This window comes from Rhodanobacter sp. C05 (assembly GCF_002001165.1).
GTDB lineage: Bacteria > Pseudomonadota > Gammaproteobacteria > Xanthomonadales > Rhodanobacteraceae > Rhodanobacter.
Genome location: NZ_MUNQ01000008.1, coordinates 1 through 115343, shown reverse-complemented (window position 1 = coordinate 115343; position 115343 = coordinate 1). Strand labels below are relative to the sequence as shown.

General features: G+C 61.7%; 91 protein-coding genes, 1 tRNA gene and 2 pseudogenes (1 of these 94 running past the window's edge). 36 read left to right on the top strand and 58 right to left on the bottom strand.

Annotation, left to right across the window (positions count from 1 at the left end; translation table 11 throughout):
- The 4 genes from B0E51_RS06545 to B0E51_RS06530 form a co-directional block, all read left to right on the top strand.
- Positions 1–230, top strand: the 3' end of a protein-coding gene (locus B0E51_RS06545; protein WP_077444094.1) for a DEAD/DEAH box helicase. It extends 2179 nt beyond the left edge of the window; only the last 230 of its 2409 coding nucleotides appear in the window; its start codon lies off the left edge, out of view; it ends in the stop codon at positions 228–230.
- A 215-nt stretch (positions 231–445) separates the two neighbouring features.
- Positions 446–1126, top strand: a complete 681-nt coding sequence (locus B0E51_RS06540) for a ribonuclease H-like domain-containing protein (protein ID WP_254424435.1) — start codon at positions 446–448, stop codon at positions 1124–1126.
- Between the two features lie 298 nt (positions 1127–1424).
- Positions 1425–2267, top strand: a complete 843-nt coding sequence (locus B0E51_RS06535) for a hypothetical protein (RefSeq protein ID WP_077444092.1) — start codon at positions 1425–1427, stop codon at positions 2265–2267.
- A 215-nt stretch (positions 2268–2482) separates the two neighbouring features.
- Positions 2483–2935: a PA2169 family four-helix-bundle protein gene (locus B0E51_RS06530; RefSeq protein WP_077444091.1), complete on the top strand. Its 453-nt coding sequence runs from the start codon at positions 2483–2485 to the stop codon at positions 2933–2935.
- Between the two features lie 131 nt (positions 2936–3066).
- On the opposite strand, the gene B0E51_RS06525 is transcribed toward B0E51_RS06530, so the two are convergent.
- From B0E51_RS06525 to B0E51_RS06480, 11 genes and pseudogenes are all read right to left on the bottom strand, one after another.
- Positions 3067–3564: a hypothetical protein gene (locus B0E51_RS06525; RefSeq protein WP_077444090.1), complete on the bottom strand. Its 498-nt coding sequence runs from the start codon at positions 3562–3564 to the stop codon at positions 3067–3069.
- Positions 3561–4253, bottom strand: a pseudogene (locus B0E51_RS06520) (glycosyltransferase family 2 protein); the annotation flags it as partial. The gene B0E51_RS06525 and the pseudogene B0E51_RS06520, both read right to left, overlap by 4 nt.
- A 15-nt stretch (positions 4254–4268) precedes the next feature.
- Positions 4269–4394 carry a glycosyltransferase gene (locus B0E51_RS19865; RefSeq protein ID WP_343124660.1) on the bottom strand — a complete coding sequence of 42 codons (126 nt, stop codon included), beginning with the start codon at positions 4392–4394 and terminating at the stop codon, positions 4269–4271.
- Positions 4395–4582: 188 nt separating this feature from the next.
- Entirely contained in the window at positions 4583–6790 is a 2208-nt protein-coding gene (locus B0E51_RS06515; protein ID WP_077444089.1) for a family 20 glycosylhydrolase, read from the bottom strand.
- A 196-nt stretch (positions 6791–6986) separates the two neighbouring features.
- A complete protein-coding gene (locus tag B0E51_RS06510) occupies positions 6987–9992 on the bottom strand; it encodes a TonB-dependent receptor (RefSeq protein ID WP_077444088.1) in 3006 nt (1001 codons plus the stop codon).
- A gap of 182 nt (positions 9993–10174) precedes the next feature.
- Positions 10175–11278, bottom strand: coding sequence for a glycosyl hydrolase family 18 protein (locus tag B0E51_RS06505; protein WP_077444345.1), 1104 nt, complete (start codon positions 11276–11278; stop codon positions 10175–10177).
- Between the two features lie 5 nt (positions 11279–11283).
- Complete coding sequence (locus B0E51_RS06500; protein WP_077444087.1) at positions 11284–12924, bottom strand: alpha-L-fucosidase; 1641 nt, start codon at positions 12922–12924, stop codon at positions 11284–11286.
- A gap of 23 nt (positions 12925–12947) precedes the next feature.
- Entirely contained in the window at positions 12948–14042 is a 1095-nt protein-coding gene (locus B0E51_RS06495) for a glucokinase (RefSeq protein ID WP_077444086.1), read from the bottom strand.
- 639 nt (positions 14043–14681) lie between these two features.
- Positions 14682–16445: a beta-galactosidase family protein gene (locus tag B0E51_RS06490; RefSeq protein WP_254424463.1), complete on the bottom strand. Its 1764-nt coding sequence runs from the start codon at positions 16443–16445 to the stop codon at positions 14682–14684.
- A 101-nt stretch (positions 16446–16546) separates the two neighbouring features.
- Positions 16547–19171, bottom strand: coding sequence for a glycoside hydrolase family 3 C-terminal domain-containing protein (locus tag B0E51_RS06485; RefSeq protein WP_077444085.1), 2625 nt, complete (start codon positions 19169–19171; stop codon positions 16547–16549).
- A 112-nt stretch (positions 19172–19283) separates the two neighbouring features.
- The gene (locus B0E51_RS06480) at positions 19284–20453 is read right to left on the bottom strand and encodes a glucokinase (protein ID WP_077444084.1); all 1170 of its coding nucleotides are present in this window, start codon (positions 20451–20453) and stop codon (positions 19284–19286) included.
- Positions 20454–20745: 292 nt separating this feature from the next.
- Between B0E51_RS06480 and B0E51_RS06475 the strand changes: the two genes are divergently transcribed.
- The 6 genes from B0E51_RS06475 (at position 20746) to B0E51_RS06450 (ending at position 26875) form a co-directional block, all read left to right on the top strand.
- Positions 20746–21774 carry an aldo/keto reductase gene (locus tag B0E51_RS06475; RefSeq protein WP_077444083.1) on the top strand — a complete coding sequence of 343 codons (1029 nt, stop codon included), beginning with the start codon at positions 20746–20748 and terminating at the stop codon, positions 21772–21774.
- Positions 21720–22658, top strand: coding sequence for an amidohydrolase family protein (locus B0E51_RS06470; protein ID WP_254424434.1), 939 nt, complete (start codon positions 21720–21722; stop codon positions 22656–22658). The genes B0E51_RS06475 and B0E51_RS06470 overlap by 55 nt, the downstream gene beginning before the upstream one ends.
- 72 nt (positions 22659–22730) lie before the next feature.
- Positions 22731–23477, top strand: coding sequence for an SDR family oxidoreductase (locus tag B0E51_RS06465; protein WP_077444082.1), 747 nt, complete (start codon positions 22731–22733; stop codon positions 23475–23477).
- Between the two features lie 17 nt (positions 23478–23494).
- Positions 23495–24358 carry a fumarylacetoacetate hydrolase family protein gene (locus B0E51_RS06460; RefSeq protein ID WP_077444081.1) on the top strand — a complete coding sequence of 288 codons (864 nt, stop codon included), beginning with the start codon at positions 23495–23497 and terminating at the stop codon, positions 24356–24358.
- A 43-nt stretch (positions 24359–24401) separates the two neighbouring features.
- A complete protein-coding gene (locus B0E51_RS06455; RefSeq protein ID WP_077444342.1) occupies positions 24402–25721 on the top strand; it encodes an L-fuconate dehydratase in 1320 nt (439 codons plus the stop codon).
- Positions 25718–26875 carry an alpha-hydroxy acid oxidase gene (locus B0E51_RS06450; protein WP_077444080.1) on the top strand — a complete coding sequence of 386 codons (1158 nt, stop codon included), beginning with the start codon at positions 25718–25720 and terminating at the stop codon, positions 26873–26875. Before B0E51_RS06455 ends, B0E51_RS06450 begins: the two co-directional genes overlap by 4 nt.
- A 135-nt stretch (positions 26876–27010) precedes the next feature.
- Here B0E51_RS06450 and B0E51_RS06445 read toward each other — a convergent pair whose 3' ends face one another.
- On the bottom strand, positions 27011–27352 hold the full coding sequence (locus B0E51_RS06445; RefSeq protein WP_077444079.1) for an L-rhamnose mutarotase: 342 nt from the start codon (positions 27350–27352) through the stop codon (positions 27011–27013).
- Complete coding sequence (gene fucP, locus B0E51_RS06440; protein ID WP_077444077.1) at positions 27352–28638, bottom strand: L-fucose:H+ symporter permease; 1287 nt, start codon at positions 28636–28638, stop codon at positions 27352–27354. The genes B0E51_RS06445 and fucP overlap by 1 nt, the downstream gene beginning before the upstream one ends.
- A gap of 229 nt (positions 28639–28867) precedes the next feature.
- Between fucP and B0E51_RS06435 the strand changes: the two genes are divergently transcribed.
- On the top strand, positions 28868–29647 hold the full coding sequence (locus B0E51_RS06435; protein ID WP_077444075.1) for an IclR family transcriptional regulator: 780 nt from the start codon (positions 28868–28870) through the stop codon (positions 29645–29647).
- A 94-nt stretch (positions 29648–29741) separates the two neighbouring features.
- On the top strand, positions 29742–31100 hold the full coding sequence (locus B0E51_RS06430; protein ID WP_077444073.1) for an alpha-L-fucosidase: 1359 nt from the start codon (positions 29742–29744) through the stop codon (positions 31098–31100).
- A gap of 178 nt (positions 31101–31278) precedes the next feature.
- On the opposite strand, the gene B0E51_RS06425 is transcribed toward B0E51_RS06430, so the two are convergent.
- From B0E51_RS06425 to B0E51_RS06415, 3 genes are all read right to left on the bottom strand, one after another.
- Entirely contained in the window at positions 31279–33744 is a 2466-nt protein-coding gene (locus B0E51_RS06425) for a GH92 family glycosyl hydrolase (RefSeq protein ID WP_077444071.1), read from the bottom strand.
- A 488-nt stretch (positions 33745–34232) separates the two neighbouring features.
- Entirely contained in the window at positions 34233–35678 is a 1446-nt protein-coding gene (locus B0E51_RS06420; RefSeq protein ID WP_077444341.1) for a glycoside hydrolase family 125 protein, read from the bottom strand.
- Positions 35679–35710: 32 nt separating this feature from the next.
- Positions 35711–38353, bottom strand: a complete 2643-nt coding sequence (locus B0E51_RS06415; protein ID WP_077444069.1) for a glycoside hydrolase family 2 protein — start codon at positions 38351–38353, stop codon at positions 35711–35713.
- A 388-nt stretch (positions 38354–38741) separates the two neighbouring features.
- Here B0E51_RS06415 and B0E51_RS06410 point away from each other — a divergent pair, with 388 nt between their 5' ends.
- The 3 genes from B0E51_RS06410 to B0E51_RS06400 all read left to right on the top strand — a co-directional run bounded on the left by B0E51_RS06410 (position 38742) and on the right by B0E51_RS06400 (position 42610).
- The gene (locus tag B0E51_RS06410) at positions 38742–39800 is read left to right on the top strand and encodes a LacI family DNA-binding transcriptional regulator (protein WP_077444067.1); all 1059 of its coding nucleotides are present in this window, start codon (positions 38742–38744) and stop codon (positions 39798–39800) included.
- A gap of 177 nt (positions 39801–39977) precedes the next feature.
- A complete protein-coding gene (locus B0E51_RS06405; protein ID WP_077444065.1) occupies positions 39978–41132 on the top strand; it encodes a hypothetical protein in 1155 nt (384 codons plus the stop codon).
- A gap of 206 nt (positions 41133–41338) precedes the next feature.
- Positions 41339–42610, top strand: a complete 1272-nt coding sequence (locus B0E51_RS06400) for a hypothetical protein (RefSeq protein ID WP_217333074.1) — start codon at positions 41339–41341, stop codon at positions 42608–42610.
- Between the two features lie 44 nt (positions 42611–42654).
- Here the strand turns inward: B0E51_RS06400 and B0E51_RS19630 are convergent, their stop codons facing one another.
- The 9 genes from B0E51_RS19630 to B0E51_RS06365 all read right to left on the bottom strand — a co-directional run bounded on the left by B0E51_RS19630 (position 42655) and on the right by B0E51_RS06365 (position 51676).
- Complete coding sequence (locus B0E51_RS19630) at positions 42655–43008, bottom strand: hypothetical protein (protein ID WP_217333073.1); 354 nt, start codon at positions 43006–43008, stop codon at positions 42655–42657.
- Positions 43009–43118: 110 nt separating this feature from the next.
- Positions 43119–44333 carry an FtsX-like permease family protein gene (locus B0E51_RS06395; protein WP_077444063.1) on the bottom strand — a complete coding sequence of 405 codons (1215 nt, stop codon included), beginning with the start codon at positions 44331–44333 and terminating at the stop codon, positions 43119–43121.
- Between the two features lie 8 nt (positions 44334–44341).
- Positions 44342–45649, bottom strand: a complete 1308-nt coding sequence (locus B0E51_RS06390) for an ABC transporter permease (protein WP_077444061.1) — start codon at positions 45647–45649, stop codon at positions 44342–44344.
- 4 nt (positions 45650–45653) lie between these two features.
- Entirely contained in the window at positions 45654–45821 is a 168-nt protein-coding gene (locus B0E51_RS19475; RefSeq protein WP_168172584.1) for a hypothetical protein, read from the bottom strand.
- The gene (locus B0E51_RS06385) at positions 45821–46288 is read right to left on the bottom strand and encodes a hypothetical protein (protein WP_077444059.1); all 468 of its coding nucleotides are present in this window, start codon (positions 46286–46288) and stop codon (positions 45821–45823) included. Before B0E51_RS06385 ends, B0E51_RS19475 begins: the two co-directional genes overlap by 1 nt.
- A gap of 165 nt (positions 46289–46453) precedes the next feature.
- Entirely contained in the window at positions 46454–47461 is a 1008-nt protein-coding gene (gene zipA, locus B0E51_RS06380; protein WP_077444057.1) for a cell division protein ZipA, read from the bottom strand.
- Positions 47462–47471: 10 nt separating this feature from the next.
- Positions 47472–50981, bottom strand: coding sequence for a chromosome segregation protein SMC (gene smc / locus B0E51_RS06375; protein WP_077444055.1), 3510 nt, complete (start codon positions 50979–50981; stop codon positions 47472–47474).
- Between the two features lie 138 nt (positions 50982–51119).
- On the bottom strand, positions 51120–51368 hold the full coding sequence (locus B0E51_RS06370) for a BolA family protein (RefSeq protein WP_174570610.1): 249 nt from the start codon (positions 51366–51368) through the stop codon (positions 51120–51122).
- 8 nt (positions 51369–51376) lie between these two features.
- The gene (locus B0E51_RS06365; protein ID WP_077444051.1) at positions 51377–51676 is read right to left on the bottom strand and encodes a YciI family protein; all 300 of its coding nucleotides are present in this window, start codon (positions 51674–51676) and stop codon (positions 51377–51379) included.
- Between the two features lie 100 nt (positions 51677–51776).
- Here B0E51_RS06365 and B0E51_RS06360 point away from each other — a divergent pair, with 100 nt between their 5' ends.
- Positions 51777–52904 (top strand): acyltransferase, encoded by a 1128-nt coding sequence (locus tag B0E51_RS06360; protein WP_077444049.1) that lies wholly within the window; start codon positions 51777–51779, stop codon positions 52902–52904.
- A 93-nt stretch (positions 52905–52997) separates the two neighbouring features.
- On the opposite strand, the gene lysS is transcribed toward B0E51_RS06360, so the two are convergent.
- The 8 genes from lysS to B0E51_RS06320 form a co-directional block, all read right to left on the bottom strand.
- Positions 52998–54515 (bottom strand): lysine--tRNA ligase, encoded by a 1518-nt coding sequence (lysS, locus tag B0E51_RS06355; protein WP_077444047.1) that lies wholly within the window; start codon positions 54513–54515, stop codon positions 52998–53000.
- 100 nt (positions 54516–54615) lie between these two features.
- Positions 54616–54942 (bottom strand): hypothetical protein, encoded by a 327-nt coding sequence (locus tag B0E51_RS06350; protein ID WP_077444045.1) that lies wholly within the window; start codon positions 54940–54942, stop codon positions 54616–54618.
- Positions 54943–54988: 46 nt separating this feature from the next.
- Positions 54989–56114, bottom strand: a protein-coding gene (gene prfB / locus B0E51_RS06345) for a peptide chain release factor 2 (protein WP_143525811.1) whose coding sequence is annotated in 2 segments (ribosomal slippage) — positions 54989–56038 and positions 56040–56114 — 1125 coding nt in all. Because the reading frame shifts where the segments join, the coding sequence is not laid out codon by codon here.
- Positions 56115–56228: 114 nt separating this feature from the next.
- Positions 56229–57911, bottom strand: coding sequence for an asparagine synthase B (asnB, locus tag B0E51_RS06340; protein ID WP_077444043.1), 1683 nt, complete (start codon positions 57909–57911; stop codon positions 56229–56231).
- Positions 57912–58240: 329 nt separating this feature from the next.
- Positions 58241–58612 carry an STAS/SEC14 domain-containing protein gene (locus B0E51_RS06335; protein ID WP_077444041.1) on the bottom strand — a complete coding sequence of 124 codons (372 nt, stop codon included), beginning with the start codon at positions 58610–58612 and terminating at the stop codon, positions 58241–58243.
- 81 nt (positions 58613–58693) lie between these two features.
- Positions 58694–60406 carry a single-stranded-DNA-specific exonuclease RecJ gene (gene recJ, locus B0E51_RS06330; protein ID WP_143525810.1) on the bottom strand — a complete coding sequence of 571 codons (1713 nt, stop codon included), beginning with the start codon at positions 60404–60406 and terminating at the stop codon, positions 58694–58696.
- Positions 60403–61326, bottom strand: coding sequence for a phosphoglycerate mutase (locus B0E51_RS06325; RefSeq protein WP_077444037.1), 924 nt, complete (start codon positions 61324–61326; stop codon positions 60403–60405). Before B0E51_RS06325 ends, recJ begins: the two co-directional genes overlap by 4 nt.
- 10 nt (positions 61327–61336) lie before the next feature.
- Positions 61337–63256 carry an ATP-binding cassette domain-containing protein gene (locus tag B0E51_RS06320; RefSeq protein ID WP_077444035.1) on the bottom strand — a complete coding sequence of 640 codons (1920 nt, stop codon included), beginning with the start codon at positions 63254–63256 and terminating at the stop codon, positions 61337–61339.
- A gap of 267 nt (positions 63257–63523) precedes the next feature.
- On the opposite strand from B0E51_RS06320, the gene B0E51_RS06315 reads away from it, so the two are divergent.
- The 4 genes from B0E51_RS06315 to B0E51_RS06300 all read left to right on the top strand — a co-directional run bounded on the left by B0E51_RS06315 (position 63524) and on the right by B0E51_RS06300 (position 67327).
- Positions 63524–63877: a hypothetical protein gene (locus B0E51_RS06315; protein ID WP_077444033.1), complete on the top strand. Its 354-nt coding sequence runs from the start codon at positions 63524–63526 to the stop codon at positions 63875–63877.
- 129 nt (positions 63878–64006) lie between these two features.
- Positions 64007–65056 (top strand): agmatine deiminase family protein, encoded by a 1050-nt coding sequence (locus B0E51_RS06310; RefSeq protein WP_077444031.1) that lies wholly within the window; start codon positions 64007–64009, stop codon positions 65054–65056.
- A gap of 66 nt (positions 65057–65122) precedes the next feature.
- Positions 65123–66013, top strand: coding sequence for a carbon-nitrogen hydrolase (locus B0E51_RS06305; protein WP_077444029.1), 891 nt, complete (start codon positions 65123–65125; stop codon positions 66011–66013).
- 81 nt (positions 66014–66094) lie between these two features.
- Positions 66095–67327, top strand: coding sequence for a TraB/GumN family protein (locus B0E51_RS06300; RefSeq protein WP_077444027.1), 1233 nt, complete (start codon positions 66095–66097; stop codon positions 67325–67327).
- Positions 67328–67354: 27 nt separating this feature from the next.
- Here B0E51_RS06300 and B0E51_RS06295 read toward each other — a convergent pair.
- Positions 67355–67441 (bottom strand) — tRNA-Leu (locus B0E51_RS06295).
- A 169-nt stretch (positions 67442–67610) separates the two neighbouring features.
- Here B0E51_RS06295 and B0E51_RS06290 point away from each other — a divergent pair.
- The 3 genes from B0E51_RS06290 to B0E51_RS06280 all read left to right on the top strand — a co-directional run bounded on the left by B0E51_RS06290 (position 67611) and on the right by B0E51_RS06280 (position 69063).
- Positions 67611–67817: a hypothetical protein gene (locus B0E51_RS06290; protein WP_077444025.1), complete on the top strand. Its 207-nt coding sequence runs from the start codon at positions 67611–67613 to the stop codon at positions 67815–67817.
- A gap of 265 nt (positions 67818–68082) precedes the next feature.
- On the top strand, positions 68083–68607 hold the full coding sequence (locus tag B0E51_RS06285; RefSeq protein WP_077444023.1) for a hypothetical protein: 525 nt from the start codon (positions 68083–68085) through the stop codon (positions 68605–68607).
- Positions 68608–68805: 198 nt separating this feature from the next.
- Positions 68806–69063 carry a hypothetical protein gene (locus tag B0E51_RS06280; RefSeq protein ID WP_077444022.1) on the top strand — a complete coding sequence of 86 codons (258 nt, stop codon included), beginning with the start codon at positions 68806–68808 and terminating at the stop codon, positions 69061–69063.
- 72 nt (positions 69064–69135) lie between these two features.
- Here the strand turns inward: B0E51_RS06280 and B0E51_RS06275 are convergent, their stop codons facing one another.
- Positions 69136–70134 carry a DUF4105 domain-containing protein gene (locus tag B0E51_RS06275; RefSeq protein WP_254424433.1) on the bottom strand — a complete coding sequence of 333 codons (999 nt, stop codon included), beginning with the start codon at positions 70132–70134 and terminating at the stop codon, positions 69136–69138.
- 165 nt (positions 70135–70299) lie between these two features.
- On the opposite strand from B0E51_RS06275, the gene B0E51_RS06270 reads away from it, so the two are divergent.
- Positions 70300–72195, top strand: coding sequence for an alpha/beta fold hydrolase (locus B0E51_RS06270; protein ID WP_077444020.1), 1896 nt, complete (start codon positions 70300–70302; stop codon positions 72193–72195).
- Positions 72196–72320: 125 nt separating this feature from the next.
- Here B0E51_RS06270 and B0E51_RS06265 read toward each other — a convergent pair whose 3' ends face one another.
- From B0E51_RS06265 to B0E51_RS06245, 5 genes are all read right to left on the bottom strand, one after another.
- Positions 72321–73070: a DUF4142 domain-containing protein gene (locus B0E51_RS06265; protein ID WP_143525809.1), complete on the bottom strand. Its 750-nt coding sequence runs from the start codon at positions 73068–73070 to the stop codon at positions 72321–72323.
- A 36-nt stretch (positions 73071–73106) separates the two neighbouring features.
- Entirely contained in the window at positions 73107–75032 is a 1926-nt protein-coding gene (locus tag B0E51_RS06260) for a CocE/NonD family hydrolase (protein WP_077444338.1), read from the bottom strand.
- Between the two features lie 212 nt (positions 75033–75244).
- Positions 75245–77002, bottom strand: coding sequence for an ABC transporter ATP-binding protein (locus B0E51_RS06255; RefSeq protein WP_077444018.1), 1758 nt, complete (start codon positions 77000–77002; stop codon positions 75245–75247).
- Positions 77003–77237: 235 nt separating this feature from the next.
- Positions 77238–77840: a peroxiredoxin gene (locus B0E51_RS06250; RefSeq protein WP_077444017.1), complete on the bottom strand. Its 603-nt coding sequence runs from the start codon at positions 77838–77840 to the stop codon at positions 77238–77240.
- 63 nt (positions 77841–77903) lie between these two features.
- Positions 77904–78941 (bottom strand): serine kinase, encoded by a 1038-nt coding sequence (locus tag B0E51_RS06245; protein WP_254424432.1) that lies wholly within the window; start codon positions 78939–78941, stop codon positions 77904–77906.
- A 304-nt stretch (positions 78942–79245) separates the two neighbouring features.
- Here B0E51_RS06245 and B0E51_RS06240 point away from each other — a divergent pair, with 304 nt between their 5' ends.
- From B0E51_RS06240 to B0E51_RS06220, 5 genes are all read left to right on the top strand, one after another.
- Complete coding sequence (locus B0E51_RS06240) at positions 79246–80757, top strand: radical SAM protein (RefSeq protein ID WP_077444336.1); 1512 nt, start codon at positions 79246–79248, stop codon at positions 80755–80757.
- Positions 80732–81946, top strand: a complete 1215-nt coding sequence (locus B0E51_RS06235; RefSeq protein WP_077444016.1) for a nucleotidyltransferase family protein — start codon at positions 80732–80734, stop codon at positions 81944–81946. The genes B0E51_RS06240 and B0E51_RS06235 overlap by 26 nt, the downstream gene beginning before the upstream one ends.
- 43 nt (positions 81947–81989) lie before the next feature.
- On the top strand, positions 81990–82619 hold the full coding sequence (locus B0E51_RS06230) for a methyltransferase domain-containing protein (RefSeq protein ID WP_077444015.1): 630 nt from the start codon (positions 81990–81992) through the stop codon (positions 82617–82619).
- A gap of 1 nt (position 82620) precedes the next feature.
- Entirely contained in the window at positions 82621–83544 is a 924-nt protein-coding gene (locus B0E51_RS06225; RefSeq protein WP_077444014.1) for a flavin reductase, read from the top strand.
- A 120-nt stretch (positions 83545–83664) separates the two neighbouring features.
- Entirely contained in the window at positions 83665–84882 is a 1218-nt protein-coding gene (locus B0E51_RS06220; protein ID WP_168172583.1) for a sulfotransferase, read from the top strand.
- Between the two features lie 75 nt (positions 84883–84957).
- Here the strand turns inward: B0E51_RS06220 and B0E51_RS06215 are convergent, their stop codons facing one another.
- The 15 genes from B0E51_RS06215 to B0E51_RS06145 form a co-directional block, all read right to left on the bottom strand.
- Positions 84958–86055: a glycosyltransferase family 4 protein gene (locus B0E51_RS06215; RefSeq protein WP_077444012.1), complete on the bottom strand. Its 1098-nt coding sequence runs from the start codon at positions 86053–86055 to the stop codon at positions 84958–84960.
- Positions 86052–87179, bottom strand: a complete 1128-nt coding sequence (locus B0E51_RS06210; protein ID WP_077444334.1) for a glycosyltransferase family 4 protein — start codon at positions 87177–87179, stop codon at positions 86052–86054. The genes B0E51_RS06215 and B0E51_RS06210 overlap by 4 nt, the downstream gene beginning before the upstream one ends.
- A gap of 13 nt (positions 87180–87192) precedes the next feature.
- Positions 87193–88710, bottom strand: coding sequence for a radical SAM protein (locus B0E51_RS06205; RefSeq protein WP_077444335.1), 1518 nt, complete (start codon positions 88708–88710; stop codon positions 87193–87195).
- Between the two features lie 24 nt (positions 88711–88734).
- Complete coding sequence (locus tag B0E51_RS06200; protein WP_077444011.1) at positions 88735–89433, bottom strand: class I SAM-dependent methyltransferase; 699 nt, start codon at positions 89431–89433, stop codon at positions 88735–88737.
- 2 nt (positions 89434–89435) lie between these two features.
- A complete protein-coding gene (locus B0E51_RS06195) occupies positions 89436–90644 on the bottom strand; it encodes an amidohydrolase family protein (RefSeq protein WP_254424461.1) in 1209 nt (402 codons plus the stop codon).
- 25 nt (positions 90645–90669) lie between these two features.
- Entirely contained in the window at positions 90670–91554 is an 885-nt protein-coding gene (locus tag B0E51_RS06190) for a class I SAM-dependent methyltransferase (RefSeq protein ID WP_077444008.1), read from the bottom strand.
- 152 nt (positions 91555–91706) lie between these two features.
- Positions 91707–92543, bottom strand: a complete 837-nt coding sequence (locus tag B0E51_RS06185) for a Wzz/FepE/Etk N-terminal domain-containing protein (RefSeq protein WP_077444007.1) — start codon at positions 92541–92543, stop codon at positions 91707–91709.
- A gap of 11 nt (positions 92544–92554) precedes the next feature.
- On the bottom strand, positions 92555–93745 hold the full coding sequence (locus B0E51_RS06180) for a hypothetical protein (protein WP_254424431.1): 1191 nt from the start codon (positions 93743–93745) through the stop codon (positions 92555–92557).
- Positions 93742–94689 carry a glycosyltransferase gene (locus B0E51_RS06175; protein WP_077444332.1) on the bottom strand — a complete coding sequence of 316 codons (948 nt, stop codon included), beginning with the start codon at positions 94687–94689 and terminating at the stop codon, positions 93742–93744. Before B0E51_RS06175 ends, B0E51_RS06180 begins: the two co-directional genes overlap by 4 nt.
- A gap of 2 nt (positions 94690–94691) precedes the next feature.
- On the bottom strand, positions 94692–95942 hold the full coding sequence (locus B0E51_RS06170) for an O-antigen translocase (protein WP_077444005.1): 1251 nt from the start codon (positions 95940–95942) through the stop codon (positions 94692–94694).
- Positions 95939–97051, bottom strand: a complete 1113-nt coding sequence (locus tag B0E51_RS06165) for a DegT/DnrJ/EryC1/StrS family aminotransferase (RefSeq protein ID WP_077444331.1) — start codon at positions 97049–97051, stop codon at positions 95939–95941. Before B0E51_RS06165 ends, B0E51_RS06170 begins: the two co-directional genes overlap by 4 nt.
- A 29-nt stretch (positions 97052–97080) precedes the next feature.
- Positions 97081–98013, bottom strand: a complete 933-nt coding sequence (locus tag B0E51_RS06160; protein WP_077444333.1) for a GNAT family N-acetyltransferase — start codon at positions 98011–98013, stop codon at positions 97081–97083.
- Positions 98000–98953: a hypothetical protein gene (locus tag B0E51_RS06155; protein WP_077444003.1), complete on the bottom strand. Its 954-nt coding sequence runs from the start codon at positions 98951–98953 to the stop codon at positions 98000–98002. Before B0E51_RS06155 ends, B0E51_RS06160 begins: the two co-directional genes overlap by 14 nt.
- A 7-nt stretch (positions 98954–98960) precedes the next feature.
- Positions 98961–99626 (bottom strand): acetyltransferase, encoded by a 666-nt coding sequence (locus B0E51_RS06150; RefSeq protein ID WP_077444001.1) that lies wholly within the window; start codon positions 99624–99626, stop codon positions 98961–98963.
- Positions 99611–100048: an FdtA/QdtA family cupin domain-containing protein gene (locus tag B0E51_RS06145; RefSeq protein WP_077443999.1), complete on the bottom strand. Its 438-nt coding sequence runs from the start codon at positions 100046–100048 to the stop codon at positions 99611–99613. The genes B0E51_RS06150 and B0E51_RS06145 overlap by 16 nt, the downstream gene beginning before the upstream one ends.
- A gap of 407 nt (positions 100049–100455) precedes the next feature.
- On the opposite strand from B0E51_RS06145, the gene B0E51_RS06140 reads away from it, so the two are divergent.
- The 7 genes from B0E51_RS06140 to B0E51_RS06110 all read left to right on the top strand — a co-directional run bounded on the left by B0E51_RS06140 (position 100456) and on the right by B0E51_RS06110 (position 108602).
- Positions 100456–101607, top strand: coding sequence for a DmsE family decaheme c-type cytochrome (locus B0E51_RS06140; protein WP_077444330.1), 1152 nt, complete (start codon positions 100456–100458; stop codon positions 101605–101607).
- A gap of 22 nt (positions 101608–101629) precedes the next feature.
- The gene (locus B0E51_RS06135; RefSeq protein WP_077443997.1) at positions 101630–104260 is read left to right on the top strand and encodes an MtrB/PioB family outer membrane beta-barrel protein; all 2631 of its coding nucleotides are present in this window, start codon (positions 101630–101632) and stop codon (positions 104258–104260) included.
- A gap of 13 nt (positions 104261–104273) precedes the next feature.
- Positions 104274–104981 (top strand): c-type cytochrome, encoded by a 708-nt coding sequence (locus B0E51_RS06130; RefSeq protein WP_254424430.1) that lies wholly within the window; start codon positions 104274–104276, stop codon positions 104979–104981.
- A 253-nt stretch (positions 104982–105234) separates the two neighbouring features.
- The gene (locus B0E51_RS06125) at positions 105235–106017 is read left to right on the top strand and encodes a hypothetical protein (RefSeq protein ID WP_077443994.1); all 783 of its coding nucleotides are present in this window, start codon (positions 105235–105237) and stop codon (positions 106015–106017) included.
- A 76-nt stretch (positions 106018–106093) separates the two neighbouring features.
- Complete coding sequence (locus tag B0E51_RS06120) at positions 106094–106678, top strand: sigma-70 family RNA polymerase sigma factor (RefSeq protein WP_077443992.1); 585 nt, start codon at positions 106094–106096, stop codon at positions 106676–106678.
- A complete protein-coding gene (locus tag B0E51_RS06115) occupies positions 106675–107310 on the top strand; it encodes a hypothetical protein (protein WP_077443990.1) in 636 nt (211 codons plus the stop codon). The genes B0E51_RS06120 and B0E51_RS06115 overlap by 4 nt, the downstream gene beginning before the upstream one ends.
- The gene (locus tag B0E51_RS06110) at positions 107307–108602 is read left to right on the top strand and encodes a S8 family serine peptidase (RefSeq protein ID WP_077443988.1); all 1296 of its coding nucleotides are present in this window, start codon (positions 107307–107309) and stop codon (positions 108600–108602) included. Before B0E51_RS06115 ends, B0E51_RS06110 begins: the two co-directional genes overlap by 4 nt.
- 308 nt (positions 108603–108910) lie before the next feature.
- Here B0E51_RS06110 and B0E51_RS19130 read toward each other — a convergent pair whose 3' ends face one another.
- The 3 genes and pseudogenes from B0E51_RS19130 to B0E51_RS19470 form a co-directional block, all read right to left on the bottom strand.
- The gene (locus tag B0E51_RS19130; protein ID WP_143525808.1) at positions 108911–109390 is read right to left on the bottom strand and encodes a hypothetical protein; all 480 of its coding nucleotides are present in this window, start codon (positions 109388–109390) and stop codon (positions 108911–108913) included.
- Positions 109378–114471, bottom strand: a complete 5094-nt coding sequence (locus tag B0E51_RS06100) for an RHS repeat-associated core domain-containing protein (protein WP_217333072.1) — start codon at positions 114469–114471, stop codon at positions 109378–109380. The genes B0E51_RS19130 and B0E51_RS06100 overlap by 13 nt, the downstream gene beginning before the upstream one ends.
- A 281-nt stretch (positions 114472–114752) precedes the next feature.
- A pseudogene (locus B0E51_RS19470) lies at positions 114753–115343 on the bottom strand (glutamate synthase); the annotation flags it as partial.

Sequence of the window (115343 nt, the reverse complement as noted above, 5' to 3'; positions counted from 1 at the left end):
CGCCGACGGTTTACCTCTACGATGCGTTTCCCGGTGGCATCGGTCAGAGCGAGCCTTTGTTCAACCGGCGCGAGGATCTCGTGGCGCAGTCGATGACCCTGATCGAACGCTGCGATTGCCGTGGTGGCTGTCCGGGCTGCGTGGGCCCAGTGCTTGCCGCTGATGAGGATGCAGCCACGACGCCCAAGGCGTTGGCATTGCGCGTGCTGGCGCTACTGGTGGCACTGTGAGCGCTTTGGCTGCGCGATTGCGAAAGCTGCGCACGGAATCAGGTCAATCGCGCCTACCCTTAGCGGCTACTGCAAACCCTGCCCTTTCACCCGACGTTCTCCGATTGATTCAGAGACGCTCACAAATGCAGGGTGTGACGCAGCGTGCGCCGCCCAGCGACCGAATGGTCCCCGGAGTAGAGATCGCACCAGGACTGTTCCTCACTGAAGCGCTCATGGATTGGGGGCGCCCATCCCCGTTGATCGACACCTCATTCGCGCGATGGGAGGCACCCGTCGCTCACCAGCGACTGCTTCACTTCGACACCGAAACGACCGGCCTGGCCGGAGGCACCGGCACGCGCGCATGGATGATCGGTGCCGCGGACTGGCTGGCCGACGGACGCTTCCGCCTGCGCCAGCTGACAATGACCACCATGGGTGCAGAGAGTGCGATGCTGCAGACGTTTGCCCGGTGGCTGCAGTCGGACACCGTACTCGTCAGTTACAACGGTAAATGCTACGACTCACCGCTGCTAAAGACGCGCTATCGCTTGGCACGGTTGCCGGATCCGTTGACTGGCCTAGGTCATCTGGATCTGCTCCATCCGGTGCGACGACACTGGAAGGGCGTGTGGGAGAACTGTCGCTTGGCCACTGCCGAACGCGAACTGCTCGGTGTAGTGCGCGAATACGATTTGCCTGGTTCGGAAGCTCCGGCTGCGTGGCTTTCCTATCTGCGCGGAGGTTCTGCGCTGAACCTCAGGCGCGTATTGGCGCACAACGCGCAGGACTTGAAGAGCGTGGCTGGCGTGCTGTTGCATATGGCCAGCCTAGCCGCGTCCCCGTGCGGCGATACGAAAAGTTGCTTCGACCGGCCGCGAATTGACGTGGTGTGTGATTGCCCCAATCGCTGAAACATCACAGCCAATCCACACCGTGCGCAATAAATTCATGCATCGACGCTGAAACGGTGCCGTCTGGCTTTGGTCGACTAACTATCGAGAGGGGTAATGCCATGGGCGTTAATGATCGAACAACGGGCTCAGAACCAGGCAAGCAAAAGGGCGGCATCGGATATGTTTTGCTGTGGCTTATGGGTGTTCCCATTCCTTTACTTATTCTGTTCGCTCTCTTGCGCGGTTGCGCCTGAGTCGCGGCGCTCTTCAATCAAGCGCATAGCGTTATAGCCGATTTGCCATCGGGGAGACGAACATGTCATACGTTCCAGAAAGCTCTGTAAATATTGATAAACGAAACCTGCACCCGTCCATGAAGTTTCGGGCAGTGATTGCGGGTTGGCTGATTGCTACGGGTGTTGCCGGGTTGCTTTACGTGGCCGGTCTAGCACTGGGCTTTTCCAGTTTTGATGCATGGAATGCCGCGGGGAGTGCCAAGGGCATCGGTATCGGCACAGCGATCTGGATGATCATCACGTGGGTCGCCGCGCTGTTTTTAGGCGGTATGTTCGCGAGTTGGTTTGACGGACGCAACGATGACACCATGGGCGCACTTCATGGCGTAACGGTCTGGGGTCTGTCCGTCACCATGACAGCCCTTTGGCTTGCTTTGGGGTTGGGACATTCCATGTCCGGCCACGGCAGCATGATGGGCATGCACGCGGACGGAGATAACGCGCGCGGCGGCAACCCATCCGCCATGGCAGGTGGAGGTGCGGTTGCAGTTCTGGATGCCAATATCGCGTTCCAGCTGACCGGCCGCGAGCATGGTGTGTCGGCTCCGATCGTCGCCGCATTGATCGCGAATCACGACGACACGGCCAGCGCTCTACTCGCTGCGGACACAGGAACGACACAGGCCAGCGCCGCGCAAGCGTTGCAACGCTTGTCCCCGCAGATCGGTTTGGCCAGAGCCGAAGCGAAGATGACCGCGGATCGAACGGCCCACTATCTGGCGATGACATTGTGGGTTGCCTTCATCAGCAGCTTCCTTGCGTTGCTCGCAGCCGCCATTGGTGGTTGGTTAGGTGCCAGCCACATCCATCACGTGTATCACTTGCGCAAATATCCCGCGCGTCCGACAAGCCGAGTGAACTAAGGGAAGCCAGATCAGGGAAATGGCCGGTCAGACATTGACCGGCCTTTTTATTGACCGAGATACCAAATTGGATCCCTTGTTTTCGTCTCGCGGTGATCGAATGATTCAGATACTGATGGGGGTCGTCACGCACCTTGAATATCTCATTCACGCACACTAGGCAATGCATCAATCATCTTCTGGAGACTCTTGAATTCGTTCGATAGAAGCCTGCCATGGTCGACAACGACACCAACGATATTGCCGTTCTGAACAATCTCATCACGACGACTATCGATAGCGCTCAAGGCTACGTCGAGGCGGCGAAGAAGATAGATAACGCCTATATAAGCGGCAGCTTTATGCGCTGGTCAGCGGATAGACAGCACGTGGTCGATGCCTTGAAAACCCAGGTCAGCTCATTAGGGGGTGATCCCGAAATTCAAGGCTCCCTAATGGGGTCTGCATATCGTCTGTTTGCCAACCTGCATGAGATTCTGAGTTCAGGCGAAGACGCCATCATCGATGAAGTCATATGCAGCGAGAATCGCGTCAGGCATAAATACGAAGAAGCATTGAACGATCCCACTCTTTCGCCTCCGACAAGAGGGGTCATTGAGCGGTCCTATGTTTCGGTACTTGCCGGACATGAGCAGGCTTGCGCTCTGAGGCGCTCCGGGCGTGCGTAGCCACTTCCTTTCATAAAGAATTCATGCCCCGCCTGTCACCCGAGAGTGCCAGACCTGCGCCATCGATTCATATTTATTGGCCATCTGGCCGACGGACCGCGAAGCTTAGTCGATCAGACGAACAGGCATCTTCAACTCATCGCCGTGGGGGCGTCGAACGGAAGCCGGCGTGCTCCGAGGGACTTCATTGCAGCGTCAGCGCTGGCGAGCGTATGGTCATCACCATCGATAACGATGAGTACGCGGCCTGCGGCAATTTCTTCCTCGAACGTGCGACGTACGATATCGGGTTCTGCCGTACCGGTAAGCATCCCAACCCAGCCACCAGCAGCTGCGCCAGCCAAGGTCATTGCGGCAACTCCCGCTAGCGTAAGCCCAACGGGTGCAACGGTGATGGCGACTATACCCGCCAGCAGGCCGCTGCCTCCTCCCATCAACACACCCTTGGCACCGCCGCGACCGAAATCCTCCTTGGGCTCCTGCCGATGATCGGGAATTTTGTCCAGTTGAATGTCGTCACGGGCGATCAATGAAATGTCGTCATCAGGAACGCCTGCCGTTCGTGCGCTCTGCACGGCGGACTGCGCCGCGGCCACATTGGACGTGCTGAAAACATGTCTCTTCTTCATACGGACATTCTTCGGCCATGCGTCAACTTTTGCATCTGGTCAATTGAAACGCTGCGTGATGGAGTCGTACTTGCACCGTCGGACTGGACCGCGACAATCGTGGGGCGGAGCTGAGCACGGTGGAAGCTTGAAACTGGTTGCCCGTAGCGAAACATGCACGTGGCGATGTGCGCCGTGATACGTAAAGTATCAACTACAGGCCTAAAGTGGCTGTGACGAAAGTTGACCTGATAGCGTGACGCGATCGGTATCGACACAACATCCAGGCCAGCTTCGCGCGCCGCACGTATCAAGATCGCGGTTTCAAATACGAAGCCCTTCGGGGCGGAGTCCACCAGTTCCAATGCTGCGCGTGGATACCAGCGCTGACCGCTCTGCGTGTCGACGATGGGCTGAGCGCATGCCCAGGAAACCCACCAATCAGCAACTTCGTTGGCACGACGGCGCGAAGCCGGTTGTTGTTCGCGATCCAGCAGACGGGCGCCAATAATGACGGCGCGTGGATAGAGACGAGAAACCGCGGCCAATCGTGGAATATCAGTAGCTAGATGCTGACCGTCGCCATCCATCGTAGCGACGGCGTCAATTCCCATGTTCAATGCATGCCGAAACCCTGTTCGCAGTGCTTCACCCTTGCCACGCTGGTGGGTATGCCGAAGTAGCTCGACTGGAAATTCGGAAGCGATCTCTGCCGTACGATCCTCTTAACCATCGTCGACCACGATGACTGGCCTACCCAACTTCGTTGCCGACGAAACGACCTCGCCGATCGCCTTTTCCTCGTTGAAACACGGGATAAGTACGCACCACGATGTGGACTGATCAGACATGAGGTGTTCCTTTCAAGCGGCTCTCAGAATGCGCGTTAATCGCATACGTCATGCAGCTTGAAAGTTATCGAGGGCAGGATCGTTTCTGTGTGAAATTTTGGTTGATTAGTCACTGGGATTGCCGTTATGTCACCTAGTTCCTGTCGCGATGTTGCATGAAAAATTTCGTATGGATGAATCGGTGCGGCTCAGTGCAGTATGATTTCGTCAGTGAACAACCACGCGTTGTGACCGGCACCCGCGCTATCGGACGGCAGCGCGCCATAGTTCTCCGCCTTGACGCGGACATAGCGCGTGCTGATCGATACGGGGCTGCTGAACTCGATGCGTTGCACCAGCGGGCGCGCATCATCGGCATCGACCTTGAGTGTCCTTGCAAAGAGTTGCGACCAGTGCTGACCGTCGGCCGACACGTAGAACGTCACCTGCTTTGGCAACAGCACCCACGAGCCACTCTGCTGCATGAAAGCCACCGCAACGCTGTGCAGTCGGGTCGGCTGCTGCAGGTCAATGCTGGCATCCAGATCGCCACCTTCCCAGCCGACCCATTGGCCGTCATGGAAGTTGTCGCTGCCGAGCAGTCCGTCGTCCAGCGTGTTGGCCGCACCGCTGTAGTGCGGGCTCGGTGGCTGCGCGTAGGTGATCGGCTTGCCTGCAGCCAGATTGTCGACCGTGGTGAAGCGGGTCGGCAGATCCATCGCGCGACCGTGGCGGAACGGCGTCACCTGCAGCGTGCCGGGATGATGGATCGCCAGCGTGTCGGTGAATTCGGGAGAACCCCGCATCGGGTCGCTACCGTCGGTGGTGTAGTGGAAGACCAGACCAGGCAGACCGCTGGTGGTTTGCAGCAGCCAGCCGCCGTGCGGATCGGGCGCGATATGGAACGTGGCCAGATCCTGGTCTTCCGGGCCATAGTTCACTTCCCGGGCATCTAGCCAGGGGTATTGCGTCTGCAGGCGGCGCTCGAAATCGGCGTAGTCGCGCGGACCGTCGTTCCAGGTGATTTCGGCGAACGCCAGCATGCGTGGATACAGTTTGCTTTCCGCGTTCAGCGGCGTGGCACGCTCGCTCCACAACGGCGCCTCGGCACCGAGGAACAACCCAGTCGGTGCATTGGCATAACCTTGCCGGGGATCGGTCGCGTAGATCTTCTTCACGCTGAGCTCCGCGGAGGGCGAATCCAGATAGAACGGTCCGGCGTTGATGATGCGGTTGCCACTGGCGAGCGCCTTGCGGCCCTCGGCCTCGCCACGCCAGATCTCGATGATGGCGTTCCTGTCGGCACCGCCTTCGAGGATCTCGTCCCAGCCGATCAAGGTGCGATGCTTGCCGGCCAGGTACTTCTGGATGCGTTTGATGAAGTAACTCTGCAGTCCGTCCTCGTCGGCCAGCCCCTGCGCGTGCATCAACATCTGACAGGAATCGCACGCCTTCCAGCGATTCTTCGGCGTCTCGTCGCCACCAATGTGCACGTAGGGCGCAGGAAACAGGCCAACCACCTCAGCGAGCACGTGCTGCAGGAAAGTGAAGGTGGCCTCGTTGCCGACGCAATAGATATCCTTGAACACGCCCCAGGTGATCGCGACCTGCACGGGCTGCCTAGTGCATGAGAGTTGTGGATAGGCGGCCAATGCCGCCGAGCTGTGGCCGGGCATCTCGATTTCCGGTACCACGGTGATGTTGCGCAAACGCGCGTATTCGACCACCTCGCGGATCTGCTGCTGCGTATAGAAGCCGCCATAACGGCTGCCATCGGCTTCGGTGCGCCAAGCTCCCACGGCGGCGAGCCGAGGATAGCGCTCGATGGCGATACGCCAGCCCTGATCCTCGGTGAGATGCCAGTGGAAGGTGTTGATCTTGTAGTAGCTGAGCAGGTCGAGTTGTTTCTCGATGAAGGACACCGGATAGAAGTGCCGGCCGACGTCCAGCATCATCCCGCGCCACGCCATGCTCGGTGCATCCTCGATATGCAACGCCGGAATATCCGCTGTGCCCGCATGTCGCAGTGGCAGCAACTGGCGTAGCGTCTGCACGCCCCAGAACAAACCCTTGTCGGTGGCTGCACTGATCGTGACGCCCTTCGCCATCACCACCAGCCGATACGCTTCGTCGCCGTGGACGGACGGGTCTAGCTTCAGCTCGATGCCTTGCGCGAATCCGCCGCGGGACAGCTGGATGCCGGTCTGCGCATGCACTGCCTCGCGCAGGAAGGCGGCAATCTCGCGCGCACGCGCATCGATGGGCGCGGCAACCGTCGTATGCGCATCCAGCCGATAGCTGCCCTGGTCGATCACCAGCTGCTGCGGTTTCGGAATGATCGCGATGGCGCTCGCAGTGCAGACTCCCGGCAGCACAAACAGCAGGGAAAGACAGCACAGCGCGGAAAACTTTGGCATCAGGCAGACTCCAGCGGAGTGAATCGTGCACTGCCTGAGGGGCAGGCCCGAAGGGTTGCGCAGCAATCCTGATTATCCGTGCGCGGCCGATCCACGGCCCGCGCGATGGCCCGGCGCACGCGACGTCCAAGCCGTGTGCGCCGGATGAACGAGGTGGCTTCGACAATCACCGAAGCCACCCCGGCGCAGCGATGGATCAGTCAAACTTGTAGTCGAACGTCAGGAACAATTCGCGGCCGTTGTATTCACTGCCGGTCTGCCCCGTCGTGACGAACTCGAAGCCGCCGGCGTAGTACGGGATCAACGAGACCTTGTTGAAGATGTTGGACACGGTGAAGCTCAGCTTGGTGTCCGGGTTGATCTGCCAGCCAATCGAGCCGCTCCAGGTGATCCACGTCGGCACATGGCCGTAGTACACGGTGTCGGCGACGTTTGCCCCGCCGATCTGGCAGGCGCCGGTATCGACCGTCGTCCCGTCGGGGCTGACGACAGTCACCGGGCTCGGCTGGATGCCGTTGGGCAGCGTGTTGCAGTTGCCGTAGCCTGGCGCGCGCATGCGGCCATCGCGCACACCGGAGAGCGACGCGTTCCAGTCGCCCTTCTGCCAGGTGCCGATCCAGGTGACCCTGCTCGCCACATTGTTGTAGCGAGTGTTCAGCAACGGGTCGGAAGCCAGCACGCGCTGCTTGTACGCGAGGTTGTCGGTGTAGTTGACGCTGGTGGTGAAATTGCCGTAATCCTCGGTATTCAGCCTGTACTGCAGCGAGGCATCGACACCGCTCACGTACAGCGAGGCCTCGTTGATCGGTCCGGATTGCACTGAGGTGATTTGGCCTGCCGCATTGCGCTGCACATCCGCTATCACCATCTGGCAATACGCCGATCCCGCTGCGTGCGCGGTGTACGGCGACAAACCCGTTGAGCCGTCCGCCTGATAGCCGGTAAGGCAGCCAGCCTCGTCCTGGAGCACGGTACTCTGGCTGATGTACTCGATGGCGTTGTCCACGCCCATGTGCCAGTAGTCGGCAGACACCGACAGACCCTCCACGCCCGGAACCTGCCACACGAAACCATAGGTCCAGGAGTGGCCGGTCTCCGGCACCAGGTCCGGGCCGCCGACCGTTTTCTCCTGGTACCACTGCGACTGGGGACGTTGAATAACGCCGTTGCACCAAGTGCTCGAGGTGTTGCCCGCCTTGATGGCGTTGATGCACTGCAGATTATCCTCGTAAATGCCTTGTGGTACGACGGAGCCGCCCTGGTAGATCGCCGCCATGTCCGGCGCCTTGAAATTGGTGCCGTAGCTGCCGCGGATCAGCAGGCTGTCGAACGGACGCCATTCGAGGCCGGTGCCCCAGGTGCGGGCAATGTCGGCGCTGCTGGCGTCGTGGTACTTGTCGAGGCGGCCGGAGATGGTCCAGGTCAGTGAGTTCACGATCGGCACGCGGAACTCGGTGCCCAGCGAAAAGCGCTGGCGGCTGCCGCCGCCAAAGTTGTCGTTATAGAACGGATCCACGAAGGTGGCGGAGTTGGCCTCGCGCGGATCCGGCGACAGCAGGAAATCGTTGTCTGCAGCTTCCAGCACGGCTGCCCAACCCACCGACTCGTCCACCCACGGGAACTTGAACAGGTCGCCGTTGACGCGGAACTGCGCCTGGTTCAGCGACGACTCCGCCGTGTTCTCGCCATTGACCGCGAACTGGCTGTATTGCTGCGGCGTGATGGGGTTCCAGAAGCGCTGCCAGTTGATGGCATAGATGGGCAGCCCACCGGCGGTGGTTCCCGTCTGCTGGCCGAGGAAGAAGTTGTTCATGGCCGCCTGGTCCATGCCCGTAAAGTCCTCGCGCACGATGTACTTCTGGCTATTGAGGCTGAAGTCCCAGTTGAAGTTGCCGTCGAACATGGTGCCACGCAGGCCGGCCGTGATGTTCCAGTTCTGCTCGCGGTCATGGGTATTGGCGGACGTGCCGATTTCCTGCGCGGTCAGCTGGCGGTCGAGCGCATTGATGGTTTGCCCCGTGGTCGAGTCATAGAACGGGCTGCCGTAGCCAAAGAAGGGCAACTGGGTCTGGGAGATACCCACCGAGTCGTACAGGGCCGCCGAGCCGTAGAGTTGCAGGCCATTGCTGAAATCGTATTCACCGGCCAGGTAACCGTTGTTGGTGCGGCTGCCCGGCGTCAGCACCCAGTTCTGGAACAGGTTGGGCTGCGAGCAGAAGGAACCGTTGTCGGTCGTTCCGGTGATCTGGGTGCCGCTGGTGCTGACGCTGTGCGACTGGCTCAACTGCGAGTTGCTGAACTTGCCGCAGGTGCCCGTCGGCGGCGTGATGTACTGGCCATTGCCGTTCGTCGCGGAGAGGGCGATGGCGCCGGCCGCGTCGTACTGGTAGCCGAACATGCGGTCGGCCGGGTTCCAGGCACCGTAGCCTGCATCGGACACCGAATCCTGGTACGGACGATCGCTGCCCCACAAGGCCGTGCGGTTGGACTTCTCCACGTTGTAGAGAATGTGCCAGTTTTCGCCGGACTTGCCGCCGAAGAAGTTGATGTCGCCATAGGAACGGCCGCCACGGGTGGCGCCGCCGCCAGTCACCTGCAGCTCGTCACCCTGGTAGTTCTTCTTCAGGATCACGTTGACCACGCCAGCCACCGCATCCGAACCGTAGATCGACGAGGCACCGGAGGCCAAGATCTCGACATGGTCGATCATGCCGCTAGGCAGGTTTGCGTAGTTCTGGAAGCTGCTCTGCGCGCCCAGCGGCTGCGGGTAATCCACCACGCGCACGCCGTTAATCAGCAGCAGGCTGAAGCCCGCACCCAGGTTGCGCAGATTCACCGGGCGCGCATTCACCGCGGTGGCCCCCCAACTGGCCGGATCCTGCGGCGGCTGGCCCATCTGCGGCAGCGAATCCAGGAATTCCCACAGCGTGGTGAAGCCCTGCTGCTTGATCTGCAAGCCGGTAATGGAAATCACGGGGGTCGGCCCTTCGATCTCCACGCGTGGAATCATCGAGCCGGTGACGGTGACTGCCTGTAGTTTAGTGGCCTTCTTTGACGATTCGTCCTGCTGGCCTTGTTGCGTATTCGATGGTGGCGTAGTCGACGCATCCTGCGTCGATGTCTGCGCGTATGCCTGCGGCCCGAACAGTGCCAGTGCCAGTGCACTGGCCAATATGCTTCGATGAAAACGGATCTTGCTCATGGTTGCCCTCTCCCCGTTGAAACTGATCTGTGATGTGAAACCCCGGGTCCCCAAACCCGGAGCCGATAAACCACCTGCTGCCACCTTCCACTCGACGCATCCGGATCTTCGACGGAAGGCCTCATGAACATCTGCATCGATCCAAATCAAACGCCGCCTTCAACCCTCCTCCACGCCCTCGGTTACTGCTGTCTGGATGAAGATGCCGAACTGGCCTGAGACGAACGACGCCGGGTTGCAGGTAATTCATCCCAAATCTGCGGATCTTCCGCTCCCAGTACCCAGGAACAGAATCCCTGCAGGTCGTACTGCTTCACCACTGCATAGCGATCGCGGAAAGCATGCGCATCGGGTAAGAAGACCCATTCGCGCATCTGGTCGCGATAGAAGTAGAACCAGGATTCGTGTTCGACCGGATCCCACTGCACCGTGGCGCCGTATTGTTTGGCCAGCGGCAGTGATTCATCGGCGTCGATGTAGTCGGCCGAAATGTTCGACGACTCCTTGCCATCCGCGCGGACCGGGTCGCCGGCGTACCAGTGGTAGCCATACAGCGGGATGCCCAGCGAGAGCTTGTCCTTCGGCACCACCGCAAGTGCGTACTCCAGGTGCTGCATGGTCCATGGCATGCCGGCCACCGGGCCGGGCGTGGTCCAGCGCGTGTGCTGGTCGTAGGTCATCAGGCAGACCAGGTCCAGCACCTTGGCAAGCGCCTTCAGATCGTAGGCACCACGCCAGTATTCCCACATCCATTTGCTGAAGGCGCCGCGACCGGCGTAGCCAGGTGCATTGGGCACCACCGCCATCGACAACTGCAGGCCGTGCTTGTGCAGTGCCTCGGCCGTCTGTTTCGTCAACAACGTCAGCGCGTCGCGATCAGTCCAGGCGATGTTCTCGAAATCGAACTGGAAGCCGCTGAAGCCGTGTAGTGTGGCCTGCTCGATCAGCGAGGCGATCATCGCCTGCTTGGCCTTCTCGTCGCCCAGCAATTGATGAAACTTCGCACGATCGCCGCCCCCAGAAACGATCGGCATAACCGTCACGCCGTTCGTTTTGGCGACCTGCATCACGTAGGGATTGGGCTGTCCGGAGACCAGACCGTTCTCGTCCACGTTGTACCAGGTCGGCGCCAGCACATCGATCTTGTCGGCGTGATGCACGAACGAGTCGATCGATTTCTGCGAGTCCAGCATGTAGAACAGCGCACTCGGCGCCTGTGCGGATGCGCCGAACGGCAGGATCAGGCACAGCAGGACGAACAGGTGTTTCATCATGGTCGTAAGTATCCGCATCAGAGACTTTCCATTCCGATGCGATACACATAGGCATGCACGCCGGCCGGCTGTGCCGGCAAATCGAGGCGCAGGCCGTCGGGCTGTTGTTTGAATACGACTGGCTTGCCGGTCGCCAACGATGTCACCGAGGCGACCTTCATCGCCGGGCCGATCGAATGGATCAGCGCATGGCCCGTCGCCGGCCACGCCATCTCGATGGCGTACAGTTGCGAGCCTTTCGTGGTGAAGCGGAAATCCTCCGCGGTGTACGGCTTGGTCTTGGTGTCCTCCATCGTGCCGGCAACCACCTGGGTCGGACCTTCGCCGAAGCGCCGCCACGGCCGTGTTCCGTAGATCGCGTCGCCGTTGGCGCGCAGCCACTGGCCGACCGCCTCCAGGATGTGCGTTGCCTGCGGCGGGATGGTGCCGTCGGCCTTGGGACCGATGTTGAGCAGCAGGTTGCCGTTCTTGCTGACCACATCGGCGAGCAACTGCACGATCTCGTCAGGCGACTTGTAGGTATCGCCTTCGGCGTATCCCCACGAATCGGGACTGACCGAGGTTTCGGTCTGCCACGGCTCCTGGCGGATATCCGCCGCCTGCCCGCGCTCGATGTTCATCGTGCCGGTGCCGGGACGCATGTCGTCGAGCTTGTAGAACTGCACGACCGGCTGCTTCCGCGCTGCCGCCTGGTTGTAGTAGAACGCGACGAACTCGGTCAGGGCCCCGCGAAAACGCGGCTGGCCGACCCACCAGTCGAAGTACATCAGGTCCGGGTGATAGTCCTGCACGATCTCGGACGAACGAGCCAGCCAGTCGTCGAGATAGGCGTCGGACACAAACGTCCAATCCACATCCTGACCGTCTTCGCCCTTGGCCGATTCCGACGGATGCGCCGGACCGTACAGCGCGGCGTAGCGCGGATCGTTGACGTCGGAATTGAAGGTGCGTCCGTATTCGTAGAACCAGTCGTGCTCGGCCCGATGCGATGACAGACCCAGTTTCATGCCCTGCGCGCGGATCGCCTTGGCCAGTTCGCCGATCACGTCGCGGTGCGGCCCCATCTTCACCGCGGTCCAATCGGATAGTTTCGAGTCGTACATGGCGAAGCCATCGTGGTGCTCGGCAACCGGCACCACGTAGCGCGCACCGGCCTCACGGAACAACTTTGCCCAGGCCTGCGGATCGAAATGCTCGGCCTTGAAACGCGGGATCAGATCCTTGTAGCCGACCTGGGGCATCGGCCCATAGGTAGCCACCTGATGCTGGTAATAGTTGGCGTACTCGCCGGTGCGCTCGTAGGCATGGCGCGGATACCACTCGCCTTTGTAAGCCGCCACCGAATACACGCCCCAGTGGATGAAGATGCCGAACTTGGCGTCCCGATACCATTCCGGCGTGCTGTATCCGGTCAGGCTCTGCCAATCCGGTTGCATGGGCCCTTGCCAGGCGACTTTGTGCGTCTGTGCAAGGATGGCCTGGCGTGCCTCGTCGTAGGGACGGTTGGCCGTCACCCATTGTTGTTCGATCGTCGCCGCATCCGGTGGGGTCATGGCATGCGTGCCATCGGCAGCTACGGCGACCGTCATGCCGCAGGATGCAACGACAAAACCTAGGCATAGGCCGGCGCGGCGCAACTTGCACGCATGCGTTGTCATCGATATTCCCGAAAGCCTCTTGCTCATGCGGTTTTGCCCTCTGTTTCGCGACTCATCAGCCAACTCGCCGCGCCGATGACACCGAGCTGCGCGTGATCAACCACGTGGACGGGGATGGTTTGCAAAAACGGACGCATCACGCCCTTGTCGAGAAAACGACTGGTGAACGTGCTCTTTTCAACAAACGCGGTCATGCGCGAAAGAAACCCACCGGCGAGGTAGATACCGCCCGTTGCGCCATACAACATCGCCAGATCGCCAAGGAAAGAACCGAGCCATCCGCAGAACAGCTGCAAGGTCTCCATTGCCATCGCATTCGTGCCAGCACATGCCGCGGCAGTGATCGCGGTGGGTTCGTGGAACACGACGGGTATTCGCTCGATACGGCATAGCGCGCCATACAGACGCAGCAGTCCGGGACCGGACAACACGGCGTCATAGGGGACATGCGTGTCGACCTGCGTCAGCTCGGCCAGCACCTGCTGCTCGCGTCCCACGCGAGCGGCCAGCTGGATATGCCCCGCTTCGGTCGCCAACACCTTCGGCTGTGCATCGGGCAAACGCACCGCTACGCCGAGCCCGGTACCGGGGCCAACGATGACCACGGAACCTGTGGCTGCTTCTTCATCCCGTCGCGGGTTATGCAGCGGAGTGACACTGCTCGCATCCAGATAGGCTGTGCCATAGGCCAGCGCTTCAAAATCGTTGAGCACTTTGATGTCACTCAGACCCGCCGCCTTTTCGAGCGCAGCGGGTACGATCGGCCACTGCAGGTTGCTGTTGACGACGACGCCTTCATGCAAAAAGCCCGCGCAAGCGAGCACAAGGCGGTACGGTTTGACCGCCTTCTCATCGCAGAACGCGCACACGATGGCATCCAAGCCCATGTACTCGGCGCACTTGTACACGTGGTAGGCAAGCACAACGGGTGCAGGCTGACCCGGTCGAAACGCCATTAGCCCTATGCGCGCGTGGGTTCCGCCTACATCGGCGGCAAGGAAGGGTTTGCCGCAAAACGAAACCGCCGATCCAGATGACGTAGCTGCTTCCCGCGCAGCATCGGACGAAAGGGAATAGGCATTCCCGGCCTGGCAATAGCGCTGGTAGCCGCCTTTCATACGCGACGTGGTCCGGCGCCGTGACACGACGGAACCGTTGCATCGTGACTCAGCTTGATCGGGCTCTGCATTTCCTCTCCCGGTAATCCCCAACGGCCGCTCTGGGTCATCCCCAGCGCACCCTCCTATTTCATATGTGAATATCTAATTCATATTTAGCTGCTAGGAGCTTATAGGCCGAATTTAGATCGAGGCAAGTCGCACCGCAACACAATTTTTCGAATCACGACCCATTGCGTCGCGATTGCCTGTAAGTCATTGCTTTATGCACGCGCCCCGGGACACCCGCGCCCGATTTATTGAGGGCCGGTGCGGGCGAAAAATAACAAGATTACAGACAGGCTCGCGTCGTCCCGCAGGTTGTTGGCCGTCGACCACTTCGAGCGGTGCGCTCCAGTCCCCTTCACTTGTCGCGCCACCCGCCAACGCCTGGGTCGCGCTCCTGCTTGCCACCCAACCGTGCCACGACAAGCCCTCCAGGCGTTTCGACAATCGTCGATGCATGCTCTGTCGGGTTAGTGGAGATGTGCTGATGAACTCGCGAAGAAGAACAGGATTGGGATTTGCCGCAAGCCCGAGCATGGGAATCCCGAGCATTGCCAAGTCGAATTGAATGGCCCAGCGGATACCTTCATGCGCCTAACCCGCTGGCTTCAACCAAAGCGGCTGCACGAGGCCGCGCAGCACGGGACGTCGCGGCGGGCGCAGATCGAAAACCACGGCGGTGTTATCGCCTCGCTTGAGCCATGGTGCTGGCAGATACAGCGAGCGCTGCGGACCGATGTCCCAGATGCGGCCAAGGTTATGTCCGTTAACCCACATGAATCCCTTGCTGAAGGCGGAGACATCCAGATAAGTATCGGCCAGAACCGCCTCACTGAAACGACCCCGATGAAATGCAGGGCCATCCACTGCTTGAGTTTTCCATCCGCGAAGCGCGTCCGGCGAACGCATCGGCAGCGGATAAACCTGCCAGCCGTGCAGTACGTTGCCATTGAATGACACCGGATCGACAAGACCGGCACGGCCGTCTTCAAGGTGCGGTCCGTAGTTGACGCGGCCCGTGTTTTCGACCAGCACATCGATCGTATGCGGGCCGGCGCCGATCGTGGTCTCCACGGCGACTTGCTTGAGACGCCGATCGACGGTGCCGATCAGTTTCCGATCGACATAGACCGTAGCGTAGTCGCGCACCTCACCAAGATAGAGCTGCCCGGTAACTGGGCCACTGATCTGCGTGCGATAAAGGATGTAACCGTAATCCTGGCCGAAGTGCTCCATCGATTGTGGCTGATCAGCCGTCAAGGGCGCCGGGAGGTTGTCCCATAGCGATGCCGACTCCTCCAGTGTGAATTCGGGCACCTGCATGAAGGGTATGGGCGGGGGCACCGGTGGTGGCGTGATGCCCGTAACCTTGGAGATGATGTCGCGGAATTGCGCGAACTTCGGCGTGGGCCGACCTGCTTCGTCCAGCGTCGCGTCATAGTCGTAACTGGTGGTCTGCGGCGCGTAATGATCGGCAGGATCACTCTGGAAGTTGGCGCCATTCATAAAACCGAAGGTGGTACCGCCTTCGAACATGTAGATGTTTACCGAATAGCCGTGCCCCAGCATCCAGGCCAGTTCTTTGGCCTGTACTTGAGCATCTGTGTGCGCATGCGTCCCTCCCCAGTGATCGAACCAGCCGGCCCAATATTCGCCGGCCATCATCGGTTGGCCAGGGCGAAATTTCTCAAGCTTCGGGAACTCGTTTCTGGCTTCGCCCGTACCGAAGTTGATCACGACCAGCACACCCGGCAGCGCATCGTTGCTCAGTTCGCCGGCACCGTCGGAGGTAAACATCAGATCACCGCCCAGACCAGCGCGGATCAACGCGTGACGAATATCCTCCATGTAAAGCCGATCGTTGCCATATGAGCCATATTCGTTTTCAATCTGCACGGCGATGATCGGTCCACCATGGATGGCCAACCATGGCGCCACTTCCGTGCCAAGGCGCTGGAAGTAATTGTCGACTGCTTTCAAGAACGCCGGGTCCTGTGTACGCACATGAAGGTGCGGATCGGCGAACAGCCATGACGGAAAACCGCCCGCCTCCCACTCTGCGCAGACATACGGACCAGGGCGAAGAATGACATCCAGACCCTGTTCCTGTGCCAGGCGCATAAAGGCCACGATGTCATTGCGTCCACTGAAATCGAATTGCCCCGGCTGCTTCTCGATGGCATTCCAGTACACGTACGTGGTGATCGTGTTCAAGCCCATGGCACGCGCTTTTTGAAGGCGGTCACGCCAGTACGTACGCGGTATGCGCTGGAAATCCATCGATCCGGAAATGATCTGGCGCGGTTTTCCCGCCTGCACAAAATGATTGCCTTCGATGGTGACGGGTGTCGTGGCCATCGCGATGACCGGTATGTCCGGCAAAACCACCACGCCAAGAATCCACGCGGCCATCACACAGGCCATCCTGCGCACGTTTTTTCCGGCAATATGCCCGGCGTTCAATGGGAGACTGCCTCATGGCCAGTCACGGCAAATGCAGTAGCGACGCCCTGGCTATCCCCAGGTTGGCCGCCACCGACAAACAGACGGTAATGGCCAGCCTCCACGGCACGGTCACCCTTTGCATCGACACTACTTAGCTGGCGTGGAGCAAGCTCAAAGCTCATACGCCGGCTTTCACCAGCGGCCAGGTCTACGCGATGAAAGCCCACCAAGGCGTGGCGAGGGGCCAGCGCGGAGTCCGCTGCATCCAGATAAACCTGCACGACTTCGTCGCCAGCGCGCATGCCTTCATTGCGAACAGTCGCGCTGACTGTCAGCGATGCGCCCGCGCTCAATTCGGTGGTCGATACCTCGGGTTTGCTGTACACGAAGTGCGTGTAGCTCAAGCCGAAACCGAACGGATAAAGCGGCGTGCCCGTGAAGTAGCGATAGGTGCGCCCCTGCATGGCATAGCTGACGAACGGCGGCAGATCGTTGGTCGAGCGATAGAACGTCACCGGCAAGCGACCGCCCGGGTTGTAGTCGCCAGCCAGTGTCTGGGCAACCGCGAGGCCACCCGATTCACCGGGATACCAGGCGACGAGGATCGCATCGGCGTGGGCTTTCGCCCAATTCAGTGCCACCGCGCTCCCCGACATCAAGACAACCACCAACGGCTTGCCACTGGCAGCCACCTGCTCAAGCAGGTTCCGCTGAAGTACTGGCAAGGCAATGTCGGTACGGTCACCGCCACTGAAGCCCGGCGCGTCGATCTTCAGCTCCTCGCCTTCGACATCCGGCGAAAGCCCGACAAAGGCGACGACGGCATCCGCACGTTGCACGACGGCTTCTGCTTCCGCCAATTGCGCCTGGGCAGGCGCCAGCCATTGCAGGCGTATGCCCTGGTCCTGTCCGCTATGCACAAGTTCGAGGCGAACAGCGTGGGGATGGGTGTCGGCGAAATGCAGCGTCGCTTGCATGTGCTTATCGTCACCATCATTGTCGATCGCCAGCCGCCCATCGATATACAGGCGTACGGGATCGTGCCCTGTGCAATCAAAGCAACGATCGAGGTGCACCGCCAAGGTGTAATCGCCCGGTCCCGGGGGAGTCAGTTCACCGCTCCAGCGTACGGCGTAGCGATCGGCACGCATGCCGTCCGCGGGCGGCACATGGTCCCAATCGAAATCGATGACGCGATCGGTACGAGTCACCTGCGGCGTACCGCTGAAATCGAGGCGGTCGAAGTACTCGCCCAGCAGACCGTTTTCCGCATGCGCCGTGGTGCGTAACGCGGTTTCTGGAATCGGTATCGGTACGCCATCGGCGATCGGGGCACCCTGCGCGTAGCCGATGTACCGCGCGCCGAAGCGCTGACGCAAACCCTGCAACGGCGTTATGGGCGCGCGCGCGGTACCGTGGTAATTCGCCTCGAGCGTCTCCAGGGTGTCGGCGTCGGGTCCGATCACGGCCAGATGCATCCCATTGCGTAACGGCAACGTGCCATGCGCATTTTTCAGCAACACCATCGATTCGAGGGCCGCCTGCAAGGCAAGCTGGCGATGTGCCGGACTATCCACCTGATCGGAACCGATACCCGCATACGGATCGCTGCCCTTCGCACCCCACTCGCCCAATTTGTAGCGTACGGCAAACAACCGTGTGAGCGCCGTGTCGATGACCGACTCCTTGACGTAGCCCTTGGATACGGCGTCAAGCAGTTCGGCATAGGCGTTACCGCAGTCGAGATCGGTACCGGCCTGGATGGCGGCTGCGGACGACTGGGCGTTGTCGGATTTGAAATGGTGAAACCTGGTCATGTCGTCGACTGCATCGCAGTCGGATACGACATAACCCTTGAAGCCCCAATCGTGGCGCAGCAGTGTGTTCAGCAGCATGTCGTCGGCGCACGCAGGAACGCCGTGCAAAGCGTTGTACGCGCACATGACGGAACCCGCGTGTCCCTCGGTCATCGCTGCGCGAAAGGCGGGTGTATACGTCGACGCGAAATCGTAGGGCGAAACATCGACGTCGAAGCCGTGGCGACCGGATTCCGGCCCACTGTGCACAACCAGATGCTTGGGTGTGGCGATCGCGCGCGGATGGTCTGGATCATCGCCCTGGATGCCGCGAATGAACCCCACGGCAAGCTGGCCGGTGAGATACGGGTCCTCGCCGTACGTCTCCTGTCCCCTGCCCCAACGCGGATCGCGAAAGATATTGATGTTGGGCGACCAGATGGTCAGGCCCTGGTAGCGGGCATGGTCGCGCGTCGTAGCCACCGCATTGAATTTGGCCCGCGCCTCGACAGAAATCGTGGCACCCACCTGATTCAGCAGACCGGAATCCCAACTCGCGGCGAGGCCAATCGCCTGCGGAAATACGGTGGCGTAGCCATTGCGAGCGATGCCGTGCAAACCCTCGCTCCACCAATCGTAGGCCGCGACACCAAGTCGCGGTATGGCAGGTGCGCCGCTCTGCGTTTGCGAAATCTTTTCCGCCAGCGTCATCTTGGCAATCAGTGCTTCAGCTTGCGCATGACCATCCTCGGGCAAAGGAAATGCATGCGTGCCGAACACCGCCACGCCACCTATCCCCAGCAGCAGCGCGCGCAAGATCAAGGTGACGCGGAAAGTTTTCATGGTCAGCGCTGTTCCACGGGTAGCTCGTCCCAGACTTTCGGATATATTGCGCAAAAAACACCGATCGCGACCGATAGCCAGAGAGCTGATCGACCGCGATCGGCACGGGGAACTAAAGCTTGAAACCGTCGACGTTGACGTGTTTACCGAGATACCAGCTGGCGGCACCGATGACACCGTGTCGACCGCGCTCCATGACGCGAATAGGGATCTTTTGCAAAAACGGGCGCATCACACCTTTGTCGAGAAACCGATCGATGAAGGGGTTCTCTTGCAAGAAACCGATCATTTGCGAAAGAAGACCGCCGACCAGACAGATGCCACCCGTCGCGCCGTAGAGCATGGCCAGATCCGCCGCAAAGGACCCGAGCCAACCACAAAACAGGGTGAGTGCCTCGCGGGCGACGTCGTCGCCACCAGCGAGTGCTGCGGATGTAACGGCGACGGGCTCGTCAAGGGACGGGTAGCGGTCGCGTATAGCGCACAGTGCGACATAGAGGCGATGCAGGCCTGGTCCGGAAAGCACCGCTTCGTACGACACGTGACTGTCAGCCTGCGCCAATTGCGCCAGCACCTGCTGTTCGATACCGACTCGCGCAGCCAGTTGGATCTGACCAGCCTCGGTCGCCATTGCACGCGGCGGTTGCCCGGGAAACCATACGGCAGCACCCAGTCCGGTACCCGGGCCAAGGATGACGATGGGGCCGGCTTCCCGCACGGATATCATCGGTGCCTTCAGGGTCGGCGCGCCGTGGGAATCAATGTGCCCTACCGCATAAGCGAGTGCTTCGAGATCGTTGAGGGAGGTGACGTTATCGAGCTCCAGCGCCTCTTTCATCATCCGAGGCATCACGGGCCATGGGAGATTCTTGTTGATCACGGACCCGGCATGCATATAGCCAGCGCATGCGAGCACCAGCACGCGCGGCTGCACACCAAACTCTTCGCAGAAACAGCGGGCGATGTCCTCCATGTGCGGATGGTCGCCGCAGCGATAGGTCCGATAGGCAAGGATTTCCACCTCGCCCTCCTTCGCATTCGGCGCGACAAGCCCCAGGCGCGCATGCGTGCCCCCCACATCCGCCACAAGAAACGCTCCTTCGCGAGTAGAGGCGGATCGACCTATCAAAGCAGTACCCAGATCGTCCGATCCGTGCTCAGACGGATCCGCAGGCGGCGTGGCCACAGACATCTCAAGCATGCGGCTGAACCCCTGGCGGGTCTGAACCCTTGACGGATGGGACTCGCCCGATTGGTCCGGCTTTTTCATTGGCGATGACATGTGCGCGCACCTGTATCTGCTGCGAGTCAAACCGCTCGGACCGACGGATCTGGCTCAGACGATCCAGTCAGTGTTTATCAGCGAAATAGCATTTCATATATGTTTTAGATCGTGATAAATCAAAATGCAATCTTTTTTTTCGATGCCCATCACAGCCTCGCCAAAAACACCTGTGAATTTAATGTTTATATATACACAGCAAATCAGATGCGCGATCATGCGCAAATTACGTCTTGGCGGGAGGTGGAAAGCCCCCTCAAAAGGCGGCTCCCGAGGTCAGCGCGAGGGCGGCATGACACAAGCGACAACCAGGCCGGATCCGGACACCGCCAAAGATCGACGGAGGGGTGAGCCGCTGTCGCCGTTGTCATTCGGCGGTGCGCCAGTCGGCAACCTGTACGAGTCGGTGGACGACGATGCGGCCGTGGCGACCATTGCGCATGCATGGCAACGAGGCATCCGGCATTTCGATACCGCGCCCTACTACGGCTACGGCCTGAGCGAGAGCCGGCTGGGCGCTGCGTTGGGTCGTCTGCCGCGCGACAGCTTTACGCTGTCGACCAAGGTCGGCCGCATCATCGACATCGATCACCGCCATACGAGTCACGCCGATGGCTTCATCGTCGATGGTCGATACGCCCATTTCGATTACAGCCGCGAGGGCATCCTGCGTTCGCTCGAGGCAAGCCTGAGTCGTCTGCGCACCGATCATGTCGACGTCCTGCTGCTGCACGACATCGGTGTGCTGACGCACGGAGCGAACCATGCTTCGGTGCTCCGTCAGGCACTGGATGAAGCACTGCCAGCGATGGCGGAATTGCGTGCGCAAGGCGTCTGCGATGCCATCGGCATCGGCGTCAACGAAGAGGCGGTGTGTCTTGAGGTGATGCCGCGATTCCCGCTGGACACCATCATGCTGGCCGGACGTTACACGCTGTTCGAACAGCAGCACAGCGAAGGCGTGATGGCGCAGGCGCAGGCGCGTGGTGTCGCCATTCTCGCCGCCGGCCCTTACAACTCGGGCCTGCTTGGCGGAACGAATGGTCCGGGCAATTTCTACAACTACGCTCTGGCCGATGACGCCACTCTCGAAAGAGCGCAGCGCTACTACGAGATCCTCGCCCGTACCCACACCGAGGTGGGTGCGGCGGCGTTGCAATTCCCGCTGGCGCACCCTGCCGTGGCGAGTGTGGTGTGCGGCTTGCGCACCGTGTCGGAAGTCGACAGCGCCAGCGCCCGCATGCAAGCCATTGTGCCGCCCGAAGCATGGCGCGCCTTGCGCGAGGCCGGCTTGATCCTGAGTGGCAGTCCCACGCCATGACCAATGTCCCGACCCACGCCCTGACGGTTGTCGATGCGCATCAACACTATTGGCAACCAGCGCGCGGCGATTATGCCTGGCTGGCGCAGGCCCCGATGGCATTGCGCCAGGCATTTCTGCCGGTCGATCTATGCGCACAACGGGAAGCTGCAGGCGTCAAGTTCAGTGTGCTCGTGCAAGCCGCACCCACCGAGGAAGAAACACGCTACCTGTTTGAACTGGCGCGTCTCGACCCCGCCGTCGCCGGTGTTGTTGGCTGGGTCGATCTGGAAGCCCCCGACGTAGGCGCTCGCATCGATGCCCTGATTCGGGACGGCGACGGACTGCTATGCGGATTGCGCCCGATGGCCCAGGACATCGCCGATCCGGACTGGCTGGCAAAGCCATCGCTCGATCGCGCTTTCGATTGCATACAGGATCGCGGCCTGGCCTTCGATGCACTGGTCGGCATGCCGCAATTGCCCGCGCTTCGTCGCCGACTGCAACGAAACCCGCAATTGAGTGTCGTACTCGACCACGCAGGCAAGCCAGCCATTGCCAGCGGCGGGTTCGATCCGTGGATCCGCTGGATCGACGAGTTGGCCCAGCACCCTCGGCTTCACTGCAAGCTATCCGGCCTGCTCACGCTTCTCGACGAACCCGTCCATGACGATGCGATAGAACCCTATGTCGCCGCTCTGTTTACGCACTTCGGCTCGAAACGCCTGATCTGGGGCAGCGACTGGCCCGCACTTACCACACATGCTGCTTTTTACCACTGGCTTCATGTGGCCTTGATGCTGACCGAGCGCTACGCACCGGGCTCGCAGGCGGATGTCTTCGCCGCCAACGCCGTGCGCTTTTACCCACTGGATATCGACTCTCTTGTTCGGGACCACATGTAGGAGCACCACCATGATCTTGCCTGCCACATCGTTTCGCATCCGGGATAAAAGCGATGCCACAGGAGATGCCGCATGAGTGGACGTCTATCCGGCAAGCGCGCACTTGTCACGGCGGCGGGCGCCGGCATCGGTCGTGCCACTGCCCTCGCCTTTGCGCAAGCTGGCGCTCAGGTTCTTGCCACCGATATCGATAGCGGCGCGCTCGTCAGCCTGATGGCAGAGCACCCATCGCTCGCCACCAAGGTACTGGACGTGACCGATGCGGACAGCATCGAAGCACTGGTCAGTACATCCGGTCCATTCGATGTGTTGTTCAACTGTGCCGGCTACGTACACGCGGGAAGCATCCTGGATACCGACGATGACAGCTGGCGTCGCTCGTTCACGATCAATGTCGACAGCATGTTCCATCTGTGCAAGGCCGTGCTTCCCGGCATGCTCGAACGCGGCAAGGGCAGCATCATCAACATGGCATCGGTCGCCTCCAGCGTCAAAGGCGTACCGAACCGTTTTGCTTATGGCGCCACCAAGGGCGCCGTGATCGGCCTGACCCGTTCGATCGCTGCGGATTTCGTCGCGCGCGGCGTGCGCTGCAACGCGATCTGTCCGGGCACGGTGAAAACACCGTCGCTGGCCGGGCGCGTACGCGCGCTTGGCGGCGACGAAGCGGCTCACTGGCAAAGCTTCGCCGAGCGCCAACCGATGGGGCGCCTAGGTGAACCTGAAGAAATCGCTGCACTGGCGTTGTATCTGGCATCCGACGAATCCGCCTTCACTACCGGCACCATCCACGTCGTGGACGGTGGCTGGTCCAACTGAACGCAAGAGGCACATGCATGAAGCTGGTACGTTACGGTGCTCCCGGCGAGGAAAGGCCCGGCCTCATCGACGAAGCAGGCACGCTTCGTGATCTCTCAGCCGTCATCCACGATATCGATGCGCAGGTGCTCGGCCGCGCGGGGCTGGCACGCATCGCGGCAATCGATCCGCATACGCTGCCGCCGGTCGCTGGACAACCTCGCTACGGCGCGCCCATCGTACATGTCGGCAAGATGATCTGCGTCGGCATGAACTACGCCGAGCATGCTGCGGAAACCAACGCGCCCGTGCCCGAGCAGCCCGTGCTTTTCATGAAAGCCACCAGCGCGATCATGGGCCCCCACGACGACGTGATCATTCCGCAAGGCTCCACCAAGACCGATTGGGAAGTGGAGCTGGGTGTTGTCATCGGCGAAACGGCCCGGAGCGTCACGGTCGAGAACGCACTTGCACGTGTCGCCGGCTATCTCGTGGTGAACGACCTGTCCGAGCGCGCGTTCCAGTTCGATCACGGCGGCCAATGGGTCAAAGGCAAAAGCTGCGATACCTTCGGGCCGCTCGGCCCGTGGCTGGTTACTACCGATGAGGTTCCCGATCCGCAGAGTCTCCACCTTTGGCTGGAGGTCAACGGGCACCGTTATCAAAACGGGCATACCCGCACGATGATCTTCAGCGTGGCCACACTGGTGAGCCACATCAGCCGATACATGACGTTGCTGCCTGGTGACGTCATCAGCACCGGCACGCCGTCGGGCGTGGGGCTTGGACAAAAACCGCAAATCTATCTGCGTCCCGGCGACGTGATCGAACTAGGCATCGATGGACTCGGCCGACAGCGTCAGCATGTTCGCGCACACTTCGGCGACGAACATGCGGCATGACCGTCGCGACGTTGCACCACTTTTATTCGAGAAAGGTCATGGCATGACAAAGATCACGGCGCTGGAGACTTACGATGTCCGCTTTCCGACCTCGCGGGAGCTGGATGGCTCGGATGCCATGAATCCCGACCCGGACTACTCGGCAGCCTACGTCGTCATGCGCACCGATCAACCCGGCATGGACGGTTACGGGTTCGCGTTCACCATCGGCCGCGGCAACGATGTACAGAAAGTAGCCATCGACGCTCTCGCGCATCATGTTCTGGGTCTCGACCTCGACGAAGTAATCGGCGATCTTGGCGGCTTCGCAAAGCGCCTGGTCGGCGACTCCCAATTGCGCTGGCTCGGCCCTGAAAAGGGCGTGATGCACATGGCCATCGGTGCCGTGATCAACGCCGCCTGGGATCTCGCCGCGCGGATGGCAGGCAAGCCGCTATGGTGCTTTATCGCGGACATGACGCCCGAGCAGTTGGTCGCGACCATCGATTTCCGTTATCTCACCGACGCGCTCACGCCGGATGAGGCACTGACCATGCTCTACGCCGCGGCCACCAACAAGGCACAGCGCATTGCGCAGTTGCTTGCCGAAGGCTACCCGGCCTACACCACCTCGCCCGGTTGGCTGGGTTATGCCGATGAAAAAATGCAGCGCCTGGCACGCGAGGCGGTTGCCGCGGGCTTTCGTACCATCAAGCTCAAGGTAGGCATGAATGTGGAAGACGACGTGCGTCGTTGCCGACTTGCACGCGAAACGGTCGGGCCCGACATTGGCATCGCCGTCGATGCCAACCAGCGCTGGGATGTGCGTGACGCCATTGCATGGCTGCAACGCCTGTCGGACGTGCGCATCGCATGGGCCGAGGAGCCCACCAGCCCGGACGACATACTCGGCCACGCCGCGATCCGCCGCGCCGTTGCGTCGGTACCGATTTCGACCGGCGAGCACACCCACAACCGTGTCATGTTCAAGCAGCTGTTCCAGGCCGGTGCAGTCGACCTCGTGCAGATCGACGCCGCCCGCGTCGGTGGCGTCAACGAAAACCTGGCCATCCTGCTGCTGGCCGCCAAATTCGGTGTGCGCGTGTTCCCGCACGCCGGCGGCGTCGGCTTGTGCGAACTGGTGCAACACCTGGCGATGGCCGACTTCGTGGCGATCAGCGGCAAAAAGGATGATCGCGCGATCGAATTCGTCGATCATCTGCACGAGCATTTCGTCGATCCTGTGGTCATTCGCCTTGGCTGTTATATCGCGCCCGAGTCGCCGGGCTTTTCCGCGAAAATGCATGCGAGCGCGCTGACGCACTATCGTTACCCGGATGGTCTTGCGTGGCGCGAACCGGTCGATGTGTCGAGGGCACAATGACGACTCCCATCGCCAGCGTTGCCGATTTGCGTGAACTGGCCAGGCGCCGCGTTCCGCGCGCCTTCTTCGAATACGCCGATCGCGGCTCGTACGAAGAAACCACCTTGCGGGCGAATCACGCGGCGCTGGCGCGGATAAGCCTGCGGCAACGGGTGATGCGCAACGTCGACAACCGATCCCTGGCCACCGACATTGTCGGCCAGCCGGTATCGATGCCGCTGGCGATCGCCCCGACCGGCCTCACCGGCCTGCAGCGCGGCGGCGGCGAGATCCTCGGCGCACGCGCCGCCGCGAAGGCCGGCATCCCGTTTTGCCTGAGTACGGTGTCGATCTGCTCGATCGAACAAGTGCACGACGCGGTGAAGACCCCGTTCTGGTTCCAGGTGTACGTCATGCGCGATCGCGGCTTTACGCGCGAACTGATCGAGCGCGCCAAGGCCGCCGGTTGCAGTGCGCTGATGCTGACCGCGGACCTTACCGTGCAAGGCCAACGTCATCGCGAGATCAAGAACGGCTTGTCGGTGCCACCGCGGATTACCTTGCACAATCTGTTCGACATGCTCAGCAAGCCACGCTGGGCCTGGAGCATGTTGCACGCACCCAGTCGTTCGTTCGGCAACTTGAAGGGGCGTATCAAGAATACCGACAGCCTTTCCACGCTAGCGCAATGGATCGCCAAGCAGTTCGATCCGACCCTGACCTGGGAAGACCTCGAATGGATCCGCGCGTTGTGGCCCGGCAAGTTGATCATCAAAGGCATACTCGATCCGGAAGATGCCCGTATCGCAGCGGGCCATGGCGTCGATGCCATCGTCGTGTCCAATCATGGCGGCCGTCAGCTGGATGGTGCGCCGGCCAGCATCGAGGTGCTGCCCTCCATCGTGCAAGCGGTCGGCGATCGCCTGCAGGTGCTGTTCGATGGCGGCATCCTCAGCGGCCAGGATTTGCTCAAGGCGTTGGCCTGCGGGGCGCATGCCGGGTTGATCGGCAAAGCCTTTCTTTATGGCCTGGGTGCGAACGGTGAGGCCGGCGTGACGCAGGCGATCGAACTGATTCGCCGCGAATTGAGCGTGAGCATGGCCTTGACCGGGCAGACCGATGTACGTGCCATTTCGGCCGACGTGATCTGGCGCGGCGATGCAGGAATGCGCTGAAAACCGGCAGTATTCATTCAGTCGAGCGGCGAATTTTCCGTCATTCCGGAGCAAAGCCGGAATGACGACAATGCCTGGTTGAATCTCGACACGAATCAGCACGAGATATGCCGAGCATGTGGGGATTCGCTGCGCTCATTCCATCGACGTCAGCGAAAAAATACGCGTCATTGGTACCCACTTCTGCCCCGCCTCAGCCCATGGCAAGCGCTGCTGGTAGCGATCCATCAGTGCCTCCCACGCTTGCGTCATCGGATCGTCTATACCGTGCCTGGCCGATGCATCGTAGTTATCCGCTACCTGCACCGCCATCACCAACCGATTCCCGGTACGAAAGATTTCCATCTCTTCTACCCCCGATGCACGGATCGACGCGGTGATCTGCGGCCAGACATTTTCCGGCCGATGCAAGCGCTCGTATTCGGCGATGGCGGCGGCATCGTCGCGCAGATCCAGCGCATAGTAATGACGTGGCATCAGCCGTTTTCCTTCACGGGATGTCGACGTCGCTGCCAGGCGAACAGCAGCACCACCATGAAACTGCATGCCGGCACCGTCATCGCCCATGCCATGCTGCTCAGGTCGGATACCGCACCCATCAGTGCGGTAAGCACCGCACCGCCAATAATGGTCATGACGAGCAAAGCCGAACCGAGTTTGCGCTCGTCGTCGCCGCGTCCCTCCACGCCCAATGCAAACACCGTCGGGTACATCACCGACATGAAAAAGCTGCACGCCACCAGCGCATAGGCGCCGTGGATGCCCGGCTGGAACACGGCAAACAGAGTCAATGCGATGTTCACTGCGGCAAACGCCATCAACAACCGCACCGGCGCCAGATACTTCATCAGCGCGGTACCCGCAAAACGCCCCGCCATGAAACACACCAGCCCCGCGGTGAGGAAATTGGCGGCATCCCTGGATGACGTACCCGGCATCGTGGCCTGCACATAACGAATGGTGTAACTCCACACACCTACCTGTGCGCCGACGTAGAAGAACTGCGCGAACAATGCACCAACGAAACGCCGGTCGCGCAGCAACGCGCGCAGCACCCTGCCCCCGCCCGCCGCTGCTGACGCGCCATGGGCCGCTGTCGTCCTTGGAAAACGCGTCAGCAGGATCAGCATGGCCCAGCCCATTACCACGACACCAATGACCAGATACGGCCATTGCACGGCTCGCGTCTCGGTGGCGTAGTAGGCCGCACGTTCCGCGACGTTCATCGCCGCCAGCTGGGCAGACGAATGGTCCACCCCCGAAAAGATGAAATGCTGGCCGATCAGGATGCCCGCGATCGAGCCCAACGGGTTGAAGGCCTGGGCCAGATTGAGTCGGCGTGTCGCTGTTTCTCGCGGGCCGAGCAAGGTGACGAAGGGATTGGCCGATGTCTCCAGAAAGGCCAGTCCGCTGGCAATCACGAACAAGGCGACCAGAAAAAGGCCATAGGTGGACGACGACGCGGCCGGCCAGAACAACAGCGCACCCACACCGTAAAGCGCCAGCCCGAATACCACGGCGCTTTTGTAGCCGAAGCGACGCATGTACATGCCTGCCGGCATCGCGACCAGGAAGTAGCCGAGGTAGAACGCGCTCTGCACCAGCCCCGCACGAAAATCACTGAGCACGAACGCTTTCTTGAATTGCGCGATCAGCACATCGTTGAGATTGTTCGCGCCACCCCAGAGAAAGAACAGGCTGACGATCAGGACCAGTGGCAACCAGGATGGGCGGTCGGTTGGCGCGGTGCCGCCCATCGGCATGGTGTGGCCTTCTGAAACCGTCTGCACAGCCACCCTCTTCTCCCATCGGCGCGCACGAGCGCGAATTGCGGAACCCGCGTGACGGCATGACCGGCATGTGCAAATATGAAACGATAATTCACCTGCAAGACAAGACGCGCCGCAACAAATTCACCTGATCGTCAAGGCAAGATAAGTGACGACGTCGTACTACAGGCGGCGAGCTGGCCGCCACAACGGAAGGAAAGTCATGCCAACTCAGACCCCCAAATACCGCGCACCCGCGCTCGACAAAGGGCTGGACATACTCGAACTGCTGGCAGGCGCCCACAAGCCGCTGAGCATCGCCGAGATTTCCGAAGGTGTCGGTCGCTCGCGCGGCGAGATTTTTCGCATGCTGCTGGTACTCGAAGAACGTGACTACATCACGCGTGGCGACGGCGACTCCGGCTATTCGGTCACCACGCGGCTGTTCCGCCTGGGCATGGAGCAGCCACCGGTAAAAAGCATGATCGAAGCGGCGCTGCCAGTCATGCACCAACTGGCGGACACCAGCGGACAGGCATGCCATCTGGTCGTGCCATCGCACGAACAGATCGTGGTGATCACCCGTGTGGACCCCCCGGGCGAGGTCGCCCTGGTCGTGCGTGTCGGGCACCGTCGCCCCATGTCCAAATCGACGTCGGGTCACGTGCTGCTCGCCTTCCAGGACGACGCGGTGCGTGAGCGCTGGCTGGACATGATCGTCAAATACGAACCGACGCTGGATCGCAAGAAGCTGACCAAGCTGCTGGTCAAACTGCGCGAACGTGGTTACGCCAGCGAGCCAAGCCAAGTCGTCGATGCGGTTACCGATCTTTCCGCGCCGGTGCTGCAACATGGACGCGCCGTGTGCGCGCTCACCATTCCATTCATCGCGCAGCGAACCGAAGCGCGGACCACCATGGACGACGTGATCGCCGAACTGCAACGCTCGACAAGGGAAATTTCCGACGCGCTGCACTTCGGGGCCGCTGCCCGTCCCGACTGAGTAATGGGATGCCGCGCATCAGGCTCGCCAAGTGCCTGATGCCTAGGCCGAGGTTCGACGTCAACCAGGAAAATATCAACGCAGGACCAGAAACATGCGGATAGGTTTACGCATCATCTTCGCCTTCGCGGCCGGTGTCACCTGTGTCACAAACGCTTCTTTGGCGCAGAATTTCGTCGATATCAAGCCATCGCCGCAGCAGGTGCATTGGCAGGATCTGGAATTCGGCGTGATCGTGCATTTCGGCACCAACACCTTCCTCGACCGTGAATGGGGCGATGGCACGGCCAGTCCCAAGGTATTCAATCCCGACCATGTCGATCCGGCGCAATGGGCTCGCGCCGCCAAGTCCGCCGGCGCCACGTACCTCGTGCTTGTCGCCAAACATCACGACGGTTTTGCGCTGTGGCCGACGGAGCAAACCGACTACTCCGTCAAGAACAGCCCGTGGATGGATGGCAAGGGCAACCTGGTGCAAATGACGGAGCAAGCCGTCCGCAAGGAAGGCATGGGGTTCGGCATCTATTTGTCGCCGTGGGACCGTCATGAGCCGCGCTATGCCGATGCAGCGGCCTACGATAAATATTATCTCGCGCAGATGGATGAGCTCGTCCAGAGCTATGGACCGCTGACCGAATGGTGGCTGGACGGTGCCGGCAGCGCGGGTCATGTCTACGATTTCAAGAAATATATCGAAGAGCTGAGGACCTACCAGTCGAACACGATGGTCTTCGCCGACGTGGCCCTGTTCGACTACGGCGACATTCGCTGGGTCGGAAGCGAAGACGGCCATATCCACGACGAAAACTGGAATGCGATCGACCGCCATGGTGAGCTGCGCTGGCGTCCGGTGGAAGTGGATACACCGCTGCACACACTGCAATGGTTCTGGCATCCGGACAGCGACAAGACCTTGAAAAGCATCGATGAGCTGGTCGACATCTGGGAAAACAGCGTTGGACGCGGTGGCCAGCTGATGCTGGGCATCGCACCGAATCGACACGGCGTGCTGCCCGATGCTGACGTTGCGCGCCTCAAGGAATTCGGTGCAGCGCTTCACGCACGCTACGGCATCGACAAGGATCTGGCCCGGCAGCATGCCGCCACCGACACGAATGTCTCGGCAGCCCTGGACGGCAACCCCGATACCTTCTGGTCAGCCGCGGAAGGTTCACATCACGCGACGCTTGAAGTCGATTTCGCAAAACCCGTCACCATCGATCATGCCCTCACCATGGAGTGGCTTAACGACGGTCAATGCGTGCAGAAGTACGCGATCGAAGTATGGGCTCGCGATACGTGGGCGCCCGTGGCCAAAGCCGAAGCCATCGGTCACATGAAGATCGATCGCTTCGCGCCGGCGACCACCACCAAGGTTCGCCTGAATATTCTGTCCAGCGTTTGCACGGCACGCATTCGAGAATTTCAGCTATTCAACGTGGCCGGCGGCTGATCTTCCGAAAGATGAGCCAGTCACGCTAGGGAACCAAATGGCCATGCGCTCAGGCGGCATGACGGCTCCCTGAGACGGCGATGTTCGCCGTCTCAGAGAAGAACCCATGATCCTGCATCCGCGCCGGCATCACTTCACTGCAGTCAAGTCGAAACTCGCGTACCTGCCTGCAGGGTACTCATGCTGCGTCAACGGAAACCGCCGTCGTAGCCGGCATGCCGAACGCGGGCGGACGATCCGCCGGACCGGCACCAAATTGCCGGTTCGGTGTAGCGCCCATGTGGAACTCCAGCGTACCGCCAGCAGCCAGCTCGGCGTGACTGATCCAGCTGCGCGTCCACGGCTTGCCGTTCCATTGCACTGATTGGATGTACGGCCGCCCTGGTCCGTTGTCGATCGTCTTGATGACCAGTCGGCGACCGGCGGCAAGCGCGACCTCGGCACGATCGAGCAATGGGCTGCCGAACACGTAGTTCGTGCTTACCGGATCGACCGCATAAAGACCCAGCGCACTCATCACATACCACGCACTCATCTGGCCACAGTCTTCGTTGCCTGCGAGGCCATCCGGCTCCGGTGGGTACATGGTTTCCATCAACGAGCGCACGCGAGCCTGGGTTTTGTAGTGCGCACCGGTGTAGGCATACAGATAGGCCACGTGATGGCTCGGCTCATTGCCGTGCGCATACTGGCCCACCATGCCCGCGATATCCGGCGGCGCGTCGGCAGGCAGTTTCGAACTTGTAGTGAACAGCTTGTCCAGCTGGCGCTCGAAAACCTGTGGGCCGCCGAACATGCTCATGTAGCCGTACAGGTCGTGCTGGTTGAGGAAGGTGGCCTGCCATGCATTCGATTCGGTGAAATCGCGCCATTGGCTCGAATACCCCATTCCGCGCGGATCGAAAGGCTCGAGCCAGTCGCCGTCGCTGCCGCGTGGCCGCACGAAGTTCAGCTTCTTGTCGAAGACATGACGATAGTTGCGCGAACGCTCGCGCAAGGCCTGCGCGAGCTGTTTCTCGCCGGCGGCATCCGCCATATGCGCGACGGCCCAGTCGTCGTAGGCGTATTCCAGCGTCTTGCTCACCGCCTCGCCTTCCTTGTCGCTCGGGATGTAACCCATCTTGCGGTAGAGCGGCAGGCCACGGTAATCGTCATCCATCGCACGTTTGCGATACAGCGGCCAGGCGCGCGCGTAATCGATGCCGGTGAAACCTTTCGCCTGCGCCTCGGCAATCACGACCGCGGAGTGGTAGCCAATCATGCAGCCCGTTTCCACGCCCTGCAGCGGCCATACCGGCGGACCATCCGGACTCTCCTCGGCCATCCGCACCAGGCAGTTGACGAAATCCGGCACACGATCGGCCTGGCACAAGGTCAGCAGCGGATGCTGCGCGCGGTAGGTATCCCAAAGCGAATAGGTGCTGTAGTTGTTCTGCCCCTGCGGCAACTGGTGGACTTGCAGATCCATGCCGCGGTAACGGCCATCGACATCGCTGAACAGCGTCGGTGCCAGCATGGTGTGATAGAGCGAGCTATAGAACACGCGCAGATCGCGCTTCGAAGTAGTTTCAACCTGGATGCGGTTGAGTTCGCGCTCCCAGGTATCCGCGGCGGTTTGCTGCAACTGATCGAAATCCCAGCCGGGAATGTCCGCCTCGAGGTTGCGCAGCGCGCCGTCGATATCCACGGCCGAGATGCCGACCTTCACCAGCACCGGCTCGCGCGCCACCTCGTCGAAATGCAGGGCCGCCTTCAGATGCGTGCCGTTCAGCTCACCGGTACCGCTCGGCGCGGCGACATCTTCCGAGTACAGCGTGGCTTGCGAGAACGGACGCGACACCTTCATCGCGAAATGGATATGCCGGCCGTTGGCCCATTGATGCACACGCCGACTGCCGACCAGCGTGTCGTTGCCGACCAGGCGCAACTGCGCATCGGTGACCGCGCAGGGCACCTTGTAGTCGTCATGGAAACCGTGCGCCAGATCGACCAGCAAATGCCCGCTGCCCGCACCATGGAAGGTATAGCGGTGCAGACCTGCGCGCAGGCCCGCGGTCAGTTCCGCGCGGATATCGTGATCGGTCAGATGCACCCCGTAATAGCCTGGCCGGGCGTGCTCCGATGTGCGTTCATAACGCGAACGATAGCCTTTGCGCGGATGCGCGTTGCTGTTCGCTGTCAGTTGCGCTCCCGGCCCAGCCGCGCCGTCGAACTGCGAGTGGTAATTCACATCCGGCAAGCCGCGCGCGCCTGGCTGCAGCAAGACCGGACCCTGCGCCGGCATCACCAGCACATCGAGCATGTCGGCCGCACCGGTACCGCTCAGATGCGTATGCGAGAAGCCCATGATCGAGCCGTCGGCCTGGTGATAGCCCGACGATGCATCCCAGCCCGCGTCATTCGTATCCGGGCTCAGCTGCACCATGCCGAATGGCATCGATGCACCCGGATAGGTATGACCGTGGCCGCCGGTGCCGATGAACAGATCCACATACTGCGATACACCACCGGCTCGCGGCGACGACCCACCTGCCAGTTTCTGCACGCCCGTGGCATCTGCAAACCGCGTGGCAAAAGCCGGTAGCGGACTGCCCAGCACGGCAAGCGCGCCCATGCCTTGTAGGAATTGTCGGCGGGACACCATGCGGGTTTCTCCGTGAATTGGACGCTGTGGTTGATGGAGGCAGAAGCGTCGACGACAGGCTCGGGGGGAGTGGTCGTCCCGATCATGTGCAGAGCGCACTCAACCGTTGTGGTGAAACCGGGTCAGAGATGAACGGCACTTACTCAAGGTAGAAACCCCACTTTTTGTCATTCCTGCGAAAGCGGGAATCCAGTGGCTTCAGCCCTTTGCCATTTGCCAAAGACGCTGGATCCTCGCTTGATCAGCTTCGCTGTTGAGAAGCGCCTCGCGAGGATGACGAGCTTAAGTAAGTGTCACTCGGGTCAGAGATCCGTACCACGACTGTAATCGAAAAATTTATCACGATCCAAATTTATTTTCATATTACACAAACGGTTGATTTATTTATATTTATTTAAGATTTCCGTTACATCGCGAAAAAATACGTTGCACACTCGAAATCGACCCCGGTATCGCTGCCGCACGGCTCGCGGAGGCCGCTTGCGGATTCAGCCGCGCAGCAGCTCGGGATGCTTGCGATACACATCGACGATGAGTTCCCCGAACAAGGTGTTCGCCCAAGCGAACCAGCCGCGGGTGAAGCGCGAGGGATTGTCCTGATCGAACGCCTCGTGCATGAAGCCGGTTCCCGCATCGGTGTCGCGCAACCATGTCAGGCATTGACGGATCTGCGTCTGATCGTCGCTGGTTTGCGCGTACATCATGATGGACATCGGCCAGATCATGCGCAGGCCTTCATGCGGACCGCCGATGCCTTCGGCCGCCCTGCCCTTGAAGAAATACGGATTGCGCGCGCTCCACACTAGGTCGCGGGTATGGCGATATGCGGGATCCTCGCGATCGCAGCAACCGAGGTAAGCCAAGCTGAGCAGACCCGGCGCATTGGCGTCGTCCATGAACAGCTGATTGCCGAAGCCGTCTATTTCATAGGCCCAGTAAACGCGACCGTCGGCATCACGCATGCGACCATCCCGGCGCACCGCCTGCTCGACTTCATTCGCCAGCGCCTCGCAGTCCGAGGCGAACGCATCGTCGTGATGGAGCGCGCGGCCCATCTGCGCGAGCTGGCGCAGGCTGACCACGGCGAACAGGTTGGACGGCACGAACAGCGGGTACACGCATGCGTCGTCCGACGGACGAAACATCGAGTGGATCATGCCGTTCGGACGCGTCGGGTTGCCATAGCCGTCGAGGAATTGGGTCTCGGTCGGCACTTCGGACGTGCGCTGGAAGTGATAAGGCCCGCGGCCGTGCTTGCGCTGCTGTTCGCGGAAAGTCTGCAGCACGAGCCGCATCGCCGTGCGCCAGTCGTCGTCGAACGGCTCGGTGTCCCCCGTGGCTTGCCAGTAGGCATGGGCCATGCGGATCGGATAACACAGCGAATCGATTTCCCATTTGCGCTCACCGACGCCGGGTTTCATGTCGGTGCTGTCATGCTGCGCCCAGATCAGTGGCGGCGCATGCGGATCGGGCATGAAGGCGTTGGCATACGGATCGATCCGGATGCAGCGCGCCTGCCGCCGGATCAGGCCACGGAACAGTCGCTGCAAGGCGGAGTCGTTCTTCGCCAACGGAATATAGGGAACCACCTGCGCCGACGAATCGCGCAGCCACATGGCGTCGATATCGCCGGTGATGACGAACGTGTCCGGCTTGCCGTCGAGTGTCCCGAGTTCGACGGTCGTATCCAGCGTATTCGGATAGCAATTCTCGAACATCCAGGCGAGCTTCGGATCACCGATGGCCGACTTCACCGTTGCCAGCTGCCGCTCCACGGCGGCGCTGACAAACTTGCGCTTGCCCACCGGCGGACGTTTGCTGACATACGGCGACGACAACGTGCCCGCCGTAGCCATGTTCGGGATGAGGCCCACCACCATGCCCGAGGCCGCCGCAGCACCAAACCATTTCAGGATGTCGCGACGCGTCGGCATGGCGAGGGAGATGTCGTCCGATGGCACTGGCATCAGTTCATTGCCTCCCGCATCACATTCGCCAGGTTTTGCACTTGCAGCGCATGCTGCAGTTCGTCGAGCGTGGCCTTGCTGCGCACCACCAAGGTAATGCTCTGCCCTGGCAGGATATCGAAAGCGTTGTCGGATACCTCGGCATCGAGATCGCCAAATGAAACCCACACGTCACGCGCCAGCTTGCCTGCCGTCAACGTCAGCGCGTAGCCCTGCGCAGCCATCTGGAGTTGCGTGCGAATCTGCGGCACGGGCAGCTGCAGGTTCTTCGCTTCGTCGAAGAACACCCTATTGCGCGAGACGACTTTATCGCCATCGACAAGCTCGAACACGACGAATGACGTATGCGGGTCGGCACCCTGCAGCAATTGCGCATCGGTGTAGCTGGCAACCTTGGTGCTCGCCAACGCCGGCAAGATGACAGCTTGCTCGTGCTCACTCAGCACCTTGCCGTCGAAATCCATCACACGCATGCGCCAATATGCAGCCAGCGACGTCGTGCGATCGGAGACCAGCGAAACGGTAGTGTTGCCATCGTTCCTTAGCGCGGCGATCAGCAGCGGCGCATAGAAACGACGGGCATGGAACTGCAATGCCTTCCAGCGACCGTAGTAGTCGATGCTGGACCAGGACGCGCCGGGCCAGACATCGTTGAGCTGCCAGTACAGCGAGCCCATCGACTGCGGGCGCGATGCACGCAGATGCTCGGCCGCCAACTGGATGCCGTTGGCCTGCATGACCTGGCTGAGATAGACAAAGGCCGGGAAGTCCCGGGGCTCGCCATAACTGCGCGTGATGTAGAGCATCAGGCGCTTGTTGCCGTTGCCGTTGTCGTATTTCTGATGGGCGCGCATCACCGGCGATTCCGGCGTCTGATCGCCCTGCTCGGCAAACGCGCGGATGGTGCGCATCACCGGAAATGACTGCAGGCCGTATTCGGACTGGAAACGCGGCGTGACATTGAGGTACTCGGTAACCGGCTTGGCGTCACCCGACCACACGTCCCAATAGTGATAGTCGCCATCGCCGAGCACATTGGCCGGTCCGTCGTAATCGGTGCTCGGCGAACTGGCCCAATACGGCACGTCGCTGTCGTAACGCATCACTACGTTGCGCAGCACCTTGCCGAACAGGTTGACCATGCCGGCAGCAATGCGCTTTTGCTCATCCGCCGAAATCGTCTTCTTGAAAGCTTCGCGATCGGACCAGGTTTCCCAACCCGTCTGTACCTCGTTGTTGCCACACCACAGCACGATGCTGGGATGATCGCGCAGCCGCTTGACCTGCTCGATCGCTTCCTGCCGCACGTTCTCGGTATAGGCCACGTCGTTCGGCGGTATCGCACCACCAAACATGAATTCCTGCCAGATCATGATGCCCAGGCGGTCGGCCATCTCGTAGAAGCGATCCGACTCGTAATAGCCACCACCCCACAGGCGCAGCATGTTCATGTTGGCGTCGCGCGCGGACTCCAGGACATGACGCATCTGCGCATCCGTGACGCGCGTCGGGAAGCTGTCGAACGGAATCAGGTTGGCGCCCTTGGCAAACACCGGGATGCCGTTGATGACGAACTCGAAGCTCCTGCCCCACTGATCCTTCTGCCGACGCAATTCGATAGTGCGCAAGCCAGTAGCCTTCTGGGCTTCGTACAGTTCGCCAGCGGCGTCACGGATGCTGGCCTTGAACGTATACATGTCCTGCGCGCCGTACCCGGTTGGATACCACAGCTTCGGGTCAGCGATGCGCAGCGGCAGGCTGACCTGGCTGCCGCCGGGGGCAACCGTGATATCGCGCTCGATGCGATCCACCGACCTGCCATCCGGCCCGATCACATCAACGCTCACATGCAATGGCTCACTGACGTCGGCCTCCATGTCGAACTGCACGTTGACCTGCGCCGCCGACTTGCCGATGTGCGTCTGCTCCACATGGAAATCGGCGACACGCGTCGCATCCCAACTATCCAGATGCACGTCCTTCCATATACCTTCGGCAACGATACGCGGCCCCCAATCCCAACCGTACTGGTAGTTGGCCTTGCGTATGTAATTGGCCGTCTGTTTGCCCTTGGGCTCGTCGCCGAACGACGAATCGAACTCGCCCGGCAGCGCGTACGACTGCTTGAGCAGCCACGGTTGCAGCCGCTTGATCGGCGAGTACAACCGCACTTCCAGCGTGTTCGCGCCTTCGTGAAGCAGCGATGCCACTGGTACCAGCCAGCGACGAAACATGTTGTCGGCGGCGATCAGCTTCTCGCCGTTCAAATAAACGTCGGCAAAAGTATCCAGGCCATCCAGCACCAGCTCGACGTGTTGGCGCGCCAGCGTGGCATGGTCGACGTTGAAGGACGTTCGATACTGCCAGTCAGACAGGCCGACCCACTGAATCTGCGCTTCGTTATCGCGGTAGAACGGATCGGCGACCAGCTTTGTCGCCATCAGATCGGTCTGTACCGTCCCCGGCACCGTAGCAAGTTGCCACAAAACGGCTTTCGGGTGATCCGTGGCATGGCTGTCGCCGGGAGCCAGGCGGAACTGCCAGCCGCTGTCCAACATTTGCGTCGTCAATGGCGCAGCCGCGCCCAGCATCGGCAACAACAGCACCAGCAGCAAGCCAACCGATCGGACCAGGCAACGCATCGCACTTGATCGATGCGTGTCTGATCGAATCGCGCGTGACCTGGTTAGGCTGATCGGTGCGGTCATCTGAATACCTGTATGCAGCGGTATGGGTTCGTGGTGACGCAGCAGACAGGCATTCAGTACCGGGGCCAAAACATGAAACATGGCGTAGCAGTGACTTCCACCGGAGCAGCATTGCCATGTGTTTTGTTCCGCCCCATGTATCACCAGCAGGCGCCAGACCGCCGATACAGGCGATACGGAATGTTTCACTAATCCCCGGATTTAGATCGATCTATACCTTACGTTAGCATCCGTGTCGTGACGATGCATGTCGCGTTGCAATATGCCATTGCAGATCCCGATTTCGGTTACATTTGGATCGTTCCAATCAGCAGATTCGACTATGGCTACGGAAAGCATCTCTTCTGTCCATCGCAAGACCACACTCAGCGATATCGCCACTGGCTGTGGCGTGTCGCGCGCCACTGTCTCACTGGTACTGCGCGGCAGCCCGTTGGTGAACAAACTCACCCGGGCCAAGGTAGAAAAAGAACTGCGTCGGCAGAACTACGTCTACAACCGCGCCGCGGCCAACCTGCGCCGGCGCAGCTCATCCAGCATCGCGTTGATCTTGAACGACCTGGCCAATCCGTTCTTTGCCGAATTCGCATCCGGAGTCGATGAGAGGCTGGGCGAAGCCGGTTACGTCACACTGCTTGGCAGCACCGGCGAATCGATCGAGCGCGAACAGGCGGTGCTTCGATCGCTGATAGAGCATGGGCCGGCAGGCATCATCCTGTCACCCGCCGAAGGCAGCGATGTCTCGCATGTACTGGCGGCGGTGGGAGGACAGACGCCGTTGCTGCTGTTCAACCGTGAGGTGGGCGGCAATGCACCGAAAGCTGCGCATTGGGATCGGCTTATGCTGGACAACCAGCGCGGCGCCCGGCTTGCCACCGAACACCTGATCGCGCTAGGCCATCGGCATATCGCTTTCTTTGGCGGCCATCGCGATTCCAGTTCCTGCCGCGAGCGCTTCGCCGGTTACACCGAGGCAATGCGGGCGGCCGGCCTGCTCATCAAACCTCACTGGCGCGTCGAGTGCGCACCGAACCGAGTGGACGCCGTGGTGCAATGCCCCGCCTTGTTTGCCCGCAGCCCCGCACCGACGGCCGCGGTCTGCTACAACGACGCGGTGGCGCTCGGCCTGATGCTTGGCCTGTGTCAACGCGGCATGCAACCAGGTCACGACTTCGCGCTTACCGGCTTCGACAACATCGCCGAAGCGGCGCTGGGTGTGCCACCGTTGACCACGCTGGCGGTCGCGCCACGCGAACGTGGGCGGCAGGCAGCGGAGCTGATCCTGCAACGACTGCACGAGCCGCTATCGGCACCACGCTACATCATCGCCCCGGTGCAACTGATGGTGCGCGCAAGCAGTTACACGCTACCGACAACCTGACCGCCCACGGGAGTCCGCATGGCCGTTAACGAAGAGGGCATATCCCCTACTCGCCTACGTGATCATCAGATCAAGGGCACTGCGGCAGGTGCCTGCGGCTGATCCTTCCGACTCTGGCCATTACTTGTATGCCCTGCCCGTGACGCAGCAGCTACACCGACCATCATCGACGGCTGGATGCAGAGCGAGATTTCCGGCCTCTATTACCAGTATTACCGATTCGCTTGCGACACGGTCCGACGCGCCGAACAAACCATGAAGCGCGAGTTGATGCAGCCCGCACTCGACGACACGCAATTCATCCAGTTCAACTACTGGGATTCCGGACACCAAGGTCTGCTGTCAGGCGAGGCTTTGCATTTCGACCTGAAACGCCTGGAAATGGCTTATCACGACAACAACACCCGCGAACTGGAGATGACGCGCCACGTGTCGCTGCGCCAACTCGACCCGCAAGCACTAATCGCCATGCGCCTCACGGGAACCTGCACGGTTTCCATCCCCGAGTGGCTCTACGACCGCGATTGCCCCGGCCACTATATGCGCCGGATCAAGTCGATCTCGATGTCGATCCCCTCGGTGGTCGGGCCTTACGCGAGCGTCAATTGCACGCTGAGTTTGCAAGCGAGCTCGCTGCGCATCTCGCCGCTACTCGCGAACGGTGCCTACCGCCGTGACACATCGCAAGACGACATCCGCTTCATCGACTATTTCGGCGCAACGGACGTCATCGTCACCAGTGGCGCATCGAACGACAGTGGATTGTTCGAAACCAACCTGCACGACGAGCGCTTCTTGCCGTTCGAGGGCGCAGGCGCGATCAGCACCTGGACACTGACGTTGCCAGGCGATTTGCGGGCGTTCGACTACACGACAATATCGGACGTCATCCTGCACATCCGTTACACGGCCCGCCAAGCCGGCAACCCTTTGGGCTCGCAGGCGACCAAGGAATTGAAGTTGGCCTTCGCCGACGTGAAGCAGTCGCCGCAGACGCTGTTGCTTTGCCTCAAATACGATTTCCCGACCGAATGGGCCGCGTACGTGAACGGCAATGGCAAGACACCTTTCCAGGCGACGATCGACAGCTCGTTCTTGCCCTATTACGTGCAGGGAATGAAGAAGGTAATCGCATTCGGCGATGTGCGGCTGTTCGGTCAAAATGCACAGGGTGCCAGTGTGACGGCCAGTGCGCCCTCGTCCAGTGCCATCACCGGAACCCTGCTCGGCGCCGCGGGAGCGACCTTGTCACTGCCCGGCACGCTCGCCGCCATGACGCCGAACCTGGACAACCAAATCTATGTCTTGATCGGCTACACGTGTTCCGGATGACCGACAAGGTCCGACCGTTTGTCATGCGTCATCCGCCAACATTCTGACCATCTCACGCAGGCGTCCCGGATTTATGGACTGACTATTTTCCTCGGCCCGAGTTTATTGGCTGCTTTCAATCTGTGGCTCAAGTCTCATAGCCATGTTCATGCGACAACCATCGAGATGGCAAGCTTGCGTTGATGGTGCCGTCGAAGGAGACCTGCATGTCCATGCCATGGCGTCATGTTGCAAGCATCAGCCTGATCTGCATGATGTTTGCCTCCACTCATGCAAACACAGCCGATGCGCTACAGCAGAAGCTTGCCGACAACAGCTGTACAAGCCTGCGCTCGGCCGCGGCGGCGGAGCCGGGCAACGGCCCCATGCTGCTGCCGAGCTACCCCACTCTGAAACAGGGCGATGACTCGACTCGGGCACTGCAAGACGTGGCTTTCATCTACGACAATGCCCTCGCAGGGATTGCTCTCACGGCTTGCGGAGAACCCAATCAAGCACGGCGCATTGCCGATGCCTTGCTGCTTGCTGCCGCGCACGATCCCAGCTTCAAGGATGGTCGGCTGCGCAATGCTTACCGGGCGGGCCTCACCGATGCCGACAAGGTCCAACTGCCGGGCTACTGGCAGAGTCATGGCAACTACTGGAGTCAGGATCCCTATCAGGTGGGCACGTCCACCGGCAATGTTGCGTGGGCTACCTTGCTGCTGCTAACCGTGTATGACAGCAGCCATGATCGGCGTTACCTGAAAGCGGCCGTGGCACAACTGCGATGGATCCAGGTTCATGCCACGGGCACCGCGCCACCAGCAGGCTACGAGGGTGGACTCTTCGGCTACGACAACGCCCAGCGCGCGCAACACTGGAAAGCCACCGAGCACAATATAGACGTCTATGCAGCTGCCACATGGATTGTTCGTGACGGCGGCGACCCGGTGGTTGCGCTACAGGCAAAACTGGCCGGTAGCTTCGTCAATGCGATGTGGGACAACACGCAGCACCGCTTTCTGGTCGGCACCCTTGATGACGGCAAGACGCTCTCCCGCGACAAGTCAGGGCTGGACGCCCAGGTCTGGCCGCTGCTCGCGTTCAATCCACATCCTGCCGAATGGAGCAAGGTCTGGTCATGGGTCGATAAACAGCATCGCAGCGGCAATGGCTACGGCTACCGGCGTCAGCCTGACGGGATATGGACCGAAGGCACGGCGCAGGTTGCCACCGCATTGCAGGCCAGCGGCAAAACAGTGCCTGACACGGTGTGGCAACTGCTCGCTGCCCAACGCGGCGATGGCGGCATGCTCTACGCCACTCCACAAACGCGGATCAGCACGGACTTCGCCATTGGCCCAACGTCAACGCACGCCGACTTCTTCTACTACCACCTGCCCCATCTCGGCGCGACCGCCTGGGCCGTGCTGGCAGCCAAAGGCTGGAATCCATTTACCGGTCAGCTGATCGCACCCACGGAAAACACGCCATGAGCCTTCCCGCCAACCTCCGCAAGGCAAAGAACCAAGTTCCAGATCTAGAGGCTGTGACTGGAACGCTCATCAACCTCGCACCGCACCAGTTCACCGCCCAAGACGTAGGGCACGGTTACAGTTGACCCGTTGTAATAAAGCGTGTGGTAAACCAGTCGATCAGTAGCGCCACACTTGAAACCCGCTGGCAAAGGCTGACCATGCTTGTAATAAACCGACGAGAAAGGGCGCCGCGAAAGAAGCGCGATGAGCTGCCGTGTATCGGGTCGTGAATCAGCCTGAGCAGCGATGTGAGGTGAAACAGGGTCATTCTGTTGATGAGCTGTCCAGATCAGAGCACCCACGAGAAGAAATAGCAGCGGTGTACCAACCCACAGGAAAACATTGAGTCCTTTCATCGCCCGCCCCCTTTCGCAGATGACGTCAGTATCTCGCGCTTTGCGGATGGTTGTCATCGATGGACCGAGACAACGGAAAAGCAGGTTTGCGAGGACGTGACAGTGGCCGGTCAGGCGCTCCGTGTCGCCAGGGCCGGTGGGATCGATGACGCCCGCAGCGCCGGCCACAGCACTGCCGCCTGGCCGAGACCCAGCACCACGATCGCGGCTGCCATCACGGGCAGCAGCGGCATTCGCTGCATCTCGAAGCGGCTGACCATCCACAGGTTGAGTGCGATCGCCAGACCCGCACCGACCACGGAGGCGGCGATCGCAATGATCAGGTTCTCGATCTGGAATTGGTGCAGGATGGCGCGGCGTGTGGCACCCAGCGCACGGCGAATGCCGATCTGCCGCCTGCGCTGCGTCACCCAGGACGTGGTCAGGCCGACGATGCCGAAGGCGGTGACGGCAAGCATGATTGCGCAGATCGTCGCCAGAACGGCTGCAAAGCCGCGGGCACCGCGGTAGGCTCTTGCGCGCATTTCAGCGAACGTGCGGACGTAACGCATCACCCGCGCATTGTTCAGCCTGAGCAGCGCCTTTTGCACCACAGCCGATACGTTAGCGATCTTGTCTGGCTGTGTGCGGATGACGTAACGGCCAACGCGGTCGATGTAGCGGTTCGGCTGCAATACCGAATATTCGATGTTGTCAGACTCGTTGCTCGCTCCATACGATCCCTGCAAGCGCTCGATCACGCCCACGATCGTCTGCGCAGCACGGTCGATGTAGATGATCTTGCCGAGCGCGTTGCCATCGGGGAACAACCTGTCCGCCAGGGCGCGGGTCACGATGATCACGCCCGACGGTGGCATTGCATCGTTGGTGCGGCGGTCGACGACTTCTGCAGCGGTGAACCAGCGTCCTGCTGTCAGGCGCGCACCCAACACTTTCTGCGCGTGTTCATCCACCAAATAGAATGAGCATGACGTGGTCGGCGACCTCTGCGTCTGAACCAGACGGACGGTGCAGCCCCAGCCGCCGCTGAGCGGAAAGCCGTTCGTCGCATAGGCGTCGACAACACCTGGCAACTGGCGCAACGCCGCAAGATCGGCCAGTTGCATGGACTTGCTGTCCGGTGGATTGCCAATCCATTCGCTGCTCACGATCAACACATTGTCTTCATCGCTGATGCCGCTGGGCCTGTTGCTGTCTTGCAGCCGCTGATGGATGAGGAACAGCGCATTGCACAGGATCGCGATCGTCAGTGACATCTGCAAGGCGACGAGGATGACGCCGACCTTGTTGCGTCGCATCGACGAAATGATCGGATGAATACGCATCCAGGCTCCTAGTTCGTCTTCAGTTGCCAGGCGGGCTGCACCTGTGCCGCTCGCCAGGTCGGATACAGGCCGGTGACGACCGTCGCCGCCAGGGCCAGCACGATGGCGATCAGCACGTCGGCAACATCCAGATACGCAAGCTTTTCGATCGTCGTGGTCAGCGTGGCACGCAAGCCGACAAGACCAAGCAACGTAAACCCAAGCCCGGCAACGCTGCCGACAACGCCGATCACTGCGGTCTCGACCAGGCACTGCGAAAAAATGGCGCGGCGGCTCGCCCCCAGCGCGCGGCGCACGCCAAATTCGCCGGCACGGCCCATGAATTTCGCCAGGATCAAGGCGGCCGCATTGATCAGGCAGACGACCAGAAGACCGAAGGCAACCAGCATCATGATGGTGGCTTCGTTCGAAACCACGTGCTCGGCATCGAGCCACTCACGCACGTTGCGCAGCCGATTGTTCGGCGGATTCTGGAAACGCCCGCTGCGGTGCTGGTCCGCTGCGTAATGGTCTAGGAAGCTTCGGTAGTGCTGTACGTCCGCCTCGGTCGGCAGCTCCACCCAGAATCCCAGCCACACGCAATCGGACTGCATATGCCCTTCCCAACTCGATTCGGGCGGCTTGTTGCAATTGATGTTCTGCCACGCCATGTGACTGTCGATGGCGCGCGTGAATGGCAGGAACACGTCATCCGTGTCTTCGAAGGCGCCGGCGCCGAAGGCCACAGCGTAGAAACGGGGTACAGGCTGCCAATCATCGAGCACGCCGGCTATCTGGTACGTATGGTTATCCAGATCGATGCTCCGGCCGACGCTGTTGGCACCTTGGAACAGCCGGTCATTGAGTCTCTGGCCGATCACGACCACATCCGCACCACGCCGGTCATCGTCGGCCGTCCACGGTGCCCCATAGCGGAACGGTACCTCGAACATCGGAAAGAAGTCGGCGTTTACGGCGCGGCCATCGACGTCGAATGCCGGCTGCGAGGCATCCCGCGGTATCACCGAAAAACCCACGCCGTACATCGCGCTCTGCCGCCGCGCCAGGTGCTGCCGCAGCAGTTGCTCGACGTCCAGGTAGGTCAACTGATCCGGCGGCTCGTTGCCGAAACCATGGCCGTGCCCCCAAGGATCGATCTGTGGCACAAACAGCTGCGAGGACTTGTCCGGGATCGGGTCACCGGACATTGCACGGAACACCGTGAGCACCGTCATCGACCCGCCGATACCCAGGCCAATCGCCGTGATCATCAGCGTGGTCAGTATCGGCGCGCGGCGCAGGCTGCGGACGGCCAGACGCAGGTAATAACCGAACATCGCGCTATGCCGCCGACGGCTGCCGGGCAGCGCGGCCCTGTAGACGAGCCTTTTCGGCGATGTCCACCGAGCAGGCCTCCATCACATGAACGCTGCGCTGGGCCAGATTCGGATCCTGGGTCGCCATCACGATCGACGTGACGTCGCTGCGCAGATCTTCGAGCAGCTCCATCAACGCAGTGGCTCTGCTGCGGTGTCCCCTTTGCATTGGATTGGCTGCCCATCCTTGTCGACAGCTTGTGTAAAGCTTGAACCACTGCGGTTGATGACTATGCCGCCATCGCACTGCTGGTTTCGGTCCAGCTGGTAACTGGCCTGTACCCGAAGTGCTTCCTGCTGCTGCCTGTTCTGGCGTACAAGCTGCTCCGCCTGATATTGCCGAGCCTGCTCAGTCACCTGCTGATAGGTGTTGGACAGATCTTCACTCTGCTGCTTCAGATCAGCCGCCAACTCTGCGTGATGTTGCTGGGCCTGGGCTTTTGCCTGTTCTGCATCCTGCTCGGCGGTGCGAGCGGAATCGCGCATGAGCTCATCGGCATGACGCGCCGCGAGGTACTCGGAAAGTCCGTTCCAGGCCAATACCGCGACAATCAAGCCGGCCACGACGGCGCCAATTTTCCAGGACATCGGAATGGCCATTGCATCCAGCTCCCCAGCAAGATTGCGGAAAATCCCGCACCATCAGGACCTGACGCAAACCTGTCTGGGGTCCCTTGAGAGAGTCTAGTGCAGAGTCAGGCATATCGCTGCTGGACATCTGACTTCTGTACGTCGCCCCCAAGAATCCACTACCGGCGGCATTGCTCAGCGACCGAAGATGATTTCCTTGCCTTCGTGGTCGCGATCCCAGCCGCGCAACTGGTCGCGGATGTGCGCGATGCGCTGGCGGCCGAGCGCGTTGCGCTCTTCGTCGAGCACGTGACCATCCAGCAGCTCGGCCAGACGCTGCGCGGTTGGCAGCATCGCATCCCATGCATCGAGTGCCGGCAACGGGCCAGGCAGGGTCATGAAGAAGCTCACTCCAGGCGTGTGCAATGCATCCAGCCGGCCCAGGTCGAAATTGCCGGGCTTGAGCATGTTCGCCACACTGAAGATCGGGCCCAGTTCGCGCTTGCCATCGAGCAGGCGGTGATAAATGCCCATGTCGCCGAATTCGAGACCGGCCTTTTCGGCGGCTACCACCAGATCCGGGCCATTGAAGTGCCCTCCTTCGCGCGCCACCACGAACAGCGTGACGATGCGTTCGACCGGCAACTGACTCGGTCGGCGGCCGAGATCCGAGCGTGGTGGCACCTTCGGTGTGGTGGATGCCGGGGGAATCGTCGGTGCAGCAGCTGACGGCGTGGTTGCAGGAGCCACTTGTGGTGCTGGTTGTTCATCGGAGCTGGGCGCACGCAAGGCATCCACGATGGATGCGGCGTGGCCAGCCAGTGCGGGCCGTTCCGGTGTGGCCTGTTTTGGCGTCGTTCTATGGCGCTCGCCGGAAAGCGTGGCACCCAGCCGTTCCAGTTCCTCGCGCAGACCGACTTCCAGCTCACCCTGCTGGGGTTGCGGAGCATCCGCATGATGGCTGCCATGCCCTGATCGATCCAGCGCGCTGAAGACGGGATCATCGGCCAGACTTGGGCTGTCACCGAGTGTCGGTTCGCGCCGTTCGCCGGTGTGCTCAGTTGGAGAAGGACGACGCTTGCCCTGCTCCTTCCTCGGCTGACCGAACAGCCAGATCAGCGCCAGCACGATCAGGCCAACGATCAACAGCGGAATGCCGAGGGCGGCGTTCCAGGCGAAGGCGAGCACAGGTTGCAGCGTCATCATGGTGTCCTCAGGCAACTCCTGCCAGTTTAGCCGCTTCGGCCAGATCCACCTGCACCAATCGTGACACTCCCGGTTCCTTCATGGTCACGCCGCACAGCTGGGTAGCCGCTTCCATCGTGGCCTTGTTGTGGCTGATGAAGATGAATTGCACTTTTTCGCTCATCTCCCTGACCAGACTCGAGAAGCGCCCGACGTTCGCTTCGTCCAGTGGTGCATCGACCTCGTCCAGCAGACAGAACGGTGCAGGATTGAGGCCAAAGATGGCAAACACCAGCGAGACCGCCGTGAGCGCCTTCTCGCCGCCGGAAAGCAGCGTGATATTCGAGATGCGCTTGCCCGGCGGACGCGCCATGATCGACACACCGGTATTGAGCAGGTCGTCCCCGGTCAGTTCCAGGTAGGCATGACCGCCACCGAACAGGCGCGGGAACAGTTCCTGCACGCCGGCATTGACCTTGTCGAAGGTTTCCTTGAAGCGCTGGCGAGTCTCGCGGTCGATCTTCTTGATCGCGCCTTCCAGCGTTTCCATCGCGCTGACCAGATCGGCGAGCTGGTTATCGAGGTAGGTCTTGCGCTCGCTCTGCTCGGCGTGTTCCTGGATCGCGGCAAGGTTGACCGGTTCCAGCCGCACGATCTTCTGACCGAGGTCGGTGAGCTGCTGGCGCCACTGGTTGGCGTCGATGTCCTCGGCCAGTTCGGCCAGCAGGGTTTCCAGTTCCAGGCCGGAGACGGTGATCGCCTGGGCCAGTTGCTCGGCACGCAGATGCAGCGCCTGCGCGGCGAGGCGTTTCTCGGACAGGCTTTCGCGCAGGGTGGACAGGCCCTGCTCCGCCAGATGGCGTTGCTGTTCCAGCTTGCGGAAGGTGATATCGCAGTCTTCCAGCGCGCGACGCGCCTCCACCAGCTGCTTGTCGACCAGCAGGCGCTGATCCAGATAGGTCTGGCGCTCGGATTCCAGTTCCGCAATCGGATCGGAGCCGGCGGCGAGCTGCTCGGCGATTTCGCTGCGACGCGATTCGATCTGGCGCAACTGGGCATCCATGCGACCCAGCGCCTGCTCCAGTGAGGCCAGCGACGAACGTTTGGATTCAAGGGCAAGTGCCAGCGAGTGCGACTGATCTGCTGCCTCGCGTGCATTCATGCGCGCTTCCTCGCGTGCTTCCAGCAAGGCGCGGCGCTCGTTTTCCAGCTCGCGGCGCTGGTCTTCCAGGTCGCCCATCAGGCCAACCGACTCATCCAGCCGTGCGCGCGCTTCACGGGTCTGACCCTGCAGTTCATCGATCTGGGCAGCCAGATCGTTCAACTCGCCGGTGACTTTCTCGGCACGGGCGCGGGCGGTTTCCAGCTTGCCACGATGGCTCTGCAGCTGGCCGGCCAGCTCGGACTGGCGACGGTGCGCGGTGTACAGCTCGCGCTGCGCGTCGTCGCGGGCACGCTCGGCTTCGAACTTGCTGGTACGCAAGGTATCCAGGCGTTCGCTGGCTTCCTCCAGTTGCGCTTCCAGGGTGGTGATCTGCTCGGCCAGCAGGCGGATCTCGCGCTCGCGTGCCAGCACGCCGACCTGGCTGCCCTGCGCCCGACGCACGCGCGCCCAGCCCGGACCCAGCCACTCGCCGTTGCGCGTGATCACCGACTGATATGGCGCCAGTGCGGACAGCGAAGCCACCCGCTGATGTGAATCGTCGAGCGATTCGGCCGTCAGCACATGGCCGAGGATCGCCAGCGCCGCGGCAGGCCCACGCACATGCGCCGCCAGCGTGCCGGCGGTGTTGGCACCGCCATCGGCGGCATCGAGCAGCGCGACGTCGGCGTTCTCAAGCGCATGGAATTCGGTGGCCAAGGCATGCGAGCCGTCGACCAGCACACTGTCGATGAAGCCGCTCAACGCGGTTTCCACCGCGGTTTCCCAGCCGGCCTCGACCTGCAGGGATTCACCAAGGCGACGCAATTTGTTCAGCCCGAGTCGGGCCAGCCAGCCACTGGCAGCGCTTTCTTCCTGGCCAAGCGCAGCATGTTGCAACGCTTCCAGTGAGGCATGCCGGCCACGGGCGGCCTGCAATTGCTGGCGCGCCTCGTTCAGTGACGACTGCACCTGGCGTTCCTCGTCCTGCACTTTCTCGTGGCTGGACTTGTGCTGGTCGAGCAGGCTGCCGAGGGTCTCGACGCGTTCGCGCTGTGTATCGTGCTCGTTGTGCAGCTGCTCGCCAGCAACGTCCAGCGCGGCCACGTCGGTGGCCTTCTGTTCTGCTTCCAGCGCCTCGCGGCGCCTGGACAGGTCGATACCCTGGCGATCCAGATAGTTGAGTTTGGTGCGCTCCACCTCGGCCGCGCGGTTGGATTCGCCGGCATTGCGGGTGTGGCTGTCCCAGCGCTGCTGCCAGTCGGCCAGTTTGGCCTCGGTGCTGCGCTGCGCCTCGGCGGTGTCGTCCTGCATCTGCTGCAGGGCTTCGAGCTTTGGCTCACCCTCGGCCAGCGCCATGCGCAGGGTTTCGATCTGCTCGCGATCGGTGGCGATGTGCGCGGCCAGCTCACCGTGCTCGCGCTCGGCGTCGCCATGAGCACGCTGCAACCGATCGGCATTCTCGCGGTTGTGTCGCACCTGCTGCTCGACGCGGGCGATTTCGGCACCGACCTTGTAGACGTCGGCCTGCACCGCATTCAGATGTTCACTGGCATCGGTGTGGCGCTCACGCACGTTTTCCAGCTGCGCCTCGATCTCGCGCTGGCCAGCCAGCTGTTTTTCGATCTCGATTTCGGCAGCGGACAGTCCTGCGCCTTCGCCGTCGTGCTGGCTTTTCAGGCCACGGTATTCCAGTGCACGCAGCTCGGCTTCCTTGCGCGTCTGCTCTTCCTTCAGCGCCTTCCAGCGCTCGGCGGCACGCGCCTGGCGGTTGAGGTGTTCGAGCTGCTTGTCGACCTCGTCGCGCACGTCACGCACACGGTCGAGGTTCTCGCGGGTGGCCTTGATACGGCTCTCGGTTTCCTTGCGGCGCTCCTTGTATTTGGAAATGCCGGCGGCCTCTTCCAGGTGCGTGCGCAGTTCTTCCGGATGCGCCTCGATGATCTGGCTGATCATGCCCTGCTCGATGATCGAGTAGCTGCGCGGGCCCAGGCCTGTGCCGAGGAACAGGTCGGTGATGTCGCGGCGACGGCAACGCGCGCCATTGAGGAAGTAGGCGGACTGGCCATCGCGAGTGACCTGGCGCTTCACCGAGATCTCGGCGTACTGGCCGTACTCGCCCTGGATCGAGCCGTCGGCGTTGTCGAAGATCAGTTCGACCGTGGCCTGCCCCACGGGCTTGCGTGAATTGGAGCCGGAGAAGATCACGTCGGTCAGCGAATCGCCGCGCAGGCGGCTGGCCGCGCTCTCGCCCATCACCCAGCGGATCGCATCGATGATGTTGGATTTGCCGCAGCCGTTCGGACCGACCACGCCGATCATGTTGCTCGGCAGATGGAGGGTGGTCGGGTCCACGAAGGACTTGAAACCGGCGAGTTTGATCGTGCTCAGGCGCATGCGGTCATCAATAGGTCAGTCAGGTAATGCCCGCTGGTCGGGCGACAGGGCACTGTGCCAAACGCGGGGCGGCGCTGCAATGCGATGCAATATGAAGTTTCACTTCAATAGTGAATCATATCTATATGTTATTTATTGTTATTTATCTTGAATAGCATCGATCGACAATGCATGGATGCCGTTATCCATCAGCCCGTCGAGCGCCACATAGACCATTCGATGCCGCTCGATCGGCAGCTGGCCGGCAAACGCGGCACTGACGATGCGCACGTGGTAGTGGCCCTTGCCCGCGTTTGCATGGCCAGCGTGCTTGTGACCTTCGTCGAAGATTTCCAGTTCGACGGGAAGCAGCGCCTCGGAAAGCCGACGGCGTATCTCCTCGACCATGGCTGCACTCACGGCAGCGTCTTGCGAAATGGCTTGACCGTCACACGGGCGTAGACGCCGGCAACCACGTAGGGGTCAGCTCCTGCCCAGGCTTCCGCCTCGGCCTGCGAGGGGAATTCGGCGATGATCAGGCTGCCGGTGAAGCCCGCCGGGCCAGGGTTCTCCGATTCGATTGCCGGGAAGGGGCCGGCCAGCAGCATGCGCCCTTCGTCCTGCAGGGCGTTGAGGCGATCGAGATGCGCTGGGCGTGCGGCCAGGCGCTGCTCCAGTGAGCCGGGAAAATCTTCCGCGATGATCGCGTACCACATGATGAACAGACTCGCGCAGCAGGTAGAATCCGTGGATTCTAGATGAAATCGCACCGCCACAAGCCCATCGGCTGACCTTGCATGAAGGAATCGCTTGAACATGACCGATGATCGGCACGATCGGCTGAACGAGTGCGAATCATTGCGCGGCATCGCCATCACCCTGGTTTTCTTCTTCCACTTCCTCGGCTCGCTACGCGGTTATGCGCCCGATCCAAACGCCCATTTCGCCACGGCCCTGCTGTTCGGCGGCAGCACCGGCGTGGATCTGTTTTTCGTCCTGAGTGGTTTTCTGCTGTCGCTGCCGTTTTTTCGCGGCAGCCCGCTTGTGCTCGGGCAGTTCTTCGGCAATCGCGCGCTGCGCATCCTGCCCATGTACTACCTGGTGGTGTTGGCTGGCGCGGCCTGGAGCGGAGACTGGCATGCAGCGCTGCATGCGGCCATGTTCCGGGGCATCGGTCTTGCCACGCTGCCCCCGTTCGGCATCGTCTGGTGGAGCCTTGTAGTCGAAGTCCAGTTCTACCTGGCACTGCCTGTCCTGGTCTGGCTGGCCCGCCAGCGATGGGGGCGCATGGTGCTTGTGGCTGCACTGGCATGCCTGTGCTTCTGCTATCTGAGAATCGCCTCGCCGACCGCAACCGGGTTCTGGGCCGCCCAGCGCGACTCCCTGCTGGGCCGTTGGCCACAGTTTGCCGTGGGTATCGCCGCGGCGTGGCTGCACCACCGTCATGGCGCCACGTTGCGTGGCATGAACGGGAAGAAGCGCCTCTGGCTGGGCACACTCGCTGCGCTTGGCGCGCTGGTGCTGCTCGATGAGGTCACGCTCCGTGGTCTGCGCCTGTTTGGCGTATTGCAGTTCGTGTACTGGTACAAGCATTACCTGTACCTGTCGATCCTGTGGGCGGTATTCCTGATCGCGGTGATCGATCTGCAGCCGGTTTTCCGCAAGCTGGTAGTCAATCCGCTGCTGCACCGAATCGGCCTGTGGTCGTATTCGATCTATCTATGGCATGCCGCGTTCATCATTGTGGTCGTGCTGCGACTGGACATCCAGCCGTCCGATGCGCGGCTGGCCGAGTATCTGCCCAACTTCATGCTGTTCATCTACATGGCCGGCGCCACTTTGCTGGTTTCTGTGACGACCTATCACCTGGTCGAAAAGCCGTTCCTGCGGCTCAAGCGCAACAGGTTCCTGCTGATCGGCCAGGTACGCGAGGACGCGATGTGACGTACAACGTACTGCCGTGCTGAAGCGCGTCGCCACACCGGTACGCATCGCACAGCCGTAGATGCGTGGTGATGGTGGTTCCGGAATGGTCGTTCAGGCCTCGGGACGCATGTACGGAAACAGCAGCACGTCGCGGATCGACGCCGAGTCGGTCAGCAGCATCACCAGCCGGTCGATGCCGATGCCGAGACCGCCGGTGGGCGGCAGGCCCACTTCCAGCGCGCGGATGTAGTCGGCATCGAAGTGCATCGCCTCGTCGTCACCGGCATCCTTGGCATCGACCTGGGCCTGGAAACGTGCGGCCTGGTCTTCCGGGTCGTTCAGCTCGGAGAAGCCATTGGCGATCTCCTTGCCGTTGACGAACAGCTCGAAGCGGTCGGTGATGCCCTTGTCGGTATCGCTCTCGCGCGCCAGCGGCGATACCTCGACCGGATGCTGAGTGATGAAGGTCGGCTGGACCAGGGTGTGTTCGACCGTCTTCTCGAAGATTTCCAGCAACAGCTTGCCCCAGCCGTAGCCCGGCTTGACCTGCGCACCGAGCCGCTTGGCGTGCGTCGCCATTGCTTCACGGTCGCGCAATTCTTCGCGGCGGATCTCCGGATTCAGCTCCAGCACCGCGTCTTCCATGCTCCAGCGACGGAACGCCGGGCCGACATCGATATCGGCGCCGTCCCAATGCAGTTGGGTACTACCGATCACCGCCTTCGCCGTATCGCGAATCACGCCCTCGGTGAGATCCATGATCTCGGTGTAGGTGGCGTAGGCTTGGTACAGCTCCAGCATGGTGAATTCGGGGTTGTGCCGGGTCGACACGCCCTCGTTGCGGAAGTTGCGGTTGATCTCGTAGACGCGGTCGAAGCCGCCGACGACGAGGCGCTTGAGATAAAGCTCGGGCGCCACGCGCAGGTACAGATCGAGATCGAGCGCGTTGTGATGGGTGATGAACGGCTTGGCCGTGGCGCCGCCGGGGATGATGTGCATCATCGGCGTTTCCACTTCCATGAAGCGGCGGCTCGGCGCTTCCAGCCACTGGCGCATGAAGCCGATGATCTTCGAGCGCTGCATGAAGGTGCGGCGCGCTTCCTCGGTGACGATCAGATCGACGTAGCGCTGGCGATAGCGCTGCTCCACATCGGCCAGACCATGGAACTTGTCCGGCAGCGGACGCAGGCTCTTGGTCAGCAGGCGCAGGCCATCGACGCGCACCGACAACTCGCCGGTCTTGGTGCGCATCAGCACGCCTTCGGCGCCCACGATGTCGCCCACGTCCCAGCTCTTGAACGCCTCGTAGATTTCGCCCAGCGTGCCCTGATGGATGAACAGCTGGATGCGCCCGCTGAAATCCTGCAACTGCACGAAGCTGACCTTGCCCTGCACGCGCTTGAGCACGATGCGGCCAGCCATCTTCACGCGACGTGCCGCCGCATCGATCACTTCGGCTGTCTGCACGTCCTTGTCGGCGAACTCGGCCTGCAGATCACCGGCAAAGCTGTCGACCTTGAAGTCGTTCGGGAACGCGATGCCCTGCCCGCGAAGCGCATTCAATTTCTCGCGACGCTCGGCGATCAGCTTGTTTTCGTCGATGGGTGGGGTGTCGGACGCTTCACTCATGGGGATTCCGTTACAGCCGACGCTCGTGCCGAGCAGCGGACGTTTCTCAGTTTAGGGTTGGATTGCAAACAACACGGGGTCTTGGGAGCGATACCGTCCATCAATCGTCTTTGTGAAACACGTGCTTGACCGCATGCCTGGTCGCATTCCAGCCGTCGCGTGCGCCATGGCCGACTGCGATACCGGCCTTCTTCGCACCGTGCCCGATACCGAGGCCAGCCTCCTTCCCATCATGACCAACCGCGACGGCGACATGCTTGGTCGCGTGGCCGATGTCGCGGGCGCCGTTGCCGATGCCATGGCCGACGGTCTTGGCATCCTGCTTGACGCCCTGGCCGGATGAGCTCTGCTGCGCGCAAGCCGCGCCGCTGAACGCCACAAGTACGGTGAATGCGACAAGGATTCTGCAGACCTTCTTGCTGTTCATGCCGTGGCTCCTTGCAGGTGATCGGACCGATTCAACAGATCAGTGCTCACGCATCGATGCGCTTGGCACCCGCTTCGAGGCCGGACTTCAGACTGGCTTCGATGAACTCGTCCAGGTCACCGTCCAGTACCTTCTGCGTATCGGTGCGTTCGATGCCGGTGCGCAGATCCTTGATGCGACTCTGGTCAAGCACATAGTTGCGGATCTGGCTGCCCCAGCCGATGTCGGACTTGGTCGCTTCCAGTGCATCGCGCTCTACGTTGCGCTTCTGCACTTCCAGCTCATACAGCTTGGCGGCCAGCATCTTCATTGCCGTATCGCGGTTCTGGTGCTGGCTGCGGCCGGTCTGGCAGGCCACCACGGTATTGGTGGGGATATGCGTGATACGCACCGCCGATTCGGTCTTGTTGACGTGCTGGCCACCGGCACCGGACGAGCGGTACACATCGGTGCGCAGGTCGGCCGGATTGATCTCGATGTCGATGTCGTCATCGACTTCCGGCGACACGAACACCGAGGTGAAGCTTGTGTGCCGGCGGTTGTCCGAATCGAACGGGCTCTTGCGCACGAGCCGGTGCACGCCGATCTCGGTCTTCAGCCAGCCGTAGGCGTAATCTCCTTCGACACGGAACGTGGCGGATTTGATACCGGCCACGTCGCCGCCGCTGACCTCCATCAACTCGGTCTTCCAGCCGCGCGACTCGCACCAGCGCAGATACATGCGCAGCAGCATCTCGGCCCAGTCCTGCGCCTCGGTGCCGCCGGCGCCAGCCTGGATGTCGACGAACGCATTGGTGGAATCCATCTTGCCGGAGAACATGCGCTGGAATTCCAGCTTGCTCACCTGCGCCTCGAGCTTGGCCAGGTCGCTGACTACCGAATTGATGGTGTCTTCGTCACCATCAGCGACAGCCATCTCCAGCAGTTCGCCGGCATCGGTGAGTCCGGAGGTCAGCGTGTCGATGCCATTGACGATGGTGTGCAGGCGGGCACGTTCACGGCCCAGTTCCTGCGCGCGCGCGGGATCGTCCCAGACGTTCGGGTTTTCCAGCTCGCGGCTTACTTCTTCCAGACGTTCGCTTTTTGTAGCGTAGTCAAAGATACCCCCTAAGCGACTCGACGCGGCCACGGAGGTCGGCGATCTGCGCAAGGATGGGATTGGTCTCGATCATGTCGATATCAGTGTTGGATGCAAGCTGTCTAGGATAGCAGACAGCCCTTCCCCCGGCCCACTGTGCAGGTCTCGTGGCCACGGCTGTGGTGGCCTTTTCGCTGCTTTCCGCGATTCAGCCCACGGCATGGCTATGTACTCCCTGTACCGAACGCCCTGACGGATCGGCCGCATTGGCAAACGCCGGATCCCACGCCAATGCCGCCGGTGACGAACAGGCAATCGACTTGCCACCCGGCACAGTGACCGCGCAGGCTTCGCCCGGGAAATGCCGTTCGAAGATGCGCCGATAGAAGTACGCCTCTTTCGTCGCGGGCGTGTTGAACGGGTAACGCGCCGTGGCCGCGGCGAATTCGCGATCGCTGACGGTCTGCTCTGCATGCGCCTTCAAGCCGTCAATCCAGCCGTAGCCGACACCATCGCTGAACTGTTCCTTCTGGCGCCACAAGATCGAATCCGGCAGCGCTCCTGCAAAGGCTTCGCGCAGGACTGCCTTCTCGATACGTCCCTGCCCGGCCATCTTGTGCTGCGCGTCCATGCCCATTGCCACATCGATGAACTCCAGATCGAGGAACGGCACGCGCGCCTCCACGCCCCAGGCCATCATCGCCTTGTTCGCGCGCAGGCAGTCGTAACTGTGCAGCGCATCGAGCTTGCGCACGGTTTCCTCGTGAAATGCCTCGGCGGACGGTGCCTTGTGGAAGTACAGGTAGCCGCCGAACAACTCGTCCGAGCCTTCGCCCGACAGCACCATCTTCACGCCCATCGCCTTGATCCGGCGGGCCAGCAGGTACATCGGCGTGGCCGCACGGATGGTGGTGACGTCATAGGTTTCAATGTGCCGGATGACTTCGGGCAGCGCATCCAGTCCCTCCCAGAACGTGTAGACGAAGCCGTGATGCACCGTACCCAGCGCCTCGGCGGCGATCTGCGCAGCAGCCAGATCCGGCGAGCCGTCCAGCCCGATCGCGAACGAATGCAGTCGTGGCCACCATGCCTCGGTGCGATCGCCCTCTTCGATGCGATGACGGGCGAACTGCGCGGCACACGCGGCAACCAGCGAGGAATCCAGCCCACCGGAAAGCAGTACGCCGTAAGGGACGTCCGTCATCAGCTGGCGATGCACAGCTTGCTCGAACGCCTGGCGCAAGACCGGCGCGGCGACAGCGTGACCTTGCGTATGCGCATAGTCACGCCATGGCTTGTGATAGTAGCGGCGCAATTCGCTGTCGGTGCTGTCATACACATGGCCGGGCGGAAACGGTGCCACGTCCGCACATACGCCGACCAGCGCCTTCATTTCCGAGGCCACGCACAAACGGCCCTGCGTATCGTGCCCCCAGTACAACGGGCAAACCCCGATCGGATCGCGGGCGATCACGTAGCGCTGAGCTGCACCGTCCCACAAGGCAAATGCGAAGATGCCGTTGAGCTTGCCCACAAGATCAACGAGGGAATCGTCTACAGCCAGTGCGCGATACAACGCATTGATCACCTCGCAGTCCGAGCCGGTAGTGAAGTCATAGGTGCTGGCTGTGCGGAGCTCCTGGTGGTTGTAGATCTCGCCGTTCACTGCCAGCGCCAGTGCGCCGTCGCGCGAACGCAGCGGTTGCGCACCGCTGGCCGGATCGACGATAGCCAGCCGCTCGTGCACCAGGATCACCCCGGCGTCGACGAACACCCCGCTCCAATCCGGGCCGCGATGACGCTGCCGCTGCGACAGCTCCAGCGCTTGCCGGCGCAAGGCGGCGAGGTCGTCGCCCGGCTGCAGATCGAACATTCCGAAGATCGCACACATGCTTGCTGTCCTTTTGGTTGGTAGCGGCTCAGTTGAAAAGTCCGACCACGGATGGTCGGTTTTGCATTTCGCGAACGGATTCGCATGAAGCAAAACGAAGAAGGCCCGCACTGGGCGGGCCTTCTTCGCGTGAGTTTCGGAAACTTGAAGCTACGCGTCGGCCCGCCAGAAGCTGGCGTTATTGTTCGCGCGATTATTGTTGTTGCCGGCCAGCACAAGACTCCGCGCGGAAGGCGCAGTGGCGGTCTTGAGGCTGGCGATCATCGAATACATGGGCCGACTAGAGCAGATTGGACGGCCATACGCAAGCATCCCGAATGGATAGTCCATCAAGTCGATGGCTCGGTAATCCACTGCGTTGCCTCATCCAGTTCGTTCAGACGGAACAGGCGGATCTCGGCCGGAATCATGAAGCTCATCGCGGCCGTGGCCGTGCGCAGCCATGGCACGTCGCTCACCAGCGCCACGCGATCCCAGCCACTGAAGTGGCGCATGCCCATCTTGACGTCGTCCCACATCGCACCTGGGTCGAAACCGGTGAAATCCTCGGCGGTGACATACAGCACGCGCAGCTTGCGGTTGAGCGCGAATGCCGCCTCGACATCCGGCACGATGATGTTCTCGTAATCGGCGGCCGTGACCTGGCTGTGGGCGCGAAAACCCAGCGTGCCGGCCGGCAATCCCTCGATCTGTGCAATCACCAGCGTTCTCCATCGACGGGGTGGACGCCAGCTTGATCTGGATAGCGTTAAAAGCACGCGAGCGGAGCCAGACTTGCAGGATCAGACCGGCTCGATATGCCGCAACAGCAGGCGTGGCGTCTCGCGGCCCTGCCAGTCATTGATGATCAACTCGTAGGCAGCACGCAGCTGCCGTGGCGGCGGCTGGCCGTGATACGCGTTGAACATCACCGCATCGTGCAGCGCGCCATCGCGCGGGTCGCGCAGTTGCAAACGCAGGTGCCGTTCGCCCATCACTTTCCAGCTGACGCATTCGAACAGGTTGTCGAACAGCGGCTCGGGGAACGCCTGTCCCCACGGGCCGGCATGGCGCAGTTGCCGGGCCAGCGCCAGCGAAGCGGCACCGGGTGGCAATTCGCCGTCGGTATACAGCACTGGCTGCAAACGTTCGGCGTCGATCAGTTCGCGCGCGATCGCGTCGAATACCGCAGCGAAACGTGGATAGTCGCAAGTCTTGAGACTCAGTCCGGCCGCCATGGCGTGGCCACCGAAACGCTCGATCAGCCCAGGCTGGCGTGCGTCGATCACAGCCAGTGCATCGCGGATATGGAAACCGGCGATGGAGCGCGCCGAGCCGCGCAAATTGTCAGTGTCATCCTCGCTGGCCGGCGCGAACGCGATCACTGGACGATGCAGGCGATCCTTCAGCTTCGAGGCAACCAGACCGACGACACCGGCATGCCAGCTCGGTTCGTACAGCGCCACGCCGATCGCGTCGATGTCGGTCATGCCTGCCACCATTTGCTCAGCCTCGGCCACCATCGATGCCTGCAGGTCACGGCGCTCCAGGTTGATCGCGCCGAGCTGTTCGGCGTAACGGCGAGCCTGCGCCACGTCGTCGGTCAGCAGGCATTCGACGCCCAGGCGCATGTCCTCCAGCCGCCCTGCTGCGTTCAGGCGCGGTCCGACGACAAAGCCGAGATCGCTGGAACACAAGGTCGCCAGACTGCGCTTGCCGGACTCGACCAGCGCACTGATGCCGGCGCAGGCGCGACCGCTGCGGATACGCTGAAGGCCAGCCTCGACCAGTATGCGATTGTTGAAATCCAGCGGCACCAGGTCGGCCACCGTACCCAGTGCGACCAGGTCGAGCAGCACCGACAGATCGGGTTTGGCGCCATCGAAGGCGCCCTGCTGATCCATCCGCGCACGCAGGGCCAGCAGCAGATAGAACATCACGCCCACGCCAGCCAGCATCTTGCTCGGGAACGGATCGCCGACCAGGTTGGGATTGACCATTGCATCGCATGCCGGCAACTGCTCGCCGGGCAAGTGATGGTCGGTGACGATGACGCGGATACCGCGTGCCTTGGCCGCTGCCACGCCAGCCACACTGGCCACGCCGTTGTCGACGGTGACGATCAGCTGTGGCGTCGGCTGCAGCGATTCGACCAGCGCAGGACTCAGCCCATAGCCGTGCACGAAACGGTTGGGTATGGCATAGCTCACCCGCTTCGCACCAAGCAGTCGCAAGCCGCGCACAGCCACCGCGGTGCCGCTGGCACCGTCGCAGTCGTAGTCGCCAGCGATCAGGATGGTCCAGTCATCACGAATTGCCTCGGCCAGCAGCTCGACGGCCTGCGCCATGCCGCCCAACAGCTGCGGCGACAGCATCCGGGCCAACCGATGTTCAACCTGGCTGGGATCCAGTACGCCGCGGGCGGCGTAGATCTGCTGCAATACAGGATGCACGCTGTCCGGCCAGCCGCTGGCCACGCCCTTGCTCTCGCGTCGGCGCAACTGCAGCGTGCTCAACGCCCGGCTCCGCGCCAGATGCGCCAGCGATGCCACGGCTTGTGCTGCCAGCGTTCGGCGCTGGCGAAATGTAGGACGCTTGACTGGCGACCGAGCAGTAGCCGCAACGCTGGCCACCAATCCGCGGCGATCTCGCTCGCCGGCAGATCCTGCAGGTCGATCAGCCAGCCCGCAGTGGCAGCGGCAACCGTTTCTGGCGTGCGTGCCTGCTGCGCCATATCGGCACGTCTGGCCAGGGCGCACAGCAGCAAGTCGTTGCTGATCACCCCGTGCAGAGAGCTTTTCAGCGGGCCTGGCAGGCTGCCGCCGCCCCACAGCCACAGGCTGTTGACCGGTGCCAGACCTTGCTCACGCCGCTGCGTGTTCAAAGGATGCTGGTGCAGCAGCACCTGGATCTCGTTGAGCAGCACGCGCCAGCGCCGCCCTTCCGCACCCGACGGCAAATGCTGCGAAAGGTCTTCGCCTAGCGCCTGCTCGGGCGCCGCGAAGCTGGGCAGTGCGGTGTTGGCAGGCAACTTCAGATGCCAGCGATCCGGCGTGGAAATTTCCAGCTGCAGGCCGGCTTCGTCAAATACCGGTTTCAGCGGTTCGGCCAGGGCCTGCGCATCATCCATGCTCAGCTGCAACTGGCCGCAGGCCAGCAGCCGCACGCCATTCATGTCGGGCTGTACCCAGGCAGGGTCGGCCGATAACCAGGTCGCGTCAGCCGCGTCGCCGGCGAGAAACTCGCGGGTGATTGCCGCCGCCGGCAAACTGGCATCGATGCCATGGAAATAGTCGCCGAGGCCGTCCAGATAACCGGCATGGCCACCGCTCAACCGGTCAGCACGCGCCAGCCACCGGCGCAACGGATGATCCGGCTCGAAATGCGCCAGCGCCGGCAGCCACAGTTGCAATGATTGCTCCGGCCTTGCGCTCACGCGGACATCCTTACGCTTCCAGTCGTTCGTACAGTTCCAGCCATTCCGCCTCCAGTGCCTCCTTCTCGCGGCGCAGTTCGGTCTGGCGCTGTCCCAGTCGCATCATCTCCTGGGTCGGACCATTGTAGGTGGCTGGATCGGCCAGCTGGAGTTCCAGCGCCGCCAGTTCGCTGTCGATCGTGGCGTTGCGGGTTTCGATCCGCTTCACCCGCTGGCGCGAGGTCTTTTCGTTTTCGCGCAGAGCAGCGGCGTTGCGGCGGCGTTCTTCCGGTGTTTCCTCCGGCACGATCTTCGCCACCGGCTTGGCCGCCGCTCCGGCCTTGGCGGCCTTCTTGCTGGTCGCACCGCGCGTGCGCAGCCACTTGGCGTAATCGTCAAGGTCGCCGTCGAAGCTTTCCACCACACCGTCGGCGACGCGCCAGAAGCTGTCGCAGACCATGCCGAGCAAGTGCCGGTCATGCGAGACCAGCACCAGCGCGCCGTCGAAGTCGGCCAGCGCATCCGCCAGCGCCTCGCGCATGTCCAGGTCGAGATGGTTGGTCGGCTCATCGAGCAGCAGCAGGTTCGGCTTGTCCCACGCGATCAGCGCCAATGCCAGGCGCGCCCGCTCGCCACCGGAGAAGCCGTCCACCGACTCGAACGCGCGATCGCCGGCGAAATTCCAGGTGCCGAGGAAGTCGCGCATGACCTGGGTGGCCACACCCGGCGCCTTGTCCATCAGATGGTCGAGCGGACTGGCGCCTTCGCGCAGGCTTTCCACTGTGTGCTGGGCGAAATAGCCGATCTTCAGGTCCTTGTGCGCCTTGCGTTCGCCGCTGAACGGATCGAGTTCGCCGACCAGGGTCTTCACCAGGGTCGATTTACCGGCGCCGTTGGGACCAAGCAGGCCAATCCGCTCGCCCGCTTCCAGACTGAAACGGACGTCACGCAGGACGATATTGAGGCCGTCGTCATCGCGGCTCGGATAGCCGGCGTTGATGTCTTCCAGTTGCAGCATCGAATCGGGTAGCCGCCCAGGCGCCGGGAACTGGAAACTGAAGGGCCGTTCGGCGCGCACCGCCTCGGTGCCGGCCAGCTTCTCCAGCCGCTTCATGCGTGACTGCGCCTGCTTGGCCTTGCTGGCCTTGGCCTTGAAGCGGTCGACAAAGGACTGCAGATGCGCCCGCTCGGCCTGCTCGCGCTCATGCGAGATCTGCTGCTGGCGCAACTGCTCGGCGCGCAGACGCTCGAAGGCGCTGTAATTGCCGGTGTACAGCTTCGCCTTGCCGTCGTTGAGGTGCAGCGTGTGGGTGATCACGCCATCGAGGAATTCGCGATCGTGCGAAATGATCAGCAAGGTGCCCTGGTAGCGGCGCAGCCATTCTTCCAGCCACAGCACGGCGTCGAGATCGAGATGATTGGTGGGTTCGTCGAGCAGCAGCAGATCGGACGGACACATCAGGGCTCGGGCCAGGTTCAGACGCCCACGCCAGCCGCCGGAGAACTCCTTGACCGCGCGCTCATGCGTTTCCGGCGGAAAGCCCAGGCCATGCAGCAGGCGACCGGCGCGTGCGCGACCGTCGTAACCGTTCAGTTCTTCGATGCGGTGGTGGGCTTTCGCCATCGCCTCCATATCGCCACGCTCGCCGGCATCGGCCTCGTCGCGCATCGCCTCGGCCAGTTCCTCATCACCGCCCAGCACATAGTCGATCGCCGCGTCAGGCAGCGCCGGGGTCTCCTGCGCCACCGAGGCCAGCCGCAGCTTGGCCGGCATGTCCAGTTCACCGGCATCGCTCTCCAGCTTGCCCTGCAAGGCAGCGAACAGGCTGGATTTGCCGCAGCCATTGCGCCCGATCACGCCCAGGCGCCAGCCACTCTGGATCACCAGATCGATATCGGAAAGCAGCAGGCGGCTGCCACGGCGCAAGGCAAAATGTCGGAAGGAAATCATTGAAAACAGGTGTCCAGGGCGGGAAGCGGTCGTCCGCAGCCGCCCATGATAGCGGCGAAGGCGCTATTCTCGCCGTGTCAGCTGCTTACAGCCCGTGAGATGCCGAATGTCCAACCCATCGCAACCGGCGCCCATCGGCATGGTGCAATCGATACAAATGCTTGCCACAGAGTGGCGTAGTCGACATTGTGCATGCCACAACGTAGCGCCGCCCAGGTAGTTCTGCTACAACGACGCCGCATACAGCCTTGTCTGGAGAGGGGAGCCATGGTCAAGTTCACGTACAGTCTGCCGATCGTCGCCATGCTGATCGCTGGCGCCACCTTTGCCACGCCACAGACGGCCATCGCGGCCGGTGGCGACAGCCTGCTGATCCATCGCGTGCAGGAAGAAAAGGGCATGAATCTGCCCAGCCGCGGCATGAGCATGGCCCAGGTCGAACGGACCTGGGGCGCTCCGCAGCGGAAGTTGTCGCCACGGGGTGGCGACACCCAGAAGCATCCGCAGATCAATCGCTGGGAATACCCGAATTTCATCGTGTATTTCGAGCATGAGCATGTGATTCACTCGGTGCTCAACACGCCGGCTGGTAACAACACCAACCCGACCGCCGTCAACTGACACAGTTTTTCGACCCGCGGCCTGTGGCGACACGGGCCGCGTTTTTGTGTGTGCGGCAATCACCTCGTCGTACAATCCGCAGTCCGGCGCCTGCCCAGGCACCTCCCCGATTGCACGAGATATCCCCGCATGACCGACCACTCTTTGCGCCTGCCGGCGGAATGGGAGCCGCAGGCCGCGGTACTGATCGCATGGCCACATGCCGACACTGACTGGGCCGAGCGTCTGGCTGCCGTGGAAACCACCTACGTGGCGCTGGCTGCGGCGGTCACCCGCTTCCAGCCGCTGATCATCGTGGTCGCCGACGGCGTATTGCATGTCCACGTCGAAAACCTGCTGAGCAGCGCGAAAGTCGATCTCGCCCGCATCCGCTTCGTCGAGTTGCCGTATGACGACACCTGGCTGCGCGATTCCGGCCCAATCACCCTGAAAGCCGGCAGTGACGGCTTCCAACTCACCGACTTCCGCTTCACCGGCTGGGGCGGCAAGTTCGGTGCCGAGCAGGATGACGCACTGATCGCCGGGCTGGTCGATGCCGGCGTATTCGGCCATGCCGCGCACAAGCGCATCGACTGGGCACTGGAAGGCGGCGGCATCGAGAGCGATGGCGCAGGTACTGTGCTCACCACCTGGCGCTGCCTGGTGCAGCGTCATCCCGAGCAATCGCGCGAAGAGATGAGCGCGATCCTGCGCGACAGCCTGCACGCCGCACGCGTGCTGTGGCTGGACTACGGCTATCTAGAAGGCGACGACACCGACGCGCACATCGACACGCTGGCGCGCTTCGCGCCGGGCGAGCGTATCGTGTTCCAGGCCTGCGACGATACCAGTGACCCACATCACGACGAACTGCAACGGATGGGCGCCGAACTGGCCGCCTTGCGCACCGTCGATGGTCGCCCGTACCAGCTCTACCCGTTGCCGTGGGCAAAGCCGATCCTGGATAAAAGCGGCCTCGACGAAGGTCGCCGCCTCGCCGCCTCCTACGCGAACTACCTGATCGTCAACGGCGCCGTGCTGGTGCCGGCCTATGGCGACCCGGCCGATGACGAGGCCGCGCGCATCATCGGTAGCGCCCATCCGGGCCGCGAGATCGTGCAGGTGCCCTGCCGCCCGCTGATCTGGCAGAACGGCAGTCTGCACTGCATCACCATGCAGCTGCCGGCCGGTCTGGCCTGAGTTTTGTCGGCATCCGCTAAACTCCGCGGGTTGCCCGTACGAACAGTCAAGTCAGGATCGAAGCCGATGACCCGCAAGACCCTCAAGGTCGCCCTGCTGCAGGAAACCGAACGCGGCAGCCGCGACGCCAACCTCGACGCGATCGAAGCCGGCCTGCGTGAAGCGGCCGCAGCCGGCGTCGAGCTGGTGTTGCTGCAGGAGCTGCACAACGGCCCGTATTTCTGCCAGCACGAGTCGGTCGAGGTCTTCGATCAGGCCGAGACGATTCCCGGCCCGGGCACTGCCCGCATCGGCAAGCTGGCCGAGGAGCTGAAGCTCGTGGTGGTCGCCTCGCTGTTCGAGAAACGCGCCACCGGGCTGTATCACAACACCGCGGTGGTGTTCGATCGCTCGGCCGCGATCGCCGGCAAGTACCGCAAGATGCACATCCCGGACGATCCGGCGTTCTACGAGAAGTTCTACTTCACGCCGGGCGACCTCGGTTTCGAGCCGATCGACACCTCGGTCGGCCGGCTTGGCGTGCTGGTGTGCTGGGACCAGTGGTATCCGGAAGCGGCGCGCCTGATGGCGCTCGCCGGTGCGGAACTGCTGCTCTACCCCACCGCGATCGGCTGGGACCCGAACGACGTACAGGCCGAGAAGGATCGCCAGCGCGACGCATGGATCACCGTGCAGCGCGGTCACGCGGTAGCCAACGGCCTGCCCTTGCTGTCGTGCAACCGCACCGGCTACGAGGCTGATCCCTCCGCTGTGGGCGCCGGCATCCAGTTCTGGGGCTCCAGCTTCGTCGCCGGTCCGCAGGGCGAGTTCCTCGCGCAGGCTGGGACCGACGCTCGCGACTTGTTGCTGGCCGAGATCGATCTGGTGCGCAGCGAACATGTGCGACGGATCTGGCCGTTCCTGCGCGACCGCCGCATCGATGCCTATGCCGACCTGCTCCGGCGTTTTCGTGACTGAAGCCGCACACCCGCGCGGCTTGTTCCACATGGCCGGCGTCCCCATGCTTGGATTTCCCCTTGAGACCGGCCTGCTGATCGCATGAGTGTTCCCGAAACCGACCTTGCCCTGTTGCCTGCCTTGCAGGGCCAGCCGATCGAGCGCGTGCAGCGTGACGGCGTGGAATATGTGGTGTTGGGCACCGCGCATGTCTCGCGCAGCAGTGTCGACGCCGTCGAAGCCCTGCTCGCGCATGAGCATTTCGATGCGGTGGCGATTGAGTTGTGCGACAGCCGCGCGCAGAGCATGCGCGATCCCGAGGCGTTCAAGCAGATGGACCTGTTCAAGGTGATCCGTCAGGGCAAAGCTGGCATGGTCGCTGCCAGCCTCGTGCTGTCGACGTTCCAGAAACGTCTGGCCGACCAGTCCGGCATCCAGCCCGGCGCCGAGATGAAGGCGGCGATGGATGGCGCCGATCAGCGTGGCCTGCCGCTGTGGCTGATCGACCGCGAGGTCGGCACCACGCTCAAGCGCGCCTGGCACAGCGTCGGCTTTCTGCAGCGTTTCGGCCTGCTCGGCGGCCTGCTGGCCAGCGTGTTCGAGCGTGAGGAAATCGATCAGGGCGAGATCGAGAAACTGAAACAGGGCGATCTGCTGGAAAGCGCGTTCAGCGAATTCGCCAGCGAATCGCAGCCGCTGTATCAAAGTCTGATCAGCGAACGTGACGCGTTCATGGCTGCGCGCCTGCGCGAGGACGCGACGCGTTCGGCGACCAGTGAGTCGCGACGCGTGCTGGTGGTGATCGGTGCGGGCCACCTCAAGGGCTTGTGCGAACTGCTGCGCACGCAGCAGGATGATCCGGCCACCAAGGTCGCCGAACTGGCCGCCACGCCACCCAAGGCACGCTGGCCGAAATGGCTGGCTGCGGCCGTGGTGCTGCTGGTATTCGCCGCCATTGCCTTCGCCTTTCATCGCAATGCCGCGCTGGGTACCCAGGCATTACTTTCATGGGTGCTGTTCACCGGTGGCTTTGCCGCGCTCGGCGCTCTGGCTGCCGGCGGTCACCCGCTCAGCATCCTCGCCGCCTTCATCGCCGCACCGATCAAACCGTTCCGCCCCGGCATTCCCGCAGGCGGCATCAGTGCGATGGCCGAAGCCTGGGTACGCCGCCCGCGCGTGGTCGACTTCGACACCTTGCGCGACGACATCGTGCACTGGAGCGGCTGGTGGAAGAACCGCGTCGCGCGCACTCTGCTGAACTTCTTCCTGGTCAGCGTGGGCACGATCATCGGCGAGTACAGCGCCGGCATCCACATCTTCAAGAGTCTGCTCTGACCCGCACAGCAGCAGTCGCGCAGGTATTGGTGCCCGGAGCGGGGGTCGAACCCGCATAGCCTTGCGGCCGAGGGATTTTAAGTCCCTTGCGTATACCAGTTTCGCCATCCGGGCTGGATGTCGGAGCGTGTTGCAGGCAGGGCTGCAAGCGGCGCGAATCGTAGCATGCGCGGCTTACAGCTCGGCGTTGAACCATCGGGCAACAGTAGCTGCATCCGCATTCACCATAAGATAACGAGCATTTCAGCATGCTTCGAGCCTTCCAACCAGCGTGGAGGTCGTTATGGGAATTCTGGATACCTTGGGTGAAGTTGTTGGTGCCGTGGCCGCTGTCGAAGGCGCAGAAAAACTCGATCCGAACGCAGGCCTCCTGACGAAGGGCATCGCAGCGGTTGCCGGCTTCAAGGGCGCTGGTGCGCTTGAGGAACTCGCCGGCAAGAAGGAAGGCGAGACCGAGGCCGATGCGCAGGCTGCCGACCCGCAAGCCTGATATTCCTGACGTATATCTCCGGGCCAGCCACCTGCCAGTGGCTGGCCCTTTTGCTGTCTGGCGACAAGGATAAGTCACCCCGCGTATGCGACAGGCGGAACCACGGCAAACCATCGCTCCGACCGTACCTTTGCCCTTCCGGAATGTGCCATGCGACCCATGGCATATCATGGAAAGTCGGGAATATATTCGGCTGTCAGCCAGGCGTGTCCGCTACGTTTCGGTCGGATAAATCCACTGCCCAGTCAGCTTGAAGGATGCAGTCATGAGACAGAAAAAATTCCTTGTACTCGTTTCGCTCTCGGCATTTGGCTGGAGTCATGCCTGCTTTGCCGATGACCTGTTCGGCATTGCGATGAAACAGCCTCTGAGCGTGCAGGAATGCATCGCACGACAAGGCTCGTACCTGCCGGATGATCACTCGCAATGCTTCAAGTGGCCGGCTGCCTCGGCAAAATCGGAGGCGCCGCCGCGCGACGGGACGATCATCGTCAACGTGCCACTGCAGGATCGACCCGATTTCATGAGCGGTGCCGATGTCGAAGTCGGCCTGAAAGCAGGGCTGGTGGTCAGTCTCTCGGCCAGGACGCATGGTGCTGAGCGGGATACCCGGGATCTCGAAGCGCTGGAACATGCTTTCGGCAAATCGGATCCGCAGTATGTGTTCGATGGACTCAACTCCTACCAATCGATACGTGCAAACTGGCAACTCGCCGATGGCAGCACGGTGTACTTCAACAGCTCGGAATTCGGCAGATATAACGGGCTTGTACGTATCCAGGCACCCTGACCTTCCCCATGGAACGCGGCGAACTCACTGAGTGATCAGTGCGGAGACAGCCATGGACGGCCTCCTGTTTCTGGCCTGCCCGGGGGAATTTGGCCTGGCGCGCGAGCCGAACCCGGGAAATGCAGGGACGCGGGTTTGCATGAGATGGCTACGTGCGACAATGAGACACCACGCAGGCAATCCATCTACATACATCCCATGACCGCCCCCAAAGACGCATTCCGACGCTTTCAGGAAGAACTCGCCGCACTCGACGGCAAGGATCAGCAGCCATCGAAAGCATCCGGCAGCACGAAAATCGATCAGGCAAAGTCTGAATTCCTGGCGCTCCAGAAGCGCTACAAGCTGACCGTCGCCGATGTCGTGGCCTTTTTCCCCGAGGAAGAAGGAATCGCGTATTTGCAGCAGCTCATCTCCGCGAACGAAGCCAATTCCTCGCGAGCGAAGAAACGCTAGGAGTCCCTCGGGCTTGAAGCGGATCGTAGCCAGGACGACTTCGGACCGACAGCGGACGTTGAAGCAGGCCTCTCATCTGGCCCGTATCACCATGGAGAAATCATCTCCGGGTTTGCTGCTTCTTGCCCTGTCGGTGATGCGGCCGCGCCGCCGCAGTTCGGCAATCGGCACGCTTCGATCCAGGGCGCCCACCTTGTAGAGATACTCCGGCAGATAGCCGGTCAGCAGCAGACGGAAGTCGCGCGGCAGACCAGGTTCGATCTGTTTGGCCATGCGATAGACGATGGTCGTGCAGTTCGAGGTGATCGTGTTGTAGAACGCCGGCGTGATGGCCAGCTTGTTCGCGGCGTGTACGTAGGACAGGAACAATGCGCGCATGGCTGCCTTGTCCATGCGCAGCGGATACAGATAATCGTCCTCGCCGCGCACATTGGTGCGCACGCGGATGATGTCGCGCTCGTCGGCGGCAACCAGGATGGTTTCGAACTGCTTGAAGAAACCGCCGATCGCCGAGTACTGCTGGCCGCGTTTCCTGCGGATCTCCACCGAAAAGACCACGTGGCTGCCATCGTCGAAGCCGAAGGAGATCATCGCGTGCGCGATCGCCGCACTGCCCCAGTACGACAGCACGGCATCGGCCGTGGCCAGATGATCCAGATCGTAATGACGGGTTTCCCAGCGCGCGTCGTAGTCGTCGTCGGTGCGCCAGCTGAAGTTGCGCACGTTGTTCAAGGTGACCTGGCTGCCTTCCACTGTGCCGGTGAGCAGATGGGAGGTGTCGTCCGCCCAGACCCGCTGGTTGGATGGCGCGATCGTGGTCCACCAGAGCAACAGCACTGCATAAATCACGGCGTAGAGGCCAAGCGGAAGCCAACTGCGCCGGTTGATCGCGAAAGTGACGAGCGCGATCACGCCAGTCACCCAGAGCGCGCTGCCGATCGTGCGGGTGGCCAGATTGCCGGGTAACTGATACCAGAGCGCAAGAGTAGCCCACGCGCCCGAGCAGAACGTGCCCAGTGCCATCACGGCGATGAGCGCCATCTTGCCGATCATCCGGGGCTTTTTCAGCATGTCGTTTCCGTCTGGTCGGCTCATGCTCCAAGCGTGCAGCTTTGGGCGCGCGAAGACAATGCATGACTCCCGCATTGACGGGATGCCTGCGCCGGATCGACCACAAGAACTCCCCGCCATGGCTACAATCCCGCAACCACCTGGCTGAATGGACAAGGACGCAGCATGAAACGTGGAGCGCACGCCTGGTCCTTGCGATGCGTAGTCATCGTCGTGCTGCTCGGCCTTCACGGCTGTGCGATGGTCGATGTGAGTCGCGTCAAGACACACGACTACATCAACGAACGGCGTGCCGATGTGATCGGCGCCAACCGGCTGAGCGACCGCACGGTGCAGGCACTCAACGTGGTGGCGCTGACGGTCGACAGCTGCCAGCACGAATTCTCCGCCTGCACGGATACCGTGGCGCGCACGCCGGGACTGAACGACGAGCAGCGATTGTCCGCACTTTCCGAGCTCTGGCTGGCCAAGGCAATCCGCACCGACCGTGCCAAGACCGGCGCCGCGATGGAGGACCAGACCCTCGATGCATTCCTGCAGACCGCACGCCATGCCTATGCCTACCTGTTCTATACCGCACGCGCGCCGGCCGACCGCGCCTTCGCGCTGCGCCAGGTGCAGGTGATCGGGTTCTACAACTTTGCCGTGCAGCGCGCGGTGAGCCGCTTTTTCCAGGAACTGCCGCAACTGGGCGCGCAATGGACGCAGACCTCGCTGGCAGGCTGGACGGTGATGCGCCCGCAGACCGACCTGCGACTGGCCGATAACGCACGCATGCCAACCGAGCTGATTCCCGCAGCCGACCTGCGCTTCAAGGGTTTGCGCAATGTCTACCAGCGCGACGGTTTCGGTTCGGACTTCGTCGCCGTCACGCCGCCCGAAGCACCGAACGACGACGTGTCATGGCGCGAACCCGACTACGCATCGATGACCGGCGCGCTGGTCTTCGATGGCAACACGCTGGACCAGGTACTGGCGACGAAGCAGGTGCGGCTGCTGGTCCGTGATCCCTACCGCGACGACACCATCACGATCGCCGACCGCACTGTGCCGCTGGGCGCCAACTTCACCGCCGCCTATGGCATCTGGCTGGCCCGCTCCGGTTTCGCCAGCCAGTCGATCCGTTCCCTGCTGGGTCGCGAAGGCGGGATCACGACACCGCGCGTGCTGATGATGCAGCCGTACGATCCCGACCGTCTGACCGTGGTCATGCTGCACGGGCTGGGCAGCAGCCCGGAAGCGTGGATCAATGTGGCAAACGAAGTCATGGGCGACGAGGAGCTGCGTCGCAACTACCAGGTGTGGGAGATCTACTACCCCACCAACGCCCCGGTCGCGGTCAACCTCGCCAATATCCGCAAGGCACTGGATGCCACGCTGCAGCACTTCGATCCATCCGGCCACGCACGCGCATCGCAGAACATGGTGCTGATCGGGCACAGCATGGGAGGCCTCATCGCGCGCCTGCTGGTGTCCTCGAGTGGCGACAAGCTGTGGAGCCTCGTGCCGGCGCGCGCCGATCTGTCGCCGGCGAAACGCGCCCTGCTGCACGAACGCCTCGCGCCCTATCTGCAGTTCACGCCGATGCCGCAGGTAACCCGCGCCGTCTTCCTGGCCACCCCGCATCGCGGTACGCCCTACGCCCAGCACCGGCTCGCGCGCTGGATCGGCAATCTGGTCCGCCTGCCCCTCAGTGTGCTGAAGGAAGTGGCCAGCCTGTCCGATCTGCTGAAGGACGATGCCAACAAGGGTTCGCCGCTGCGCATCCCCAACGGTATCGACAATCTCAGCGACACCGACCCCTTCATCGTCGCTGCCGCGAACCTGCCGATCTCGCCGCGTGTGCAGTATCACACCATCGTCGGCGTCTACAAATCGAAAGGCCCGCTGCAGGACAGCAACGACGGACTCGTGCCCTACAAGAGTTCGCATCTGGCCGGTGCCGATTCCGAACTCGCCGTGCCCTCATGGCACAGCGTGCAGGAAACGCCTGCAGCGATTCTGGAGTTACGCAGGATTCTCAGGCTGCATGTGACGGCATTGAAGGAAGGCCGGAGCTGATTCGCACGATTCCCTTACGGGATCCACATAACCCCGCTCATCCGGAACCAACACATCAGCTATTCTCGAATCTCGGCATGTCGATGAAAACCACCATCAGCTATTCATGCTGATGGTGGCTGGAATCACCCGTGCTGACTGCCCTTGGCTGCAGGTGCAGGTGCAGGTGCAGGTGCAGGCGTCGCGGGCGCAACAGGCGTGATTGCCGGGTTGTTATTCATCGGATCATTCGACATTGACTTGGTGGTCTGGTCCATCGACTTGTCACGCGCATCGTAGACGGCAGCCAGGTCCTTTGCCGTTTTCAAATGATCGTTAAGTGACGGCAGTGTGGTCTGCGCGAATTGGCGAACATCGGCATCCTTCCCGCTCTTGTTCTCCTGGGTGAACGTCTTGATCGTCTTCTGATGATCCTTGACCATGTCCTTCAGCCAGGCCTGATCAAAGGCATCACCACTCTTCGTCTGGAGATTCTTTTCTTCCTTCTTGGCATCGCCCGAAGGTGTCGTGAACAGCGTTACCTGCTTGTTCGCCGCCAACGTCTTGAGCTGATCATCTGCTTTGGTGTGGTCATCGACCAGCTGCTGTGCCAGCGCTTTCACCTTGGCATCCGAGGATTGAGCCAGGGCCAACTTGCCCATGTCGATCGCCTGCACACCCTCTGTCGAGGCATCCTGCATGAACGTGGTATCGATCTTGTCTATCGATGTGCTTGTTGATGCGGCTCCCGCAGCATGCGTTGCAGCGATCATCACCATGCCGCTGAAAAACGCAGTAGCGAGTTGCCTTGTGACACAGCGCGTATGCATGCCAGTCTCCTGATGCTCAAAGCACAGATCAGACTGAAGCTTCTGGAAAGAGAATGTGATGGTCACGTGTGAATCATGCGACAGCCATCCATTCGCAAAATCCTACTGCGTCGCTCCCACCACCGGCAGGCTGATGAAGCTGGCTTCGCCCGGCGTGTGCCAGATGCGCTGGGTCGCTTTCTGGTAGTCAGCTGGCTTGGCGTCAAAGATGTTCGGCACGTAAGTCTGCGGATTGCGGTCATACAGCGGGAACAGGCTTGACTGCACCTGCACCATGATGCGGTGGCCCGGCATGAATACATGATTCACCGTGGGCAGACCGAAGCGGTACGGCAGCGGCGTATTCGCCTCGATCGCCTGCGGATGCTCGAAGCTGGTGCGATAACGACCACGGAAGATGTCCAGCGAAATCGGCAACTCGTAGCCACCCATCGTCGGGTCCGACGGCACGGTATCCGGATACACGTCGATGATCTTCACCACCCAGTCGCTGTCGGTGCCGCTGGTCGAAGCGACCAGGTTCACCTGCGGCGCACCGCCGAGATGCAGCGGCGCTGTCAGCGGCGCACTGACATAGGTGAGCACGTCCGGGCGGCCGTCGACGAAGCGCTGGTCGTTGAGCAGCCAGCGTTTCCAGGCCACGTCATCGGCGAACACTGCCGGGCGTGGTTGGTACGGCACAGGCTTGGCCGGATCGGAGACATATTCGTCGTACTTGGCGTCGCTCGCCGCCGGTGCCCGAAACGACAGGCTGCCATCTGCCTCCAGATACAGCGGCTGCGATTTCGATGCACAACCCTGCTCGCACGACAACGGCCAGTGCGTGAAACGACCCCAATGGTTTTCGCCGGTGTTGTAGATCAGCACCGGCGGCGTGTTTGCTTTCGGCGCGCCATCGACCAGGTATTGATTGAAGAACGGCAACAACACGTCGCGACGGAATTGCAGCGCCGTGTCGCCGTCCCAGTGCATCGGGCCCAGGGTGCTGGCTTCGTAGTTCACCTGGCTGTGCCGCCACGGCCCCATCACCAGGTAGTTCATGGTGTTGGTGGTGTCTTTCGGCTCCATCGCCTCGTAGCTGTGGATGGCGCCCCACATGTCTTCCTGATCCCACAGGCCCTGCAGCCACATGGTCGGCACCTTCAACGGCTGCGTGGCCATGATCCTGTCCAGCGCCTGCCCCTGCCAGAACGCATCGTAGGCAGGGTGTTCGTGGATCTTGCGCCAGAACGGCAACCGCTCCAGTCCCGCGGCCCGCGCGTAGTCGCCGGTTGAACCCGCGCGCAGGAAGTTCGTGTACTCGTCGTAGGCATCGCGCGGGATCGGCTTGCCCTCGCCTTTCTCGGCGGTCTGCTCGGTGATGTAGTCGAGGTTGATCTGGCGGAAGGCACCGTAGTGGAACCAGTCGTCGCCCATCCAGCCATCGACCATCGGACTTTCCGGCGCAGCCACCTTCAACGCCGGATTCGGGTTGATCAAGGCCATCACCACGGTGAACCCCTCGTATGAGGAACCGAGCATGCCGACCTTGCCATTCGACTCATGCAGGTTCTTCACCAGCCAGTCGATGGTGTCCCAGGCATCGGTGGATTCATCGACCTTGCCGTCGTTGAGCGGCCCGCGCAGCGGCAGCGTCATCACGTAAGTACCCTCGGAGCCGTACTTGCCGCGGATATCCTGGAACACACGGATATAGCCTGCCTTCACGAACACTTCGTCGCCCTGCGGCAGGGTATCGAGCATATGCGGCGAGAGCATGCGCGCCGTGCGTCCGCTGGCGTCGTACGGCGTGCGGGTGAGCAGGATCGGCGCATGCGTGGCACCTTTGGGCATCACGATGACGGTATGCAGCTTCACGCCGTCGCGCATCGGGATCATCACCTCGCGCTTGACGTAGTCGTACGCCGAAACAGGCGCCGTGTAGCTGGCCGGAATATCCGGTGTAAGCGGCGCGGTTTGCGCCTGAACACTGATTGCGGTCAGCGTGCCGGACAGGGCGAGGACGAGTGGCAGCAAGGCGATGCGCATGGGTGCTCCGATCGGGAAAGCCATGGCCGATCCCGTGGCTGGATGAGCGATACGCGCGGGTGCGCGACCGCATGACTTTATCGGTATGCGCTCCCGCTTCCCAGCCATGACTTCCAGCACAGTCCCGACGCACTGCCATGAGCGGTAGCAGGCAAAGCTCTGCGACATCCTGTTCCTCAGGCCCAGGCAGCATGCGACAAATGAAAGTCGGCCTAGGACTTGAAGCAATCTTCTGGTGAAGCAAATGATGGCATCGCATGTCGCAGGTCAACTTTCCGGCCAACCGTCGTCACGAGGTTGTTGTCGATATTCAGGCATTGATCCGCGATCGCTGCCACGCCGGCCCGGTGCGATACCACGATCAGGATCGTCTGCGGCAGACGGCGCTTCAGCGCTGAAAGAACCACGATCTCGGAAGCGGCGTCGAGCGCGCTCGTAGCCTCATCCAGCAAGGCCAGGAAAGGCTGCCGCAAAATGACCTGGGCGAGCATCAGCCGCTGCAGCTCGCCGCCGGAAAGTCGGCTCGACGAGCTGTGCAACGCCGTGTCGAGTCCGTGCTGCGACCCATCCAGCCGCCTGTCGAGACCGACGTCCATCAATGCACTCTGCAGCATCTCATCGGTGGCTTCGGGCGCAGTCCACAGGAGGCATTCGCGTACGGAATGCTGCCAGGGCCGCACATTCTGGCTGACGTAGGCACCATGCCGCACGAGTTCGCGGTACTCGTCAAAATCGATCGGCTGTCCACCAGCGCGTGCTGCAAAATCCTCCGGCGTCATCATGCCTGCCAGGACATCGACCAGACTGCTCTTGCCGATGCCGGAGTCACCCGAAATCAAGGTCAGTTCGCCGGGCACCAGCAGCAGATCGCCGACATCGAGACCGGCGACTGGCGGTATCAACCGCATCCGCTCGATATGCAGCCCGTTGCTGGAAGTCGTCTTGCGCGACGGCACAACCGGCGAACGGTCGGGATCGAGATTCATGTAACGCTGCCAGAGTTCGAATGCCGGAGCGGCCGAACGCAGCTGCTGAAAGCTCTGCCGGGTCGACACCAGATAGGGCAACAAACGTCCGAGCAACAGGCACACCGCGATGAGCGACGACTGGTCGATCCCGTGCCAGCGGTGGGCCAGCACGAAGAGTGCTGCGATCCCGACCGCCGCCAACAGCTCGAGCATCAACCGTCCGGAAGCCATCAGTTCCAGCTGACGCCTGTAGCCGTGGCACAACCGGGCGGTGATGGCACCATAACTGGCTTTCTCCATGTCCTCCTTCTCGAACGAGCGGACGTGGCGCAGGCGCCGCGGAAAATCCTCGCTGTGCCAGAACAGCCGTGTCATGTCTTTAACATACTCACGGCAGACCAGTGCTTGCTCGCGACCATAAGCCCGTGACGCAATCAGCCCAAAAACCGCGAGCAGCGGTGCCGCCAGCATCAATGGTGGCGATACCCAGAACGCGAAGCCGAGGCTGACGGCGGCGCTGACGCCGGCGATCAACAATTGCTGGAGCGCGCTGAAACCCTGGACGATAACCTCGACGTTGTGGGTGAGGACGTTGGCGATTTCTGCGGACGTCGAATCCGCCAGTGACGTCAGGGGAGCGTCGATCAGGCGTGCATGAACCCGACTGCGCAGGTTCATGCCATAGCGACCCACCAGGCGCGCGCCAAGACGCGCCGCCTGCCAACGCACCAGGGCAAAGACACTCATCGATGCGGCGAAGATGACCGCCTGCATCTCGACACTGCGACGCGCGTTGAACAACGCGCCGCCGAACGGCAACGTGTGCCCCGGCTGGACCAGTGGTACCAGCAGCACTGCCGCAAGACTGCCGGCAAACGCCGCGCCCAGCGACAACACCACATACGCCGCCGTTTCCGCCAGCTCGACACCAGTGAACGTGCGCAGCAACGAATGCAGCAGACCGTGGGCTCGATCGGATGCTGGCGACGACTCGCCTGGCATCTTTACGGACTCACACTGCTGGCCGGCAGCATCGGCCGCGGCTTCGATGACGCTTCAAGGCGATTCAGAACAGCACCACTCCCGAGCCGGATTGCCCATATCGGTAAGTGCAGCCGGCAGAAGAAAAGGTTGCGCACCGATGGCGCAGCCCGCCGGTGGCAACAGTCGAGCAGCGACGCGGAGCTTCAATCCGGCGTCGGACCGTCGACCATCGCCCTCCCAGAGTCGAACCTGGCTACGGCGTCTTGCCTGCCTGCAGGCCCTGCACGATGGCCAGCGAGCGCTTCACATGCTCGTCCGGCCGAAGATGATCCGTCTCCGAGGAAAGCGTGGCGACGATCTTGCCATTGCTTGCAATGACGAAGGTCGTGCGGGAGATAAAGGCATGATCGATCGCCACACCACGTACATCGTTCATGCCCGACTGCGCTGCGACGGTCTTGAGATCATAGGAAAGCGCGATCTTGACGTCAGCATCGGAGGCGACCGGAAACTTGCCCGCGCAATATTTCGGATCAGCCGAAAAGGCATCGAGACGCTCGATGCTGTCAGCCGACACACCGATGATGGTCGCGCCTGCCGCGTCGAACTTGTCGCGGTTTGCTGCGAAGGTATGCGCTTCGAGATCGCAACCTCCCGTATAGGCCGAGGGGTAGAAGTACACCACCACCGGTCCCTTCTTCAGGGCGTCGGCGAGAGAGAAAGTGAAAGCCTTGCCTGCCTGGCTGGCCTGGGTCGTGAATGTAGGTGCCACGACACCGGGTTTGAGTGCGGCAAAAGCCGGCATCGCCGAAGCCAGCGCCACCAGCGCCAACGATCCTGCAAAACGCTTTTTCATTTTTGAGACCCTCATTGGATTAATGATCCTTTCCCAGTGTGGCACCGGACGCGATCGGAGGCATCAGTCGAGCAGCCGTCGCAACGCAGCGACGGCTGCTCGTGGATGACGCCCGCGACGCAGCTGATGAATACCCAGTTGCATCATTCGTTGCTCGAAGCGGTGCCAGCCCGGCTGCCCGGACGCGTACGCCTGATCGGCGGACAGACGGGCGACGATTTCGTCCTGGGGGATAACGCTCAACAGGGCATCGGGATCGTCGGCCGCTTGACCGGAAACGAACACCGCACCGACCAGCTTCAGCGGAGCAGCCGCGAGCCGGCCATGGCCCTGTCGCAAATCGGCTTCGAACTTCTCAGCTCCACTGCGTCGACGAATGATGGGCGCGTGGCTGATCCAGTGCGTGGCCTTGTCGTCGTCGATGAAGCGCAGCGCATCGGCCTGCACGTGCAGGTAATTGGCAACGCCAGTGGCAAACAGGCTCTCGGGCTGCACGAAGACCGCGTCTTCGGCGAGAAAATCCAGGCCCTGCAACAAGCTGTGCAAGGCCAAGGTCGATTTGCCCGAGCCGCTGGCTCCAAGCAGCAGGATGCCGCGCCCATTCAGGCCGACGCAGGCGCCATGCAAGGGGACCAGGCCCAGTCCGCGCGTCGCCAGGGTGAATACGGCAAATTCGATGAGTTCGTAGCGCAGATGGTAGGGATGACTGAGCATGTCCTCCGACGCCACCATCAAGGCACAGCGCTGCTCGGGCGCCAAGACCACGTAGTTCGACGGATCCATCACGCCGCAGAGCAGGCCCGAACCGGATTGCACCTGCACTGACGGCGGCTCGACGAGGCTGGGTGAAACCTGCCGAGGCAACAGGCGCAGTTCGATGCGGAACTCCGGCGTGCCCTTCGGCAATTGGTGTGACGGCAGGCCGGCGTAAGCGGCCTCGACCAGATCCAGCAGCGCCTGGCTGGTGCTTTCGAAGCGGAAAGATCCACCCAGGATCTGCCGGCATACCGAGAAGTGGCGGTCGGCCGGTCGCTCGCAAAAAGGGTCTGCACCGGCGTCTTTAATGCCAGCGCAGAAACCAAGGCCGTCGTCGTCGATCAAAAGTTTCAGCCGTCTGATTGCCGGGCGCCGCACCACACGGATACGAACAGGTTGACCAGTAAGTACCGCTATGGCGGAAAAAGGTTGCATCGACGCTGCAGGCGACCCGGTTCGCCGGGAAGTTGTTGCAGCGCGTCGACGGCGGCCTGCAGCACACGACATCCGATTATTTTGCCGCACCAGGCAACCGAAGCCGGCCGCCGGGGCACTCACGTCCAGTCAACGTTGATCGTTGGAGCCGGCGCGCCGGCCCAGCACCGATGCGCTGCCGCAGCTTGCCCCACGGCTTACGAGACCCTTCGCGATGCTGAATATCCAGGTTGGCCACTCCTACTTCTTGAGTTACGACCGGAAGCAGTGGGAGCGCGGCAAGCCCTATCCCCCACTCGCCACGATCCAGGTCGCCGCGCTGCTGAGGGAGATTGGACATGCAACCACCCTGTTCGATGCCATGCTGGCCGATGGCGTCGAGGACTATCAGGCGTCTCTGCAGAACGCACGACCGGACGTGGTGGTCATCTACGAGGACAACTTCAATTACCTGACCAAGATGTGCCTCGGCCGCATGCGCGAGGCGGCGTGCCAGATGATCGCCGAGGCGCGCGCCCACGGCGCCCGGGTGATCGTTGCGGGCTCCGACGCTTCGGACCATCCGGACGCCTTTCTCGCGGCGGGCGCCGATACCGTGCTGATCGGCGAAGGCATTGCAGCACTGGTCGAATTGATCGGGCGGCTGGACAGCGACCCGGAGATCGCCACGGCACACTGGACATCCGGCGTTGCTGGCATCGCGACGCTGGTGGATGGACAGACGCAGCTGATGCGCCTGGGCGCACAACCACCGGACCCGCGACTGTCCGGCCGGCCCGCCTGGGATCTGGTCGATATCGAACGCTATCGCACGATGTGGAACGAACGGCATGGCTACTTCAGCCTCAACATGGCCGCTTCGCGCGGCTGTCCGTTCCGCTGCAACTGGTGCGCCAAGCCGATCTGGGGCAACCACTACAAACAACGCGGTCCGCAGGACATTGCCGCCGAGATGACCTATCTGAAACAGACATTCCGGCCCGATCATATCTGGCTGGCTGACGACATCTTCGGCTTCCACGTCGACTGGGTCACGGAGTTTGCCGAGCATCTGCGCAGTGCCGACGGGTCCGTGCCATTCACCATCCAGACCCGGGCCGACCTGATCAGTGAGCGCATGGCCAACGCGCTCGAGCAAGCCGGGTGCGCGGAGGCATGGATCGGTGCGGAGAGTGGCAGCCAGCGCGTGCTGGACGCGATGACCAAGGGCACCAAGGTCGCCGACCTGATCGCTGCGCGCATTCGGCTGGGCGAGCGCGGCATCCGCGTGGGCTTCTTCATCCAGCTCGGCTATCTGGGCGAGCAACTGGCCGACCTGCTGGCCACCCGCGAACTGGTCGCGCAGGCCGCGCCGGACGACATTGGCGTCAGCGTTTCCTATCCGCTACCCGGCACGAAATTCTACGAACGGGTCAAGGCCCAGCTTGGCGCAAAGACGAACTGGCAGGACAGCGACGACCTGGCCATGATGTTCCGCGGCGCCTATGACTCGGAGTTCTATCGCCGTGTCCGTGACCTGCTGCACGAGCAAGTCACCCTGCAGCAATCGAAGGCCGCCATGGAACCGGAGCATTACCGCCAGGACGGTGCAGCGCTCGATGGGCGATGGAATGCGCTGATCGCCTGCGAACAGGCGCACCGCACCGAAGACGCCGCGTCACCGCTCACCACGGCGCAAGGTACTCCCCAGGCGATCCGCCATGCTGCCACCGCTCAAAACCGTTAGAAGCGGCTTGCGCCGCACCACCGAAGCACTTGCCACGGAGCTGGTACAGCCAGGCAGCTCAATGCCGGAGTGGAGTGAACTCGAATGGCAGCTGGCATCAGCTGCTGCGGCCGCGCACGGTGTGTCGCCGCTGCTTTGCAAATTTTCCCGGTGGCGAAACCCCAAGTGGACACTGTTTCTCGCGAGTCAGCGTGAGCACGTCGAGCACCGCCATCGACGCATTGCTGCATTGCTGGAGCGCATCGACGTCGACGCCCGCGTCGCCGGGCTGGCCATCGTTCCGCTGAAGGGTTCTGCGCTGCACGCCTTGGAAATTTATGCGCCCGGCGAACGGCCAATGGCCGACATCGACCTGCTGGTCTGCGAAAGTGATGCCGAACGTGCGGGCAAGCTGCTGCAGGATCTCGGCTATGTGGAGTCGTTCGTCGCGTGGAAGCATCGGGTATTCAAGCCTGCGACGGGCCAGCCCGCCGCGGGGTTGGGCGAACACCGCGACACTCCGGTCAATATCGAGCTGCACACCCGTATCCAGGAGCGTTTACCGGTATCCGCTGTCGACATCACCGGACGAATCTATCCGCGACAGCCGCGACCTGGCTTGAATTCCTATCCGTCGACCGGCGCCCTGATGAACCATCTGCTGCTGCACGCGGCAGGCAACATCTGCAATCGCAGTCTGCGCCTGCTGCATCTGCACGACATCGCGCTGTTGTCGGCGCGCATGTCCGCAAGTGACTGGAACATATTGTGGGACGAGCATGCGTCCGAATCCCCCTGGTGGGCACTCCCGCCGCTGCGGCTGGTTGCGCGTTACTACAAGAACGCGGTTCCCGAAACCGTGTTCGCCCGCATGGAGCGCGACTGCCCTGCTCTGCTGCGGACGATCTCGCGCCACCAGACCCTGACGCAAGTTTCGTGTTCGGATTTGTGGCTTCACGCGCTGGCTGGAATCGAATGGTCCCGTTCTTTCCGCGAAGTCGGGCGCTACGTCAGGAATCGTGTCAGGCCTCCCGGAGAAACCATCAAGGAGCGTGACGACATGGTGCGGACACAGTTCTGGCTGCACGGGCAAAGCTGGGTCAGGCAAAACCAGGGCCGACGCATCCTGGCCTTGCTCACTCGACCGGTGCCGCGGATGGATACCTTGTACGTCGTGCGTGCAGCATTGGAGTCGCCGGCGCTTAGGTGACAGGGCATCAGGCAGTGAGTTTGTCAGCAAGGTAGTCGACGACGTGCATACCGGAGAGCAGTACCACAACTTCATGCTGGCCTCGCAGCGAGACCAGATGGTGCGCGACAGGTTTCAGCAGGTCGCGCTGAATCTGCTGCCCGCGGGAGCAGACATACTCGATTTTGGTGCTGGCACCGGTATTGATGCAAAGGTCTATGCCGCACACGGACACCCGACTTTCGTGTACGACCCTTCGGAACCGATGTGCGGACACCTGGCGCAGTACTGTCGCGACGAAATCGCCCGCAAAGCCATCATCGAGATTGCCTCGCCGCTCGCCTGCAAGGTGCAGGCAGTCACGGCGAACTTTGCGGTCCTCAACCATTTCGCGGATCACGCATTGCTTTTTGAAGATTTGTCGCACGTGGTCCATCGGGGCGGTTTTGTACTGGCCAGCATGCTCAATCCTTATTACCTCGGTGATGCGCGTTACGGCTGGTGGCGGGCGAACATCATGAATCTTTTGCGACGTGGTCACTACGCCATCCCGAGTGAAAGTCGCATCCATCGTTTCACGCCACGTGCCGTGGCGCGGGCGGCAGTACCGCATTTCCGGCTGGAGCGCCTCATTCCACGTGGCTTCGGATTGGCCACCGATCTCTACATGTTCCTGTTATTCCGGCGGCTCTGAGATGTGGAAGGACTGGATAAGACCGTTCCTGCGTCCACTGCCGCAATGGTCCACGGTTGCTGTTGCTGCTCCGCAGCGGATGGTCATCGCCACATTGTGCTGGGGCGGCAAATCCGCAGATGTCACCTCGGATCACACCGTGGCTTCGCTGGTGCCACTGTTGATCGCGACCAGTCTTGATGCCGGCCAACATCCGGTACTCGAATACCGCGATGGCGCTACCGGAAAGCTGCTCGGCGTTTTGCGTCTGGCACAGGCGATGCCAGTCACTAGCGGAGAGACATCGCTCACGCTCTACCACGTCGCAGCTGGCGAACACCGCTGTCTCGGCTGGCCGCTGCGTGCGTGGAACCGCTGGCTTCAGAACCGCCTCATGCTGAAAAATCGCTCGCCGCAGCATTTCGCCCCGGAACCTGCCGCGGTACAGCAGCTCATGATCGCCTACCTGTGTCCGCGGCCGGTCATTCTTGTCTCGGTCGACACGCCAGGTCACCGAAATATCTTCCCGATGGATCTGATCGGACCGCTGGAGCGGAGCGGATTGTTTTCGCTCGCGCTACGCAGCACCAGTGTTTCCGTGCCCGTCATGCGCGAAGTGCGCCGGGTTGCCCTGTCCAGCATCCCTGCAACGATGAAGGCTGCTGTTTACCAGCTCGCCAAGCATCACAAGCAGCCACTTCCGGGCTGGAATGCGCCTCCGTTTCCTGTTCGACTGTCGCGGGAATTTGGCATTCCCGCCGTTGCTGCAGCGCTGCGCATTCAGGAGTTGGACATCGTGCACAGTCAGGAGGTGGGCTCGCACACGTTGTTCCTTGGCCGCATCGTCTCCGACGAAAAACTGACGGAAGGTACCCAGCTGCACCACACGGCCGGCTTTCATCAGGCGTACCGTCGCCGGCACGGCACGCAGCTTGCGGAGGTCTAGCCGACAGGTCCTCCGTGGATCCCGGCGCCGTGGACGCTGCTGACAGTCAACAAGAGCGGTGAGCAAATAGCGTGGAACATATCCGTATCAACCAAGCCACCGATCCCGAGACGCGACCCCTTGAATATTGTCGATCTTGAGGCACAGCTCGATCAGCAGTTGCAAAGGCCGCGCGTCACGAATCTGGATGCCGTGCGCCAGGCCGCCACGACCTGGTCCCATGCTGTGTGGTCCGTTGCCGAGTCGGCCGGCCCTCCGATCCTCACTGCGAGCGAGATCGAGCACGCATTCGCCATCGCACGTCGGCCCGTGTTCGTCTTCGGTGCTCACCGAAGCGGCACGACGCTGGTACGCGATCTGCTCGACCACCACCCTGCCCTCTCCGTGCTTCCCGCCGAAGGCACCATGCTCACGAATTTCGCATGGCATCTGAAGCGACTGGAGCCGGATAGCTGGCTGCGATTCCTCGGCTGCGAATGGTTGCGCAGGCTTGCCAACCCGATCAACCAGCACCCCTACTGGCTGCTTGGCCGCTCGTCGGCAGAAGGCTCGCCGTACGTTGAATTCGCACGTACCCTCCTGGCTTGGTGGCCGCTGGTCGAAACGCGGCTCGGACCGCGCACAACGTCCTGGCCGCTGGTCGCGATCGCGCTTGCCTATGCGCATTGCACGACAGGGTTCCGCACCGCTCGCGCCCTGGAGCGATGGGTCGAGAAAACACCCACGAACGAGCGCTTCCTGGCGCGCCTGATGGCCGAATTTCCCGAGGCAAGACTGCTCCACGTCGTCCGCCATCCTTTCGCGGTCTACGCATCAAGCCGTCAGGCCGTACGGAATTCCGGCCACCCATCGAGCGACGAGAGTCGGATCCTGCGTCAAATGCGCTTGTCGTACCGGGAGGCAGCCAGTCGTTCGGTTCGACCTGCGTCGGACTCGTATTTGCTCGTCCGCTATGAGGACCTGCTTGAGGACACGGCAGGCAGTGTCCGCCGGATGGCCTCCTTTCTCGGGATCCAGCCACTGCCCGTCATGATGCAGCCCACCGCGAACGGCATTCCCACCCCGAGCAACAGCTCTTTTGACAGCAACAAGGTGGCGGGGAAATTGAACCACCGGCCTGCGGATGGTGAGTTCAATGCGCTCACTCGACGCGAGCGCGAACGATTGAGCGCGATGTTGGCCGAGGATGTCGGAAAGCTCGGCTATCCGTTGGCGCCGCTGCCTGCGTTGCGCCGGCAACTGCTGCAGATCCGGATACACGCCGGCTGGATGGCCGATCGCTTCAGGGCACGCTGGGTCCGGTTCCTTTCCGCACGCCCGAGGCAACGTGGGCTTTAGAGTCTTCTACTTGGTCGCCACCGCGATGGTCAGCCTCTGCAGAAAGTGAAAGTCCGGCTTGAGCGAGCTCTGCACTTAAACAAGTGTCATTCGATACAAAGTCTGAAACGCCTGGGCGGTGCAATCGGCGTCTTCCAGCATCGCGCGACGTTGCGCTTCCTTCGCCAGTCGGAGCCGCAGTTCCTCATTGGCAAGCAATTGGTGGATGGCGTTCGCCAATTCTTTCCAGCCCTTCACGGGTACGGCCAAGGCCGCCGAAGGCGACCACTCCACGAAATGCCCGACCGCTGTGCCAACCGCAGGCACGCCTGCCACTGCGGCTTCCAGCAAGACCAGCGGGCCAGCCTCGTGCAACGACGACATCACCAGCAGATCGGCGGACTCCATCAGCGGGCGCAATTCCCGCTGCGTCTTGAACCCATGGAACCGCACGTGCTGTTCCAGTCCAAGCTGGCAAGCCAGCCGTTGCATTTCACCTTCCAGCGTGTCCACCCCAACGATGTCCATCCGGAATTCCAGACTCATCTCGACCAACGCCGCCAGGGCACGCATCAGCGTCGACTGATCCTTGACGCGATTGAGGCTGGCAACATGGATCAACCGCGCCTGCTTCGCGCTGCGCCCGCGCGGTGCAAGCGGCGGCCATGCCTGCAGGTCGACACCGAGCGGCACGCGCTGCGCCTTCAGGCCGAGTGCTTGCAATGAATCAAGGATCGGTGCGCTGGCCGCCGTGATGGCATTTGCTCCGCGCAGCACCAACGCTTCGCACAGGCGTCCTTTCCAATTTTGTCGTCCGCCGTAGTCGATCTCGTGCAAGGCGACAAGCTCACCACCGGCGACATGCACCAGGCTTGGCAGCCGCAGCAGTTTTGCCGCGGCAACGGCGACCAGGCTGCAAGGACCGGAGAAGATCGCATGGACCAGGTCGAATGGGGCGCGGCGATGCTCGCTGCGGATCGCCGCAACTGCGCGCAGTCGTGTCCATCCATGGCCGATGTTGTGGATGGTGGCGCCGGCGAGCTCCCAGCGACCCGCGACTGTTTCCTGACGCAGCGCGAAGACGTGCACGTCATGCGTCCGTGCCAGTCGCTCGATCAGGGCCAGCAGCACCGGAATCACGCGTAACTCGCCGCTGCGATCCACGCCACCCGGCACCACCAGCGCCAGCTTCACGGTTTCCTCCGTCGCCAGTCGTCGTGAACTTGTGCATAAGCGTCTGCCCATTGACCGCCCACCGCCTTGAACGAAAGCACGGCATCGAAGTGCGCGCGTACGCGTTCCGGCGATGGGCGATTCGACGCGGCTGCGATCAGCGCGTCCGCGAGGCGCATTGCGTCGCTGCAAGGCCACAGATGGCCGACGCTGCCATCGCAGGTCAGCGCGCGGAATGATGGAATATCGGTGATCACCGGCGTCACGCCGCAGGCCAGTGCTTCCAGCACGACATAGCCGCAACTCTCGGCGAGGCTGCCGGAGACGAACAGATCCGTAGACTGCATCAGGCGCTCGACATCCGCGTGCGCCACTTTGCCCAGCAGATGCACGCGGCCGGCGAGCCGCGCGTCGCGCGCGATGCGTTGCTGCACTTCATCCATCAGCGGGGCACTGCCGAACGCGCACCAGAGCTGCAGACCAGGCAGCTTCGGTGTCGCCCGGGCGACTCCTTCAAGGACGGTCAACGGGTCTTTGCCGGCGCTGAGGTGCCCCACCCACAGGACGCATGGATCACCGTGAAGACCTGTCTCCATGCGGGCGTCGACGCGGCTGCCCACGGTGAAGCGAGTGCTGGATTCGGGAATCGCGAACAGCCTCATCTGCGGCGCGAACAGACCCGCGCGGGTGAATGGCAACGCCAGCTCGCGCGCCGTGAAGGCAACGCCCGCAGCGGCCGCATACCACCGCCGCCATTGCGGCCGTCGCCACCAGCGAGGCGGCCGATCGGCGTGATCCTGGAAAATGATCGGCAGTTGCGGCAGGCACTGCGCCACGGCGAATGCGGCTTCAGCGAAACCCAGGCCGTTCGCATGCAGGACGTCGGCCTTGATCTCGCTGAGCAGGCGGGCGAAACGGCGGCCGCGCTCCATCGCCCCGACCGCCCCACTGATATCGACAAAGTGGTAGTCGATACCATTTCGTGTGAGCCGATCATCGCGCGTCGCCGCCTGGATCACCGAAACACGAGTTCCGGCAGCGGCAACCAGTTCGGCGATATCCATCAGCGAATGCCATTGCGCAAGAACTTCGTCATGCGCCAGGCCCGTCGGTGCCGGCAGGAAATTGATTTGCGCGACGTGCAAGGCCGGCACGCGTCTAGAGGCCTGAAACCTGCGGCATGCGCAGGCGCACCAACCGGTTGGCCAGGTTCAGTTCCCACGGCCGGTCGTACTTGCCGTAGCGATAGCGCCAGCCGGCCATGGCGCTCAGGCTGCGCTTGGCCCACGGCGGCGAACGCAGATCCTGCACCGTGGGAAAGCGGCAACGCAGCACCGTCACGAAGTCATGGATGCGGCTGCGCAGCTTGTCGGTGAGCCATGGTGCATCGGCGTGGCAGGCGTAGTCGACCCAGCGCTGCTCCATCCATTCTTCCGGGGTCCTGGGAAACACCACCGGCTCGCCGTCGAGATCGAGCAGCGGCATCGACGCCCGCTTGCCGCGATCCTTTTCGTGCTTGCTGCTTTCCGGCAACGGTGTGTAGATATAGACGATGATTTCCGATTGGGGATTGATCCGCTTCAACTCGCGGATGAATTCGAAGGTGTGCTCGGTTTCCTCTTCGGTGTTTTCGGGTGGCGCGACCATGAAGGAGAGTTCGGGAATCACGCCGTTTCGCCGGCACAGCTCGGCGACCTCCAGGGTCTGATCCGGCCGCGTGCCCTTGCGGATTTCCTTGAGCATCGCGCCGCTGGGCGACTCGGCACCGACATAGGCCATGCGCAGCTTGCTCTTGCGCACCAGCTTCCACGTGCTTTCCGACAGATTCAGCAGCGCGTCCGAACGGGCATAGCACCACCATGGCATCTCGAGTCTGGCCATCACCTCGAGCAGCGGAATCATGTCCACTTCGCGGTCGAAGAAGTTGTGGTCGAAGAACTGGATCGAATCAGCGCCGACCTCGTACTTGAGATAACTCAGGTCGCGCTCGAGCCGACTCGCGCCCGGCAGGACAGTGGTGCCGCCGAACATCGCGTTCACGCCACAGAACGTGCAGCGGAAGCGGCAACCGATCGAAGCCTGATGTGCAGCCGTGCGTCGACCCAGAAACGTACGCGCGAGATAACGCCGTGGATCGCCGAGCTTGTCGTAGGGCAGTACCAGCCCGTCGTCATTCATCGTGAAACGGCGGTTCGGGTTGTGCACGATGGCACCCTCGTTTCGCCATGACAGACTGCCGATCTTTGCCAACGCTTCGGGCTGGGCTCCGCGACCGATGGCCGAGATCAATTCAGGCAGGCTTTCCTCGGCCTGCCCGCGCACGGCGTAATCGACGTACGGCGCGGCCAGCGCGGTATCCGGATAGAGCGTGGGAAAGTAGCCGCCCCAGATGATCGGCACCGCCGGAAAACGTTCACGGATCGCCCGGGAGACATCGATCGATGGCGCGATCTGCGGGCCACCCATGACGCTGACACCGACGGCATCGAAGTGGCCTCCTTCCATCGCGTGCAACGCTTCGCCGACGACATCGCGATCGATATTGCCATCGATGATGTGGCTGTTGCCGAACCTGTCGAGCGCCGCCGACAGATGCAGCAGCGACAACGGAAATCGCGCGCTGGAGCGCGAGGTGATGGTCGGGTTGATCAGCAAGGTGTTGGCGGAATGGGTCATGGCGAAGGGCTGCGGCAAAAGCGATCAGGACGCGCGACTGAGCTTGAACACCAGCGCGACGGGAACCTCCAGCGCCATGTGGTCGAAATGTGCCCCGTCAGGGATGTCGATCGGATCGAGCATGGGCTCCAGCACCTGCTCGATGCGCAGCCCGAGCGTCGCGCAGGCTGCGTGCCAATGGCTGTACAGGTGTTGCGTATGCCGCACGGCGTAGCGCTGTCCACTGGACTTGAAATCACGCACCCAGCCGAGCGCATGCCCGATCGGGTGCACGTCGCTGCACAGCAGCGTGCCACCGGGTCGGGTCACCCGGCGCAGTTCGGCCAGCGACTGTTCCAGATTCTCCAGATGCCCGATGACCAGGGCGCAGATCGTCAGATTCGCCCGCGCATCCGGCACCGGCAACGCGGTCAGGCTGCCCTGAACCAGGTCGACTTCGGCATCCGGTTGAAACCTGGCCAGCTCGGTGCCGGCGCGCTCGAGCATCGGTGCCGAGAGATCCGCGCCGATCACGCGCGCCGCGCCACGTTGCAGCGCATGCAGCATGTAACGTCCGCTGCCACAGCCGACGTCGAGCACGGCCTGTCCCTGCAGCGTGGACGGCATCAGTCCGAGCATGGCGCGTTCCTCGGCCTGCATGACCGGATTGTGGGCATGCGCCGGATAGCTGGATGCCCACAGCGCATAGGCCTCGGCAGGTTCGAGCATCGGTGGGTGCGTCATCACTAGCACCGTGCCTCCATGATGAGATCGCGATTGCACTCGCTCCGATCAGCGGCCAGTTCAAGTCCGGGTTCGAGCGCAACCAGCGCCGGTTCGGCCAGAGACTTGGCCAGCAGCTTCGGCTTGCCATCCAGCGTCACTGGCACGGCCTCCATGCCTGCGACGGCAAACCATTCGGCGAAATCGGTATCGGCAATGCAGGGGACGCCGTTGCGCACCACGGCGCGGATCTGGCTGCGCTCGATACCCACCAGACTGCCCTCCTCATCGCCACCACGGTCCTCGACGATCACCAGGTCCGCGGGCACGCCCGGCGTGAGGCTGCCGCGCGAAGGCAGACGCAGGATGCGGGCGGCCTGCGTCGTGACCAGTCCCAATAGCTGTCCGGGATTGAGCTCGCCACGTGCTGCGATGCCGCGCATTTCCTCGAGCAGGTCGCGGGCACCGCTGAGCCGTGAATCGCTGCCAAGCGCCAGCCGACCGGCTGCGCACAAGCGCTGTGGATCGAGTGACCGCCCAAGCAGGGAGTGGTTGCTGGTCGGACACCAGACCACCGCGGCATCGCTGGCGATCACGCGATCGACATCCTGCTCGCACAGGCCCACGCCATGGATCAGTACGCTGTTCGCCGCCAGACATCCCAGTTGATCCAGCTGAGCCAGCTCGGCCTGCGCCGTCGCATCGGTACCCTCGGCCAGGTGGATCAGCCAGGGCCGATCTATCGGCGTGGCGGCAAAGCTCTGCTGGACTGGAGGACCGTAACCGGGCCAGCCCAGCGCGTAGCTCCAGCCGTAATCACGCAGCAGTGCGACCGGAAAATTCGTCGCGTCGAGCGCCGGATGCCAGGGATCGTGATGCGCCACACAGGTGGTGCCGGCGAGCAGGTTCTTCAGCGCACCGTGCCGCAGCCGCAACTCCTTCGGCACCTGCAGCGCGGCGATGACGGCCGGCTCCTCGAAATGTTCCTGGAAAGCCGCAATCCAGGCGTAACTGTTGGGAAAGGGCGCGCCGGTTTTCAGCGGCGGTACGGTGTTGACGTGCAGGTGCTCATGCGCGTTGATCAGGCCAGGGAAGATCAAATGGTCGCGCAGATCGACCCGATACGCCCGCGCGGCCAGCGATGAACCGATCCGCCCTGCCCGGATCGGCAGCGGCACGCGCGAGCTGGCTTCCGTCGTGACCGAGACCGCCCGGCACAAGCTGACATCCATCGCTGCCTGGAGTATGTCCATGGGCTCAGCGCCGCCGCATCACGATCAGGAAATGGTCGCCCATGTCGCGCAGCAGCGGCAGGCCACCAAGGCGGTCGTCGAGCCGACCCAGCCGCTCGCACCAGTTGCGCCGGCGCCGGTAGAAATCCACCAGATAAGGCGGCGGCAGGAACAGGCTCAGCGCGCGATAGCCCTGCAGTGAAAAGTGTTCGGCGAAGGCACGATAGAACTCGCGCGGAAGGTAGTAATGAGTCCAGATCGTGTGGCGGTTCATCCCCACCGCCGTCGCACCTCGCGCTGCGCGCACGCTAGCCCGCTTGAAGCGGCCCCGCAGCGCATAGTGGCCAAGCTCCCACGGACAGATCCGGCCCATCACCGAAAAAATCAGGCTGCCGCCGGGTCGCAGCAGACGCGCGCATTCGGCTGCAACTGCGCCAAGGTCCGGCGCACAATTCAGCGGCCCGAAGTTCGAATAGATGGCGTCGAACTCGCCTTCGAGTTCTTCCAGCTGCTGGACGCCCAGATGGGTGGCCGTGACACGGGATTGCAGACCCGCAGTGGCGACGCGCGCCTGCGTGCGTTCAACCATCTGTGGCGACCAATCGGAGGCGACCACATGGAAACCGCGCCGTGCGAACTCGAGTGCATCGAGGCCGGTACCACAACCCAGGTCGAGCAGCCGGGCACCTGCCGGGACCTCGCTGTGCACGGTGTCCCACAGGGTCAACCGCATGCGCTGGATCAGCTCGTTATTGCCTCGCGGACCGTCATAGTCTGCGGCGACACTGTCGAAGGCGCGTTGCGTATCGAGCAGTTGCGCCTCGTCCAAAGGGGCACTCCGTGGGCGCTGGCCGATGCTGGTATCGGATACAGCCTGGCGCACGATTTCTAGCTTGTGTGGCCCACTCATTTTGATCGAACTCCGTCCCGGCACTCACAGGCTTGTTCAGTGAGTGCCGGCGGGGGCTGTTTTGGTTGAATGGAACTGGCATGGATATATCGCTCGCTGCGTCGCGGTGAATCCGGCATCCGGCCAGGTTCGACGGAGAAAGTGGGCCAGTTCTAGGTGGATCGACGCGTGATACCTCTGGCAATGGTCGCAAGTGCGCCAAGAAGAACCCCCAACATGAGGCCGATCCCCCAGGTCAACTCGGGACTCGGAAACGCCTGTCTGTCGGGGACATAGACCGGCCACATCATCGACGTTTCATACGTATTGGCAGGGCCGAGGCGATCGATGAGATCGCTCCTCGCCTGCCGCAAGCCGCGGATCTCTTCGTTCTTGTTGGCCAGCAGCACACTGGCGAGCATCGGACTCTGGACGTCCCTGGTGCCTGCGTCGCCCCTGTTTACCGGTGTGGCCGCTTGTTGATAGCGGGCTTGATCAGCTTCGGCAGCCTGCAGGTCGGCCTCGATCTGGGCGAGACGCGCCCGCGCCGACGTCAGCGATATCTCTTCGAGGCGTTGATGAATCGCACGCAGCTGGGTGACCGTCGCGGTGGCGAGTTCGCTGGCCTGCTGCCGAGAGTAGGCCCGCACCGTCAACCGAATGAGTGGGCCGGCATAAGGCAGCGGATCCAGCTTCAGGCTCTGGCGGTAAAGCTGGGCCACGGATGAATCGGGTGCATAACCGGCGCTTTTCAGGACATCGTTTTCGAACGACACCAGTTGCAGCCGCTCAAGCACACGCTGCAGTGGTTCGACTTTCGGATCCTGGCCCGACACCACCTGCCCGACCTGCCCGATCTGGATCCAGGCAGTCCCCTCCCACTGGCGTTTCACCAGGTGCGCAAAGGCGTAGGTACAGGCCAGGACCACGATCAGCACGGCCACGAACCACTTCCATTCACGGGAGAAGGTACGCCAGAGGTCGATCAAGTAGATTTCGTCTTGTTCCATGGTTTTTGTTCTCACTGGAAAGATTGCGAAGACGTGGTTTGCACGGAAGTCACAAGCGCATCGCCCTCTCTGGCGTCTGTCCGCCACTCGACTCGTCTATTCGGCAGCCATGTCGCAAAGGCCTGCATGAAAAGGCAGATGCCGATAAAACCGACATTCGTCCATATGAATGCCTGCGGCGCGAAAGGCGACATGACGCATACATAGGAAATGCGCAGGAAAATCAGAAAGGGAAACAGCGGAACCGCTGGGCGAAGACGCTGCACGCTCCATCGCAACATGCCGTACAAGGCAAACATCGATGCAATGGCACCAAGGGGACCCAGCGCCAGGAGGAACGGAAGGAATTCAGTTCCCACGTTGATATTCGGCGCATCCAGCGGGATGTTCGTCCCGGCTGTCGCGACAGACCCACTCAGGGGAACCACCTGGTTGATGAGAAAGCTGGCGTTGGAGTAATCCTTGGCCAGCATCGCGCTGAAGTTATAGGGGCCCGCACTGCTGTAAAGAAGCAACCATTTGATGCCCTGCGGGGCGGCACGGTATATCGCACTGAAAGGCAGCCTGACGTAATCCAGCGAACCGGATCGCAGGATGCCGAGGATCGAAAAAATGCTGCCACCTGCGAATACCAGCAAGGCCAGGGTTTTCCACGGCAATGGTTTTGCTTCATCCCTGCGCAGCACGATGACGAGTGCAAATGAGAACAAGGCGGCAAAGACCCGGTTCCGGTCGATCACCAGTATGGGAAATGCAAAACCACAGACGATGAGCAGGTTGCGAAGCCATTTTCTCCTGACACAAAGAAGGCCGATCGGAGGAAGTACCCAGCACATGTCGGAAATGTGCCGGATATGCTCGCGACCACCATCAAACGTGGCGTAGGACGAGGGCTTGTCGAGCAACGGAATGGGAAACAGTACGAGATCAAGCAGGCAGAAGAGAATGATCAGGCCGGCAAAAGCCAGCGCGACGAGTGAGTCTCGGGTACCGGTGTAGCTGCGCGAACGAAATCGCGCGATCTCCGGCAGCCTCGCGCCTGCCTGCACATCGAACAGGACGATGGCCGATGCCGCCAGTACCAGCAGAAGCAGGCCTTCCAGGTAATCGGCGGAAAGATCGTAGGTGAGCCATGTCAGCCCACAGGCAAGCAGGAGCGGAAGCCCAAGATAGGTTGAAGGAAGGCGCAGCAGCCGTTTCATGCCCTCTCTCCATCCGGGGTTGCTGCTGGAGTCCGGGCCTTTGAAACCATGACCAGTGATAGATAAGCCAGCATGTGATGCAGCAGCGGCCACAGCCGTCTATCCAGGAACGAGATTTTTGCAGCGATGTAATGAGACTGCGCCCTGAGCAAGGTTCGGTACGGCTCCGCGAACAGGTTGGCTCTTCGCATCGCAACCTGTCTGGACTCGGCAAGATTGCTGATGCGAGTCCCTGTGTGACGCGTCGTGCTCAGATTGTTTCCGTGAATGCGATACGCGCAGACGCTGACATCGATGAACCCAAGCGCATCACGGGCTGCCAGCCGAAGAAACAGATCCCAGTCTTCGATACGCAGGCCCTCACTCCAGCGATCGACGGTGTCGAGCGCGCTCCTTCTCATCAGCGCGACCGGGCCGCCGATGGCCCACTGGCTGATGATGGCGCGTCGTATGCCCTCATCGGACCGATAGAGGCTCTTGTTGGCGCCATGCAGATCACGCATGCCGCTGTCATGGATCTTTTTGCCGTCCTGATCGACGACGACCGAATCACCGATCACCGCTCCTTTACCCGGATGCGCCAGCAGGTAGCGGACCTGGGCACCAAGGCCGCCGGGCAACAAATAGTCATCGCTCGCGCCAGGACGGAGAAAATCCCCGCTCGAGCGCGCCACCAGTTCGTTCAAGGTTGCAGCGATGCCCCTGTTTTCCCGACGCACATATTCGATCGGAAGATCCATGCAATGCGTCGCCACCCAATCAGCAATCCTGTCGGCGGTTTTGTCGGTCGACCCGTCATCGATGATGATGAGTTCCTTGGCCGGATACGGATCTTCCAGCACGCTGTCCAGGCAGCGCTGCACGAAACGTTCGTGGTTGAACGCAGGTATCAGCACGGAGACCAGCGGCATCGCTGCCTCGTTTTTCGATACGTCGAAGGCCATCGTCACAGCCCTCCCAGGTAGCGTCGCACGACCAGCACATTGAACACGAGGTAGATCACGTAGTTGATCGTGAATGCGTACATCGCGCCGACCAGACCGAAGTGCGCGGTAAGCACATAGACCAGCACCAGATAGCTGGCCCCGAACACGCACTCGGAGATCACGAACAGTCGCGTCATCGCCTTGGCCAGCATGACGTAGGACAGAATGAAGGAAGCGATCTTGATGACATCGCCCACCAGCTGTGGTCCGTACAAGGCATTGGCGGACGTGAAGTCCGCACTGAACAGCAGGCGTGTCACCCATCCTCTCAAGGCATAGACCACAACCGCCAAAGCGATGACAGCGGGCAACAGGTAGCGGTAGGCATTGCGCAGTTCGAGCACCAGCGACGCACGCTCGTGCGTCGACGCCAGCTTGGGCAGGTAGTAGATGTTGATCGCCGTGGTGAGGAACAGCAGATAGGCATCCGACACCTTGCTCACGGCCTGCCAGTAACCGACCTGCTCCCAGCCGAACTGGACCGCGAGGTGATCGCGAACCGCGATATTGATCAGGGGCGGCAACAAGGCGGAGCTGAGCGTCATCACCGAAAAGGCCGCGAGCCGCAGGGTCATTTCGCGGTCGAACTGCATCCGCAGCATGCTGCGCTGGAAGTATGGGCTGCGCCACCAGGCCGGCAAGCCGACGACAAGGCACAGCAGCTGACCCAGGACGAGTGCCAATAGCGCGCCGTACAGATGCAGCCAGCGCGACAGCCAGAGCACCAGCACGATGCTGAAAACCGATCCCAGCACCTGGATGAAGGCAAGTCGGCGCACATCCATGAAGCCGTTGATCACGGCGAGGATGTAGTTGACCAGTGCAATGCCGAGCTGGGCCACGGCGAGTACGCGGATCAGGCTTTCATAACCCGGGTCGCCCAGAAGCCAGAGCGCAATCTGCCGACTGAACAGCAGCGCGGCGCCTCCCATCAGGCAGGATGCGCAGAGCGCATACCAGAGCGCCGCGGCAAGCAGGCGCGACAATTTCTGTGCGTCTTGACGGTATTCGGCGACGTACTTCACGATGCCGGCACTGATGCCGCCACCAGCCAGCACGGCCAGCAACGACATCAGGCTCATGAACTGGCCCAGCTTGCCCACGCCCGCGGGGCCGGCGAACCACGCCACCAGCTTGATCACGGCCAGACCCGCAAGCAGCCGCGCGGCGGTAGCGATGGTGGTGTAGAAGCCTGTGCGGACAATGTTCATGCGGGGCACTCGAATGCCTGGCAGGCTGCGATCACCCGATCCACCGCGTCGTCGCGCAGCGTCGGTCCCATCGGAAGACTCAGCACTTCATCGTGCAATCGTTCCGTCAGCGGCAGATGAGAGTCCCGCAACGCTGCATAGGCCGGTTGCCGATGTGGTGGCACCGGATAGTGCACCTGGCTCTGGATGCCCTGCGCCTGCAGATGTCGTTGCAAGGCATCACGGCGTGGACAACGAACCACGAACAGATGCCAGACATGCTGTTCCTCTCGCGCCACATGCGGCAACCGGATGTGCGGATGAACGATGCCATTGCGATAGCGCTGCGCCACGCGGCGACGCCATGCGATGTCCTGGTCGAGATACTTCAGCTTCACCCGCAGCATGGCGGCCTGGATCTCGTCGAGCCGCGAATTGAGGCCCTGGAAGAGGTGCTGGTACTTCACGGCGGAACCGTAATTGCGCAACGCCGCGATCCGCTCCGCCAGCTCCCTGTTGCCAGTCACCACCGCACCGCCATCACCCAGTGCGCCGAGATTCTTGGCGGGAAAGAAGCTGAAGGCCGCTGCATCGCCGAATGCGCCGGCCTTGCGTCCGTCGCCGATCGCTCCATGCGCCTGTGCCGCATCTTCGATCAGGAGCAAGTTGTATCGCCGGGCCAGCGCAGCCAAGGCAGGCATGTCTGCCAACTGGCCATACAGATGCACCGCCATGATCGCGCGCGTACGTGGCCCAATGGCCGCCTCTACATCAGCCGGATCGATGTTGAAGGTCATCGGATCGGGCTCGACCGGAACCGGCACAAGCCGGTTTTCGGTAATCGCGAGAAAGCTGGCAATGAAGGTATTGCCGGGCACGATCACCTCGTCGCCCTCTTCGATGGCGCCAAGTTCCTTGTAGCCACGCAGGATCAGTGACAGGGCATCCAGTCCATTACCCACGCCCACGGCATGACGCACGCCGCAATAGTCCGCGAACTCGTGCTCGAAAGCCGAAAGCTCCTCGCCGAGCACATACCAACCCGAATCGATCACCCGCGCGGCGGCCGCCTTCAGCTCATCCGCATACCGCGCATTGACGTCCTTGAGACTGAGGAACGGGACGTCCATCAGGGCGGTCTCCATCAGGTCAGTCTTCATCAGAGCCGCCATTCGTAGAAATCGTGCACGATGGCGCGCGCGCCAAAATATTCCTTTTGCGTGATCAGGCCGGTGTTGAGCACCTGCCCTTCCTGTTCGGTGGAAATGCCGAAGGAAAAATAGAGCCTCTTCGCATATGTGTCGGTGATGAGTTCTGCCAGAAGGAGGCTGAGTGCACCCAGGTGCTGCCCTTCGTCCGATGCAGCCAGATATTGGGTGTGCACGGTCCTGCCGAAATCGTAGACAAGAGCACCCGCCAGGAGGGTGCCCTCGAGGCGAGCCTCATGAAGCACGATGTGCCCGGGAAACCGGGCTTGCAGCAGGCGCAATTCCGGCAAGCTGTGGACTGGCACGACGCCATGCTTTTGCAACACCTCCGAAAGCAACGCGTGGAAGTCTGCGAGATCGGCACCCACCTGCAACGTGATGCCTGCCTTGCCTGCCTTGCCGACGGCGCGCCTTCGTCCGTCCGTGAAGTGAAACGGTTCCTGCAACGCAATCACCGAGGACATGTCGCGGCGATTCAGCCGCGCTCCCAACCGATGCAGGGCATACAGGTCTTCTTCCGCGGGATACGCATGGAACACGTGCGGAACTGCCTTGTAGATGACACGTTCCACACCCAGCGAGCGATAGTGCTTGCCCAGGTTCTCGAATACCGCAAGCGTCGATTCGGCACGCAACGCGTGGGTCGAAACAAGCCCGGCATAGGTAAGGCCACCGTGACTCACGACCAGGTTGTCCCGAATGTTCGCAGGGAAAACCGCTACGGCCTTGTCATCCCGCTCGACCATCAGCGAACAGTCGACGAAGCGATCGGCGTGGTAATCCATGTAACCGCGCCGGTGCAGGAAGTTGCCGTTCCTGGAATGCTCCACCACGACGTCCCAGGCTCCCGCATCGGCTGGAACGTAAGGTCTAACCGTGAGCATGTTCGTCACCGACGACGCAGGCGCCACGGGCTTCGGCGACTCCGAATCCATCCACGCCCATGTCGTTGCCGTTGTAGAACATCAGCAGCCTGTCACGCTGCCGGATCAGTGCGGGATAGCAGATGACCCGTGAATCCCAGCCGCTGGCGGACAGCGTCATTCCCAGCGCCTCATCATGGCGCTCCCATCGGATCCCGTCATCGCTGTACGCGACGCCAGGAAAATATTCGCCGCCGACATTGCCGCGCGTGAAGTACATGACGTACCTGCCACCGAGCCGGTATACGCGTGGCCGACCGATTCGATACTCGCTGCCACGCGGCAGCAGGCAGACATGGTCTTCGCGCGGTATGGCACCGAGATCGTCCGTCTCCACATGGCGGATGTGGTAGCGCGGAAAAGGTCGGCCGCCGATGGTTTCCCAATCGTCGCCAACGGCGTACCAGATGCGCCAGCGGCCGTTTTCGTGGATGACCGAGTGCACTGCGCCGATGGTGCTGCGACCAGGCGCGCGGTCGAGGATCGGCGTTTCCTGCACGCGCCGAAAATGATCGCCACCATCGGTGGAAACCGCCAGGCCGGTAAACGCCAGGAACTTGGCCTTGGCCACATGCTGGAAGCCGACATAGAACATGTGCAGGCCGCCTGGCGCATTGACGACGTCGCCGAGGATCATGCCATTGTCGTCGAAGCAGCCGTTCCGACCTGTGTCGAGTACCGGTTCTGCACTGACACGCACGATGCTCGCAGGATTGTCTGCCCGCACGTCGACGTAGCCGATGCGACTGACGCCATAGGCATCGCGAAACCCCGCGTAGACGCGGATGAGCTCATCGTCGATGCGATACGGCGTCGGCGTGAGCGCCGAGTGACGCATCCAGCCGCCCACGCCATGCCGCGCGGTTTCGAACACCAGCCCTTGCTTGCTCCACTCGAACATGCGTTCTTCAAAGCCTCACGTCGAGGCTGGACTTGCCGGGCACCGGCTTGGCCGGCGAGCCGACGTAGATTCGTCCCGGCTCGGTATCGCGGGTGACCAGCGCGCCGGCACCGATCACATTGTCGGGCGCCACTTTCACGTGATCGTTGAAGGTGGCGTTCACCCCGATGAAGCTGTTCTCGCCGATCTCGCAATAACCTGAAATGACCGCATGCGAGGCGATGAACACGTTGTCGCGCACGACCGTGCGATGCCCCACGTGATTGCCACTCCACAGGATGCAGTTGTTGCCGATGCGTACGAACGGCTGGATCACGTTGCCTTCGAAGATGAAGCTGTTTTCACCCAGTTCGGCATTGCGCCATACGAAAGCGCGTGTACTGACATAGGTGGCAAGCCGGTAACCCCGGCACTTCACATCCAGGTAAAAGCGCGTGCGCAGGCGATTGAGCTGGCTGGACGGGATAGCCACAAACACATCGACATCTGCCGACGGGTAATGCGCCTCCAATGTCTCGTACGCCACCACGGGACGACCCGCCAACATCGTCTGCGCGAGATAGTCGCGCTCGACGCTGAAAGCCACCACGTCATAATCGCTGTCGTGTTCGAAGTATTCGCAGGCGATCTGCGCGAACTCGCCGGCTCCGATCAGGACTAGCGGCCTTGACATGCTGCCATGTCCTCCAGGTACATGGCGCCACTGACTTCGCGCATGAAATCGGCGTAGTCGGTGATGTAGTCGCTCCGGTCGTACAACTGGTCGGCCAGCACCATCAACACGCAATCCTCGCTGAAGTTGTACAGCTCGCGCCATACCATGCGACCAAGCATCAGGCCCTGCGAGGGATCGTCGAGCACGATCTCGACTGGCCCGCTGCCATCGTCCAGCAGAAAGGTGACCGAGCCGCGCACCGCTACTGCCAGTTGATGCAGATGGCGGTGTGCGTGCTTGCCCCGATGCACATCGTTCTGCGTGGCGTAGATGTAATACACGCGCCGGATCACGAAGGGTACGTTCCGATCCTCCTCCAATGCGATGAGCATGCCGCCGTTGTCGCCATGCCTCTGCAACTGGATTCGTTCGATTTCCATGTTCTGGACCCGGCTGTAGATTCTTGGAAGATGCCCCACTTGCTTGAGTGCCGCGCCGGTCTGGAAAGGTTGCGTCGGGATCGGGAATGGTCAAGGCGCCGACTTCGCCTTGAATGACAGGTCGACCCGTTCGCATTTGCGAAGTCCCTGATTTGCGAACGCATGCCTTGGCTGTCTGCGTCCGCGCGTGACACTGCGCTCTCTACGACACAAGGCCGCCACGAAGGCGGGTTCCCGAGCCCGTTCAACACGGATGCAACCTTTCATGGCTCAACCAGCACCCAGTTACACAAGGCTCTCTACAGCATCACGCGCACGAGCCTCGCTTTAGGCATGAAGCAAGCCATGGGGGATGCATGGGGATCGGCTGGATGACGGCAACGCGCAAAGGCAGCTTGGGAAGGAAGATGACTCGTCGAGCGACGGGTGTGATGGCACTCTCGCTGACGGTGCTGCTGGCCGTGATAACCGGTCTTGGCAGCGTGTTGCTGTGGTCGTCCGGTGCACAGGCACAGCAAAGTGACAGCGCAAGCGCCGACCAGCTTCCCGCGCACCAGTCATCCGATCGCCTGAGTGAGAGCGATATCGCTCGCATGCTGCCCTCCACCGACATGGGTGCCGGCGCATCTGCGCATGGCGACATGCACGCGCATGCGTTCGATGGCAGCCCGGCCACACCGTTCGATGCGGCCTCGATCCCGCAGAACCCGCTGGCGCCGGGTGCGGATGCTATCGGCGCGAAGAGCTGCGCCGCCTGCCACGCGCTGGAAGGCATCCAGGCCTCGCACAGCCTGCACGTGGCTTCGTTCCGCGCGGGCAGCGCAAACACCGGACCGCAGGCCTCCTGCGAGGCCTGTCACGGCCCTGGCTCGGCGCACGCGAAGAACCCCGCGGCCCCGGGCCTGATCATCGCCTTCACCAAGGACGCCAAGACCCCGATCGAAACGCAGACGGCCACCTGCCTGAGCTGCCACGTCGGTGGTGCGCGCCAGCACTGGATCGGCTCGGTGCATCAGGAGCGCGGGCTGTCGTGCACCGACTGCCACAACCCAATGACGCGGTCGTCGGCCGAGGGCGTGCTGGCGAACGATTCCATCAACCAGGTGTGTGCGACCTGCCACCAGGATGTCCGCGCCCAGTTCAACCGCCGTTCGCACATGCCGCTGCCGGAGGGGCAGATCTCCTGCGTCGACTGCCACAATCCGCACGGCAGCATCACCCAGCCGCTGCTGAAGACCGACACCGTCAACGAGACCTGCCAAACCTGCCACGCCGAGAAGCGCGGTCCGTTCCTGTTCGAACACGCGCCGGTAGCCGAGAGCTGCCTCAACTGCCACACCCCCCACGGCTCGAACCAGGAAAACCTGCTGGTGCTGCCGGCGCCGATGCTGTGCCAGCAATGCCATACGAACGACAACCACCCCAACGATCTGCTGACGCGTCAGGGTCTGCGCAACGGACTGGCGCCGGACGAGCGTGTGATGGGGCGCAGTTGCCTGACCTGCCACAGCAACATCCACGGCTCGAACAATCCCAACGGCGCCATGTTCCACCAGTGAACGACATCGGCGAGGCGGAGAGATGCTGAAGCGTAAACCTCTGACTGCGCTGCTGAGCCTGACACTAGGCCTGGTCGGCCCGTTGCCGCTGCTGGCGCAGACCGACGCCAGCGACAGCCAGCGCGTGGGCAACATCCAGTACGGCAACATCCTCGATCCCACCGGCTGGGGAGCGTTCGCCGTACCGGATCCAGCCGGCATGTCCTACCTGCATGCCGGCCAGCTGCGCACACCGACCGGCATGCTCTATCCCTATCCCCATCAGATACCCGACGAAGCTCCACTCGGCACGGGAGACTGGACCTATACGGGGCTGGTCGAATTCGGCTACATCCATACCCGCGGCGACCGCAACGATGAATTCTTCCGGATGTACTCCGGTTTGAAGAACGGCGCCGCGCTCAGCCTGCTTACGTTCTCTGCCCTGAACCACAAGACCGGTCAGTACGTCGACTTTCGCGGCAGCCGGCTCAGCGACCAGGATCAGTACTACCGTCTGCGCACCGGCAGCTACGGCAACTATCATATCGAGGCGTTTTATCGGGATATCCCACACACCCTGAGCACGACAGCTTATCCGCTGTGGAATGGCGTGGGTTCCACCAATCTGACCCTGCCCAACGGTCTCGCCACCGGCAGCACACCAGCCCAGGTGCAGGCCGTGGAGGCGAATCGGCCGCGCCAGACCTTGTCGGTAACGCGCCAGAGCGAGGGTGTCAGCTGGGAAAGCGCACTGACCCGGAATTGGATCGGCTACGCCGGTGTGACCAGCGAGCACCGCACAGGTGACCGCGATTGGGGCGGTCCGATGTACCTGAGCTATTTCTTCGCTGCCCCGGGGCCCGGCGGCCCGGGCACGCCGAGCATACCGGGCACCTCCGGTGGCCAGTACGACACGGTGCGACCGGTCGACTTCACCACCACCGACGTCAACCTCGGCCTGCGCAACAAGGGCGGTGCCGCGGGCTGGTTGTTCAACTTCACCATGACCGGCTCGTTCTTTCGCGACAACAAGAGCACCCTGGACTATGCCGTGCCTTTTGCCGTGGCGCCGGGCTACAACTCGGTGGTCACCGGCGGCACCTGGTCGCTGGAGCCGGACAACAACTACTACAACGTGCGACTGGAGGCTTCGCATTCGCTGAAGCTCTGGCACGGCGAGTTTTCCATCTCGGCGGCCTACAGCAGCATGCGGCAGAACGATGCGCTGCAGGCGCCGCTCAGTCCGATGTATTGCCCGAGCGGACAATTCATCGGCACGACCGGCATTGCCTGCGCGAACTGGAACACCACGGCCGCGCTGTCACAGCAGGATGGCGATGCACGCATCGATAGCGGTCTGCTCAACCTGCGCCTGGATTTTCGTCCCAGCGCGAAGTTCAGCTGGCACCTCAACCTGCGCCAGCGCGACGAAGACAACATGACCCGCTACACCATGTACAACCCGTTGACCGGGCAATACGGCTATGTCCCCGAGAACGGCGCGGAGTCGACTGCCACCAGGCAGACCGAATTGTTCCAGCCCGACAGCCCGCTTTATCAGTCGAACTTCGCGCAGATCGCCAGCATCCCCTTCACCTACGACGACCGCAAGACCGAACTGGGCGGCAGCTACCGGGTCAACCAGAACAACACGCTGAGCGCGAGCTACCTGCTCGACTATCAGACACCGCGCCCGCGCGAACGCACCTACATCAACGATCAGCACTTCAAGCTTGGCTGGGATACCAAGGCTTTCGGCGACGCAGGCCTGCGTCTCAGCTATGAATACCAGAAGCGCACGGGCGGTCCATATGACCCCGATCCGTACCTCGACGCGTATTCGCCCTCCCTGCCCGGCTACCTGCTGCCTGCGGTCGGCTATACCGCGTTCACCGTCGCCCAGATGACCATGTACGACATGAGCAACCTCGATGCGAGCAAGCTCAGGGCGATCCTGACCAAGCCGCTGGGAAGCACGGCCACCTTCACCGCCACGCTGTATGGCAACCGCCTGCGCTACGGGGCGGATATTGGGCGGCAGTCCTACGACACGACCGGTGCCGATCTCTCCTGGGACTGGGAACCAACGGCGGCGACTTCGATGAGCGTCCATGCGGGCATCGAATCGACCCGGCTCAAGCAGGGCAATGTCAATGACAACGAGGCGTTGACCTTTTCCTCGCCGGAACAGGCCGATGCGCAATTCGGCGGCCCGTTTTTTCCGTATGCCAATTTCTGGACGGCGACGGACAACGAGCGCGACGTCGACGCCGGCGCGCATTTCAACCACGTCATCTCGCCGCGCGTCAGGTTCGATCTCAACTACGACTACACCTATTCGCGCGGGCTCAACAGCTACAACTACGCCAGCCTGGGGGCGATTTCCACGGTGTACCTGCCAATCCTGACCGCGGCGGATATCGGCAACAGTTTCCCTCCCAACGTCTATCGCATGCAGACGCTCACGGGCAATCTGAATCTGACGCTGACCCGGAGAGTGGGCATGCGCCTGTATGGGAAATACGAGTTCGGCAACTATGCCGACTGGAACTACGCCGGCTTCGACACGCCTGCCGACCTTGTCGTAGGCAACCGCGTCTTCACCGAACTGGGGCCGCAGCCACATTGGCATGCCATGGTGGTGGGTGTCTTCATGAACGTGAAGCTCTGAGGAGAACGCCGCCATGTCTTCCATGCACCGTGTTCTTCATCTGGTGGCGGCCGCAGTCCTGTGGCTGCCCGCGTTTTCCACCGCTGCAGCCGAGGGCGGCTTGACGCGCACGCCGGCAACTTGGACCGACCTGCGCCGGCAGCAGCCGATCACTGGCGACGCCCAGGCCGGCCTCGCGAAATCGGCCGTATGCGCCGCCTGCCACGGACCGCAGGGTCTGGCCATCGCACCGAACTTCCCGAACCTGGCCGGGCAGTCGGCGACCTATCTCTATGTGCAATTGAAGACGCTCAAGAGTGGCCAGCGCAGCGACCCGATCATGAGCGGTCAGGCCGCCACGCTGAGTGACACGGACATGCGCAACCTGGCCGCCTATTACTCATCGCTCCCGGCCAAACCGGCCGGCCACAGCGATGCCGCCTCCCGCGGCGGACGGCTCTTCCTGGACGGTGACCCGACCCAAGGCGTGCCACCTTGCCAGGGTTGCCATGGCCCGACCGGGCAAGGACCACGGGTGTACTCCAGCGATGCGCCGCAGCCACCCTGGTCCACGTTCCCGCGACTGCACGGCCAATCGGCGATCTACGTGACCAAGGCGCTGGGCGATTTCAGCGGCGGTGCGCGCAGTGGCACCAGCAACGCGCTGATCATGCACGGCGTGGCGCAGACGCTCGGCGATGCGGACATACAGGCATTGTCGACCTATATTGCGACGCAGTGAGCGGGCAATGCTTCCTGACCCGACAACGTGCCCAGGATGGAGAGTCCTCCGGCTGCCGGTGCAATCTGCCCCGGTTACACTCCCCTGCATCATGTCGAACCAGTATCGGTTCGACATGCGTTGCCGGATGCATCAACGATGGCCAGCCATCTCATGACCAGGGTCAACCATACGAAATCGGGGCAGGGTCACTTCGGCGTGATCCTGCTCGCTCCCACGGCGCGGTTTCGTGCGTCATAAACAGGTAGACGCCATGGTGGAGCATCACTCCCTCCGGATCAAAATCAGGCTGCATCACCGCGCCTGCGTTGGCTTCATGTCCGCGGCCATGGCGGCATGTCTTTCGATGCCTGTGCATGCCCAATCGACAACCTTCAGCGGCACCGCGGCACTAAGTTCGGAGCTGGTTGACCGGGGTCAGGCGATTACCGGCAATACGCCGATCCTGCAGGGAGCCGCATCCTGGACTTCTGCGGCAGGTTGGTCGCTCGGCCTGTCGGGCAGCACCGAAGTACGCTCGCCGGGCCGTATTGTGGAAGCCCTCGCCCAGGCATCCCGCTATTGGTCGCTTTCCAGCGACTGGCAGATGCAAGCGAACCTGCTCTACTACAGATATCCAGGCGAAAGCCGTTCAAGAGCCTATGATCGAGCCGAAACGGGGGTCAACTGGACCTATCGAGATGTGCTGACCTTTGGCATGTCGGCCATCTACGTTATCGGCGCCAGAGATCACCAGCCGCGTGGTGCCGCCGATCTCGGTTTCCATTGGCCTCTGGCGTGGCATTTGTCGCTTTCCGCCGGAGCGGGTGTCGCCCAACCCCTGATTGCACCCTATACGCCGTACGGCCACGGTCACGTGAACAACTACGACTACGACCGCGCTGGCCTCCACGGCTACGGCCACGCGGGGCTATTGTGGAGCCGTGGACCCTGGTCGATAGAACTCGACCGCATCATGGCCGACCCCGGAACACAGCGGCAATGGGCCACGCTGGGTGCCTCCCCCTGGGTCGCAACGATTTCGCGATCCTTCTGATTCAGGGGCAACCTTTTTGCGCTGACACGGTACTTACGTAGCGAACCAGCCGTAATCCGACTGCCTCATCGAAGCCATGAACGACCAAGATATCGACGCTGACGTCACCGATCGCATGCTGCTCCAGCGCATGGCGGCGGGCGATCGCGCCGCTCTGAGCGTGCTGTACCGCAGCTATAACGGCAGGCTGTGCCGTTTCCTGTCCCGGTTGACGCGACGTCCCGATGTCATCGAGGAAGTCATCAACGACTGCTTCTGGATCGCCTGGCAGAAAGCCGGCAACTTCCATGGCGATTCGCGCGTTTCCACGTGGCTGATGGGAATTGCCTATCGCTGCGGACTGAAGGCCCTTCGGCAACACGGCGACGAACCTGTCGAAGACGATACTTCGCCGGAACAGCGCACCCCTGCCCATGACCTGGATGATGATCGCGAATTGCGCGACTGGTTGAGCAAGGGGCTCGATCATCTGTCCGTGGATCAGCGGATCGTGGTCGAGCTGGTCTACGGGGTCGGTCATACCCTGGACGATGTTGCCGTGATCATGCAGTGCCCCGTGGGCACGGTTAAGGCGCGTCTGTTCCATGCGCGAGTCAAGCTGCGCAACGTGCTCCCGGCGTTGGCCGGGGACTCGCCCAAGCATAAGGAGAACGCGCCATGACGTTCCCGAAGAGTTCGGGCAGCGATTGCGTCCGGGCCTGGGATGCGATGCCCTGGGTACTGCAGAACAGTGCCACGCAGGAGCAAGGCGAATGGCTGGAAGATCATCTGGCGCACTGTGAATCGTGCCGTACAGAGTTCGCACAACAAACTCGTTTGCGGCTTGCCATGTCGCTGCCCACGGATATTTCGCTCGACGCGAATGCCGGATTGAAGCGCTTGCTGGGCCGCCTGGATGCACCCGACACCCAGGAAGCGCCGTATCGTTTGCGATCGCGAAACTGGTTGAGCCGGGCGTTGGTTGCCGTGGTGCTGATCCAGGCGCTCAGTATCGGTGCGCTCGGCGTGAAGTTGTGGTCGACCGGCGGCAGCCCCCTGTATCGCACACTCAGCCAGGAAACTTTACCCCGGTCCCCCGGAACGATCCGTGTCGTCCCTGATGCGGCCATGACACTGGCCGACTGGAACGCGTTGCTGCATGCCCTTGGGCTGCAGGTGGTGGGCGGCCCCAACGATGTGGGTGCCTATACGGTCGCACCAACGAGTTCCACTCCGACGACGCGAAAAACAGTGCAGCAGCTGCGCGCCACACGCGGCATCCGTCTGGCGGAGCCTGTCGCCGTCACACCATGAAATACGGTTTCTTCATCCTTGTCGCAGTCGTGGCGGTTTTGAGTGCGTGCGCGTCCTCGCGCCCGATGACTCCTTCGGACAGCCACCGGATATCGGACCCGAGTGTGAGTTCCATGGACAGCCAGCGCGACATCGTGCTGGCTGTCGCCAACCCGCTTGAGCCTCCCGGCATGCATGCCGGTGCCAGTTTGCTGGGTTATGCCCCCTCCAGGCATTACGGTGCCGGTCAGCGCGCGGTTTCCACGCTGGCTGCGCTGAAACAGAGCTACGGATTGCGTGAGGTCACCGGTTGGCCCATCAAGGCCCTCGACGTGTACTGCGTCGTGCTGGAGCCGCCTCCCGGTGTCACCCGGGACACGTTGCTCAAGGCGCTCGCCAAGGACGCCCGGGTGCAACTTGTACAACCGCTGCAGGACTATTCCGTTTACGCGGAGAGATCCCAGGGCACTCACCAGTACAACGATCCTTACGTCAATCTCCAGCGTGGCTTCGTCGAGACTGATGCCTCCATCGCGCAAAACTTCAGCCAGGGCAATGGGGTACATATCGCGATCGTCGATACAGGCGTCGACATGACGCATCTCGATCTCCAGGGGCGCATTCGTGATACGCACAACCTGGTGGATGACGATGCGTCGGCGTTCAATCACGATAGCCATGGCACTGAAGTCGCAGGTGTCATCGCCGCAAATGCCGACAATCATCAGGGGATTGTGGGGATGGCGCCGAAGGCCATACTCAGCGTTTACAAGGCATGCTGGTATCAGCCGGTACCCAATGCCGGCGCACGCTGCAATTCCTTCACACTCGCCAAGGCGCTGGCGGCGGTTCTCGATACAGATGCCCGCATCGTCAATCTGAGCCTGGGCGGACCTTCAGATCCGCTGCTCAATTTGCTGCTCGCCAAGTTGCTGAGCCAGGACCGCATCGTGATCGCGGCCATGCCGCCGGATGGGGCCATCGACGGATTTCCCGACAATGCGCCAGGAGTCATTGTCGTTCGCGAAAGTGGCGCATCGACAACAGTAGCGCCCGGCATTTTGAGCGCCCCGGGAAAAGACATTCTGACAACCCAGCCTGGCGGAGGGTATGACTTCACTTCCGGATCATCCATGGCTGCCGCGCACGTGAGCGGCATTGCTGCGCTGTTGCTGTCACTCGCACCGAAACTGGATGCGCGTGCCATCCATGATCTGTTGTTACGAAGCAGCAAGATTTCCAACGGGACGCTCCAGGTGAATGCAGCGTCGGCGGTGGATGCATTGCGCGGCACACAGAAAACCGCCCCTTGACGGGAGTGGATGAGTTTCTTCATCCAGGGAGCGATGGGCGTGGCTACACGGGGAAAAAGAGCGAAGCGGGCTCCACCCTTTATGTTCCACTATGAAGGGTAAGCACATTCCCGCCGTCAAGTTCAGACGGCCAAACGCTACAAAGAAGAACGCCCGCACTGGATGGCATGGCGGTCAGCGAAGTATCAAAAGTCGCGAGGTTATCGAGCGCTCGAAAGGTTCATCGACTTAATTATCTCTGGCACCTTTACTGAGGCTTCGCGCATCCGTATGGATGGCTTAATACCGATAACTGGTTCAGACCGTCCCTAGTCAAAATGCCTACGCCAGCCGAAAAATAACTTTCTGGTATTCATAAGCTTGAACGACAAAATCAGACCGACTATGCCTGCAAACAAAGCAAAAATATGTTGAAAGAGGTATGGCCATCGTTTCTCTGTGCCATCTATTTCATAAGTAAAGCTGTGTGCTGTTTTCAGGATATGCGGATCAGATACTAGCAAGGCGTCCCTAAACTGATAGCCAAAAGGAACAAAGTCATCTTCCGTCCCGTCGACATTCTTGACTGTGTAATGGGTCACGCAACGATTATTTAATGGTGCCTCACAAACCTGATGAGAACTCTCCACAACGAAATCCATCGAAAGGAGAAAAGTTTCGCAAATTCGTCGTGCACATACAACAATTGCAAAAAGACTGACGCATATAAGTAACAGCATCAATCCGAACGAAATATATTTTTCATCCTCCTCATCATCAACCGTCGCTCGCCGAATTAATTTTCCCATTTCGGAACCCCTGGCCACTGGCCACCAAAGATCTTTCCAGCCACATAGTCGAGAGGATCAAGGTTATTAAGATTCCCTATTTCTTTTACTTTAGTATTCGTACATCCGACAAAAAATGATTCTCCACCCCCATAGTTAGAGCCTGCGCCCACATGGTTCGGATTATTTGGATCAAAATAGCCGTCAAAATATGGAACGCTCAAATTACCAAAGGGACCATTAAAGTCGTCAATAGTCGTTGTGTCACTTCCAAGTGAACCCATAAACGATCCACCGACTCCCATACTGGCCCCATAAGCAAATCCTTCGCCGCCATAGCTATATGTTCCAACATTTCCTGAGCTGTCGAAAACGAAACCAGCGCCACCAGTTATTCCCCAGCCAAAACCTAAAGTTCCACTAATTCCTATATTTATAACCCATAATCCATACGGGTCGCGATACATAAGCGGGTCATCACCGACATAGGCATAGAAATTCAACTGCCCACCCGCAAACCCCATCGGATCTTCCGAGATAAACCGCCCCAGCTCCGGTGAGTAATACCGCGCCCGGTAGTAGTACAGCCCCGGACCATCGGCCTCACGCCCCGTGTATTGGTACGGATTGGTGAAACCCGCGCTGTTGTTCGTCTGCGTCGCGTTGCCGTAGGGGTCGTAACTGTATTCCTGCTGGATAGCACCCGTCGGATCGGTCAGCCCGATCGTGCTGCCCAGCGCATCAGTGAGAAAGTAGGTGCGTCCCGTCACATCGTTGCGCGCAAACCGCTCGTCGATGCCCAGCCCGGTGAGGATCGGATTGACGGCACTCCCAAGGGTCTCCTGCACCGCATTGGCACCGTCATACAGGTACTGAGTCGGCGTGGTGCCACCAATGGCCTTGGCCGTACGTCGCCCCAGTGCGTCGTAGGTGTAGCTCGCCTGCACCGTGCCGCCCACGGTGATCTGACTGAGCTGGTTGCGGGCATTCCACACATAGGTATTGGTGCCGTCGTAGGTCAGGTTGCCGTTGGCGTCGTAGCTCAGCGTGCCGCCGTTGTAACTGGTCTGCCGATTGTTCAGATCGAAGATGCCATTTTGCGACGTGGGCGTGGGCGGGATGTCGGTTGCGAAGCTGCCGGTTTTACTGTTCTTATGACCGTCCAGATCGTAACCATAGACTAGAGTCCCCATCGTCGCATTGGCGGGGCTGAGGTAGGTGATACCGGTTAGCTGGTTGGCCACGTCGTAGCCGTAGGCCATGCTGATGTTGTTCGGCAAGACGAGCGATGTACGGCGGTTGGCGGCGTCATAGCCAAACTGCACTTCTTCGCTACCCTGGGTCAGCGAGGTCAGCCGGTTCGCGTTGTCATAGACGTAGTTGACGATTGCTTGCGCCGCCGGCGTCATGCTGGTGCGCCGGCCCGCTGCATCGTAGCCGTAACTGATCGTGGCCTGCGGCGTGACGGCCGAGGTCATGCGATTCAGACCGTCATAGCCCCAGCTCAGGCTGCCGGTCGCCGTGTCCAGCAATTGCGTCAAGCGATTGCCGGCATCGTAACTGGCTTGCGTACCCGATCCATCCGCATACGACACCAGCGTCGCGCGATTCAGTGCGTCATACGAAAACATCGTGACCTGCTGCTTTCGGTCGGTATGGGTAAGCACATCTCCCATGCCGTCGTACGTCCATGACTGGATCTGATTCAATGCATCGGTCTGTGTCAGCGGACGATTGCGGGTGTCGTAGGTATCCCTGATGACCGCGGTGCTAGGTAGCGTCACGCTCAGCCGATTGCCATTGCCGTCGTAGCTCAGCTGAGTTGTCTGGTTCAGCGCGTCGGTAACCTGCGTGACGCGATCGTCCACGTCATATTGAGCCAGTGTTACGTTGCCCATGGGATCCTGGGCGGCGATGCGACGGCCCAAGGCATCGACCTCAAACGTTGTCGTTCGGCTCAGGGCATCCGTCGCACTCTGCAAGTCGTAGCCTTGGTAAGTCAGCGTGGTCGTGTGGCTCAGCGCGTCGGTGATCGTCGTGGGTTGACCCACGGCATTGCACTGGACCGTGATGCTGTGGCTCAAGGCATCGGTGATCTGGTTCAGGCACCCGTTGCTGCCATAGCTGAGGGTAGTGGTGTGTCCCAGTGGATCGGTCACCGTCGCCGGCTGGCTGTAGTTCGGGGTATAGGTGAAGTTATAGCTCACCGCACTGGACGTACCTGCCAGCCGGGTCAGCTGGGTGACGTTGCCCAGCGGATCGTAACTGTAGGTGGTCGTTCGGCCCAGCGCATCGGTGACCGAGTCGATCAGCCCGGAGGACTCGCGCACATACGTAGTAGTCTGCGCCAACGACGTGCCATAGGCGTAAGTGTCAGCGGACGGATAGTGGCTGACCGGATCAAACGTCACATATTCCTGATGGCCGTTGGGATCGGTGACCGTGGTGGCGTTGGTACCGTAGGCAAACTGGTAATAGGTGCCGTCAGCCAGGGTCTGCTTGATCACGCGGTTGTTGGTGTCGTATTGATTGGTGACCCACACGTTGCCCCGCCGGTCCTGCATGGTCTGCATCAGATTACCGGTGTAGGTGTACTGCTCGGTGGTCTGGTCCGGGTAGGTGACCGTCGCCAGACTGCCGGCACTGTTGTAGGTATAACCTATCGTGCGCCCGGTGTTGTCCACGGCGTTCTTAATGCGGTTGCTGCTGTCGTAACTGAAGGTGATCGAACGGCCGCTGGGCGAGGTCATCTGGTCCACCAGGCCACCGTTGTATGTCAGCTGGATCTGGTTGCCGTAGCGGTCCGTTATTCCAATCAGCTGATTGGGGACCTCACTCTGAAAGAAGTACTGGGTACCATCCTTCAGCGTCACATAAAAGTATTCGGCCGTGGAGGAGTGGAACCACTGCAGCGTGGCGCCGTAGAAGGCCGAATCGGTACCGGTGTGCTCCCATACCGTACCCGCAGTGAACGGGTAACTGGCCGCCGAACCACTGACCACGTTGAAAGCTACGCCCTCGCCACACGGCAACACTAATTCCGGTGTTGTGAAATTATTGGCCGTGCTTGTGTACAGATGGATACCGAAATTGGCATTGCCACCGACGCCGAATACATGCGAGTTGCTATCAGCCGAGTTGTAGGCGCGTGTCAGGGTCAGTGGAACGATGTCTTGGATCGACAGGTCATTCCATTCATGAAAGAAGATGCCCGTCTGCAGATCAATCGGCTGGCTCTTGGCCGTATTGCAAAGCGTTCGGTTATTGGATGGATTGGCATTGCCGCTCGATATGCCCGCCCCCATCGCCCACACTAAAGAGACGCCCGGATCCGGTGCGATGTGTTTGGCATCGGCCGTCACGTGGCCGCCGCCGTACATACGCCAGCCCTCCTGTGCGCCATAGACCCAGAAGTTGCCGGTGGTGTTCGGTTTGGCATGCGCATAGTTGGGGTAGACAACGCGAATACCCTTGGCTGCCTGCGGTGTCAAGCCTTCCACCGACGCATCGCCGGGCTGGATGGTGAAGTACATCGGGAAGTTGTCAGGGAGCGGGAACGGCGCGTGATCCACCGGCGTGGGCACAATGGCGATATGCGAAAGCACGTGTCCCTCGCGATCCTTGAACACAGTACCGGCAGGAATGTGCAACTCCAGACCAGGCATGTCCGGATGGGTCAACACCACTTCGCTGGTGGTCGGCGACGGCAATGCGATCACATCACGGGGCAGCACGCGTGGCAGGTACATCACGAACGGCATGTGACGAACTGACTTCGCCTGGATATCGGCCCCCACCAGGAAACGGCCGTAATTTACCTCACCATGGCTGGCCGGGCGGCCATCGACGAACAGTTCTTGCCGTCCTGCTGGCAGTCCGGTGAGCACAAACACACCGTGTGCATCCGTGTGCGCCTTGATGTCACCCAAGCTCACTTCGACATTGGCAACCGGCGCTTCATCGATCTGCCGCACCTGACCGATCAAGGCTGTTGTCCCCTTGGCCAGCGTCGCTTCGAGTGCATGAGTGTCCGGCAGACCCTGATGCGGTTGATATAAGCGCCAGTGGCCGCCCGTAGCATCCGGTGCGTTGTCCTTGCCGGGGTACCAGGCGCCGTCGTGGACAAAGCTGTGCTCACGGCACAATTGATCGGCTTCGCGACTGCTGCAGATGGCTTCGCCTCCGCCTGCCATCAGATACATCGGTGGCGCCATCGTCGCGTTATCCACAGTCCCGATAGAGGGCCACGGCAGAGCACCGTGCCCGGCGATCGCTACACCTGTCGACGCGATACGCGCCGTGGTAAATCCCACCGCGGTATAGGGCACGGCAGCACCGGACGCGGTATGCAGCCCCTGCAGGAACAGGGTGTAGCGCGAGCCGGGATAGAGATCGTCCGGCAATTGCACGAAGGCCAGACGGCCGCCTTCGATGCCAACGACACGCACCGGCACGGTACCTTCGGGGCCCAGCAGCGTCACCGTCCTGGCATTCAACTGGCGTACGTTGACGTCGGTTGCGAAACGAATCACCAGCGGGCCTTCGATGGGGGCAGCGCTCGTGTTGGCTTCGGGGAACGTCGTTACCATCGCCGCCGTATTCGTGATGGCCTGTGAGGGCGTCGTACTCCACACCTTCGCCGTCGGGTCGAATCGCAGGGTCGATGGCGCGGCTTGTCCGTAAGCATCGACACCACCCTTGATAAGAACCGAACCATCGGCCTGCAACTGGGCGACGGCCGCCAGACGGGAACCTGCCGGTGCTCCCGCGATGTCTGTACTCTGCCTGGATAATGGTTGCCACAGCACGGTTGTCGTCGCTGGTACTCCTTGCGCCGACCAGCCGCCGGTCATCAGTACCTGGCCATCGGTCAGTACGGTCAGGGTATGGCCCGCACGCGCTGGCAGGTCCAACACGCCCGTCCGCACGAAGCGTTCAGTCGCTGGTTCAAACCATTCGCCGGTGTCCAGTACCTGTCCTCGCGCGTCGATGCCGCCCCACAGCAGTACCTGGCCACCGGGCATCACCGTCACCGACGCGAAGCGGCGTGATTCCGGAAGACGTATCTGATGACGCCGATCGCCATCGACGAGATAAGCCATCCCCTGTGCACCATGCACTTCGAAGGTACGGCCATCCGGCAACAGCGTGCGACTGAGCTCGGCCGACACCGGCAGGACATAGGTATGGCCGATGCTGCAGACCGACTCCGTGGGCAGCGCATGCGACAACGCCAGCGCAGCAGCACTGAGTGCCGCCACACCGATCAAACCCATCCAAACCGCTTGACCTGTCATCGTTCCTTGCACCTTCATCACGACTCCTTGAACGCCATCGACCCCACCCAACCTGCAACATCACCAGCGCCGAATCGCGCCCCTTGCTATTGAGGCACTAAGGTCACCTGGACCGTCCCCGGTACGCCGTAAGGCGTGGCTACGGACAGTGTGTAAGTTCCACTCGCCGGCAAATTGGGCAGGTTGAGTGTGTTCGTCGACCCGTTGGTAAAGACATACGTGTAGTAGTTCGTCGGCGTGATCGTGCCAGGCTGGTAGACGAACACATACACCCCCTGGCCCGCAGGCGTGGTGCTCTCTGCGGACACATTCAAGGCAACCGTTTGACCTGCCGTACCAGTGAACGTCAGCCGCTCGATCTGCCCCACCCCCAAATTCACTGTCGTCGGCGCGTTCGCGGTCAATGCCGGGCCGATCACATCCGGTTGCAACAGAGCATTGAAGCTCATGGTCCCACCCGTAGCCGGTGTCACTGTGATCGAGTAGGTTCCAGCGGCCAGATTCCATAGCGATGGGATGTGGCAATAAGTAGCCGAGGACGTCGAACCATTGCAGCTGATATTCGCTATCGAGGTTCCCGCTGCATTGGTGACCGTTACCCCCACCTGATTCTGACTGCCACCGGACACATTGATGTTCGTCAACTCCAGTTCCAAGTCCTGGCCCGCCGTGGCGGT

What these genes read in the sequence shown, in the direction of transcription:
- B0E51_RS06540 (WP_254424435.1), top strand. Translation starts at nt 446, where the DNA reads ATGGATTGGGGGCGCCCATCCCCGTTGATCGACACCTCATTCGCGCGA.
- B0E51_RS06535 (WP_077444092.1), top strand. Translation starts at nt 1,425, where the DNA reads ATGTCATACGTTCCAGAAAGCTCTGTAAATATTGATAAACGAAACCTG.
- B0E51_RS06530 (WP_077444091.1), top strand. Translation starts at nt 2,483, where the DNA reads ATGGTCGACAACGACACCAACGATATTGCCGTTCTGAACAATCTCATC.
- B0E51_RS06525 (WP_077444090.1), bottom strand. Translation starts at nt 3,564, where the DNA reads ATGAAGAAGAGACATGTTTTCAGCACGTCCAATGTGGCCGCGGCGCAG.
- B0E51_RS19865 (WP_343124660.1), bottom strand. Translation starts at nt 4,394, where the DNA reads ATGTCTGATCAGTCCACATCGTGGTGCGTACTTATCCCGTGTTTCAAC.
- B0E51_RS06515 (WP_077444089.1), bottom strand. Translation starts at nt 6,790, where the DNA reads ATGCCAAAGTTTTCCGCGCTGTGCTGTCTTTCCCTGCTGTTTGTGCTG.
- B0E51_RS06510 (WP_077444088.1), bottom strand. Translation starts at nt 9,992, where the DNA reads ATGAGCAAGATCCGTTTTCATCGAAGCATATTGGCCAGTGCACTGGCA.
- B0E51_RS06500 (WP_077444087.1), bottom strand. Translation starts at nt 12,924, where the DNA reads ATGACAACGCATGCGTGCAAGTTGCGCCGCGCCGGCCTATGCCTAGGT.
- B0E51_RS06495 (WP_077444086.1), bottom strand. Translation starts at nt 14,042, where the DNA reads ATGAAAGGCGGCTACCAGCGCTATTGCCAGGCCGGGAATGCCTATTCC.
- B0E51_RS06490 (WP_254424463.1), bottom strand. Translation starts at nt 16,445, where the DNA reads ATGGCCACGACACCCGTCACCATCGAAGGCAATCATTTTGTGCAGGCG.
- B0E51_RS06485 (WP_077444085.1), bottom strand. Translation starts at nt 19,171, where the DNA reads ATGAAAACTTTCCGCGTCACCTTGATCTTGCGCGCGCTGCTGCTGGGG.
- B0E51_RS06480 (WP_077444084.1), bottom strand. Translation starts at nt 20,453, where the DNA reads ATGTCATCGCCAATGAAAAAGCCGGACCAATCGGGCGAGTCCCATCCG.
- B0E51_RS06475 (WP_077444083.1), top strand. Translation starts at nt 20,746, where the DNA reads ATGACACAAGCGACAACCAGGCCGGATCCGGACACCGCCAAAGATCGA.
- B0E51_RS06470 (WP_254424434.1), top strand. Translation starts at nt 21,720, where the DNA reads ATGGCGCGCCTTGCGCGAGGCCGGCTTGATCCTGAGTGGCAGTCCCAC.
- B0E51_RS06465 (WP_077444082.1), top strand. Translation starts at nt 22,731, where the DNA reads ATGAGTGGACGTCTATCCGGCAAGCGCGCACTTGTCACGGCGGCGGGC.
- B0E51_RS06460 (WP_077444081.1), top strand. Translation starts at nt 23,495, where the DNA reads ATGAAGCTGGTACGTTACGGTGCTCCCGGCGAGGAAAGGCCCGGCCTC.
- B0E51_RS06455 (WP_077444342.1), top strand. Translation starts at nt 24,402, where the DNA reads ATGACAAAGATCACGGCGCTGGAGACTTACGATGTCCGCTTTCCGACC.
- B0E51_RS06450 (WP_077444080.1), top strand. Translation starts at nt 25,718, where the DNA reads ATGACGACTCCCATCGCCAGCGTTGCCGATTTGCGTGAACTGGCCAGG.
- B0E51_RS06445 (WP_077444079.1), bottom strand. Translation starts at nt 27,352, where the DNA reads ATGCCACGTCATTACTATGCGCTGGATCTGCGCGACGATGCCGCCGCC.
- fucP (WP_077444077.1), bottom strand. Translation starts at nt 28,638, where the DNA reads ATGCCGATGGGCGGCACCGCGCCAACCGACCGCCCATCCTGGTTGCCA.
- B0E51_RS06435 (WP_077444075.1), top strand. Translation starts at nt 28,868, where the DNA reads ATGCCAACTCAGACCCCCAAATACCGCGCACCCGCGCTCGACAAAGGG.
- B0E51_RS06430 (WP_077444073.1), top strand. Translation starts at nt 29,742, where the DNA reads ATGCGGATAGGTTTACGCATCATCTTCGCCTTCGCGGCCGGTGTCACC.
- B0E51_RS06425 (WP_077444071.1), bottom strand. Translation starts at nt 33,744, where the DNA reads ATGGTGTCCCGCCGACAATTCCTACAAGGCATGGGCGCGCTTGCCGTG.
- B0E51_RS06420 (WP_077444341.1), bottom strand. Translation starts at nt 35,678, where the DNA reads ATGCCGACGCGTCGCGACATCCTGAAATGGTTTGGTGCTGCGGCGGCC.
- B0E51_RS06415 (WP_077444069.1), bottom strand. Translation starts at nt 38,353, where the DNA reads ATGCGTTGCCTGGTCCGATCGGTTGGCTTGCTGCTGGTGCTGTTGTTG.
- B0E51_RS06410 (WP_077444067.1), top strand. Translation starts at nt 38,742, where the DNA reads ATGGCTACGGAAAGCATCTCTTCTGTCCATCGCAAGACCACACTCAGC.
- B0E51_RS06405 (WP_077444065.1), top strand. Translation starts at nt 39,978, where the DNA reads ATGCAGAGCGAGATTTCCGGCCTCTATTACCAGTATTACCGATTCGCT.
- B0E51_RS06400 (WP_217333074.1), top strand. Translation starts at nt 41,339, where the DNA reads ATGTCCATGCCATGGCGTCATGTTGCAAGCATCAGCCTGATCTGCATG.
- B0E51_RS19630 (WP_217333073.1), bottom strand. Translation starts at nt 43,008, where the DNA reads ATGAAAGGACTCAATGTTTTCCTGTGGGTTGGTACACCGCTGCTATTT.
- B0E51_RS06395 (WP_077444063.1), bottom strand. Translation starts at nt 44,333, where the DNA reads ATGCGTATTCATCCGATCATTTCGTCGATGCGACGCAACAAGGTCGGC.
- B0E51_RS06390 (WP_077444061.1), bottom strand. Translation starts at nt 45,649, where the DNA reads ATGTTCGGTTATTACCTGCGTCTGGCCGTCCGCAGCCTGCGCCGCGCG.
- B0E51_RS19475 (WP_168172584.1), bottom strand. Translation starts at nt 45,821, where the DNA reads ATGGAGCTGCTCGAAGATCTGCGCAGCGACGTCACGTCGATCGTGATG.
- B0E51_RS06385 (WP_077444059.1), bottom strand. Translation starts at nt 46,288, where the DNA reads ATGGCCATTCCGATGTCCTGGAAAATTGGCGCCGTCGTGGCCGGCTTG.
- zipA (WP_077444057.1), bottom strand. Translation starts at nt 47,461, where the DNA reads ATGACGCTGCAACCTGTGCTCGCCTTCGCCTGGAACGCCGCCCTCGGC.
- smc (WP_077444055.1), bottom strand. Translation starts at nt 50,981, where the DNA reads ATGCGCCTGAGCACGATCAAACTCGCCGGTTTCAAGTCCTTCGTGGAC.
- B0E51_RS06370 (WP_174570610.1), bottom strand. Translation starts at nt 51,368, where the DNA reads ATGGTCGAGGAGATACGCCGTCGGCTTTCCGAGGCGCTGCTTCCCGTC.
- B0E51_RS06365 (WP_077444051.1), bottom strand. Translation starts at nt 51,676, where the DNA reads ATGTGGTACGCGATCATCGCGGAAGATTTTCCCGGCTCACTGGAGCAG.
- B0E51_RS06360 (WP_077444049.1), top strand. Translation starts at nt 51,777, where the DNA reads ATGACCGATGATCGGCACGATCGGCTGAACGAGTGCGAATCATTGCGC.
- lysS (WP_077444047.1), bottom strand. Translation starts at nt 54,515, where the DNA reads ATGAGTGAAGCGTCCGACACCCCACCCATCGACGAAAACAAGCTGATC.
- B0E51_RS06350 (WP_077444045.1), bottom strand. Translation starts at nt 54,942, where the DNA reads ATGAACAGCAAGAAGGTCTGCAGAATCCTTGTCGCATTCACCGTACTT.
- asnB (WP_077444043.1), bottom strand. Translation starts at nt 57,911, where the DNA reads ATGTGTGCGATCTTCGGAATGTTCGATCTGCAGCCGGGCGACGACCTC.
- B0E51_RS06320 (WP_077444035.1), bottom strand. Translation starts at nt 63,256, where the DNA reads ATGATTTCCTTCCGACATTTTGCCTTGCGCCGTGGCAGCCGCCTGCTG.
- B0E51_RS06315 (WP_077444033.1), top strand. Translation starts at nt 63,524, where the DNA reads ATGGTCAAGTTCACGTACAGTCTGCCGATCGTCGCCATGCTGATCGCT.
- B0E51_RS06310 (WP_077444031.1), top strand. Translation starts at nt 64,007, where the DNA reads ATGACCGACCACTCTTTGCGCCTGCCGGCGGAATGGGAGCCGCAGGCC.
- B0E51_RS06305 (WP_077444029.1), top strand. Translation starts at nt 65,123, where the DNA reads ATGACCCGCAAGACCCTCAAGGTCGCCCTGCTGCAGGAAACCGAACGC.
- B0E51_RS06300 (WP_077444027.1), top strand. Translation starts at nt 66,095, where the DNA reads ATGAGTGTTCCCGAAACCGACCTTGCCCTGTTGCCTGCCTTGCAGGGC.
- B0E51_RS06290 (WP_077444025.1), top strand. Translation starts at nt 67,611, where the DNA reads ATGGGAATTCTGGATACCTTGGGTGAAGTTGTTGGTGCCGTGGCCGCT.
- B0E51_RS06285 (WP_077444023.1), top strand. Translation starts at nt 68,083, where the DNA reads ATGAGACAGAAAAAATTCCTTGTACTCGTTTCGCTCTCGGCATTTGGC.
- B0E51_RS06280 (WP_077444022.1), top strand. Translation starts at nt 68,806, where the DNA reads ATGACCGCCCCCAAAGACGCATTCCGACGCTTTCAGGAAGAACTCGCC.
- B0E51_RS06275 (WP_254424433.1), bottom strand. Translation starts at nt 70,134, where the DNA reads ATGCTGAAAAAGCCCCGGATGATCGGCAAGATGGCGCTCATCGCCGTG.
- B0E51_RS06270 (WP_077444020.1), top strand. Translation starts at nt 70,300, where the DNA reads ATGAAACGTGGAGCGCACGCCTGGTCCTTGCGATGCGTAGTCATCGTC.
- B0E51_RS06260 (WP_077444338.1), bottom strand. Translation starts at nt 75,032, where the DNA reads ATGCGCATCGCCTTGCTGCCACTCGTCCTCGCCCTGTCCGGCACGCTG.
- B0E51_RS06255 (WP_077444018.1), bottom strand. Translation starts at nt 77,002, where the DNA reads ATGCCAGGCGAGTCGTCGCCAGCATCCGATCGAGCCCACGGTCTGCTG.
- B0E51_RS06250 (WP_077444017.1), bottom strand. Translation starts at nt 77,840, where the DNA reads ATGAAAAAGCGTTTTGCAGGATCGTTGGCGCTGGTGGCGCTGGCTTCG.
- B0E51_RS06240 (WP_077444336.1), top strand. Translation starts at nt 79,246, where the DNA reads ATGCTGAATATCCAGGTTGGCCACTCCTACTTCTTGAGTTACGACCGG.
- B0E51_RS06235 (WP_077444016.1), top strand. Translation starts at nt 80,732, where the DNA reads ATGCTGCCACCGCTCAAAACCGTTAGAAGCGGCTTGCGCCGCACCACC.
- B0E51_RS06225 (WP_077444014.1), top strand. Translation starts at nt 82,621, where the DNA reads ATGTGGAAGGACTGGATAAGACCGTTCCTGCGTCCACTGCCGCAATGG.
- B0E51_RS06205 (WP_077444335.1), bottom strand. Translation starts at nt 88,710, where the DNA reads ATGACCCATTCCGCCAACACCTTGCTGATCAACCCGACCATCACCTCG.
- B0E51_RS06200 (WP_077444011.1), bottom strand. Translation starts at nt 89,433, where the DNA reads ATGACGCACCCACCGATGCTCGAACCTGCCGAGGCCTATGCGCTGTGG.
- B0E51_RS06195 (WP_254424461.1), bottom strand. Translation starts at nt 90,644, where the DNA reads ATGGATGTCAGCTTGTGCCGGGCGGTCTCGGTCACGACGGAAGCCAGC.
- B0E51_RS06190 (WP_077444008.1), bottom strand. Translation starts at nt 91,554, where the DNA reads ATGAGTGGGCCACACAAGCTAGAAATCGTGCGCCAGGCTGTATCCGAT.
- B0E51_RS06185 (WP_077444007.1), bottom strand. Translation starts at nt 92,543, where the DNA reads ATGGAACAAGACGAAATCTACTTGATCGACCTCTGGCGTACCTTCTCC.
- B0E51_RS06180 (WP_254424431.1), bottom strand. Translation starts at nt 93,745, where the DNA reads ATGAAACGGCTGCTGCGCCTTCCTTCAACCTATCTTGGGCTTCCGCTC.
- B0E51_RS06175 (WP_077444332.1), bottom strand. Translation starts at nt 94,689, where the DNA reads ATGGCCTTCGACGTATCGAAAAACGAGGCAGCGATGCCGCTGGTCTCC.
- B0E51_RS06170 (WP_077444005.1), bottom strand. Translation starts at nt 95,942, where the DNA reads ATGAACATTGTCCGCACAGGCTTCTACACCACCATCGCTACCGCCGCG.
- B0E51_RS06165 (WP_077444331.1), bottom strand. Translation starts at nt 97,051, where the DNA reads ATGGACGTCCCGTTCCTCAGTCTCAAGGACGTCAATGCGCGGTATGCG.
- B0E51_RS06160 (WP_077444333.1), bottom strand. Translation starts at nt 98,013, where the DNA reads ATGCTCACGGTTAGACCTTACGTTCCAGCCGATGCGGGAGCCTGGGAC.
- B0E51_RS06155 (WP_077444003.1), bottom strand. Translation starts at nt 98,953, where the DNA reads ATGTTCGAGTGGAGCAAGCAAGGGCTGGTGTTCGAAACCGCGCGGCAT.
- B0E51_RS06150 (WP_077444001.1), bottom strand. Translation starts at nt 99,626, where the DNA reads ATGTCAAGGCCGCTAGTCCTGATCGGAGCCGGCGAGTTCGCGCAGATC.
- B0E51_RS06145 (WP_077443999.1), bottom strand. Translation starts at nt 100,048, where the DNA reads ATGGAAATCGAACGAATCCAGTTGCAGAGGCATGGCGACAACGGCGGC.
- B0E51_RS06140 (WP_077444330.1), top strand. Translation starts at nt 100,456, where the DNA reads ATGACTCGTCGAGCGACGGGTGTGATGGCACTCTCGCTGACGGTGCTG.
- B0E51_RS06135 (WP_077443997.1), top strand. Translation starts at nt 101,630, where the DNA reads ATGCTGAAGCGTAAACCTCTGACTGCGCTGCTGAGCCTGACACTAGGC.
- B0E51_RS06130 (WP_254424430.1), top strand. Translation starts at nt 104,274, where the DNA reads ATGTCTTCCATGCACCGTGTTCTTCATCTGGTGGCGGCCGCAGTCCTG.
- B0E51_RS06125 (WP_077443994.1), top strand. Translation starts at nt 105,235, where the DNA reads ATGGTGGAGCATCACTCCCTCCGGATCAAAATCAGGCTGCATCACCGC.
- B0E51_RS06120 (WP_077443992.1), top strand. Translation starts at nt 106,094, where the DNA reads ATGAACGACCAAGATATCGACGCTGACGTCACCGATCGCATGCTGCTC.
- B0E51_RS06115 (WP_077443990.1), top strand. Translation starts at nt 106,675, where the DNA reads ATGACGTTCCCGAAGAGTTCGGGCAGCGATTGCGTCCGGGCCTGGGAT.
- B0E51_RS06110 (WP_077443988.1), top strand. Translation starts at nt 107,307, where the DNA reads ATGAAATACGGTTTCTTCATCCTTGTCGCAGTCGTGGCGGTTTTGAGT.
- B0E51_RS19130 (WP_143525808.1), bottom strand. Translation starts at nt 109,390, where the DNA reads ATGGGAAAATTAATTCGGCGAGCGACGGTTGATGATGAGGAGGATGAA.
- B0E51_RS06100 (WP_217333072.1), bottom strand. Translation starts at nt 114,471, where the DNA reads ATGGCTTATCTCGTCGATGGCGATCGGCGTCATCAGATACGTCTTCCG.